This is a genomic window from Evansella tamaricis (assembly GCF_019042215.1).
GTDB classification, from domain to species: domain Bacteria; phylum Bacillota; class Bacilli; order Bacillales; family Salisediminibacteriaceae; genus Evansella; species Evansella tamaricis.
Map to the genome: position 1 here is coordinate 1 of NZ_JAHQCS010000079.1, position 92,701 is coordinate 92,701.

82 protein-coding genes and 2 pseudogenes are annotated in these 92,701 nt (G+C 38.7%); 19 read left to right on the top strand and 65 right to left on the bottom strand.

Annotation, left to right across the window (positions count from 1 at the left end; genetic code table 11):
• Positions 1–401 precede the first annotated feature (401 nt).
• The 4 genes from KS419_RS07690 to KS419_RS07705 all read right to left on the bottom strand — a co-directional run bounded on the left by KS419_RS07690 (position 402) and on the right by KS419_RS07705 (position 5,638).
• Complete coding sequence (locus KS419_RS07690) at positions 402–1,382, bottom strand: bile acid:sodium symporter family protein (RefSeq protein ID WP_217065590.1); 981 nt, start codon at positions 1,380–1,382, stop codon at positions 402–404.
• A gap of 66 nt (positions 1,383–1,448) precedes the next feature.
• A complete protein-coding gene (locus KS419_RS07695; protein ID WP_246593713.1) occupies positions 1,449–2,567 on the bottom strand; it encodes a glycoside hydrolase family 88/105 protein in 1,119 nt (372 codons plus the stop codon).
• A gap of 11 nt (positions 2,568–2,578) precedes the next feature.
• A complete protein-coding gene (locus KS419_RS07700; RefSeq protein ID WP_217065593.1) occupies positions 2,579–4,108 on the bottom strand; it encodes a tagaturonate reductase in 1,530 nt (509 codons plus the stop codon).
• A gap of 36 nt (positions 4,109–4,144) precedes the next feature.
• Positions 4,145–5,638, bottom strand: coding sequence for a UxaA family hydrolase (locus tag KS419_RS07705; protein ID WP_217065594.1), 1,494 nt, complete (start codon positions 5,636–5,638; stop codon positions 4,145–4,147).
• Positions 5,639–6,188: 550 nt separating this feature from the next.
• Here KS419_RS07705 and KS419_RS07710 point away from each other — a divergent pair.
• Positions 6,189–7,169, top strand: coding sequence for a LacI family DNA-binding transcriptional regulator (locus KS419_RS07710; RefSeq protein ID WP_217065595.1), 981 nt, complete (start codon positions 6,189–6,191; stop codon positions 7,167–7,169).
• 108 nt (positions 7,170–7,277) lie between these two features.
• On the opposite strand, the gene KS419_RS07715 is transcribed toward KS419_RS07710, so the two are convergent.
• The 6 genes from KS419_RS07715 to KS419_RS07740 form a co-directional block, all read right to left on the bottom strand.
• Positions 7,278–8,087 carry a sugar phosphate isomerase/epimerase family protein gene (locus tag KS419_RS07715; RefSeq protein ID WP_217065597.1) on the bottom strand — a complete coding sequence of 270 codons (810 nt, stop codon included), beginning with the start codon at positions 8,085–8,087 and terminating at the stop codon, positions 7,278–7,280.
• Between the two features lie 31 nt (positions 8,088–8,118).
• Positions 8,119–8,880 carry an NAD-dependent epimerase/dehydratase family protein gene (locus KS419_RS07720; protein ID WP_217065598.1) on the bottom strand — a complete coding sequence of 254 codons (762 nt, stop codon included), beginning with the start codon at positions 8,878–8,880 and terminating at the stop codon, positions 8,119–8,121.
• 490 nt (positions 8,881–9,370) lie between these two features.
• Positions 9,371–10,774, bottom strand: coding sequence for a glucuronate isomerase (gene uxaC, locus KS419_RS07725; protein WP_217065599.1), 1,404 nt, complete (start codon positions 10,772–10,774; stop codon positions 9,371–9,373).
• Positions 10,775–10,852: 78 nt separating this feature from the next.
• Entirely contained in the window at positions 10,853–12,151 is a 1,299-nt protein-coding gene (locus KS419_RS07730; protein ID WP_380086537.1) for a Gfo/Idh/MocA family oxidoreductase, read from the bottom strand.
• Positions 12,152–12,189: 38 nt separating this feature from the next.
• Positions 12,190–13,035: a carbohydrate ABC transporter permease gene (locus KS419_RS07735; protein WP_217065600.1), complete on the bottom strand. Its 846-nt coding sequence runs from the start codon at positions 13,033–13,035 to the stop codon at positions 12,190–12,192.
• A complete protein-coding gene (locus KS419_RS07740; protein ID WP_246593715.1) occupies positions 13,035–13,991 on the bottom strand; it encodes a carbohydrate ABC transporter permease in 957 nt (318 codons plus the stop codon). The genes KS419_RS07735 and KS419_RS07740 overlap by 1 nt, the downstream gene beginning before the upstream one ends.
• 215 nt (positions 13,992–14,206) lie before the next feature.
• Here KS419_RS07740 and KS419_RS07745 point away from each other — a divergent pair, with 215 nt between their 5' ends.
• A complete protein-coding gene (locus KS419_RS07745; protein WP_217065601.1) occupies positions 14,207–14,443 on the top strand; it encodes a hypothetical protein in 237 nt (78 codons plus the stop codon).
• A 41-nt stretch (positions 14,444–14,484) separates the two neighbouring features.
• Here the strand turns inward: KS419_RS07745 and KS419_RS07750 are convergent, their stop codons facing one another.
• The 17 genes and pseudogenes from KS419_RS07750 to KS419_RS07830 form a co-directional block, all read right to left on the bottom strand.
• Positions 14,485–15,864, bottom strand: coding sequence for an ABC transporter substrate-binding protein (locus KS419_RS07750; protein WP_217065602.1), 1,380 nt, complete (start codon positions 15,862–15,864; stop codon positions 14,485–14,487).
• Between the two features lie 608 nt (positions 15,865–16,472).
• Entirely contained in the window at positions 16,473–17,129 is a 657-nt protein-coding gene (locus KS419_RS07755; protein ID WP_217065603.1) for a YesL family protein, read from the bottom strand.
• A 545-nt stretch (positions 17,130–17,674) separates the two neighbouring features.
• Positions 17,675–18,506 (bottom strand): annotated as a pseudogene (gene kduI, locus KS419_RS07760) (5-dehydro-4-deoxy-D-glucuronate isomerase).
• A 410-nt stretch (positions 18,507–18,916) separates the two neighbouring features.
• Positions 18,917–19,669, bottom strand: a complete 753-nt coding sequence (gene kduD, locus KS419_RS07765; protein ID WP_343215038.1) for a 2-dehydro-3-deoxy-D-gluconate 5-dehydrogenase KduD — start codon at positions 19,667–19,669, stop codon at positions 18,917–18,919.
• 98 nt (positions 19,670–19,767) lie between these two features.
• Entirely contained in the window at positions 19,768–20,532 is a 765-nt protein-coding gene (locus KS419_RS07770) for a DeoR/GlpR family DNA-binding transcription regulator (RefSeq protein WP_217065604.1), read from the bottom strand.
• 532 nt (positions 20,533–21,064) lie between these two features.
• Positions 21,065–21,820 carry an IclR family transcriptional regulator gene (locus KS419_RS07775; RefSeq protein WP_217065606.1) on the bottom strand — a complete coding sequence of 252 codons (756 nt, stop codon included), beginning with the start codon at positions 21,818–21,820 and terminating at the stop codon, positions 21,065–21,067.
• Between the two features lie 254 nt (positions 21,821–22,074).
• Complete coding sequence (locus tag KS419_RS07780) at positions 22,075–22,527, bottom strand: NanQ anomerase/TabA/YiaL family protein (RefSeq protein ID WP_217065608.1); 453 nt, start codon at positions 22,525–22,527, stop codon at positions 22,075–22,077.
• A 39-nt stretch (positions 22,528–22,566) separates the two neighbouring features.
• Positions 22,567–23,343 (bottom strand): 2-dehydro-3-deoxy-D-gluconate 5-dehydrogenase KduD, encoded by a 777-nt coding sequence (gene kduD / locus KS419_RS07785; protein WP_217065609.1) that lies wholly within the window; start codon positions 23,341–23,343, stop codon positions 22,567–22,569.
• A gap of 2 nt (positions 23,344–23,345) precedes the next feature.
• Positions 23,346–24,014: a bifunctional 2-keto-4-hydroxyglutarate aldolase/2-keto-3-deoxy-6-phosphogluconate aldolase gene (locus KS419_RS07790; protein WP_217065612.1), complete on the bottom strand. Its 669-nt coding sequence runs from the start codon at positions 24,012–24,014 to the stop codon at positions 23,346–23,348.
• Positions 24,015–24,041: 27 nt separating this feature from the next.
• A complete protein-coding gene (gene kduI, locus KS419_RS07795) occupies positions 24,042–24,872 on the bottom strand; it encodes a 5-dehydro-4-deoxy-D-glucuronate isomerase (RefSeq protein WP_217065613.1) in 831 nt (276 codons plus the stop codon).
• A gap of 29 nt (positions 24,873–24,901) precedes the next feature.
• Positions 24,902–25,654, bottom strand: coding sequence for a 2-dehydro-3-deoxy-D-gluconate 5-dehydrogenase KduD (gene kduD, locus KS419_RS07800; RefSeq protein ID WP_217065614.1), 753 nt, complete (start codon positions 25,652–25,654; stop codon positions 24,902–24,904).
• Between the two features lie 28 nt (positions 25,655–25,682).
• On the bottom strand, positions 25,683–26,684 hold the full coding sequence (locus tag KS419_RS07805) for a zinc-dependent alcohol dehydrogenase (protein WP_217065615.1): 1,002 nt from the start codon (positions 26,682–26,684) through the stop codon (positions 25,683–25,685).
• Between the two features lie 26 nt (positions 26,685–26,710).
• Positions 26,711–27,661 carry a sugar kinase gene (locus KS419_RS07810; RefSeq protein ID WP_217065617.1) on the bottom strand — a complete coding sequence of 317 codons (951 nt, stop codon included), beginning with the start codon at positions 27,659–27,661 and terminating at the stop codon, positions 26,711–26,713.
• A gap of 129 nt (positions 27,662–27,790) precedes the next feature.
• A complete protein-coding gene (locus tag KS419_RS07815) occupies positions 27,791–29,095 on the bottom strand; it encodes a TRAP transporter large permease (RefSeq protein WP_217065619.1) in 1,305 nt (434 codons plus the stop codon).
• A gap of 39 nt (positions 29,096–29,134) precedes the next feature.
• Complete coding sequence (locus tag KS419_RS07820) at positions 29,135–29,617, bottom strand: TRAP transporter small permease (RefSeq protein WP_217065622.1); 483 nt, start codon at positions 29,615–29,617, stop codon at positions 29,135–29,137.
• Between the two features lie 27 nt (positions 29,618–29,644).
• On the bottom strand, positions 29,645–30,742 hold the full coding sequence (locus KS419_RS07825; RefSeq protein ID WP_246593716.1) for a TRAP transporter substrate-binding protein: 1,098 nt from the start codon (positions 30,740–30,742) through the stop codon (positions 29,645–29,647).
• A gap of 53 nt (positions 30,743–30,795) precedes the next feature.
• Positions 30,796–31,764 (bottom strand): C-terminal binding protein, encoded by a 969-nt coding sequence (locus KS419_RS07830; RefSeq protein ID WP_217065624.1) that lies wholly within the window; start codon positions 31,762–31,764, stop codon positions 30,796–30,798.
• A gap of 2,043 nt (positions 31,765–33,807) precedes the next feature.
• Here KS419_RS07830 and KS419_RS07835 point away from each other — a divergent pair.
• Positions 33,808–34,161 (top strand): hypothetical protein, encoded by a 354-nt coding sequence (locus KS419_RS07835; protein ID WP_217065626.1) that lies wholly within the window; start codon positions 33,808–33,810, stop codon positions 34,159–34,161.
• Positions 34,162–34,278: 117 nt separating this feature from the next.
• Here the strand turns inward: KS419_RS07835 and KS419_RS07840 are convergent, their stop codons facing one another.
• A complete protein-coding gene (locus KS419_RS07840) occupies positions 34,279–34,776 on the bottom strand; it encodes a GNAT family N-acetyltransferase (RefSeq protein WP_217065628.1) in 498 nt (165 codons plus the stop codon).
• Between the two features lie 474 nt (positions 34,777–35,250).
• Between KS419_RS07840 and KS419_RS07845 the strand changes: the two genes are divergently transcribed.
• Entirely contained in the window at positions 35,251–36,243 is a 993-nt protein-coding gene (locus KS419_RS07845) for an NAD(P)-dependent alcohol dehydrogenase (protein WP_217065629.1), read from the top strand.
• Here the strand turns inward: KS419_RS07845 and KS419_RS07850 are convergent.
• Positions 36,236–37,147, bottom strand: a complete 912-nt coding sequence (locus KS419_RS07850; protein WP_217065631.1) for a hypothetical protein — start codon at positions 37,145–37,147, stop codon at positions 36,236–36,238. The two genes, KS419_RS07845 and KS419_RS07850, sit on opposite strands and share 8 nt — an antisense overlap.
• A 199-nt stretch (positions 37,148–37,346) precedes the next feature.
• Entirely contained in the window at positions 37,347–38,606 is a 1,260-nt protein-coding gene (locus KS419_RS07855) for an ATP-binding protein (RefSeq protein ID WP_217065633.1), read from the bottom strand.
• A 312-nt stretch (positions 38,607–38,918) separates the two neighbouring features.
• Between KS419_RS07855 and KS419_RS07860 the strand changes: the two genes are divergently transcribed.
• Positions 38,919–39,440, top strand: a complete 522-nt coding sequence (locus KS419_RS07860) for a helix-turn-helix transcriptional regulator (RefSeq protein WP_246593717.1) — start codon at positions 38,919–38,921, stop codon at positions 39,438–39,440.
• A gap of 54 nt (positions 39,441–39,494) precedes the next feature.
• Here KS419_RS07860 and KS419_RS07865 read toward each other — a convergent pair whose 3' ends face one another.
• Positions 39,495–40,616 (bottom strand): YcjF family protein, encoded by a 1,122-nt coding sequence (locus tag KS419_RS07865; RefSeq protein ID WP_217065710.1) that lies wholly within the window; start codon positions 40,614–40,616, stop codon positions 39,495–39,497.
• 790 nt (positions 40,617–41,406) lie between these two features.
• Here KS419_RS07865 and KS419_RS07870 point away from each other — a divergent pair.
• From KS419_RS07870 to KS419_RS07880, 3 genes are read left to right on the top strand one after another with little or no spacing between them, the layout of a single operon-like run.
• Positions 41,407–41,790: a GntR family transcriptional regulator gene (locus KS419_RS07870; RefSeq protein WP_217065634.1), complete on the top strand. Its 384-nt coding sequence runs from the start codon at positions 41,407–41,409 to the stop codon at positions 41,788–41,790.
• Complete coding sequence (locus KS419_RS07875; protein ID WP_217065635.1) at positions 41,780–42,661, top strand: ATP-binding cassette domain-containing protein; 882 nt, start codon at positions 41,780–41,782, stop codon at positions 42,659–42,661. Before KS419_RS07870 ends, KS419_RS07875 begins: the two co-directional genes overlap by 11 nt.
• On the top strand, positions 42,654–43,379 hold the full coding sequence (locus KS419_RS07880; protein ID WP_217065637.1) for a hypothetical protein: 726 nt from the start codon (positions 42,654–42,656) through the stop codon (positions 43,377–43,379). Before KS419_RS07875 ends, KS419_RS07880 begins: the two co-directional genes overlap by 8 nt.
• A gap of 217 nt (positions 43,380–43,596) precedes the next feature.
• Here the strand turns inward: KS419_RS07880 and KS419_RS07885 are convergent, their stop codons facing one another.
• Positions 43,597–44,121: a hypothetical protein gene (locus KS419_RS07885; RefSeq protein ID WP_217065639.1), complete on the bottom strand. Its 525-nt coding sequence runs from the start codon at positions 44,119–44,121 to the stop codon at positions 43,597–43,599.
• Positions 44,122–44,448: 327 nt separating this feature from the next.
• On the opposite strand from KS419_RS07885, the gene KS419_RS07890 reads away from it, so the two are divergent.
• The gene (locus tag KS419_RS07890; RefSeq protein ID WP_246593718.1) at positions 44,449–45,309 is read left to right on the top strand and encodes a CAP domain-containing protein; all 861 of its coding nucleotides are present in this window, start codon (positions 44,449–44,451) and stop codon (positions 45,307–45,309) included.
• A gap of 272 nt (positions 45,310–45,581) precedes the next feature.
• Here KS419_RS07890 and KS419_RS25625 read toward each other — a convergent pair.
• The 20 genes and pseudogenes from KS419_RS25625 to KS419_RS07985 all read right to left on the bottom strand — a co-directional run.
• Positions 45,582–45,761 (bottom strand): annotated as a pseudogene (locus KS419_RS25625) (IS5/IS1182 family transposase); the annotation flags it as partial.
• A 202-nt stretch (positions 45,762–45,963) separates the two neighbouring features.
• Positions 45,964–48,060 carry a Sip1-related alpha-galactosidase gene (locus KS419_RS07895; RefSeq protein ID WP_217065641.1) on the bottom strand — a complete coding sequence of 699 codons (2,097 nt, stop codon included), beginning with the start codon at positions 48,058–48,060 and terminating at the stop codon, positions 45,964–45,966.
• A gap of 39 nt (positions 48,061–48,099) precedes the next feature.
• Entirely contained in the window at positions 48,100–48,276 is a 177-nt protein-coding gene (locus tag KS419_RS07900; protein WP_217065643.1) for a hypothetical protein, read from the bottom strand.
• 290 nt (positions 48,277–48,566) lie between these two features.
• The gene (locus KS419_RS07905) at positions 48,567–49,484 is read right to left on the bottom strand and encodes a class II fructose-bisphosphate aldolase (protein ID WP_217065644.1); all 918 of its coding nucleotides are present in this window, start codon (positions 49,482–49,484) and stop codon (positions 48,567–48,569) included.
• A gap of 650 nt (positions 49,485–50,134) precedes the next feature.
• A complete protein-coding gene (locus tag KS419_RS07910) occupies positions 50,135–51,619 on the bottom strand; it encodes an FGGY-family carbohydrate kinase (RefSeq protein ID WP_217065646.1) in 1,485 nt (494 codons plus the stop codon).
• A 34-nt stretch (positions 51,620–51,653) separates the two neighbouring features.
• Positions 51,654–52,634, bottom strand: a complete 981-nt coding sequence (locus KS419_RS07915; protein WP_217065648.1) for an ROK family protein — start codon at positions 52,632–52,634, stop codon at positions 51,654–51,656.
• The gene (locus KS419_RS07920) at positions 52,631–53,260 is read right to left on the bottom strand and encodes a D-sedoheptulose-7-phosphate isomerase (protein WP_217065650.1); all 630 of its coding nucleotides are present in this window, start codon (positions 53,258–53,260) and stop codon (positions 52,631–52,633) included. The genes KS419_RS07915 and KS419_RS07920 overlap by 4 nt, the downstream gene beginning before the upstream one ends.
• 35 nt (positions 53,261–53,295) lie before the next feature.
• Positions 53,296–54,576 (bottom strand): four-carbon acid sugar kinase family protein, encoded by a 1,281-nt coding sequence (locus tag KS419_RS07925; protein ID WP_217065652.1) that lies wholly within the window; start codon positions 54,574–54,576, stop codon positions 53,296–53,298.
• A complete protein-coding gene (locus KS419_RS07930) occupies positions 54,573–55,235 on the bottom strand; it encodes a class II aldolase/adducin family protein (RefSeq protein ID WP_217065654.1) in 663 nt (220 codons plus the stop codon). The genes KS419_RS07925 and KS419_RS07930 overlap by 4 nt, the downstream gene beginning before the upstream one ends.
• 87 nt (positions 55,236–55,322) lie before the next feature.
• Positions 55,323–55,988 carry an aspartate/glutamate racemase family protein gene (locus KS419_RS07935; protein ID WP_217065656.1) on the bottom strand — a complete coding sequence of 222 codons (666 nt, stop codon included), beginning with the start codon at positions 55,986–55,988 and terminating at the stop codon, positions 55,323–55,325.
• A 60-nt stretch (positions 55,989–56,048) separates the two neighbouring features.
• Positions 56,049–57,518 carry a sucrose phosphorylase gene (gene gtfA, locus KS419_RS07940; protein ID WP_217065658.1) on the bottom strand — a complete coding sequence of 490 codons (1,470 nt, stop codon included), beginning with the start codon at positions 57,516–57,518 and terminating at the stop codon, positions 56,049–56,051.
• Positions 57,519–57,563: 45 nt separating this feature from the next.
• Complete coding sequence (gene xylB / locus KS419_RS07945) at positions 57,564–59,069, bottom strand: xylulokinase (RefSeq protein ID WP_217065659.1); 1,506 nt, start codon at positions 59,067–59,069, stop codon at positions 57,564–57,566.
• Between the two features lie 18 nt (positions 59,070–59,087).
• Complete coding sequence (locus KS419_RS07950) at positions 59,088–61,523, bottom strand: alpha-mannosidase (protein ID WP_217065660.1); 2,436 nt, start codon at positions 61,521–61,523, stop codon at positions 59,088–59,090.
• 38 nt (positions 61,524–61,561) lie between these two features.
• Positions 61,562–62,386 carry a carbohydrate ABC transporter permease gene (locus KS419_RS07955; protein WP_217065661.1) on the bottom strand — a complete coding sequence of 275 codons (825 nt, stop codon included), beginning with the start codon at positions 62,384–62,386 and terminating at the stop codon, positions 61,562–61,564.
• A 15-nt stretch (positions 62,387–62,401) separates the two neighbouring features.
• Positions 62,402–63,259: a carbohydrate ABC transporter permease gene (locus KS419_RS07960; protein WP_217065712.1), complete on the bottom strand. Its 858-nt coding sequence runs from the start codon at positions 63,257–63,259 to the stop codon at positions 62,402–62,404.
• Between the two features lie 119 nt (positions 63,260–63,378).
• The gene (locus tag KS419_RS07965; RefSeq protein ID WP_217065662.1) at positions 63,379–64,737 is read right to left on the bottom strand and encodes an extracellular solute-binding protein; all 1,359 of its coding nucleotides are present in this window, start codon (positions 64,735–64,737) and stop codon (positions 63,379–63,381) included.
• Between the two features lie 80 nt (positions 64,738–64,817).
• Positions 64,818–65,831 (bottom strand): LacI family DNA-binding transcriptional regulator, encoded by a 1,014-nt coding sequence (locus tag KS419_RS07970; protein WP_217065663.1) that lies wholly within the window; start codon positions 65,829–65,831, stop codon positions 64,818–64,820.
• Between the two features lie 832 nt (positions 65,832–66,663).
• Entirely contained in the window at positions 66,664–67,881 is a 1,218-nt protein-coding gene (locus KS419_RS07975; RefSeq protein ID WP_217065664.1) for an ABC transporter permease, read from the bottom strand.
• Entirely contained in the window at positions 67,874–68,581 is a 708-nt protein-coding gene (locus tag KS419_RS07980) for an ABC transporter ATP-binding protein (RefSeq protein WP_217065666.1), read from the bottom strand. Before KS419_RS07980 ends, KS419_RS07975 begins: the two co-directional genes overlap by 8 nt.
• 330 nt (positions 68,582–68,911) lie before the next feature.
• Positions 68,912–69,403, bottom strand: coding sequence for a hypothetical protein (locus tag KS419_RS07985; protein WP_217065667.1), 492 nt, complete (start codon positions 69,401–69,403; stop codon positions 68,912–68,914).
• Between the two features lie 538 nt (positions 69,404–69,941).
• On the opposite strand from KS419_RS07985, the gene KS419_RS25175 reads away from it, so the two are divergent.
• Positions 69,942–70,073 carry a hypothetical protein gene (locus tag KS419_RS25175; RefSeq protein ID WP_281419776.1) on the top strand — a complete coding sequence of 44 codons (132 nt, stop codon included), beginning with the start codon at positions 69,942–69,944 and terminating at the stop codon, positions 70,071–70,073.
• A gap of 730 nt (positions 70,074–70,803) precedes the next feature.
• Here KS419_RS25175 and KS419_RS07990 read toward each other — a convergent pair.
• Positions 70,804–71,544 (bottom strand): Fic/DOC family protein, encoded by a 741-nt coding sequence (locus KS419_RS07990; protein ID WP_217065668.1) that lies wholly within the window; start codon positions 71,542–71,544, stop codon positions 70,804–70,806.
• A 789-nt stretch (positions 71,545–72,333) separates the two neighbouring features.
• On the opposite strand from KS419_RS07990, the gene KS419_RS07995 reads away from it, so the two are divergent.
• The 3 genes from KS419_RS07995 to KS419_RS08005 all read left to right on the top strand — a co-directional run bounded on the left by KS419_RS07995 (position 72,334) and on the right by KS419_RS08005 (position 74,495).
• The gene (locus tag KS419_RS07995) at positions 72,334–72,957 is read left to right on the top strand and encodes a hypothetical protein (RefSeq protein ID WP_217065669.1); all 624 of its coding nucleotides are present in this window, start codon (positions 72,334–72,336) and stop codon (positions 72,955–72,957) included.
• A 445-nt stretch (positions 72,958–73,402) separates the two neighbouring features.
• Positions 73,403–73,663: a helix-turn-helix domain-containing protein gene (locus KS419_RS08000; protein ID WP_217065670.1), complete on the top strand. Its 261-nt coding sequence runs from the start codon at positions 73,403–73,405 to the stop codon at positions 73,661–73,663.
• 400 nt (positions 73,664–74,063) lie between these two features.
• The gene (locus KS419_RS08005) at positions 74,064–74,495 is read left to right on the top strand and encodes a competence protein ComK (protein WP_343215039.1); all 432 of its coding nucleotides are present in this window, start codon (positions 74,064–74,066) and stop codon (positions 74,493–74,495) included.
• 1,456 nt (positions 74,496–75,951) lie between these two features.
• On the opposite strand, the gene KS419_RS08010 is transcribed toward KS419_RS08005, so the two are convergent.
• Positions 75,952–76,839, bottom strand: a complete 888-nt coding sequence (locus KS419_RS08010) for a helix-turn-helix domain-containing protein (protein WP_217065672.1) — start codon at positions 76,837–76,839, stop codon at positions 75,952–75,954.
• 495 nt (positions 76,840–77,334) lie between these two features.
• On the opposite strand from KS419_RS08010, the gene KS419_RS08015 reads away from it, so the two are divergent.
• Positions 77,335–78,300, top strand: coding sequence for an NAD(P)-dependent alcohol dehydrogenase (locus KS419_RS08015; protein ID WP_217065674.1), 966 nt, complete (start codon positions 77,335–77,337; stop codon positions 78,298–78,300).
• Positions 78,301–78,422: 122 nt separating this feature from the next.
• On the opposite strand, the gene KS419_RS08020 is transcribed toward KS419_RS08015, so the two are convergent.
• Positions 78,423–79,448, bottom strand: a complete 1,026-nt coding sequence (locus KS419_RS08020; RefSeq protein ID WP_217065676.1) for a DUF3231 family protein — start codon at positions 79,446–79,448, stop codon at positions 78,423–78,425.
• Between the two features lie 204 nt (positions 79,449–79,652).
• Here KS419_RS08020 and KS419_RS08025 point away from each other — a divergent pair, with 204 nt between their 5' ends.
• Positions 79,653–80,795, top strand: coding sequence for a BsuPI-related putative proteinase inhibitor (locus KS419_RS08025; RefSeq protein WP_217065678.1), 1,143 nt, complete (start codon positions 79,653–79,655; stop codon positions 80,793–80,795).
• 245 nt (positions 80,796–81,040) lie between these two features.
• A complete protein-coding gene (locus tag KS419_RS08030; protein WP_217065679.1) occupies positions 81,041–82,060 on the top strand; it encodes a DUF4870 domain-containing protein in 1,020 nt (339 codons plus the stop codon).
• A gap of 577 nt (positions 82,061–82,637) precedes the next feature.
• On the opposite strand, the gene KS419_RS08035 is transcribed toward KS419_RS08030, so the two are convergent.
• Positions 82,638–83,075: a hypothetical protein gene (locus tag KS419_RS08035; RefSeq protein ID WP_217065682.1), complete on the bottom strand. Its 438-nt coding sequence runs from the start codon at positions 83,073–83,075 to the stop codon at positions 82,638–82,640.
• 553 nt (positions 83,076–83,628) lie between these two features.
• On the opposite strand from KS419_RS08035, the gene KS419_RS08040 reads away from it, so the two are divergent.
• From KS419_RS08040 to KS419_RS08050, 3 genes are all read left to right on the top strand, one after another.
• Complete coding sequence (locus KS419_RS08040) at positions 83,629–83,895, top strand: helix-turn-helix domain-containing protein (protein ID WP_217065684.1); 267 nt, start codon at positions 83,629–83,631, stop codon at positions 83,893–83,895.
• A gap of 311 nt (positions 83,896–84,206) precedes the next feature.
• Positions 84,207–84,677 carry a competence protein ComK gene (locus tag KS419_RS08045; RefSeq protein ID WP_217065685.1) on the top strand — a complete coding sequence of 157 codons (471 nt, stop codon included), beginning with the start codon at positions 84,207–84,209 and terminating at the stop codon, positions 84,675–84,677.
• Positions 84,678–85,187: 510 nt separating this feature from the next.
• Positions 85,188–85,649, top strand: coding sequence for a DUF6036 family nucleotidyltransferase (locus tag KS419_RS08050; protein ID WP_343215040.1), 462 nt, complete (start codon positions 85,188–85,190; stop codon positions 85,647–85,649).
• A gap of 228 nt (positions 85,650–85,877) precedes the next feature.
• Here KS419_RS08050 and KS419_RS08055 read toward each other — a convergent pair whose 3' ends face one another.
• From KS419_RS08055 to KS419_RS08095, 9 genes are all read right to left on the bottom strand, one after another.
• Positions 85,878–86,270 (bottom strand): DUF2442 domain-containing protein, encoded by a 393-nt coding sequence (locus KS419_RS08055; protein WP_217065689.1) that lies wholly within the window; start codon positions 86,268–86,270, stop codon positions 85,878–85,880.
• A gap of 16 nt (positions 86,271–86,286) precedes the next feature.
• Positions 86,287–86,529, bottom strand: a complete 243-nt coding sequence (locus KS419_RS08060) for a DUF4160 domain-containing protein (protein WP_217065691.1) — start codon at positions 86,527–86,529, stop codon at positions 86,287–86,289.
• A gap of 689 nt (positions 86,530–87,218) precedes the next feature.
• Positions 87,219–87,779, bottom strand: coding sequence for a DUF7713 domain-containing protein (locus KS419_RS08065; RefSeq protein WP_217065692.1), 561 nt, complete (start codon positions 87,777–87,779; stop codon positions 87,219–87,221).
• A 356-nt stretch (positions 87,780–88,135) separates the two neighbouring features.
• Positions 88,136–88,447 (bottom strand): DUF2442 domain-containing protein, encoded by a 312-nt coding sequence (locus KS419_RS08070; RefSeq protein ID WP_217065693.1) that lies wholly within the window; start codon positions 88,445–88,447, stop codon positions 88,136–88,138.
• A gap of 146 nt (positions 88,448–88,593) precedes the next feature.
• Positions 88,594–88,767: a hypothetical protein gene (locus tag KS419_RS08075; RefSeq protein WP_217065694.1), complete on the bottom strand. Its 174-nt coding sequence runs from the start codon at positions 88,765–88,767 to the stop codon at positions 88,594–88,596.
• 13 nt (positions 88,768–88,780) lie between these two features.
• Positions 88,781–89,188, bottom strand: coding sequence for a GAF domain-containing protein (locus tag KS419_RS08080; RefSeq protein WP_217065695.1), 408 nt, complete (start codon positions 89,186–89,188; stop codon positions 88,781–88,783).
• Positions 89,185–89,715: a hypothetical protein gene (locus KS419_RS08085; protein ID WP_217065696.1), complete on the bottom strand. Its 531-nt coding sequence runs from the start codon at positions 89,713–89,715 to the stop codon at positions 89,185–89,187. The genes KS419_RS08080 and KS419_RS08085 overlap by 4 nt, the downstream gene beginning before the upstream one ends.
• Positions 89,716–89,767: 52 nt before the next feature.
• Positions 89,768–90,541 (bottom strand): transposase, encoded by a 774-nt coding sequence (locus KS419_RS08090; RefSeq protein WP_217065697.1) that lies wholly within the window; start codon positions 90,539–90,541, stop codon positions 89,768–89,770.
• A 20-nt stretch (positions 90,542–90,561) separates the two neighbouring features.
• Positions 90,562–92,106, bottom strand: a complete 1,545-nt coding sequence (locus KS419_RS08095; protein ID WP_217065699.1) for a YifB family Mg chelatase-like AAA ATPase — start codon at positions 92,104–92,106, stop codon at positions 90,562–90,564.
• Positions 92,107–92,701 lie beyond the last annotated feature (595 nt).

The window sequence follows — 92,701 nt, forward strand, 5'->3', positions numbered from 1 at the left end:
TACTCAGCTACTCTTTTGTCGCTTCCTCCTTCAGGATGCGACATTAGTTCGGTACTCAGCATCTCTTTTGTCGCTTCCTCCTTCAGGATGCGACATTAGTTCGGGGCTCGGCTCCTCTTTTGTCGCTTCCTCCTTTAAGGATGCGACATTAGGGAGGGGACCTGCTCCTCTTTTGTCGCATCCTCCTTTAGGATGCGACATTAGTATGGTACTCAGCTGCTCTTTTGTCGCTTCCTCCTTCAGGGATGCGACACTAGTTTGGTACACAGCAACACTTTTCACGCTCCTCCTTAACCCTTAACGACGCGACATTGGAACCGAATTGACCTCCTGTTTGTTTTCGAGTTAAACGACACTATTTCTGATCTCTGCCCCCCACCGCTAATTTTGCCCCACTCTTCTTAAATACCTGTGAGGCCATTCTGTCTCCGATCAATTCTCCGTCTCATTACGTGAAAATAATAGTTTGCTAAACGCCCAAAGATGGATGCCAGAAACTGCTGGAACAAAATAGCCGTAACAATTGGAAATGCTGCGGAAGGCGGGAAAAAGGCAACAGCTAATGCGGCACCTGCCCCATTATTTCTCATCCCGGTATTATACATGATGCTCAGAACAACACCTTTCTCCCATTTGAATATCCTTGCAGTGAAAAAGCCCATTATAAATCCAATGCAAGCAATGATAAAGACAAGGACTGCGATCAAGATAACCGTCCCGTCAAAGCTTCGAAAATAAGGGGCCACCACTGCTCCATTTACCAGAATGACAAAGATGAGCGCAAATTTAGAAAATGGGGAAAGGAAAGATGCTGTCTTATTTATCTTCTCCTTTAAAAATCTTGTCACCAAAACTCCCAAGATGGAAGGGGCAACGATCATCCAGAACAATCCGATCATTAGACCGTATGTATCCATCGACACTTGAGTACCGATGAAGAAGTGTAATAAATACGGTACTAACAATGGTGAAAGTAACGTATTGATAAGGACAATCGTTAGTGTCAGCGCTCTGTTCCCATTGTAAGTGGATACCCACATTAATGAGACGACACCTGTCGGTATAATGTAAGCCAGGACAAATCCCATGATAATATATGGATCATTGGCAAAAAAGACGTTAGCAATCCCATATGCGAGGGATGGCATAATCAACTGCAGCAAAACTAAACAGACAATAATAGGAAATGGCCGCATAACTGCTTTTCGTATGGAGCGAATATTTAAACCTAAACAGCTTACGAAGCTGATAAAGGCAAACACCCATTTCACTAAATAGGAGTAGGAGCTTAGCCACGAAAATATTGTTACCCCTAAAATAACTGCACTTGGAGCAATGAGCAGCATCCATTTTTGTAAAAATCTATTTATGGTTTCTAACACACAATTCCCTTCTCTCGAAATAAATGAAAGGTCAGATGGATCCAAATCCATTGACCTTAATAAAAACTATCTGACTATTGTACTCTCCTTCTGATGCATTTGAACGCTTGCTAAAACAAACGCACCTACTCCATGTAAATCGTTAGTGCATGTTTCCCGGGCCACATAATAATCATATACCCCAATCGAGGTCCCAATGCATATATCAGTCAGGCCAATACTTCCGTCTGGCTGTACCTCAATAAATCTGTCTACAACACCGTTATAGCCTTTTACCGCCACTTCAAAATATTTGTCATCCACGTATCCCTTGTTTACTGCTTTTGCAATAGTATAGATAAATAAGCAAGAGCCAGAGCTTTCAAGCCAGTTATCCTCTAGATACCCCTTGTCAACAATTTGATACCACAGTCCGGATTCCGGATCCTGAAACTTCACTAAGTTCTCAATCAACTCCTGAACAACACCAATCCACTCCATCTTTTTCGGATGGCCCTCTGGCAGCATTTCAATCATATTTACTAGTGCCATTCCATACCATCCTAATGACCGTCCCCAAATTTCGGGGGCAGTATTTGTACCCATAACAGACCACGGTGTTTTTCCACTCTCATCCCAGCCATGAAAATAGAGGCCTGTCTTCTCATCCTTTGTATTCTTTCGCATTAAGTTTTCTTGCTGGACCACCAAGTCCAAAAGTTCTGGCTCCTCAAACTGTTGACCATATGTGATTGTAAAAGGCCCTGCCATATACAATCCATCCAGCCACATTTGGTAGGGGTACTTATCTTTATGCCAAAATCCCCCTTCCTTCGTTTTGTTCAACGTATTTAAAAGGTTTCTCAACTTTGAAGCAGCTATCTTATAACGCTTTTCACCTGTTTTTTCATATAAAGGGAATAACAGCAGCCCTGGTTGAATTGCATCTAATTCACTTCTCCGGAAAAGAAAATTCCCCTCTTCGTCCACAAGCTTATCGACATACTCCTTAAAGTATTGGTAATAATCATCATTTTTCGTTTCCTTCCAAACATCGTACATTCCATAAAGGAAAACACCCTGATGATAATGCCAACGATCTGCCGGAGGCAATTTACTTGGTTCAAAACGGTTCATTAAGCTTCTACTTGCCTCTTCCGCCCAACGCAAAGGTTTTTTTCCTTTATAAACACTTCCTATCCCCATATTTTAACCTCCTACTTTTTATACGTATTCTGAACAAATTTTTCAACCGACTCTTTCATACCAATTGAAATAATGTCTGTTAAGTATTCCCCTACAAAAATGGCCAGCTGATCCAGTTCTGTTAAATCCTCTCCCCAAAAATCTTGATCGGCCAATATAGCTTGAACAAACTCTGCTATCGTGACTTGCCCTTTAGTAACGTTTTCCCATCCTGAAACAAAAGCGGCAGTCACTTTTTCATTTTCGCGCATTGTATATTCCTGACCATCTTTTCGGAGCCCTATTAAAGGATTTTCCTTCTCCCGGACGGGACGATAATAAGCAATTAGTGCTGCTAATGAAAATACAATTGCCTGAGGCAACCGTCTGTTTTTCTCCGTATACCGGTGAAGTGTTGGAAGTAATCTTGTCTGGAATTTATAGACTGCATTTAACCCGATATCTGTGAGATAATGCTTGTTATATGGGTTTAGGAATCGTTCTTTAACATCCTCCATAAAAGATATCTTAATTTTCTCCTCCGCTTCCACAGTTGGAGCAATTTCTTGAAATCCCAGTTCCACAAATTGACGTAAAGTACTCTCCTTCATAGCCTCCAGAACAGTGTCAACTCCATATAAGTATGAAACGGCGAACAGCATGGTATGGGGACCATTCAGAAGACGAACCTTTAATTCCCTGTGGGAGGTAATGTCTCCCCATTTCACATTTAAACCTGCACGATGAAGAGGGAGTTTCTTCTGGACCGCTTCACTCCCCTCAATGGCAAACATGTGATATGGTTCTCCTACTGTAATAAAATTATCCTTGTACCCTAGTAAGCTATGAAACTCTTCTAGGTTATCATTTGGAAAGCCAGTGACGATCCGGTCTACCAGTGTATTACAAAATTCGTTATGTTCACTCACCCACCTCTTGAACTCAGCAGGTAGATTCCAGTCATCTGCTTTTTTAAGAACAAACTCTCTTAGCTTCAAACCATTTTTTTCAATTAATTCACATGGAATGACTATTAACCCTGAGCCTGAATCTCCTTCGAATGCCTTAAACCGATGATATAAAAAATCTGTCAGTTTTCCAGGAAATGACAGAGGTGCTTCCCCTTCGACATAATCCTCTTCCACATACGTAATCCCTGCTTCTGTTGTGTTGGAAAAAATAAATTCAAGCTCCTGCGACTCCCCAACTTTAAGAACTTCCTGCCAATCAAGTTTTGCATTTAAGCCTCGGGAAATGGAAGAGATCACTTCACTCTTATCTATTACATTGCCATTTTGAACCCCCCTTAACACTACTGTGAAAAGTCCATTCTGTTGATTTAATAAGGGAATCGTTGGACCTTGTGACAAGGGCTGAACAACAACAACCTTTCCATTAAATAAACCTTGCTTATTCATTTGATGGATCATCCAGTCTATATACCCGCGTAAAAAGTTTCCCTGACCGAATTGTAGAATTTTTTCTGGAAGTTCTTCTTGAACTGGTAGCTCCGCAGTAGTTGATACTCCAGACTCTAATAGGTAATTAGTTAAAAGTCTCATCCTGCACCCCTTTCTCTTTTCTCAAAAACTATTAGGTTATAAAATAACTCCGTCCTTAAAAATTGATATTTCTTTAAACCCGAACTTTTCATTGTTTGTTCTTACTTCACCTGATGCCATTTGAATAATATACTCGAAAAATTCATCTGTCAGTTCCTCTTTACCTTTCCCGTCCACTAATACGCCGGCATTAAAATCAATCCAATTTTTCTTTTTCTGAAAAAGGGGAGAATTAGTTGAGATCTTAACCGTTGGGACCGGTCCACCAAAGGGAGTCCCCCTTCCTGTTGTAAAAAGAACAATATGTGCTCCTGAGGCTGCTAACGCTGTAACCGAGATGAGGTCGTTACCCGGTCCCTGCAACAGGTTCAAACCTGCTTTATTTATTCTCGAACCATAAGGCAAGACATCCGCAACTTGGGCAAATCCCCCTTTTTGTACATTCCCTAAGGACTTTTCCTCGAGTGTAGTAATACCACCCTTCTTATTTCCTGGAGAGGGATTTTCATAGACATTTTGTCCATGCCGGATAAAATACTCTTTAAAATCATTGACTAAATCCACAATTTTTCTAAAGGTTGCCTCATCTTTTGACCGTTCCATCAGTATTTGTTCTGCCCCAAACATCTCTGGTGTTTCTGTTAGAATGGTGGCTCCACCATAGGAAATCAGTCTGTCTGAGAATGATCCAAGTAATGGATTCGCAGTAATCCCGGAATATCCATCAGATCCGCCGCATTTTAATCCTACCTTTAACTTCGAAATAGAAACAGGTTGCCTCTCAAATGATTTCGCATAAGTTACCAGTTCCTCCATTAAGTTCATCGCTTCTTCTATTTCATCCTCCGCTTCTTGAATTTCAAGAAATTTCACACGTTTGTCATCATAGTCTCCAATAACCTTTTTGAATTCTTCAATATAATTATTTTCACAGCCTAGACCCATGACTAAGATAGCGGCAGCATTAGGATGATGAATTAAATTACTTAATATCTTTTGTGTATTATGAAGATCATCCCCTAGCTGGGAACACCCAAACAAGTGAGGATAATGATAAACTCCATCTAAGTTTTCATCTTTATACTGTTCCGTTGCATTCTTTGCTACGATTTCGCACGTCTTATTAATACAACCCACAGTATTGATTATCCAAATTTCATTCCGTATCCCTACATCACCATTTTCACGAACATATCCTTGAAATGTTCGATCAGTTTCCATCCTTTTAACTGAAGATGGCTTAGGCGTGTAGCTATATTCCATTGTTCCCTTTAAATTCGTTTTCACATTGTGCGTATGAACCCAGTCTCCAGGACGAATCGTCTCTGTTGCCTTCCCAATAGGATAACCATATTTGATAACGTTTTCATTTTTTTCAATCGTACGGATTGCAATCTTATGACCGGCAACTATCTCTTCGTGAATTGTAATAACCTTATGAGCGACTTTAATTGTGTCCCCTGCCTTAAAATTCTTTAAGGCAAACGCCACATTATCAAGCTGATTGACGATAATATGTGTGGATTCCATTTTTACCCCCCCTATAAATAACAACGTTGTTAATGTAATTATAAAAACGAACACAAAGATTGTCAATCTAAGAAACTTCGAAACAGTATTATTTTCCCCTAACCTTGCCAGTCATTTGATATGCCTCCTTTCTGAGTAGCAAGTAAAAGGGAAATGGACAACATTAATAACATAGAAAGATAAACTTCAATCCCGGCACATTGTTTAACAATGCTGTTATTAACATGCACAAGTATGCCTTACCAACCTCCCCTTTCAAGAGAGTTAACAAGGTTGTAAAAGGTAATTAAAGTGTAAGTGCTTCCCTGAAAGTAGTTCATACTTTCTGAGTATTAATTGTATATCGCCTATGAATTCACCAATTCCCTGATAATATGATGTAAATAATAATATCAGAAAAAATTCATAGGTTATTTTCCGTAGGATTGTAGGCCAGTGTTTTTTTTAGATAGAACTTAGTATTTGTTTATTGGACTAATATGGTATAATCTTAAGTAAAAATAACAACGTTGTTTGCGTTTGTACACTTTGACGTTTGGAGGTAAGGTCTATGGGCGTTACGATTAAAGACATTGCAAAACATGCTGGGGTCAGCTATTCTACCGTATCAAAAGCCCTTCTTAATAGCCCCCTTGTAAAAGAAGATACTAAAAAGAAAGTTGTTACTATCGCAAAGGAGCTTGGCTATCAGCCAAATGCTGCTGCCAGAAGTTTAGTCTCAAAAAAATCAAATACAATTGGTGTTGTTTGGCCTAATGTAGAAAGGCCAGTTCATGCATCGTTGATCACAAAAATTAACAAGCGTCTTGATGATCTTAACTATACAACACTAATGTCTATAAATAACATATGTGATGCGGTTAATACGTTTAACCGATTCCAAGTGGATGCAATTCTAGTTTTTGATGGGGAAGGTGCTACCAATTATTTTTCATCCAAAGTACCAGTGGTGGTCTACGGGTTAAAAAATGATGAAAATCCATATCCGATAGTGGATGTAAACCGAAAATTTGCAATTAAAAGTGCTGTACACTATTTCCATGAAATTGGTCACAAAAAAATCTCTTATATTGGAGACTTACCAGTAGATTCTTTCCAGTTAGAAAAGGTAACCGGATTCAAAGAGGCACTAGCAGAGTGTCAGTTAAAACACTTTGAACACTCCATCCTATCCGTGGAAGGACTTAATCAGCATGATGGCTATTTAGCTACAAAAAAATTATTGGAATCGGGAGATAAGCCAACCGCAATAATAAGTGGAAGTAATGACTTATCTAAAGGTGCACTCCGGGCAATTAGCGAAAGTAACCTTAAAATCCCCGAGGATATTTCCATTATTAGTTATGATAACCTGCCTCAAAAAGAAGGTGTCAGCGTACCCTTATCCATTGTCGGAGTACCACTAGATAAAATTACGGAAAAGCTAACAGATACTTTAATAGATGTAATAAACCAAAAAGAGGTTGAGCGATCTATCATTCTAAGTCCAGAAATTAAAATTACGGAATCCTGTGAACGAGTACAAAATTAGTTATCCACACCATAAGAAAAGCGCGGAGCTAGACAGAGATAAGAAAACTTATACTTTCTCTTAATAAAAGGACGTTTTCTTCATCATGAAAACGTCCTTTTCCATCCTTTACAATACACTCTCTAGGAAGCGTTTACACTCGGCCATTTCATGTGACTTTGCGGCCTCCATTATAATAATAGATTCCGGCTTATATTTTTCTAATAGCTTCAAGTATAATGAATAATTCATTTGCCCCTTTCCAGGTGGGACAGTCTTAATTGAATTCTCAGTTAAAATTCGGTCCTTTGCATGGCACGCCACAATACGGTTTCCGAGCAATCGAAACGCTTCTTCGATCACATCCTCCTGTTGATAAAAATTTTCAGCAGTCAATAAATTTCCCGGATCTAATACAACCCCCAGTTGGGATGAATTTATTTCATCTAACATTTTTTTTAATGAGGTTGCGGTATCAATTAAGTGACCGTTTGCTGGCTCAATTCCAACAAACACCCCCCACTTTTCCCCTTCTTCTACTATTTCTCTTATCGTGGCTATTAAGGTCTTCCAGTCTTCATCATTTACTTCCCAAGTGGGCTTTCCCACTTCTGCTGCAACAATTGGTGCACCTAATAAACTTGCATAACGAATTAATTCCTTAAATCGGGCGGTATTCTCCTGAAGAATAGCTTTGTCACGATGATATAGGTGAAGGTAACAAGCAAGAATAGAGATAGAAACACCATGCTTATTAAATTCTTCTTTAATATTTGAAGCCAATCCCGGGTTCAGAAGCCCCGGTTTACTAAAGTCATAATCATTCACAGCTTTCCATAAAGCTAATTGCACATGTTTAAAACCAGAAGAGCCCACTTCTTCAGCAAGTTGCTTGTATGGCATCTTCCCAAATAAATGAGCTAAAATTCCAACATTCATGTTATTTCCCCCCTTACTAGTAATTTTCCCTCTACACGTCCTTTCTCTCCTCTAATAAGTCCATTACATTTCTCTTAGATTGATAATTCAGCTCCTTCATTAGATTAGAGGTATCCCATGGCTTTCCAGGGTTAGCTGATACACCATAGTATGTCCCATAGGTAACATCAGCCTCGATTGCGGCAAGGAACAGGCCAATAACATCATCCGTTGTAAGTAACGTCTTCTTCAGCCTGGGCTTCTCCTGTATCGCCACATGCTCTTTTTTTGGAGGGACTGAACCAATGCGGATATTTAACACAGATAAGGAACGCTGGGAAAAAAGAAAGCCTGCTTGCTCTGAGGCTAATTTTAATAATCCATAAACACTTTTCATATAAGGATAATCGTTGACAGTAATCTCTCTTCCTAACAGGGAGTTTCCATCTTCCTCGTAATAATCGGTAACGTGATTACTACTACAATAAATAACCTTAGAAATTCCGATTTTTTCTGCAACGAGTAGAATATAATAAGTTGCCTTAAAAAACACATCAGTCATTACATCAAAGTTATCCTTATTTTCTATTGGTCCCTCTGTATTAACTTTGAGCAAATTAATAATTACATCTGCATCCTCGGGGATCTTTGTTATTAACTCGTGATAATTTGTTGCATCCAATTGAATACAATTAGCGCTCTCTAAATGCTTAGTGTCCTTATCCATAATTACAACTTGGTAATTATTCATTAATCCCTTAGAGAGTATTTTTCCAATTGTACCTGCACCACCTATGAGAATTACTTTTTTCATACTAAATGCCCTTTCCTTTTTCACGGGGTATATACTCGAATTTAGCTGACGTTACATTATTTTAATAGAAGTTGATATGACATTAATCAGCGAGTTAACTGTCTCTTCCTCTACTAGCGTTTGCCCTGCAAATTATCCATCAAGACAACTCAAATCATATTCGTGAGGTAAATGCTCGTTACTTCTGCGATTACTCGTCGCATGATAACCGTTGCTTCTGCGATTACTCGTCGCACAAGAGAATCCTGTGGGAATAGCGAGCCTGGCAAGACCTCGCAGAGACGGATGAACGAGGATGCTTGCGGTTCGACCGCGGAAAGTGAGTAGATGGATGGCATATCAACACTTATTGTATTGTCACCAATTCATCATTTAATCTTCCCACCAAATATGAAATAATGCGTTGGATCTCAATGTAAACAACGGTTAAAGGACAAGCCCTCATTTCCAAAGAAAACGAAGGCTTTGTTATCTAATTTCCTTAGGTATCTTACTCAATCTCAAAATAATTTGATGCATTTGTATAACAGATATCCTGAACTATTTTGCCGAGCAGGTGATAATCCCTAGGAGCTTCCCCAGCCTCAACCCATCCCCCAAGGAGGTCGCATAAAATACGTCTGAAATATTCATGGCGGGTAAAGGATAGAAAGCTTCTTGAATCTGTAAGCATGCCAATAAATGTACTAAGTATACCGATGCTTGCAAGATCAGTCATTTGTTTAACCATTCCAATTTTCTGATCGTTATACCACCATCCAGATCCAAGCTGCAATTTTCCTTTCGTTTCGCTAGATTGAAAGTTCCCAATTGCAGTGGCAATAGTGTAATTATGATTTGGATTTAAGCTATATAAAATTGTCTTTGGCAGTTCGTCCCTCTTATCAAGCTCATTCAGAAATCCATTTAGGTTTCGCGATAAATCAAAATCATGAATAGAATCATAGCCAGTATCTGGTCCCAATAAGTTAAACATACGGTGGTTATTATTTCTTAAAGCACCCACATGAAATTGCATCACCCAGCCTAGGGAAGAGTACATTCGCCCTAAAAACAATAGTGTATAGGTTTTATACATTTCCTCTTCTTGTTTACTAATGCTTTGACCACTTACTCCTTTTTCAAAAATTGCGGAGGCTTCTTCTAAAGTACAAGGTGTATAAGGTAATGTCTCTATCCCATGGTCAGAAATTCGACAACCTTCCCTATGAAAATAATGAATTCTTTTTTCCAGAGCTTTTAATAGGTTTTCATAAGATATAATATCTGTTTCCGATACGTCCGATAGCTTATTGATGTATTCCTGAAAATCTGGACGAATGATTTCCACTGCTTTGTCTGGTCGGAATGCTGGCAATACTTTTGTCTCCATGGAGGATTGTTCTTTAATTCTTTGATGAAACTCCAATGTGTCTATTGGGTCGTCTGTTGTACAAATGACCTTTACCCCTGATTGAGCAATAATACCTTGGGTCCTGAAGTCTTTTGTCTGTATCATGGCACTGCAATGATTCCAAATTTCTTCACTCGTCTCTTCATTCAATAATAAATCAGTCTCAAAATAACGCTTCAACTCTAAATGCGTCCAATGATAAAGAGGATTTCCTATGGTATATGGTACCGATCTAGCCCAAGCCTGAAATTTTTCATAATCACTTGCTTTTCCTGTAATCAACTCTTCTTCGACACCTAGACTCCTCATTGCCCGCCACTTATAGTGATCCCCGTGAAGCCAAATCTCTGTAATATTTGAGAATCTTCTATTCTCTGCAATTTCCTTTGGGCTTAAATGACAATGGTAATCATAAATTGGCATGTCTTTAGCATATTGGTGAAATAAGACTCTGGACGCTTCATTAGTCAGCATAAAATCATCATGAATGAATGGTTTCATATAAAACTAGCTCCTCCTAAACAAATACTTTGAAATAAAACCTTCCTTTATATATGGAAGGTTGTTGAATCATCTTGACTATACAGATTGCTTCGAGACTGACAGGACATCTTTTATACAAATCGGTTTCTTCTCTTGAACAGAGCGCCATACAGCCTCTCCTGTAGCAACTGCGTAAGCCCCATCCACAGCTCCAGACTGAATAGTGTACGTTCTTCTTGGATCAACACCAAGAAATAAATCCTCTAACATAATTGGGTCGGCCCCACCATGCCCCCCCTCTTTATGAACCACATGAATAGTTTCCTTTGATCCAAAGAGTGGAAAAAAATCAATTGTCTGCACCTCCGTTGGAAATGGTACCCTTTCTTTAATATGGTATTCCGTCGATTCAATTCTACCTTTTGTTCCGTTAATGGCTAATCGATATCCTTCATATGGTAATGAGAAATTTACTGAATAGCTTAATAGTGCCCCTTTATCGTACTTTATCGTAGCAGTGTACGTGTCCTCAATCGTAATCTCTGAATCATAAATACATTGATCAGAACGATAGTTAGTATATTCATTGTGCATTTCTCCCACATTTTTGTTATTAATGTGGTCATCTACAACATGAACAGTTTCACTTCTGCTGTTCCAGCGTCTATAATAATCGCAATCCAGCTTTACATCGCACGTTCCACAAAATCTTCCATCTTCTTTCTTCGGATTTAGTTCTCCTTCCGCACCATAATAATTTAAGGCGCCATAGGCAAATAATTCCACAGGCTTTTGATCAGTCCACCAGCTAACCAAATCAAAATGGTGTGAGCATTTATGAATGGACAATCCACCTGAAAATTCTCTCATCCGGTTCCAACGCTGAAAATAACTAGATCCATGGTACGTATCAATGTACCAGTTTAAATCAATAGATGTTATTCTCCCAACCTTCCCTTCCAAAACTAGTTCCTTTATTTTTGTATGGATCGGAGTATAGCGATAGTTAAATGTCACCGTTACTTTACCCTCGCTTTTCGCCTCCGCATCAATAATCCTTTGACAGTCTTCTCCTGTTGTAGCCATTGGTTTTTCTACAATCACATCCAAGCCCATCTCTAGAGCTTTAATAATATAAGTTACATGTGTATCATCCCTACTTGCAATAATAACAGTATCCGGATTCGTGTCTGTTACCATCTGAGCAAAATCATTTGGAAGATACTCAGGAACTTCTGAAAGGGAGGGATAAGTATCTTTACATATTTCGAAACGTTTAGTATCTGAATCTAACAAACCTACTATCTTCGATGTTGTGGAAAAAGTAGATAATATAGGCCCTACAAACATATTCAATGCCCGTTTACTCACACCACAAATAGCATATTTTTTCACGCCTTCCATCACCCATTTCATCTCTATTTAACTACTGATTACTTAATACCGGTAGTTGCAATACCCTTAACTAAATATTTCTGACAGAATAGGAACAAGATAAATTGAGGTATTAAGGACACTGTAGACATGGCAATCAATGGTCCCCAAGCTGTCAGGTTATCTGGGTCCGAAAAGGCACGTAATCCTAATGCCATGGTATATAAATTTGTATCCTGTAAATAAATTAATGGGGATAAGAAATCATCCCAAGTCCACATAAATTGAAATATCATTACTGTTACAAGGGCGGGCTTACATAAAGGTAAAATGATATACCAGAATACGCCATACCAGGAACATCCATCAATAATTGCAGCTTCATCAAGCTCCCTTGGTATTCCTCGAATAAACTGTACCATTAAGAAAATAAAAAATGGTGAGCCTCCAATAAATGCAGGTACAACTAGGGGTAAAAAAGTGTTCACCCAATTTAAATTATGGAAAAGAATATATTGCGGAATTAAAGTTACTTGCATCGGAAGCATTACCGTCGCCAATAAGCACGCAAATAAAGCACCTTGAAACTTAAATTTTAATCTAGCGAATGCAAAGGCTACAAGACTGGATGAAAACAAAGCCCCCACAACAGAAAGACTCGTTACGATCATGGAGTTTTTGAAAAACAAATCAAAACCGTATTTACCAAAGCCACTCCATCCTTGAACATAGTTTTCCCATTTAATTTCAGAAGGTATTAAGGATGCGGAGTTTAGAAAGATTTCGTGCTCCGGTTTAAGCGAGCTTACAGCCATCCATAATATTGGGTAAAGCATCAGGAGACCGAATCCAATGATAAATGTGTGATATATAATAGAAGCCCTTTTGGACTTTCGATTATCCATTAGCCTTTCCCTCCTTCCGACTCATAGTAAACCCATTTCTTTGAGGATTTAAAAATTAAGAATGTAGCTAGTGCAATCACTACAAGCAATACCCAGGCTAAAGCTGATGCATAGCCCATCCGATAGTTCGTAAATGCTTCACGGTAGAGATATAATGCATAAAATAACGTTTTATTTACTGGTCCACCTTGTGTAATTAAAAAAGCTTGAGTAAAGGTCATAAATGCATTAATCATTTGAAATACTAGGTTAAAGAAAATTACGGGAGTTAACAATGGTATGGTAATACTAAAAAACTTTTTGAACCTGCTTGCTCCATCTACAGATGCTGCCTCATATAATTCTGTTGGAATCTGACGTAAACCTGCCAGGAAAATAACCATTGGAGATCCAAATTGCCAAACAATAAGTAGTATTAGTACCCAAATTGCATAATCTGGATGGGAAAACCAGTTGTAACCCTCAATTCCAAAATTACCTAATACGTGGTTTAAGGCACCTTCTCTGCCAAAAATCTGTCTCCATATAACAGCAATAGCAACACTCCCCCCGATAATAGAAGGGATATAATAGAGAAGCGTATAGAACCCGGAACCCCTGTGCCCCATATTCATCAACATTGCTACAAATAGGGCAAACAATAATTTTAGAGGAACAGAAATAACTACAAAAAGAAGGGTCACTTTTAATGATGTGATAAATAAAGGATCATTTGTAAAAATACGAATGTAATTGTCTAGCCCTACCCATGTTGGTTCTTGCAGCATATTATAATTTGTAAAGGATAAATAAAACGAATATATCATTGGACCAATAACGAACCCTATAAAACCGATCAGCCAGGGTGATAGAAAGGATAAAGCAATTAAATTATGCTTTATCGTTCTTTTCTTCACACTTCCTGACAAAAAACCACTCGGCCTCAGTTTCATTGGTTTACCCAACTCTTCTCTCATACTGGACCTCCCTTGAGGAAGAGGTAGGGACATATCTAGAGTGTTTAGTTGAAAATCCGAACAATACACATCCATAGCGAAGGAAATATACGAAATACTGTCTCTTCCTCTAATAGCTAATGTTTTCGAAATGTATCCATCGTTACCACTCGAAGCAATTCTAGGAAGTAAACGTCCGTTCTTTGCGGGATCAAAGGCAAAGGTGAGCCTCCACAGTGACGAGCAATACTTCACGAGTATACTGCGAGTTGTCTCAACGGACAGAACGTCCTAATATCGGGCAAGCCACAGGACGTGGCGCTTTGCCCGATGGACGGATGATCTACATAGCGATGCTAGAAGAGGAAAAGATACGCGGAGCGAGGTGGCTCACCAGACGCCCGCGGATAGTAAAGTCTATTTCCGTAGCCAATGATTGTATCAACCAGCAATTTGTTCGGATTTCTCATTGATTAAAATACTTTTGTCCCAGCCTCTTTATGTTTTTCATCTCCTAATTTCTGTCAATTATATCCTGAACACCTTTTTTATAGTCTTCGAGTGCTTCTTCTGGAGATTTTAATCCATATAAAACCTCATAAATAACAACCTCAAAAAATCTATCCATCTCTTGACCAGTTGGTGGTGGCGGTGGTGGTGCAGATCCTGCATACTCTGAAATTAAATCGATGTATTCAAACTGCTGTTGGACCGTTCTTTCCGCACTATCATATAAATGGTCACGAATTTCTGAGGAAATTGGTACACCACGGTCACCTTGGAAAACCTCATGTGCCTCAATACTGTTTGTTAAATAGTCCATGAATTTAACTACTTCATCTGGGTGTTCAGTATTGGTATTCATTGAGAAGAATAAGGATGCTCGAATGTATTGTCCTGACTCCCCACTTGCACCAAATGGCAAGGTTGTTAATTCAAAGTCTCGATTTGCTGCATTTGAGACAGCGACAATTTGGTTACTATGAATTACTTGCATTGGTACATCACCTGATACCAACAAGTAGTCTTCAATAGCCCCAGTTGCCTCCAATACATCTGCAGGTGGCACAAGCCCATCTACCTCTAAATCTAACCAGAAGTTAATGTAGTCAAGGAATAATTTATCATCGTCCCATCCTCTCGTCGTACCCTCATCATTATATAGCCAGCCTCCATTTTGTCTTAACCAGACACCAAATCCCCTGTCATGTTGGACATCATTTCGGATAGCATATTTTAAATCTAACGCCTCTTGAACTTCACGACCCTTTGCCACATAATCTTCCCACGTATCTCCAGGTGCAGGATAATCTACTCCTGCTTCGTCAAACATATCCGGGTTATATGCTAGGGCAAACGCATTGCTTCCTGTATTTAAACCCACCAGCTGATCACCAATATAACCTGGTGCCAATCCAGTCTGATCAATATTGTCTGTATTAATTGCACCGGAATCAATGTACGGTTGTAAATCTGCAAGTACCTCACTCTGTGTATACTGAGGTAGCCAACGGTCTACCATTTGGAAGACATCAGGTGCATTACCACCTGCTGCCTGTGTTGCTAATTTTTCAGAGTAATCGTCAAATCCTAAAAACTCATAATCTATTTTCACATTCGGATTGTCAGCTTCATACATTTCAATAACCTCTAACGTCCGATCATGACGGTCTTGGTTCCCCCACCACATAAACCGTATCTCAACCTGTTCCTCTCCCGTATTCTCAGGCTCGTCATTTGATTCAGTCGAATTGTCCGATTCGTTTGAGGCATTATCTGTCGTATCATTAGATTCTGTAGATTCCGTTTCAGTATCGCTGGAACATGCTGCAAAAACAGTTAAAGTCATCGCACAAACCATCAAAATGAATAATGCTTTGATTTTTACAGACATAGAATTTCCCCCTTGATAATTTTATTAACTCTACGATTTCCCCTGTCACTATCACACTTTGACAACATAAAAAATAGTATTCTTTTTGTGTATGTATTTCTCCCCTTCCCGTTTGTTTTTTAACATTAGGTTAGAATCATTAAGCGACTTCTCGTGTATGACAACGTTGTAAATTTGTATAACAACGTTGTAAATTTATATTATCATGGGTGGTAAGCGTTTTCAATAATGAATTTTGAATTTTTAAATAATTTATTAAATTTTGTTCATTACTTCTGAAAATTCCGATTAAAACAGGGTTAGAAATATTATTTTTACTAGAGAACGTTTTGATAGGAATTGGGTTAACTCTGTTGTCTAACTATCATTACAGCCGAGAGGCCTCCTTCCTTAAAAATTAGGTGCATTTTTAAGTGGGAGGTGAATTGGCGGTTTTGACTTTCTTACTAGGATTTATATAATATTTTTGTAATCTAAGCTTATGAGAACTTACGTTCGGTTAGGTGAGATGTGAAATCGACTCCACTGGTGGTTAATCGTCATTTCTAAAGTCGATACCCCAGAAACCCCCACTTCAAATTTCGTTAGAAATTAAGTGGCGAGAGTATTCATGATTTTATACTTGCCGTGTTTTCGATACATGATTCTTCCTTGATTTTTTCTAGTTTTTGAAAAATACGATACGTTATTAACATGAGGATCATACTGAGTGGTGCCACACTAAAAAATAAGACCAAGGCAGAATTCCAAAGGACAATAAACGCGCTAGATACTACGAGGACTCCCATTAACAAAGACTGCAATGGGTTGGAGAGTGCAACAATAATAGTGAATTTCAAATATTGGAGAACTTTTAGATCATAATGAACGTATACAGGAAAAATGTACAATAATACAATAATGAAATTGATTAATACAAATACAAATAAGATAGTTAATATTTGAGAAACGATCCCTTCCAAGTGAAGGAAAAAATAAATATCGAATATTAAGATGCCACCTATTATTAATAGGATAAACCCAAGAAGATTAACCTTCAGAAACTCTTTTCGGAAAGTGTTCCAAAAAAATTTAGTAATTGAAATGTCTCCATCCCCTTCCATCCATTTTCTAACGATGGAAAATACCGATGCCGTTGCTGGTGCAATACCGAAAATTATTCCACCAACGATCGTAAAACCAAACCATAATAAATTCAGATAAGCAAGCTTCATAATCCAATCACAGGCAAGAAAAAAGGGACTTGCTACTTTACCAAAATTCATATGAAATCCTCCTCTGTTGGGGTCACTTCTGCATTAATAACGTTGTTAATTTATTATAAGACAGGAAACTATTGTTTCAATAGAAACTTTTATACTTCTAATACTATCAACCTCTGTTTAATTAGCTTTATATTTTAGAACATGTCTAAGTAAAACTTTAATGTTAATTTACACTTTAGAATACTAACTTGTCTCTTTCTCTACTCCTGCGATTACTCGTCGCTTTAGAGAATTGTTCCTTTTCCCGCAGGCATATGCTCCGCCGAAACAACAGCGAGTTGCTCGACGGATAGTCCCCAAAGCATTCCCTTGTAGGAAGAGACAGTAAGTACCTTCCGTTCAATCAACTTGTTCCTTTAACATAGCGTCAACAAAAAACAAGATTATTAGCTTTTCAAATAATTCCAGTAGAAGAAAAGTCAAAAAGACGTACGATAATTGAACCCATTATTTGAATCAGATTCCAACACCGTTCTGTGACTTCCTCTCCTTCCTGAAAAATATTATTTATTTCTTTTCTATAGGCCATTTTCCAATAGGATAGTTTATTTCAAGTCTTCCATCCTCACAAAATCCATATCTTTAAATGTATAGTTTTCTCCGGCCATCGCCCAAATAAATGTGTAGTTATTCGTTCCCACACCTGAATGAATCGACCACGGAGGTGATAAAACGGCATGTTCATTTTTAACTATCAGATGCCTTGTCTCGTTTGGTTTTCCCATAAAATGGAATACCCTCGATTCCTGTTCCATATCAAAGTAAAGATATACTTCCATCCGACGGTCATGTACATGGGCAGGCATCGTATTCCACATATTATTGGGTTCAAGCAACGTCATTCCCATCATTAACTGACAACTTTGAATCCCCTCGGAATGTATATATTTATAAATCGTGCGGTTATTTGATTCTGCATCCGAGCCTAGTTTTGTTGGCTCTGCATCTACTATTTGGAAGTACTTTTGTCGGGTACTCTTTATGTGCTAAAGCAGAAACAAAATAAAATCTTGCTGGTTTAGATGGGCTCTCACTTTGGAATGTCACTTCTTCTTTTCCTAAGCCAATATACATACAATCCCTCTTGTTTAGGCTATACTCCTCCCCATCCACAGTTACTGTGCCTTTTGATCCAATATTGACGATTCCAATTTCACGCCTCTCTAAGAAGTAATCTGTTCTTAAGGAGTTACCAGCATCTAATTTTAATACACTAGTTGTTGGAATCACTCCTCCCACTACCACACGGTCATAATGGGAATAAACCATGTTAAGTTCTCCAGAGACGAAAAGTGATTCTAGTAAAAACTCACTTCTCAATTGTTCTGTCGTATAGTGTTTAACTCCCTCTGGATTAGCTGCATATCTACTTTCCATTTCATATCACTCCTTTTTTATTAGTTACCCTGACAATACATGTAATGTGCTGTCATCCGCTACACCTAACTCCCTTTCACGCAAGGTACAAGTGCGACATCCGTCCCTACTTCACTCCGTTCGCACTCACGGTGTCTTCTTTGCCTGCGGAAGATTCACGAGCCTCCTCGGCTCTCCGAGGGGATCCAAGATGCTATACCTCGGGGTCTCGTCCGGCTCGTTCTTCCGCGGGAGTGTCGTGGGATTACGCTCATCCAGTATGATAAACACTTTATTTTCATTCGCCATGGTATGATTTTTCACATTTGATTATTGGGTTCTTTAAAGGACAATGTTGGATTTGAAACAAGTTGATTGAAACGTAGGTACTTACTGTCTCTTCCTTTACAAACATTAATAGAACTTTTCGATTAGGAACTCATCCATCCTCCATCAACACAGAGAACGTGACCTGTCACATACCTTGATGCTTCGGAAGCAAGGAACACCACTGGACCCTTTAGATCGTCTGGTGTCCCCCATTCCCCTATAGGAATACGGGATGTTATAAAGTCATTTCTAACCTCGTTCTCCCGTAACGGTGCGGTATTATCCGTAATCATATATCCCGGGGCAATGGCATTGACACTAATTCCCTTACTTGCCCACTCATTTGCCAAAGATTTCGTTAATCCTGCCACGGCATGTTTTGTTGCAGTGTAGGCAGGAACCCTTAACCCCCCTTGAAAAGATAGCATGGATGCGATGTTTATTATTTTCCCCTCACCATTTCCGAGCATATGCTTTCCTACTTCTCTACTTAACCGGAACACAGAATTTAAGTTGACCTGTACAACATCATCCCAATCTTGGTCGGAGAAATTTTCCGCTTCTTTTCTGCGGATTATTCCAGCGTTATTGACCAGAATGTGTATTTTCCCTGCTTCTTGAATAGACTCAGTTACTATTTTGGTAACGGCATTTGCTTTAGATAAATCACCTTTAATTTCATAAAACTTTTGACCTAATGCTTCAATTTTTTTCCGTGTTTCCGACATGTCACTAATACCAACACCAATGACATCTGCTCCAGCTTCCGCAAGACCTACAGACATCCCTTGCCCTAGTCCTCGACTGGCTCCAGTAACCAGCGCCGTTTTACCCATTAGAGAAAAAGATTGCACTCCTACATTACCTCCCTTTTCTTCTAAAATAGTTCATTTATGTTCACTTAGGTTCGATTATATCACTTATCGAAAATTCTAACAATTTATTTCGGATATTATCTATCCGCCAAAATTACAGAAATATCATTTTCTTCTAATTGTTCCTTTATTTTCTTCTGCAAACTTGAATTTGTAATTATATCGTCAATGTCGTCTAAAGGGGCAAATTGTATTAAGGCTACTTTTTCAAATTTACTAGAGTCCGCCAATAAAGTAACATGATCGGCACATTTGATGATTTGCCGCTTCCAATCTGCATGGATACTATCAAGTACAGTGAGCCCATGCTGAATAGATACACCAGTTGTTCCGAAAAATAATCGGTTAACTCGTATTCTCTTTAACAATTCACTAGCTTCTGAACCAAAAAGGGAGGAAGATGTTCCAATTCTACTTCCTCCTAATACAATTAACTGAACTTTCTCTTTGTCCAATAACACTGAAGCTATCCTTATATCATTCGTAATTACCGTAACTGGTATTTCCCCAAACAGGCTCGCCAACGCCAGAGTAGTACTTCCACCGTCCATTAAGATAGTTTCCCCAGGTTTGATATGCTTAACAGCCTCGTTTGCAATTAGTCGCTTTTCATCACTTTTTAAAGATTGACGTTCTTCAATCGGAAAAATTCTTGTATCTTTCTCTGCAAGCATGGCTCCACCATGAATTCTCGTGAGTAAGCCCCTTTGTTCTAAGGTCTCTAAATCCAAACGAATGGTTTTTTCAGTTACTCCCAAAATTTTACTCAGATCAGAAACCTTAACAATATTTTTTTTCTCTATTTGGTGCAGTATCTCTTCATACCGTTCAACAGATAGCATTCGAAAATCCCCCAAAAATCATATTCTTATATAATTATCGAACAAAAACAAACATTTGTAAACACACAAAAATGCCAGTCCTCGAACACTGGCTAATTTAATAACAATCGATTTGCAACTGAATGAGGTAGAACTCCAAACCTGCTTACCACATTTTTATTACTAACGAAACGAATCTTTTAAAGGCTGACGTGATGTGGCAGATCTATGAGGACAGTGATATAGGGTTTACGAAGAGACAGTTGAGGTCTAACTTTTTGTGAAGGCGGTTCGTATGGAGAATATTAAAACATAATCCCGAAAAACCATGCTACATTAACAAGAAAAGCGCAAGCGCCTTTGGTCACGAGCCTAGGGCAGTGGAGGAATGACAACCTGAAGTCCGCTCTTTGACTTCAGTTGTCACTTCCGAAGTGCCCCGCAGCGATATAAGAAGCAACTGAAAAAGTTTAAAACCACTTCTGGAATTTGACTTTTGGAGCACCGCATACTGTCATTATTAACGATAGTTTGTAACTCCTGTTGTGGTCTTTTAATACCCTAATTGACGAGAAATAGCAAGAGATGTTCTATGCACTTTCTCTTTTAATTCTTTCTCTATTCGTTCTATTGTGATCCGATTACTTGGCCCTGAAATGCTAAAACTTGCAACTACTTTTCCTCTCGAGTTATAAATAGGACCAGCAATACAACGAACACCCTCTTCAACCTCTACATTATCTAGTGCATAACCTTGTTTCTTTACTGTATCAATTTCTTTTACTAATCCTTCTACTGTTGTAATGGTATTTGCAGTTTTAGCTTCAAATTTAATTCTAGAGACTACGTCCCGGAATCGCTTTAACTCCATATCTGCAAGGATTATTTTCCCAACACCGGAACAATAAAGTGGTCTGCGCCTCCCAATTTGTGAGTACATCCTGATGGTTTGATTACTTTCAATTTTGTCCACGTATAAAACTTCTTCCTGGTCTTCAACACATAAATGTATAGTTTCACTCACATCATTTGACAGCTCTTCTAGGAAAGGTTTTGAGATATGAATAATATCTAAGTTATCTAATAAATTTCGTGATAAATAAACTAATTGGAAGCCAAGCTTATACTTTTCACTTTCCTCATCTTTAACAACGTAGTTCATGTTATGTAGAGTAGACAACAGACGATGAGTTGTGCTTTTAGTTAAATTTACTTTTTCGGCTAGCTTTGTTAATTGTATCCCATTAGGATACTTCGATAAGACGTTCAAGATTGTCAAAGTCCGTTCGACAGACTGTACATTTTGCATCCTATTTGATCTCCTTTAGAATGAATGTATTTTAAATACAAGAGATTGACGTTTTCAGTAACTCTATGTTACTAGAATATATTTAATCTGTAGATAAAAGCAAGTTGAGAATTATTTCGAATAAAGAAATTCCAGTTAAGACAATCCTGTCATACAACTGAATGAGAATGTTTTGCCATATTGTAATAAAACTATTCTACATTTGTAAATTTAATACCCCCACCCTAAAAGGGTAGGGGATTTTTGGAATTATACTATTTTATCTTCACTTTAGGCACAATTTTTCTAACCATTTCTTTTTCTTTTGATAGGAGCCCAGTCATGTGAGTGTCCTCAGGGTAACATACCATTACATCCCCTGGTTTCAACGTAACCATTGATGTTATTTCCCCGTCAAACAGAACAACATCTTCTGAATCATTATACTCCTCAATAACAGTCTGATTTGAAGTGTGATCTATCGCAATTCTTTCTGTTCCCTGTAGAATATAATGGAAATCTAAATACTTTCGGTGAGCTTCCCAAAAGCCATCTTTAGTTTCTTTCGTTTCGAATTCATTAACTTCAAAAAAGAACTCCTCTGAATCTTTGTGCACCCCTGTAGAATAGTCATCAAAGTTTGTTTCCCCTAAAAACTGAAGCCCCTTTTGTAGATGTTCAACAGAATAGTATTTATTTTGCAAATCTACTAGTTTACCAGTAATCATAGTTTATGGTCACCTTTCTGTTAGGACATATCAAGAATCTTAACGGGCTAACCAACCACCATCAATAGCAAGAATATGTCCATTCATATAATCCGATGCTTGACTAGAAAGGAATACAACCACACCCATTAAGTCAGATGGTTGTGCCCAACGCCCTGCCGGGATACGTGATAGGATTTCTGCATTGCGCTTTTCATCTGCACGAATTGGTGCTGTATTATCAGTTGCAACATACCCAGGTGCTATTGCATTGATTTGGATGTTGTTTTCACCCAACTCATTAGCAAATGCCTTAGTAATCCCCGCAACAGCATGTTTACTAGCTGTATATGGCGGAACAAACTTTCCACCCTGAAATGAAAGCATAGATGCGATATTTATAATTTTTCCACTCTTCTGCTCAACCATTACCTTTGCTACCTCTTGGCTAAGGAAATAGACAGAATTTAGGTTGATTTCCATGACTGCGTCCCAATCCTCTTGCTTATACTCAAGTAATGGAGAACGACGGATTGTCCCAGCATTGTTTACTAAAATATCAATCTTCCCATAAGTATTTACACATTCAGAAACTACCTCTTTAATGCTCTCTCTTTTAGTTAGATCTGCTTGGAAGAAAGCAACCTTACGTCCAGTCTTATGAATAAGTTCTCTTGTTTCATCCCAATTTCTATCGTATGTGACAATAAATAAGTCTGCACCTGCTTCCGCTAGGGCAACAGCATAGCCCTGACCTAAACCAGTATTTCCTCCTGTAACAATCGCAACTTTATCTGTTAATGCAAAGAAGTCTAAAGAAAATTTTTGTAAGCTCAATGTTATATCTCCAATCCATTATTTATTTTTCTTGCAATCCTTACTTTTTCCACATATTGACGTGCAATAGTTGTTACTTTCCCATAGTCACCATCAGCCTTTGCGGCATTAACTAAATTGCCACCTATTCCTACAGCAATAGAGCCATTTTCTATCCATTCATTAATATTATCTATACTAACTCCACCTGTTGGCATAATGTTAACCTGTGGTAATGGTGCTTTCACAGCCTTAATAAAATCAGGACTCACAGAACTTCCAGGGAAAAGCTTAACTACATCTACTCCATAAGTAAGTGCCTCTTGCATTTCCCCGATTGTAAGACAACCTGGCATATACGGAATTCCATATAAGTTACATAACTTAGCTGCTTGTTTATTGAAAGCAGGACTAACAACAAAGCCAGAACCTGCTAAAATAGCTAATCTAGCTGTAGTTTCATCTAGCACTGTACCTGCCCCAACAACAACAGTAGGATCTTGTTTATATGCAGAGACTAAATACTTAATAACTGAATCCGCTTCAGGGGTCGTATACGTAATTTCAACACAAGTTATTCCACCTTTAATACATGCCTCTGATATATTAATTGCTTCTTCAGAAGTATCTGCCCGTATCACCGCTACAATGCCTGCATCAGAAATACGCTGCAATGTATTCAGCTTTTTCATTCTACTTTCTTCCCCTCCTCTACAAAACTATCTAAGTTCTTCCATTTTCACATGATCCATATCGGTAAATTGCTTATTTTCTCCCGCCATAGCCCATACGAATGTATAGTTGCTCGTTGCAGATCCACAATGAATTGACCAAGGAGGGGAGATTACTGCCTGTTCATTTTTCATCACAAGATGCCTAGTTTCGTTAGGCTGCCCCATCATATGAAACATTCTCGCATTTTCATCTAAGTCAATATATAAATAGACTTCCATTCTACGATCATGGGTGTGGGTAGGCATTGAGTTCCAAACACTTCCAGGTTTTAATTGGGTCATCCCCATAACAATTTGGCAACTTTGAATCCCATTATCATGAATCATTCGAGTCAGGACACGTTCATTTGCACTTTCTGGTGACCCTAACTGATCACCTTCAAAGTCGTTTAAGGAAACTTTTTGAACTGGATATTCCTTATGAGCAGGTGCAGAAAACAAATAATACTTTGCAGGTTCACTTGCAGAATCACTTGAAAACACAAGATTCTTCTGGCCTTTCCCTACATATAAGCAATCCTTTTTTTTCATTTTATATTCTTGACCATCCACGGTTACTTTACCGGAATTACCTACATTAATTATCCCAACTTCCCTACGTTCAAGGAAATAGTCTGCTTTCAGCTCATCATTCTCTTCTAAAACAATTGCATCCGTAGTCGGTGTGACACCGCCCACAATCGTTCTATCTTCCATTGAATAGACAAGCTTTGTTTCACCATTTATGAATAATTTTTCAATTAAAAAATGCTGACGTAATTGTTCCGTATTAAAAGTCTTTACATGGTCTGGATGTGTTGAATATCTTTTTTCCATCAATAAAACCTCCAATGGTTAATATGTGCTTATCTTCCAAGCCATCCGCCATCAACTGCAATCGTAAATCCATTCACATAATCAGATGCAGCTGAAGCTAGAAAAATAACGGCTCCTTTCATGTCTTCCGGGCTCCCCCATCGACTTGCAGGGATACGTTCTAAGATTTGTCTGTTTCTTACCTCATCTTCTAACAATGCAGTATTCATTTCTGTTGCCATATATCCTGGAGCAATGCAGTTTATGTTAATTCCATGTTTAGCCCATTCATTAGACAGAGATTTCGAAAATTGCATAACTGCACCTTTACTCGCAGCATAGGCTGGAACAGTCATTCCACCTTGGAACGAGAGAAGAGAAGCGATATTAATTATTTTTCCATGTCCTTGCTGTAACATGAGCTTTCCAATCTTTTGACACATAAAAAAGACTGCATTAGCATTAACGTCCATAACAAAGTCCCAATCTTCTTTTGGAAATTCCACAGATGGATGCCGTTTTTGAACTCCAGCATTATTTACTAAAATATCAATGTGGCCCATCTCCGAAGTGATTTTTGCAATAAGATCATCATATTTATCGAAATTCTGCAGATCAAAACTAATTCCGATTGCTTTGCCGCCTTCTTGTCGAATTTCCTCAACAACTTCATCAGAAACAGATCTTCCGATTATCACTACATCGGCCCCAGCAGAAGCTAGACCAACAGCCATATCTTTTCCTAAGCCTCTAGTACCACCTGTTACGACGGCTACTTTACCACTCAGATCAAATAATTTCATATATTAATTCACTCTCCCTTCTAGAAGCCTAAAATTTGTACATTACTTTTATGGCATCAGTTGGAGTTGTTAATAAATCAAATCCTTTTTGTGCCTCTTCAACAGGTAACACATGTGTAATAAGCCTTTCAAACTCAGGTGCTGAATTTAGAAGTTCCCCAGCAATTTCAAAGTCTCGATTTGTATACACTCTTGTGAAACTCATCGATAATTCTTTAAACATTCCCTCGAGTAGATTAACTTCAGCTGGTTTTTTATAAGCAGCCAACACTACAACTCTCCCTCTAACTTTTACTACCTTTGTTGCTTGTTGGATAACTGAAGGATGCCCAGCACAGTCAAACACAAAGTCACTCCCTGTACCATTTGTCATTTCCCTCACTGTCTCGTGTACATCCTGAATCATTGGATTAATACAATGAAATCCAAGCTCTTTCGCTTTTTTCAGTCGCAGCTCGTTGGGCTCAACTACCATAATATTGGTAGCACCGTAGCTTTTTAATGTCATGGCGACACATAACCCAATCGTGCCAGCACCATATACGACCACGTGATCACCTGGAATGTATTCCCCTTGTCTAGCTGCATGGACAGCAACTGCAACAGGCTCCATTAGAGCACCAAGCTTTAGAGAGGTGTCGGCTGGTAAAGGTGCGATTCGTTCAATAGGAGCAATGACATACTCAGCCATACCTCCATTACAATCAATTCCTACTAGATGAAGTGTTTCACAAACATGGCTCTGACCTGTTAAACATGGTTTGCATTTTCCACAAGTAAGTAAAGGATTTACCGTAACTGGTGTTCCCTCAGAAAATGTTGGGTGACCTTTAACAATCGTACCTGAAAATTCATGTCCCATAATTAATGGTGCTTTTGCTCTAGGATGAGCACCTGCATAGATATTCAAATCAGTACCACAAATACCAACATGAGATGTTTTAATCAGCACCCAACCTTCTTTTACTTCTGGAATGTCTTTTTCTTGTATAGATATAAGGTTCGGACCTTCATAAATAATTGATTTCATAGAAGACACCTCTTGCTAAAAGTTTTTTAGTGTTGTGATAAATTTATAAATTTATCTAACCTATCTCGAGTTGGTAATCCTTCGTTATCACTCGTTGAAAGGAGTTGAATAGCACCGATGGCGTTCCCTCGAACAACAGATTCCTCGAGGGACAAACCTTCGGCCAGACCGCTAATAACACCTACTGCAAATCCATCTCCAGCCCCAACTGTATCTACAATTTTATCTACCTTAAAGCCTTTAATGTATTTTCCTTCCATTTCCTTCCTTTTGATGAATGCCCCTTGTTCTCCAAGCTTTATGACAACAACTTTTACATTTCCCTTTAAATAAAAATCTGCAATATCTTCTGGTTTATCCAACCCGGTAAGAATGTGGCCTTCTGATATCCCTGGAAGAACTACATCACACTTTGCAGCTAAGTCATTTATATTTTTAATCATATCCTCTTTACTTCCCCATAAATTTGGACGGAGGTTCGGGTCAAAGGTAATACATGCTCCATTTCTTCTTCCTTCTTCAGCAAAATAGTACGAAACGGCCTTCGTTTTAGGAGACAATGCTAAGAAGATACCACTGAGATGAACATAATTAAAAGTGGAGAAGTCTACCTTCTGAATAGTATTTAAACTAAGATGGGTGGCGGCACTTCCTTTACGGAAGCTTGCTACATCCGGATCCCCTTCAGTAGTTTTTTCTTTTATTTGCAGTCCTGTTAAATATTCATTACTTTGATAAACAAAATCACTATGAATCTTTTCTTTTTCAATAAAATTCCTAATGGATTTTCCAATTGGATCATTTCCAACTTTAGTCGCATAATATACGTCATGATCTAACCTAGCTAGGCCTACACTTACATTTAGTTCGGCACCTGCGATTGATCTGGTGTATTTCTTCACATCTTCAAGAAGACCTACTTCGTCAGCAACAAATAATCCCATTGCCTCTCCAATTGTTATTATCTTTTTGCTCACTTAACATCTTCCTCACAAATAAAAATTTTCTCTTTAAGTTCTGATTGGTATAGCTGGCTGTTGAAATTAAAGACCCTGCTAAAAGAATTATTTTGGGGTTTACCAAAACACACTTTCAACAGGGACCTATTATTTCACTAATCCTAATAACTTTGGAATAGCTAGTGAAATCTCTGGATAAAAAGTTACAACTAAAAGTATTATTACTGTAATCCCATAGAAAGGAAGTAATGGTTTTACAACACTTTCAATTTTTAAGTTTGCAACCTTACTTCCTACGAACAGCACTGGTCCCACCGGTGGTGTAATCGTACCTATACATAAGTTGAAAACGATGATAATACCAAAATGAACAGGATCGATTCCAAGATTCATAGCTATAGGCAAGAATATTGGTGTAAATATTAATACAGCAGGAGTCGGATCCATAAATGTGCCGATGACTAGTAAAACTAAATTCATGATAAGTAGAATCATAATTGGATTTTCGGATAGACTTAATAAGGTTGCTGCAATCATGCCAGGGATATTTGTGAATGCCATTACCCATGACATAATCGAAGATACACCAATCATAAAAATAACAATGGCCGTTGTTCTTGTGGAGTCCAGTAATATTTTTGGCAAATCCTTTATTTTAATCGTGCGATAAATAAATGAAAGAAGTAATGCGTATACTACAGCAATAGCTGATCCTTCCGTAGCTGTGAATATTCCTCGAATGATACCTCCAATTACGATTACCACTAGTAAAAGACTTGGTATTGCATCTAAGAATACGCGTAATCCTTGCAAAAACGTAATTTTTTGATCACTCTTATACCCATGTTTTTTCGCAATGAAGTAAGCAACTACCATACAGCCAAGGCCCCATAATAGACCTGGTACATACCCGGCCATAAATAATGCTGCTATTGAAGTTCCTCCACTAACTAGTGCATATACAATCAATGTATTACTTGGAGGAATAAGCATTCCCGCAGGAGCGGATGCAATGTTCACAGCTGCACTAAATTCCCGTTTATATCCTTCTCTTTCCTGTAGTGGTGCCATTGTTCCTCCAACAGCCGCGGAAGATGCAACAGCAGAACCACTAATAGAACCAAAAAGCATATTAGCAACAACATTTGTATGTGCGAGCGATCCTGGCAATCTCCCAGTAAGAACTTTAGCGCAATTTACAAGCCGAATCGCAATCCCACCATTGTTCATAATAACTCCCGCCAATATAAAGAATGGTATAGCCAACAATGAGAATGTATTAATCCCTGTAAAAATTCTTTGAGTTGATGTTAGCAAGGATTTGTCTAAGTCTAAGATTGATGCCATTGCAACAACAGACCCAACACCGATGGCTACACTAATCGGCGTGCCGATTACCAATAAAAAACCAACGATAAGAAACAAAATTAATGCAACTTGAACCGCATCCATTTTTTACAACTCCTTCTTTCGCATAAAACCAAGCTGTGATTACGCTTCTACAGACTTCATTTTCTTAATAATTTCGACTATGTTATAGAGGCAGTAAAATAAGATTAACACTCCACTAATAGGTAAAGCAGAATATAAATAGCCAATTGGTACTTGAAGAGCGGCTGATTGTTGGGTCATGGTTAAATTAGTAGCAATGATTCCTCCCCATACGAGAACAAATCCGGCAAATCCAAAAATGACAACTTCGATAAAGATCTCAACCATAGTTTTAATTTTCAAGGGTAGCTTATCCTTTAAAAATTCTATTGCCATATGTCCCCGTTCTCCAAATACATAAGCAGATCCAAATAACACAAGCCATACAAATACAATTTTAGCAAGTTCCTCTGAGATAACACTTGGGTTATTTAGCACAAATCTAGTAAATACTTGCCACGTTACTAGGATTACAAGAAATCCTAGTAACGCTACACAAAATATTCCTAATACTTTATCCAAAGATTGTTTTATGAAATTCATACTAACTCACTCCAAAATTGTTTACTCTTAGTTAGCTGCTGCTTCTCGAACTTTCCTATATAATTCTTCAGCAGTTTCGCCTACTACTTTTTCTTTAATAAGAGGTGCCACTGCTTCTTGGAAAATACTAATATCGACATCATTGAACACTCCACCAGCTTCTTCAGCACGAATCTTCGCTGCTTCTACACCTTCATCCCAAAGTTTTACTTCTAAATCAATAGCTGCTACTAATTCTTCTTTAAAAATCTGTTGATGTTCTTCTGACATCCCGTTAAATAATTCTGCAGAGATGATCAAGTAATCAGGAATCATTAGATGTTGAGTATAAGAATAATAGCCTGCCACTTCTACATGGTTAAGATCTGCATAGATTAACTCATTGTTCTCTCCACCCTCAAGGACACCTGATTGGATTGCTGTATATACTTCACCTTGCCCCATCGGTGTACCAACACCACCCATGAGTTGCATCATTTGAATATTTGTATCGCTTTCCATAATACGAATCTTTAAACCTGCTAAATCTTCAGGAGTGTTTATTGGTTGCTTGTTATTATATACGTTACGGATTCCACCGTGGAAAGCACCCATCACTAACATACCTTGACCTTCCGTAGACTTAAATAAGTCACCTGTAATGTCTTCATCATTCAAAACCTTCATTTGGTGGTCTTTGCTGTCATAAACATATGGCAGGTTGAACACTGTGAAATCAGGGTTGAAGTTTTCCATTAAGCTACCGGCTACAATGGACATTGCAATCGTATCAGATTGTACTAGTTCGATCGTTTCACGTTGTGCACCTAACAATTCATTTGGGTACATTTCAATTTTGTATGCACCATTTGTTCTCTCTGCAAACTTTTCACCAAGTGCTTCCATGGCTTTATACTGCGGATGGCTTTCAGGTTGGTTAAATGCAACTTTTAACACCTTCTCTTCCACATCTGTGTTAGCGTTGTCATTTGTTGAATCATCGTTTGTTTCACTACCATTTGCTTCGCTACCAGCTGCGGAATCAGAATCAGAATCAGAATCAGAATCATTTGAACAAGCTATTAAAGCCACGGATAATAATAAAGCGGTTACAATTAATAAAATTAACTTCATGTTTACTTTCATGAGTAAACCTCCTAATGTTGTTTTTTATTTATGAAGATTAGATTCTATAATAATTAATAAAGTTTATTGATTGGATAGTGCACTTGTTCATTATTTAAGAATCTAAGGACTTCTTCAGACACTTTCCTTTTTAACTCTTTGGCAGACTCTTCAGAATACCAAGCCATATGAGGTGTGCAGACAAAATTCTTATGTTTAAAGAGAGGATGTTCCTTTGTCAATGGTTCATTCTCCGCTACATCTACTGCCGCACCAGCAATCCAACCTTCTGTTAATGCATGATCCAATGCTAGCTCATTTACTATCCCACCTCTCGATACATTAATTAGATAAGCTGTATCCTTCATTAATCGAAGTTCCTTTTCACCAATCAAATCATGAGCTGTTTCTAAAGGACAATGGATAGACACAACGTCTGATCTCTTTAAAAGGTCTTCTAAACTTACCATTTTTAAAAAATCCGGTACTTTTCTTGTAGTTCGATCTGTTACTTTAGGATCGTAGGCCAGAACTTCACACCCTAGAGCATGTACCTTTTCACAAAAAGCCGAACCGATTCTCCCGACCCCTATCACTCCTACGGTTTGTTCACTATGTCGGAAAACAGGCATACTTTTAGTAAAATCCCAAATCCCATTTCTCACATTGTCATTCATTTGGCCAATCTTTCTCGTGAGATTCAACATATGCGCTAGAGCATGATCTGAAACCTCCTGTGTTCCATAATCAGGAACATTACTTATTTGGACTCCGTATTTAGTTGCAGCTTCAATATCAATGGTATTTACACCAACTCCGTAACGAACTACTTGCTTTAAGTCAGGTAAATGAGAGAACACCTTGTCTGTTAATTCTGCATATTGAATTATCAATGAGGTTGCACCCTTACAGTTTTCAATAATATCTTTTTCATTTATGAATTGAGTCAATTCCAAATCTACGAAAGGTTTTTTTAGAATACTAGACTCAATATCAATGTTCTCATGATCACAGTCAGTAATAATAACTTTTGGTATTGACATGGGCCTTCCTCCACTTTAATACATATTGGTTTTAACGTCCCATAATGTGGAACGGTGTTCTATAAAATTAATTATAGCGCTTTCATTCTTAAAGTCAATGCAAATTTTTTTCAGTCACAAAATAGACCTATTTAAACTTAAAGTTTATAAGATGAATCAATTCATAATTTAATTGATTCAAAAAGACAACATATTCAGAAAATAGTGTACATCGTTTAATATATTTTTCCCTTAATGTTGATTTCTGTACTTAAGGATACTCGCTTTTCGCGGCAACGATTCAGCTTCCTGATATGAACGAAACTGTCAAGGTCCCTAATCTAGTATAGTGTTTATTTTTGGATAACTTTAAGTAGGTAATCGACAAATAATCCCCACCTGTGTTTAAGTGGGGATTGCAAAACTATTTAGTAAAAATGTCTCTAAATTGGATAGCATTTATGTTCCTCCTACGGGACTCCTTCTCCCATTGCCCTCGTAGGAACCAGTTTGCTATAATACAACCTGATTCGTCTCTCCCTTTGTCGCCTTCTGAACGAGAATTTGACATTAGATCCTCTTTAGCCTCTCCTAATGTCGCTTCCTCCTTTAGGATGCGACATTAGCTTGGTGCACGGCTGCTCTTTTGTCGCTTCCTCCTTGGAGGATGTGACATTAGATCGGGGCTCGGCATCTCTTTTGTCCCTTCCTCCTTGGAGGATGCGACATTAGATTGCCACACAGCATCTCTTTTGTCGCTTCCTCCTTGGAGGATGCGACATTAGTTCGGTTCACGGCATCTCTTTTGTCGCTTCCTCCTTGAGGATGCGACATTAGTTCGTTCCACAGCATCTCTTTTGTCGCTTCCCCCTTGGAGGATGCGACACTAGTTCGGTTCACGGCATCTCTTTTGTCGCTTCCTCCTTGGAGGATGCGACATTAGTTCGGTACACAGCATCTCTTTTGTCGCTTCCTCCTAAAGGATGCGACATTAGTTCGGTTCACGGCATCTCTTTTGTCGCTTCCTCCTTGAGGATGCGACATTAGTTTGGTACACAGCCTGTCTTTTGTCGCTTCCTCCTTTAGGATGCGACATTAGTTTGGTGCACGGCCTCTCTTTTGTCGCTTCCTCCTTGGAGGATGCGACATTAGGGCGGGACACGGCTCCTCTTTTGTCGCTTCCTCCTTCAGGATGCGACATTAGGGCGGGACACAGCATCTCTTTTGTCGCTTCCTCCCTGAGGATGCTACATTAGATTGCCACACCGCTTCTCTTTTGTCGCTTCCTCCTTGGAGGATGCGACAATAATTCGGTTCACAGCAACTCTTTTGTCGCATCATTCGGATCGGAACCAAGTGGTGACAATACAACCACCTGATTCTCCAAGATACTTACCTACCGCGTTTTTCCACGGGCATTAGATTTCGCTTTACCTCTTTGTTGTTCATTTGGTAATTTCCTATCTGGATTTGTAGGCTCGTAATTAGGTTTTCTACCTTGATGTTCAGACATGTTAACTCCTCCATCCAATTTGGGATTAATCTTTTTCGGTCAAACGAATTGATCCATTTATCTCACTGAAAAACTTTTGCATTCTTTAAAGTAACCAAAAGGTGTTAATTTATGCACATAATCCCACACAAGAGAGGGATATCAACAACGTCCAAAGCCTCTAATTCCAATAATTTTTACTTCTATACTAGATAAGCAAGAAAGGGTTTTATTTGGATATTTGGCCAATTCCCCTTCCCAATTTAAAAAGCAGGTAAATAAACGCACAAAAAACAAACCTTACACTGCTTAGTATTTCTGGTAATCACTACTATCCCCAACACTCCTAGGACTTTCCTTCTGAATTCCTCTAATTTGCCCCATTCATGTATCAACTACTGTATTCTTTTCTATAGTACTATCATCCTATTACTGTTTTAACTTAAAAAGTTGTTTCGCACTAACTCACAAACCAAAGGTCTGTGGTAGACCATCACTAATCCGAAAGACTATTTATTGTGAGCACATTTCTCTATCTAAATTCATCATCACTTAACGGAGGTTGAAAATGTATGAATGTCCTTTCTGAAATCTGGCCCCTGCTAATTCCTTTCTTTATATTTGGCGGATTGATTCTTTTCTTCTTCACTTGTGTAGCCGTCATAATCATTATTTTTATAAGCTATCACAAACCTGGCAAAAAAATTATTAGCGCCACCAAAAACCTGCAGCACGACCTAACAAACGAAAGTGTATCAGAATTTATTTCACTAATAACAAATGCCAAGCGTATTCCAAATCACCCCGTGTACTGGAATACATGTCGAGCAGCATACAGTCTCATCTCCTCAAGCGAAAATATTGATCGTCACTTGAAGGAAAATTTGAAGAAGGCCCTCCTAAGCAAGGGAGTGACCGGATTATAGACAATCGGAACCAGTTTGCTCAAAAAAAAGAACTTAAGATGTATTGTCCACTTACAATCGTTTTGTAGACAATACATCTGAGAACTTCTCCAATTCGAACCCCGTTGTGGAATTCAATCAGTCCATCGCCGATCTTAATTTGACCATGTTATACCAACGAACTCCACCATGTTGTGATTCTGAGATGCCATAGTTAACAAATCCAAATTTCTCATAAAAGGAGATTAACTCCTGTTTACACGTTAATGTGATTCCTTCTCTTTCATTGTCTATGACAAGCTCTTCTATTTTTCCAATCAAGATTCTGGAAATCCCTTGATTTCTAGCCCGCTTGGACACTGCTAATCCTAAAATACTCTGATATCCTCCTCTAATCTGGTTCTCTTTGATGTTCTCATACAAATCATCCGTTATGTAAGGTTGGTCGATGACAGGTCCATTGATATAACCAAGGAGCTCCCCTTCCTTTTCTGCCATAATAAAAGTATCAGGTATCAACCGAATCCTTTCCTCAAACGCATCTTTCGTGGCAGCTTCTTCTCTTGAAAACCCTTCATTCTCTATCATTAACAAGCGATCTAAATCGGTAGATTGAACATTCCTTAAAGCAATCATCTTTACAACCTCCATTGATATTACTACGTTCACAAAATCTGAGTCTATTGTATACAACCAACCATCTTATGACCAAAATCAGCCCTCCTTCAAAACTCTTTTTCTTCTTTTATACGCCTCCGGTATGAACAATTTTATCGTACGTCACTCTCCATTAAAATCTTTCGAAACAAGAGGCTTAAACTTCATCCGTCCATTATTTAAATAATCCTTTTAAAAATTCTGATAGGACATTCTCCCTGTGTAAAAGGATGATAACTCATACACTTTTTTTTGGAAACTAGTGATTGAATCCGTTTGAGTTTACGCTCATATTTAAAAGTGAAAGGTACACAGTTACCCGCCACGAACTCCTTACACGAACAGTGAAAATCGCGGAATATGTATTAAAAAAAATTTTTTTTTACAAATATGCCCTTAATTTTAGCGTATAATGAGGTAACTATTACGGAACGGTTAAAGGAGAGGATTGAGATGAAAGCGATCGTGTGTGAAAAATACGGGCCACCTGATGTCTTGAAACTTGAAGAAGTGAACAAACCTATTCCAAAGGACAGTGAAGTGTTAATTAGGGTTTTTGCTACATCTGTAAAATACGGAGATTTGATTGGGAGAAACTTCAAGGACGTCACCCCAGGTAAATTCAATATGCCATTCCTCTTCTGGTTTTTTGCAAAATTATATTTTGGATTCCGTACACCAAACATAACAATACTCGGAAGTGAGTTTTCTGGACGAATTGAATCTGTTGGAAAAAACGTCACATCATTTAAGCCAGGAGATGACGTTTTTGGATTTGTCGGTCAAAGCATGGGTGCTTACGGGGAGTATCTTTGTATCTCAGAGAAAGGGATTTTATCAACGAAACCGGAGAATATGACTTATGAGGAAGCCGCTGTCGTCCCTTATGGGGCTATCACGGCCTTAAATTTGCTTCGAAAAGTAAAGGTGAGTAAAGGGCAGAAAGTATTAATCATTGGAGCATCTGGGGGAATTGGGTCAGCTGCGATACAGATTGCCAACTATTTTGAGGCAGAAGTTACTGGCATTTGCAGTACCCCGGGAGTGGAATTTGTCAAGTCACTGGGGGCAGATAAGGTCATTGATTACACGAAAGAGGATTTTACTAAGAACGGTAAAACGTATGACCTTATTTTTGACATATTGGGAAAAAGCTCGTTTTCCGTTTGCAAATCCTCTCTAACGGAAAATGGAAATTATCTTTTAGCCAGCTTTAAAACAAAACAACTTTCTCAAATGGTATGGACTTCATTTTTTAGCAAAAAGAAAGTCATCTGTGCATTGGCACAGGAAAAAACAGAAGATTTGATCTTCGTCAAAGAGCTTATTGAGTTGGAGAAAATAAAGACAATCATCGATAAATCCTATCCGTTAGAGCAGACTGCCGCTGCCCATCAGTATGTTGAATCAGGCCAAAAAAAGGGAGAAATTGTTATAACTATTTAGAGACAGAAAGACAGGTCTTTTTTCCATCCCAGTCTGTACTCTGGGTCAGCACAGGACCTGTCCCCAAGTCCCTATTTATTGAACGGAAAACATATCCTCCAACTGCAATACTTATTATTTTAATGAAAAGGGAAAACAGGTGAAATAATGGGTTGCTAATTACCATCTTTTCCTTTCTGTTTAGCCATAGTTCAAATAAGTACAGGAAGACGACACTCATTGATTTCAAATACAACTTTTTAAAAACAACAGTGAATGTAAATATAACAGACATGATGTTCGTGTATATAAAGAGTGTGGTCATATGACTTCGATAAGGATTAAGAAACCAATTTTGTTTAAAAAGATAGGTCTTAAATAGCACCAATTGAAGATAATAGCCTAGGGTAGCCGTTGAAACAAAGATGGAAAGATACACCGTTATATATTGTATCCAACTATTATTTTTATCAATTAGTTGTTCACTCCATCTTTTTGCAACGAAATAAAAAATATTTAAACCAATTAATGTATAATATTCGGACCACCATCCATGCTTATAAACATTTAGCTTTAAAAAAAGTTTTTCAATGAAAAAGAAAAGGGTTGAGGAAAGTAATCCCCAAATAAAATTTAAACGGAAGATGGAAAGGAAAACACCTGATGTTGGTACAATAAGAAGTTGGGACATGTTTGCACCGAGTAAATTGTCTAAATAGGTTTTTTTTAAATATTTGGGCTTATAACGATATCCTTTTGCGAGAACAAGAACAAAAAAATCAAAAATATAATTAATTCCTGCATACGTCAAAAATAATGGATAAACAAAACGTTTTGTTTTAATATCAGAATTTCGGTACGTCGCCCCTAATAAAGCAATACTAAATAAACATATCAACATATAAGAAATTCTGTTCTTATTCAAAATGTGACCTCCAAAAACCCCTTTTCTATATCGTAGTTTTATCAATTTTTTAAAAGATATCATAGGGTATGGAAATTTATTAATTCAGACATGTAAATTGACACCGTAAAGTTCAGTCAGATAAAAAAATATGAAGTACTTTCCTAAGATACTTATTAAAGATACGACAGTTCCTACTGCACCTCGGTCCCCATTGGGGTTAGTCTATTGCAGGTTTATTTACTTTTTCTGGGATTGAAATGGTAAATGTTGTTCCAATGTTCAGTTTGCTATTTACCTTTATCTCTCCCTTCATTACTTTCACAATACGGAAAGCAACCATTGTTCCTAATCCAGTACCCTTTTCTTTATTTGTGAAAAAAGGCACTCCTAGACGGGCAATTTGTTCAGGTGTCATTCCTACACCAGTATCTGTAAGCTGAATAATTATTTTATTTCCTTCTTTGTTTACTTTAAACTGTAGCTCTCCCCCATTTTCCATTGCCTCTATTGCATTTTTCGATAAATTAATCATACATTGATGAAATTGCTCTTTGTTTCCAAAAATATAGCTTTCGTTAATGAGAACCTCTTTTGTAATAGATACACTTTGCATTAACGCAAAAGGCTGCATCACATCCACAACATAGTTTACTTCATCGTTAACATTTAATAATTCCATTTCAACATTTACAGGAGGTTTTGCAAAAGTAAGATAATCTGTAATAATCGATTCAGCACGATCCAATTCCCTTAAAGACAAATCTAAATAGGTCTTCTTTTTCTCATTATCAATATTCTGGTTTTTAAGTAACTGGAGAAAGCCTCGCGTAACAGTTAATGGATTGCGAATTTCATGAGAAATACTAGCCGACATTTCACTAATACTTTTTAATTTTTCATTATGATAAAGTTGCTTTTTCATTCTATCAATGGAAATTAAATATTCAAGAAAATAAACAGAAAATCCCATTGTTAATACCTGTGTGATAACAAAGGAAAATAATAAGAGAATTGGAGCATGAAAGATAAAACCAAAAATGGTATGACACGTAATTAAACTAAAAATGGCAACAAATCCAACCAAAGCCATCGTACCACTACATTTTGTTTTGAGAGAATAGGTTTGATATCTTCGTATTAAAAAAATTAGTAGAATGAGCAATACGATAGTACTGTCGAACATGAATATATAAAATCCTGCGCCACCTATAAAAAAACGGTAAATGAAGATGATAAAATATAGGGAAATAGCAACTTTTTTTCCCCCGTAAAGGCCGCCTAACACAAATGGTACATACCTTAAATCAAACAAATGGCCTTCAAAGTTTCCAATTGGGAAACTCATACATAGTATGATTGAGATACTTAAAACAGTAGTAAGTATAATGTTTTTGTACTTTTGATTTAGATTTATTAAAAATATTTGAAAAAAGATTGGTAGTAGAACAAATAGTATATTGGTAAGGAGATTTTCCATAATTAGCACCTAATTTCCTGTAATTATCCAACCATTTTTTCAAACGGTTCTTTAATAATAGTTTTCAAGAAAACCAACTATACACGAGATTATGTGTTATGCTAATATAAAGCATCACTGTTATCTATTTATAATTTTTTAGGGCTTTCTATATTGGTATTTTTTAACACCATTCAAATTATATATTCTGCAAATTATTTTATATTAGAATTTTTTCAATATATAGAATGTGACCAATTTAGTCACATTCTTTTTATCTACTAGCTTACATATCAGTGAAAATATAATTTATTCTAAAGGGGAAGTCATATATTGAAAAAAAGACAATGGTTAACTTATTTGCGAGAAACAAAAAATCTGTCTCAATCACAAGTCGCTTCATTAGTATTTATTGACCGCTCATACTATACATATATTGAAAGCGGCAAACGCACACCAAGTCTAACTATTGCAAAAAGAATTTCAGAAGTCTTAGGTTTTCATTACTCACAATTTGAGATTGATCGTCGTCCATTCGAATTTGTCCTCGAAAGCTCACCTATCTCACTTGCCATTAGTGATATACATTCACGCTACACATGGGTTCATAATCCTCCAGAAGGCCTTGACCCCATATCTTCCTTAGGAAAAACTGACAGTGAACTTTTTCGTATTGAGGGGGTCAGAGAATTAATAGACATAAAAGAAGGGGTATTACTAGAAGAATTTGCAATCAATAAAGTTATTAATATTGCATTTGAAGGAATTAGTATTAGTTTCAATGTTTTAGCAAAACCACTATACATAAAGAATATGGAAATGGTTGGTATTTCAACAATCCTAACGAAAGCATAACTATAATCAGGAGGGACGAAAGGACAGGTACTGTCCCTCCGTCCCCGCCTCATTTCACGAAACTGGCACTGGTTTTGTTGTTTTCAAATTCTCTTCATACATGTTTTTCATCATATTGGCAATATCTTGATTTGAAATGCTCTTCCCCTCGTACTCTGCTATTGCAACTTTCCTCATAACCTCGATATATGCCATCGCTAATGAGGTGGTTAGTATAGATGCCACCGTTCCAGTAATCATCCCGCCAGCAACCGTTCCTAAACCAGGGATAAATTTCAAGAGATTCCCAACGATATATCTCCCTAGAAATGTTGCCCCACCACTACCACCTATGGACCCAACTATCCCACTAATTAAGGACTTATCTAATGAGATGCCAAATATTGTCGTAATATGTGCTAACATTCCGATTTGAATAGGGACTATTACTGCTGCTTGAGCAAAGGGAACAGGGGTAAAACCAGCACCAAATGAACCTGCGATGTATCCAGTAGACCAATTTCGTGCTTCCTTTACTTTTTTATCGATGTCTACCTTTTGCGCATTAATAAAAGACTTTCTTACCCCTTCAGGCAAAACCTCATACGTTTTACCCACTAACCCTACTAATCCATGTGCCGGTATTACGATATCGGACGTAACTTCATAAGGTTCCGCCAAGACGGCTTGTATTCCCCTAACATTAAGATTCATATCTTCAATTTGTTTTTGGAAAACAAGCGCGCTTTTCCCATAACTTTGAGTTAATACAAGTATAACGGGAACATTGGATGCAAAAGAATTGATTAAATCAATTTCCAAGTCTTCAATTCTATTGGAATTTGCATTGATACAATACCATATCGCATGAATATAGTCTTTTTCATTACGCTTTAAATATAATTCGTTAATTTTATTGTTTATTTCATCCTTAATTTCTTCTTGAACCTCAGGTTTTAGCTCCAATCCCTTTGTATCATACAAACATATTGGAACATCCTCTTTTGATATTTTCCTTAGATGCTGGGTAACAGGTCTACCAATTCCCGTCTCCGCTAAGTTTTCTCTAAAAATATTATTGATAAGGGTACTTTTTCCAATGCCTGTCTTTCCTATAATCATGATGTTTACAGGAATCATCTTTTTTAAGTCTTCCCTTGTTTTGTTAAATATTTCCTCAACAATATTCGTATCCATACCACTCAAAATGCACACCCTCTTTCACATGATCTATCCTTATGTTTCTCAAGTCTACTATTCATACTAATTTAAGATAATCTTCGACACAAGATGCTATTTCCCCTCTTTTTCTTCACTTTTCGCACAGGATACAGGGACAGGTCAACTGCCTCTCTATGTTGCTTTTTGTCGAATTCCCTTTTTATTGGGTACTTTTATCCGATTTTCTTATGTTTTTCTCCGATTTTGATATACATTTCTCCGAATCCAACTAAGAATTACCCGATTTTGACATTCCCCTCTTCTCTGGGACAAGGTACCTGTTCCCTATATGTTGCTTTTTGTCGAATTCCCTTTTTATTGCGTACTTTTATCCGATTTTCTTATGTTTTTCTCCGATTCTCACAAACATTTCTCCGAATTCAACTAAGAATTACCCGATTTTGACGTTCCCCTCTTCTCTGGGACAAAGGACAAGGTACCTGCCCCCTCTGATTCGAGAAATGAGCACTGATTTTTGAACGTTTCATGCGAAAATATATTAAGTACTCTCAAATATAGGGAAGAGGGGTTGTAGGGCTATAACCAATGTTACATCAATTATTCCCCCTCCGCTTTCAAATCAAGACCTACGTCCTTTTATAAAACACTACTTCAAATTAAACCTCCTACTAATGCTTTCCATCCCGTTCCCTTTCCTGCACTTTTGTTGTTGGGATTGACATTTCATCCTTATGTTATATACTTATATACATAACTATATAACCATATAACGAATATTAAAATCCAAGAACGGTGGTGAATGCTATTGAGCCTAACATTTCATGATAAAAAACCAATTTTTCAGCAAATAAAAGAAATAATAGAAGATCAAATCGTTAAGGATCAGTTACGGGAACATGATCAAATCCCCTCTACAACACAGATGGTCCAGTTTTATAAAGTCAATCACATTACGATTTCAAAGGGAATTAACTTACTCGTCGAAGAAGGGATTGTCTATAAGAAAAGAGGTGTAGGAATGTTCGTATCGGAAGGGGCAAAGGAACAACTTTTAGAACTGAGAAAAAATGATTTCGCTGACGAATATGTGCTTCCGATGATTCAGGAAGCTGAAAAGTTAGGGCTAACAGAGTCAGACATCCAAGAGATAATCATCAAATTGAAAGGACGTGGTACAAGTGAATCTTAATGTGGTGGCAAAAAATATTTCACTGTCATATAAGGGCGTTGAAGCGTTAAAGGACGTTTCATTTACGTTGGAACAAGGAAAAACCTATGGACTAATCGGTAGAAATGGGGCTGGAAAAACAACACTGCTATCCTTACTCGCATCCTATCGTGAACCCACATCAGGAAGTCTATTCATTGGTGGTGAGGACCCTTTTGAGAATAGAAACATCATGCCACATGTGGGTTTTGTCTATGAAACAAATTACAGCGATGAATATGACCCTCCTAGTAGCTATTTTGAGTTTGCGGAAAGGTATCGACCGAATTTTGATAGGGGATATGCAGAAGAACTGGCTAGTCGTTTTAAGATCCCATTAAATAAACCCCTTAAGGAGCTATCTAGTGGAAAACAGTCTGCTTTCAATGCAACACTTGGCTTAGCTAGTCGTTCTTCCATTACAATTCTTGATGAAGTATACCTAGCGATGGATGCCCCAACCCGCGACCTATTTTATAAAGAAGTTATTGAGGAACAAGCGCAACACCCTAGAATTATGATCCTGTCTACACACCTTGTCTCGGAAATGGAATATCTTTTTGACCATGTGCTTATTTTAGATAACGGGAAACTTCTAGTGAATGAACCCTTTGACGAATTAGTAAGTAGAGGGGCTGCTGTAACTGGATCATCCAAAGTAGTTGACGAATTTGTGAATGGGATGACAAAACTAAACAGTCAACAACTGGGTGATACAAAGTCTGTCATGATATATGAAAAACTAAGTGAAAAGCAATGGGCGGAGGCAGAAAGACAAGGATTACAGATTGGTCCCATTTCTCTGCAGGAATTATTTATTCACTTAACAAAGGAGGAATTAAAAGATGACTAATGGAACCTCAAACATCGGCAAAATTGCAAAAGATCTATTTTTCATCCAAATAAAATGGGCACTCTGGTTCATCCCCATTGTCTTTGCTGTTTATCTTATAGTACCTCATTTCGTAAAAGATGTAGCAGAGCTGAACCTACATTTTTTATCGTTCATTTATCAACCAACAAAGATATTTATGTTAGTAATTGGGATCATTACGTCTCTTTATTATCTACCCTACTTTGTTAGTAACGGTATCACCCGTAAAGATTATTTTTATGGCGCAGCTATTGGTTCAGCTACAGTTGCATTTGGTATTATGTTTTTGTCCGCAATTTTGGCAGGAATCTTGGAGCTTATAGGGGCATTTAGTAACTATCAACCAAGTACCTCCACTATGGAGTTTTTACAATCAACTTCTTCCATATGGATTATTCCAATATTGGTTTACAGTTTCATTAGTATAGGATACTATATCTCAGGCTGGATGATCGCACTTGGCTTCTATCGTTTTGGTGGCTGGGGAGGAATGGGGTTCATTCTCGTCGCAATACTATATATTAACCTCACCGACCTTATATGGGAGGGGCATGCTTCCCATCCTTTTGGGTGGTTAAATATTCCGTTTCCTGACTTGCCATTACCAGTTTCTCTAATTGGTGCTTTGATTTTTATTTTGTTAGGTTTTATGGTTATTCGTAAAGTGTCTAAACGAATAACAATAGCAATGGAATAAATGACAAAACGCCAATTCACTTTCATTCCTTTTTGAAAAGTGGATTGGCGTTTCTTTATGTTATAACAAACAAAATCAGACTCAAATTGATGAGTTAGGAATGATGTAGACCGTAGTAATCCCAACGGATAAGACGTGCACGAGTTCCACTTTAGCATCGCCATTCCATAATGGTAATTGTGCTATATCATGAATAGAGTAAAGATTTTTTCTCGAACTACTTCTTAAACCACACTACCTTATCTCCAGCTTTTTGGGCCTTAAATATGGCACCTAGACTTTCTACGATTTCTGTGGCCTTCCCCATACAGAGCATTCCAATATAATTCTCTCCATACTCTGTTTGATAGAATTTTTCTAACTCAACATCCTCAAAATCTGGATGTGTTAGTTGATAATAGATACATATTCTCAGAAATTCATCTTCTGCAGCAACTTCTTCATCACTAGATACATCTGAATGGTAAAGAAATAACTCTTCTGTATCCTTACTCTTCAAGACGCCAAGACCTAAATTTGTAGCCAGTTCAAAGTTTATTTTATGATTCTCCAAATAGTAGCAGTATTTTACAGCATCTTCATCGAACATTGTTTTCATTATAGATTTAAATTGTTGTCTGTTTTCCTGAGTTACTGGTTTAATAGGAACATTATCAGCAACAAATCCAAAGCCTGTTACAACCTCAAAATTATCATGAATTCCTTCTATATTATATTGTGTTAAACCACTCATCTTTTTCATGGAATCCTCTCCTTGTTTTGGTGATATCATTTTACCTATCTACTTCCCTTTTTCGACAAAAAAATCATTTTTCCTGTATAATATCCATATAATCACGAAGGAGGAACTACATGTCCGGGGTTCTGATATCCGAACTGCTTTCTCAACATTCTACGCCCTGGGGGTGGGCACACTGGTCCAAAACGTGAGCCTTAATACGTTTCGAACTCTATGAAAAATTAAATGAATGGTATTTTACGATATGAGGAAAGAAGTGCATGCCCGTGCGAAGTAAAGCTTTAAGGCATTGGGGGTCACCTTTTTCCAAAAATGAAGAGGGTGATTTTTTTGAAAAGCAGATGGTATTTTATTCTACCTGTCGTAGTTGTTATACTCTTCTTTTATTTAACATCTGAGCAAAAATTAGAAGGAGCAGATGCATCAAAAGAAATGCTAGTTTCTTATCATGTTCAACAAGAGATAACTGTAAAAAGCTATGATATAGATGTTGAAAATATAGGAAGATTTGTAAAACAAAGAGAAGAAGAAAGAAAACGATTAGAGGAAGAAAAACTAGAGCAAGAAAGAAGAGAACAAGAAAAATTAGACCAGGAAAGACTTGAGCAGGAACGATTGGAGCAAGAACGATTAGAGCAAGAGCGACAGGAAGAAGAAAAAAGGCGTTCAGCAGAACAAAAAAGACAGCAAGAACAACAGAAACAAGAGCAAAAGCAACAAAGTAATAACTCAAATACTCAATCTGGTAAACAGCCTAATAATCAAGGAAGTAGTGAATCAAGTAATCAGCAAAGTACAGCTACTTATCAAGGTATAAATAGCTTTGAAAGAGATGTTGTGAAATATACCAATATCGAAAGAGTTAAGCATGGATTACCAGAATTAAAGATGGATAACAAATTAAGTGAAGTAGCATGGTATAAATCACGAGACATGCAAGTTCATGGTTACTTTGACCATACAAGTCCAACATATGGTTCTCCATTTGACATGATGAGACATTATGGAGTAAGTTTTACAGCCGCTGGTGAGAATATAGCTGCAGGTTATAGCAGTGCAATGCATGTTGTAGATGCTTGGATGAATAGTGAAGGTCATAGAAAAAATATATTAGACCCTAATTATACTCATATCGGTGTAGGGTACCTATCAAATGATCATTACTCTACACAAATGTTTATTAAGAAATAATTTGAGGTGCCTGTCCGAGCGACCAATTCCTGGGACCCCAGTACATGGGTGGTGCAGAAAACATTCGCACTTTAACACTTTGACGCCCCGGGGGGCAGGCACTTTTTTCGGTAGGTTTATAAGAAGAGATAGCATTTGAACATGAATACATTTGTAACAAATTGCTCAATATAAAAATTACGTGAAGCATGAACTTGACAGGAGAACATCAAACCAAGTGAAGGTATTGTCCACAGGGGCAAACGGGAACCGCCCAGAACCAGTGAAAAAATTTTTCCTTCCAAAGCTCTCTCTTTATATTTCCCTTTGAAATCTTCAGTCTTTTGATACTGAGCAATTTCATAAAACTCAGCTGTATTTTTACCGAGCTTAAGTATTTTTCTCGCGGCTTTTCCGGCACACTCATCGTGTAAAAGACACGTCTTTCACTGCTTGAGTACAAAGTAATATTTTTACCTTCAAATCGTCTTTCTCTTGTGCTCATGACTTCTTCTCTATTAACAGGTTGATATTAAACTATTGTCATATATTCCCTATCAGTTTCTAACCTTATATTATAATCTTTTCCGTTCTTAATAAACAATAATTACAAATAAAGCAAAAGCTCCTACCTTAAAACGTGATCCGGTAGGAGCTTTATTTACTTCTAGATTCCTATTTTATTATCCGGATGATTGGTTTCTTCGCGTCTCCATGGACGGAAACGGTGTAGTACCCATTCTTACGGCTAAAATCTACAATAGATCCATCTACTTCTACTCGGGATGGTGGTGTCTTGGAGTAAAACGAAAATGTTCCACCTTCCTCTACTTCCACTAGAATGTCTGAATTGGTTTGAACCACATTCTTAATCGTTTTTGGTGCGAGATATTTATTTGTCAAACCAAGGGGAACGAAGTCATCCACCTCTACCATCATATATAATGAGACTTCATCAGGGGTTAAGATAACCTTCCGTTTTTCCTCCCGTTTCACCAGTTGAAATTCTCCCTTGAGAACGTTATAGAGAAGAAACTCCTCCCCCGTCATGCCAGGAATATCCGTTGGCGAAACAGTCCCTTCCACGTTTTCACCATCTAAATGAATGTGAAAGAGCCCGATGACCCCGTATTTCCCTATCCTGTTCCATATTTTTAATGGGACGGTTTCATGGTTTGGATCTCGAAACAGGCAATCTTTGGTTGGCTGGCCCGGCTGATCAGCCCTTAAGATTCTTCCATCCCCAAGTACTAACGGGAATAACTTTTCCGGATCAGTTTTCTGAACCTGATCACTGAAATAGATTGGCCCACCGCTTACGGATCGGAGGACAGCATTTTGTATATCTTCCTCATGGTCCGTCCAATACATATCCCAGTCGCCCCAATAAAAATGACCGTGATAAAACGAGTTATAAGCGTTTTGTAAAGCATGTTCCTTGAAGCTTATCTCATCCCCTGGCACAAAGTCATCACTGTTTCTGGAGACGGCTGAAATCGGACGGGAAAAAATATTTTCCGTTGCCATTCCCATACAGTTAATGACGCATTGATTAAAGTGAATGCCTACTGAAGCTTCTAAATTCTCATGCGAACCTCTCGCCGCGCCCTCAATCGAATGCTGATAGGCAAAGAAGTTACTGGTAGCGCTTTGCGAATCGACTTTGACGAAGTCAACCTTCTCGCTCTTCAAATACTTATGAAAGTCACTCCAAAAACCAAATCCACTTGGTGTTGGTGATGGCACATACTTGTCATGATTGGTCTTTACGATGCTCTCTTTATTATCCCGGTAGATCTTTGATTCCGGATCAATTCCACCCCAATAACCAGCGATGGTATGCCACACACCAACATGGTTCACACCGTAATTCGTCTTTAGTTCATTTATGACGCCGGATAATCCATTCGGGAATTTTTTCGCGTCAGGCTCATAAGACACTAGTTGTTCCTTCTCATTCACTTGTGACCAGCCATCATCGATCATGACCCATTTTACCGGAACATCCTTTTCCTTTAATTCCTGCATTTTTTCCAAGATACCTTCTTCATTCACTTCTTTATAAAACGCATCCCAACTACACCAGCCTAATTCATCGAGAACTTTCGGATACTCTTTGTCTTTTCTTAGTCGAACCTTACTCCCTAGCTGTGCGACAGCACCTTCCATCGTTTTTTCACTTACTTCAAAGGGATTATTTCCCTTCCCAAACGCAAAGGAAAGTGAATGACACGAATTAAATCCACCTTGAGACGAGAATAATTGTACTTCAAAGCCATTTGGATTCCCTTGAAGGGTGGAGCGATAACCGCCATCGAGGAGTGGAACAAGATAGTAATAATCGTCCTCCTCTTTCCATAGCAGAGATTGTGTTCTTTCCGGCAATTCCCGCATATCGCCAAAGTAAGGCCTCGTCCACCAATCCTTATGCTGATAATTAGCCATTAGTTGATTCATCGAAACATTCGAGAATTTCAACGTAATGGCCTGGTTAGGACCAAAGGACGTGTATCGGCTTTGGACACGCTCGTTAGTAATGTTCCCTCTAACACTCGCAAAGCCAACCTCTCTTTTGCCATCATGCATTACCTCAACGGATACAGTCACCGTCTCTTCTTTGTTAGAAAAATAGGAAACCACACTCTTTTGAAGCTGTTCGCTTTTCACAAATGGCAGATGATGTACTTCTCCATGGTCTAAGACAACCTCTACATCAACGTTCGTTAAAAATGGATATTCTTTTATCATCGTCTTTTTCTTCATTATATCCATAGCGCCTCCAACCCCGTTTCATTTAAACTTTAAAACCACTTACCATTCTGAAAAGGCGCTGGCAGTAACAATTGGGTGATAGGAATTCGGTCCTAATGCCCCCTTCGGCATTACCCATGGTCCATCATAGAATAATCGTCCTTCTTCCAGCTCTTTAATGACATCTAATATCAATCCATTTAACCTAGTTATGGCTGAGTCTATCCTTACTAGCACTCCACCATAGCTGATATCGCTGACTTTTCAGCCAAATGGCTCGTGTCCTGAAATTCCGAAACGATAATTTATAAAGCAGTGCTTTTATATAAAAATAGGAACGTCCCCAAACCTAAGTTAACTTTATGATAGTCTATTTTCGTGTGATTTGAGACTGATATTTTGGTATACCCTTAATGAATCTACCAGTACATGACTGTTAGAATTTAACATTATTTATTAATTTATTATCTTGAAGTTATTTTATTCGATACCTCAAAATAAATGATTTGTACTAGAAAAATGTGGGATTAATATTCAAATCCACTCTTTTTATCTTTACTCAACAGAAAATTACTAATTTTATCCGTAACTGTTTCTTCCACAGACGCTCTCGCTTTTTCCTTCAAGTCAGCTGATAAAAGTTTATATTCCTCATTCATCATTCTTGTTTCTCTATTGATGGCTGCAAGTAAACTTAATTCCAAATCTGTTGCTATATTTACTTTGCTAATACCTCCACCTTCAATTTTCATTGCGTTTTGTACCATCTCCGAAGGTACTCCTGACCCTCCATGTAAAACAAGGTGAACAGGAGTTAACGTACGAATAGCTTTTAAACGTTCTATATCAACTTTTGGTTGTCTCACCTTGTATACACCATGGGCAGTCCCAACAGAAACTGCCAAAGCGTCAACATTGGTCTCTTGTACAAATTGGTACGCTTCCTCTGGGTCTGTGTACAACTCTTCATCTTTATCGGTTTCAATGAAGTCTGTCGTTCCAATCATTCCTAACTCCGCCTCTACTGAAACACCTTTACTGTGAGCAAAGGAGACAACCTCTCTAGTAATTGCGACATTTTTGTCAAAAGGATGTTCGGAAGCATCAATCATAACCGAAGTAAACCCAGCTTCAATGGCCTCCTCAATAACCTTAAAGTCTTTCGTATGGTCCAAATGGAGAACCGCTGGAACAGTAATATTCTCTGATTCTATCACTCTATAAAACTCTTCCCCTACCTCTTTCGGCTCTATTTCATATCGCTCAAGCTCTTTTTGAGAGATTTGGACAATGACGGGGGAAGATAATCTTTCTGCCGCTCGCAGTATTGGTAAAACCATACCTGTATACCTTGATGAAAAAGATCCAATTGCATATTTCCCTTTCTCCGCTTGTTCCAGTGCCTTCTTTAATGTTATAACATTTTTACGACTTTTCGTTTTCATATCTTCTGTCTCCTTCCATATGTTAAAAACTACTGTAACCTATCTAACAGCCCTCAAAACCAGTTAAAGACTGTGTATTTTTTTTGTGGTTTTTATGTGGCATTAAGTCAATTACCCAACAATCATGTTCACAGGTCAATGGATTCCACAAAAAATTGTGTCTTTCGATGGATAATGTAAGGGGCAGGACCTCATCTAAACAAAAATCAGTCGTCACACCACGCCACAACTAATGAAAAACTTTATTGAAGAACATGAAATTCAACCGTTTAAGATTTAAGAGGTGCTAGTGTACGCTGGTTTCAGAGTTTCTAGTGTATACCATCTATTTAAAGTCACGTTCGGAAAAACAATGATTCAATATACAATAGAAATTCGTTTAAACACTGCCGTGGAACGAATGAAGTATAGTGACATGACCGCAGATTGCGGTGGCCGCAGGAAGCAATACGTATTTAATTGAGTTTTTCAAGGGGAATTACGAAGTATCCCCAACTGCCTACTTAAAAAGCTTGGAAAAGGATTGATAAAAGAAGTTTACCGGTCTACGAAGAGTATCCTCTAATATTTATATCCCAATACTCACAACAAAAAGTTGGTTCCCTATATACTAGACATCGTACAGTGACCAACCTTTCTCTACGAAACACTCAACCATCTACTCCCGCTAGTATCCCCCGAAGCTTGACAAACTTATCTTCAAATAGGCTACGATAACGGGGATTTAAGTCAAGGTTTGGAGAGACAATTTCAGTATTTTTTGAATACGTCGTCGTAGCCGCTTCTTCTAATGAGGAGTAAACTCCTTCTCCGGTTGCTGCAATCAGCACAGCTCCGATGGAAACTGCCTCGTCAATCCTTGGGACTTCGATGGGAATACCTGAAATATCCGATTTCAATTGCAGCCAATGCCTGTTTTTCACTCCGCCCCCGACAGAAATTAGCTTGGTAATCTTAGAATCACTAACGTTCTCCGCTGTCCTTCGAATTAACTCCATTTGATATGCATTCCCTTCGAACACAGCTTTTAATAACTCTTTTTTCCCATGCTTCTTCGTTAATCCAATAAAGGAGGCTGTAGCGCCTGGGTTGGGGTAGGGAGCCCCACTTCCATTGAGATATGGGAAAAAGAGAATGCCGGTCGGCCCTTCATAGGTTTGCTCCAGTAACGCCATCACTTCTCCATAGGTGAGCCGGTAATCTGAAATCATGTCCCGTAACCACTCCACAGATCCACCTGACGACGAATGCCCACCCATCCAATAATACGTATCCTTTAATAAATGAGGGCCAAACGTAAGCCCTGAATTTCGGTCATCTCGGGTTAGGTCTCTCTTTGGAAAGACACCTACCATCGTCTCCGCCGTACCAATTGAGTTATAGATTCGCTCTGGTGTTAATTCCCCAATCGACAGGGACGCCACGAGATGATCATGCCCTGCAATGTAAACCTTCGTTTCAGAATGGATTCCCAAGCGAGAATGTTCGGATAAAACTTCCCCCACCGGTTTCGTACAGTGCTGGACGTCTGGAAAAAGTGATGGTTGAAGTCCCATGTGCAAGATTAAGTCCTCATTCCACCCCTGCTTTTTGATATCATAAGCATATGTTCTTACCGCCAATGATTCCTCCTCAACGATACTGTTTGTAAGACAGTAGGCAATGTAAGAGGAAACGGACATCCACTTTACCTTCTGTTCAAAGAGGGATGGTTCCTTCTCCTTTAGCCATAAGAGTTTCGAAAGTCCAAATTTATAGGAAACATGTAATCCAGTTCTGAAGAACTGTTCTTCCATATCTATCTCATTTTCTATCAACTTTGCCTGTTTCAACGAAGCTGTTTCAAACCAAGGGAGGATTTCCGTGATGGGTCTCCCACTTTCTTCATTAAGCATTAATCCGCTTTCCGCCATACTGGCAATGCTGATGGCTGAAACCCCCGAAGGCGACTTTTCGGCGAGATCTCTAATCAACTGGGCTACATTTTCCCAAAGTTTACTTGCACTAAAAAAAGAAATCTGATAGTCATCCACTTCTTGATGCATTGGCACGACAAACGATTCCACTTGAGTGCCATCAATATGATAGAGACCCGCTTTTAAATTAGTCGTTCCAATATCAAGAGCAATAATCATTGTATTTCTCTCTCTCCCAGTAATAATTGGATTTTTATACGGTTATATCCAACACATATTTTGCCACGGATAAGGAGGCTAAATCCCCAACGGCCTCTCCTAATCCTGACGGAACGATGGAACAGACGTTACGGGATAAAGATAGAGCCTCTTTTTCCAGCTCTTGAAGCATCGCTGGCTGAAGCAACTTCTCCTGTCTTAAATAGATACTGCCAATAATGATTCGTTCAGGGTTCAAAATATCTATTAAAACCGCTAACCCTTTCCCCAACTTTCTTCCTACGGTTTCATAGATGATAATGGCCAACTCATCCCCGGACAAAGCCGCTTCTGCCACTCCCTTTGCAGTAATCGTATCAAGTTCTTCCATCGAAGAACAGATACTAGTCGTTTTTCCTTGGCGAAGGTGTTGCTCAACCTCCTTTTTAGCAAATCTCGCAATTCCTCCCCCGCTACAGAATCCCTCAAAAGATCCCGCTTTTCCATATCCAATCGGGCCGTCTTCCTCCAGTCGGATGTGCCCGACCTCCCCAGCCATATCATTCGACCCTGAGTATAATCTGCCGTTTAATAGGAGACCTGCTCCCATCCCCGTTCCAAACGTCAGAAAAATGACATTCTCGAGACCTGCCCCTGCGCCCCACTTCCATTCGGCAAGGGCACAGGCGTTGGCATCGTTTTGAAGCGCAACAGGAACGTCAAAAACGTCCTTCAGGGGAGAAACAATATCTATGTTATCCCAGTTTGGGAGATTCGGAGGAGATAGAATAACCCCTTTTCTACTGTCTAACGGTCCGCCGCAGCTTATCCCAATCGCCTGAAGCACAGCATTCTCCTGAGATTCTACTAACCCAGAAAGCTGTTGGGACATTTTTCGAATCGCTTCTTCCGGTGTACCCGGAGTTGGGAATGCCTCTCGGGCGATGACCTTCACCTGATGATTTTCTGTTTCCTCGCCTAGTACAACCGCACACTTCGTGCCACCTACATCAAGACCTGCTAGTAATTTTTTCATCCGAAAAAATCCTCCTCCAACATTAAGCACAACGTATGATAGATTGGCAGATGACGCTCTTGGATTTGGTACGTTTCCTCATATGGAACCGCGATGATAATATCCGCTATCCCCTTTAGTTTTCCTCCACTTTTTCCAGTCAGACAAATGGTTTTTAACCCTAGAGCTTTTGCAACAATCGTCGCCTGAACGATGTTTTTGGAATTCCCAGAAGTGCTGATTCCGAGGAAGACATCCCCCGGATTCCCATACCCGTATACTTGCTGGGCGAAAACAAGGTCCGGAGCCACGTCATTCGAATAGGCAGTCATTAACGCAGACTGGCTCACAAGGGAGATGGCAGGTAAAGAGCCTTGCAGATGATTTCCAATGTAGCCGTCGAGATCTCCCGCTTCCTCCAGCTGATTCTTCCTTTCCGGAGACAATTCCCGTTTGGAGACAAACCCCTTCATTAATTCCCCTACAATGTGGTCACTGTCCGCCGCGCTTCCACCATTTCCTGCTAGGAGGAGCTTTCCGTTGTTTTCATAGGAAAGCTTTAGTGTGACAAAGGATTCCCAAATGGAATCCTTGCATTCTTCTAAATCTGAATAGTTCTTTATTAGTTGCTCAATGTAGTGATACATGAAGCGATCTCCTTTCCCTTTTCCATAACGATGTCCTACTGCCTTAAATGTTCTAACGCTTTGGCGAAGAAGTCTGGTCCTCCAAAGCTGCCAGATTTCAAGACAAATACATAATGGGGTTCTGATAAATTAATACAAGACGGTAGCCCCGGTTCAATTTCCTTATACACTCGCATACCTTCAATGGATAGCTCTTTACAGATAGAAGCAGATGTTTCCCCTCCCGCAACCAAGAATCGATTGATATCTGTCTGGTCACAAACTTTGGATACAACGGTTGCTAAGGATGAAGAAACTAGACGAGATACTTTTTCGGTAGTCAACCCAAGCTCTCTCCCTGTTTGCTTCGTTTCCGCCACTGCATTGGAATCATTAGATGCATAGAGGAGAACATCGTTCCCCTGGACCAGTAACTCTCTTGTCTTAGCGACGAGCTCCTCTAAATACGTTGCATTTTCGCTCGTGAATAACTGCATCGTCTCCATTTCAACGAGTGGACAGTCCTGTTTTTTCATATATTCGATCTGACCAAGTGTCTGTGGCGTTAAGCTCCCTGCCGCACAAAGGACCCCTGTGGAAGACTTTGGCTCTGGCTTCACTTGATCTTCTCGTTGAGCTTTTTGTTTCCTTTCAGAAACTAAAACCAGTTCTTCCGCCACTCCTGAAGCACCAGCAATGATTTTTTCCCCGTGAATCGCTTTGGCAATTTCCTGTAAAGAAGCCTGGTCCTCCACGTCTAGAATTAGATAATGACAGTTCTCCCGCTTCCGCTCCATCTCGCTTTTGATGGCTACATGCCCTTTTCGAATCGTTTCAATATCGAGGTGATCGACCTTTCTTTCCGTCTGCGATTGAAGGATTTCCACAATATTCGAATATAGCGTGGGGTGAACAGGATCATTCCGAAAATTAGAGTCTTCTAGCTTGGTGCCGTAGACAAAGTGCTCCTGATGAATGGTCGTTCTCCCGTTTTTCGGAAACCCGAGAACCACCACCGCAAAAGATTCCTCTAGGGCATCGAGCATTGCATCAAACTCTGCGCCAATATTCCCGCGAAAAACAGAACATGTTTTATTAAAAAATTGCGTACATCCTGCCTCCTCTAGCTGCTTTGTACTCTGGAAAACCTTGTCATACGCTTCCTTTTTCCCGTCCAATCTAGAGTTCGTATCGAGAATGACGACATCTGGCGAGGAAAGCTGGCTCCTCTCCTGAAAGCTGGTATATGGATAGACATCCGTTTGCAAGCCTGCTTTTCCATACATAATTCCAATATCATTTGCACCTGTTATATCATCTGCGACAATACCGATCATCGTTCCCACTTCCTTCTTGGCTTATATCCGGCATAGTGGAGAAAATCATAGACTTGTCCCGGTGGCAGTTCATTGATTCTTACCTGTTGGCTTTGCATGGTTACCGCCATTTTGCAGGCAAACTCCAGTGTATGTAACGCCATTCGGGCCTCTTGTAAGGAGGTATCAAAAACGATAACACCATGATTCTCCAGCAACATGACATTCGTTTCCTTCGCTTTTTCCCACACCAGTTCCCCTAATTCCTTGGACCCGGGATGTGCGTAAGGGATGCGGGCAACCCGTTCCAGGTAATACATCCCTTCCACAAAACTATTGGCTGGTATCGTAAGACTGGTGTTGGCGACGATTGTGCTGTAGAAAGGAGTAGCATGCAGAACAGCTTGGATCTCCGGCCGCTGCTCGTAAATCGCCTGGTGCATCGGAACTTCTTTAGAAGGCCTTTTGGATTGACTTCGATCAATCTCCCTGCCGGTCTCCCATTCTATAAAATCATCTTCCATCAAGTTTCCAAGATAGGTTCCGCTCTTGGTGACTAAAAATTCCCGGTCAGATGTTCTGGCACTTACATTCCCTGAATTGCCCCAGGCAAGCTCGTTTTCAAACATGTAATTGGTCGTTTCTATCAGTTCATTTCTTAATGCGTTCTTTTCATGCATATCCTTTCACATCCCAGTAAAAATATAGCACTCTAGTTTTCAAACAGAGAGAAGATTCTTTTTTAGTAAGTGATTTTGTTCCTATTTTTACTTACTTGCAAGTTCCTCAAATTTTTCTTTCACAGCAGCAATTCCCAGTTTCGGACTAGTGAGGAATCGGCTTTGCTCCTCTGTCGGGAACGTCGCGACCACACGGGCCATCGAAGCTTGTGCCAAGACAACGAATTCTGTTTTGCTCGCCAGTTGTTTTAGCACCGCTGCCACATCTTGGTCATGCCCTTCTTTATCCCCTTGCACTAACTTCTCATAAGCAGAAGAAGCTACTTGTTGTGTAAACTCTACCGTTTTTCCAATTTCCTCTGCTTTTTTCCGAAGTAAATTAATTGTAGGTCCCATCGTTGTTTCCAGTGTTGCTGCCACACCGATTTTCGTTGCATTGGAAATGGCGTGTTCTCCCATGGCTTCATCGATTCTCATGACAGGGACATCCACTTTCGGTTGGACAACGTCCACAACTTCCCCGACCGAGGAACAGGCGCTTAGGATCACATCTGCTCCCCTTGATTCCAACACTTTGGCGTATTGCTCCCAGCGGGGAGTGATGTCCTCTAGGGTTCCGCCGTTAATTAACTGAGGCAAGATAGTATCATCTAGTATATTAATTGTTTCACACTCTGGAATCATCCCTGAAACTAATTTTTTTAACGCATCGATTGTGACCGGAGTCGTATGGATTATTCCCAACTTCTTCATCATATCCCCTCCGTTTTTCCAATAGCTTTATTATCGTCAATTTTAGTAGATATGGCTGAGTTATACCCTATAGGAGAGCGTAGCCCCATTTTGGTCGGTATAGTCAATCACCGTATTATAAGTCTGTAAATCAATATGAAGTGTACATCGTTTGTCTTCCTTTTGCCATGCTAGGTGAACTTCCCCGTTCGGCGCAGCCAACACTTGAAACTCTCCATCAAAAGCAGGGTATTCATTGCGGAAACGCATGAGCATCAAAAGACGCTGAACCACATCTTTTTCTAGGGATTCTTCAATTTCTTCTATTGTATAGTTGTGTCTATTGATTTCACGGATCTCACCCGTTCTTTCCACCGCTTCATAATCGTTTTCGCCGGCAAGCAGCCCTACGTAGTAAACTTGAGGCACTCCCGGAGCAAAAAACTGAATTGCTCTTGCCGCTAAATACGCATCGTCATGCTGCCCCAATACAGAGTAAAAGGTTCCCCCAATCTGGTGTACATCAAAGCCATCCTCTGCCTTATGTTCATCCGACATTATGAGGCTCATGTTCGATCCTCTAGATTTACATACCTCCACGACTTTTCGTGCTTCCTTCGTATCGATTAAACCTTCGAGATCAGGCAAAACAGGAATGCCGTCATGACAGTCGAGCATCGTAAATTGATTAATTGGTCGATCACGAAGATACTCGTTTAAGTTTTCGCTGGACTTGTTAATCAGTGTATCTAAAATGGTGTACGGTAAGATAAAATCATAAATCCAGTAGCCCCGTTCTGTGAGCTTATATTGTGTCTCATAGTGGGCATGGACTTCCGGTAGAAGTTCCATGTCATAGGAATCTGCCATCTTTTTCATCAGCTCTAGAAACTCGTAGATTTCAGGTTCCACAAAAAAGCAGCTCGTCCCTAGCTTCTTAATCACATATCCCACCGCATCCAATCTGACGGTCTTAATATTGTTGTTACTGAAGTTCTCAAAGAAATCTGTGAGGAGCTGTATCACCTTCTCGGATTTCACATCTAAGTCGATTTGCTCCGAAGGGTCATCACTGCCGAACGTTGTCCAAACCTTTTCTTCTTCCCCTTTTTTTCCGATCTTAAAGGTGGAATAAGGTTTCGGTCTCCTAAGGAAAATCTTATCAACATCTTCCTTAACCGGTTCTCCGCCTTCCCATACTTTGTCTAGTGTAATGAACAAGTCCCGATACTCCGACTCTTTCCCCTTTTCAAGATAATCCTGGAAATAGGCTGACTGGCGGGAAATATGATTGACCATTAAATCTACTAATATATCGTAGTCTTCCCCAAGTACTTTTATATCCTCCCATGTACCAAACGCGGGCTCAATTTCTAGATATGTCTTTGGGGCAAACCCTCTGTCCCCGGAAGAAGGGAACGGTGGAAGGATATGAATCCCTCCTTTGAATATGTCTGAAAAATAATTGTTAAGGACAGAATGTAGGGACTTTAAGTCCCCACCTAGTGAATCCGGGTAAGTAATAAGATGTATTTTGTTCTTTACCGGCATCTATGGTACCTCCTAATCTAAAGTTGTATGGTGTGATTGTGTACATCAAATCATGTGTAAATCCTGGTATATCCCTTTTAGGGATGCGTAGGAATTCGCATAGACAGCAAAGAGCTTTTCATAGATTACGTGATTCCGAGAATTCGGGTGATAAACCTCTTCCTCTTCCTGTAATCCCCAATCATAGGCAAGATCTTCCAAGCTGGAACAATCCCCTACTCCAATAGCTGCTAACATCGCTGCTCCATAGGCACCTCCACCTCGGCTGGCCTTCCGGACGACAGGAATGTTAAAAATATCCGCAGCGGTTTGCAGCCATAAAGGATGCTCCGCCGCCCCCCCAGTTAAGATAAGGCGTTCCGGTACCTTCCCCGTAGCATTCTTCACAATCGTATAGCCTTGATATAAGGAAAAGAGAACCCCTTCAACAACTGCTCGTGCCATTTCCGCTGTCGTATGTGTATTGGTAAGCCCGATGAAGGCTGCTTTCGCCTTCTCATCCATGTGTGGAGTACGCTCTCCGTATAAATATGGAAGAAACAGCAATCTGTTCGCTCCCGGGTTGGACGTACTCGCCAAATCTAGCAAGTCCGTGAAGCTGTAGTTCTTACGAAATATGGACTCGGTTAACCATTTAAAAGACATTCCAGCAGAAAGCGTCGCCCCCATCATCACCCATTTTCCAGGAGCGCCATGGGCTAACATGTGTACAGTTCCGTTTTTCTCCATCATTAACTCATCGAGGCTGACAAACAATTGACCGCTCGTCCCTACCGTACAAAGCCAATTTTTTTCATGGACAATGCCATTCCCAATCGCCTGTGCCTGTGCATCGCCACACCCACAAATAACTGTAATTCCCAGCTTCAGCCCAAAGTGGTTAGCTGCTTCTTCGGTAACCTTCCCGGAAATTTCTATTGATTCCTTCATTTCCGGGAGTTTAGCAAGGTCTAAGCTAGTCAGAGTTAAAATTTGTTGTGACCAATTTTTCTCTTCAAGATCCATCATCAGTGTTGCGGACGCATCCGAATAATCCGTATCAAAAGTACTCGTCAGCTTCATTTTGATGTAATCCTTTGGCAGCAAAAACTTATATGTTTTCTCGTATAAATCTGGATAATGCTTTTGAAACCACATGATTTTTCCAAGGGTAAAGCTGATATTAGGACGATTCCCCGTCAGCTTTACCCATTCCTCATTCGTCATCATGGCTTTTAATGTGGATAACTCTTCTGTGTTCCGCTGGTCCGACCAGATAATGGCATTGTATAAGGCATTTCCGTCTGAATCTACCGGTACAATCCCGTGCATTTGACCTGTTACAGAAAGTCCTTTGACGTTCTCAAGAAAATGTGGGGCCTCTGCAACAATCTCTTCAATCGCACCTTTAAGCGCCGCCTCCCAATGAACGGGATGTTGCTCATGCCATCCCTCCTGAGGGTGCAAGACATCATAGCTCTGCACCTTTTGTGTTTCGATTCGGCCATTTTTCTGGCAGACCAACACTTTGACAGAAGACGTGCCTAAATCAATTCCCAAATACCGTTCCATTCTCATCACCGCTTTACTCTATTTCAATGGCTCTTCTATAAGATTGGTCTCGTAGATTTCTTCATCCGCATTTTGTGGAACTCGGATTGTTCTTATCTCTGATCTTCCAAAATGAAGATTTACGCTTCGATTCCACATTGGCAACTTCACCGTGACATCGGTTTCCTGATTCGTTGATTCGTAGAGACGGACAATGAGATCGTCATTATCCTCCGCTTTTTTCAACGCAGCCAAAATAATGTTTGATTGATCGATGGAAATAAAGGAATCTTGTTGTGGCAACTTCCCTTGATGGTATGTTTCGACAACCATTTGCGGCTTCTGGTTCAATTCCAACGCATGTTGCACCGTTCTTGCTCCTTCCCAGCTTCCTTTATGTGGAAGAAGTTCATAAGTGAAGGTTTGAATTCCCTGATCAATGATCGGATAATCATCTTCTAAATCTGGTTCAAATGGAATGTGGTGCGCATAAATCGGACTGCGAAGCACGGTTAGACTAATCGTATTTCCAGTAACATCCGCACTGTACTTTCCATCATTCAACACGCTTAAGCCGTATATTTCCTTCGTCTCTTTATCAATTGTCCCTGTAAGATCCACCCAGTTTTGCATCGGCTCCTCTTCTCCATTTGCCTCCCTGGCAATATGGCCGTATGGAATTTCATACGTTGCCTTTCTCTGGTTAAACTTCACCGGGAACTTGATTTTCAAGGCTTTATACTTCTCCTGCCAATTCACTTTGACTTTCACTTCCACTTTGTTTAATTCCTTGTACATGCTTATATCCTGTACCAAGTTAGAAGCCCCATATTTACTGATGATTCGTATCGTCCCTTTGACAGGTCCTTCCTCCACTTTTTTAATCGTTACCGGAGCGAACTCCCCGATGAGATCATCAAAGCGGAGCTTTCCATGGCCCCATGCATCCGATGGATCGTTTATGACAGCCGGAATCGCGGCATCACCTTTAAAAACCTCAATGTTATTGATTTTATCAAAGAGACTGCGGATCCCACCAGTATCCGGATTAATTTCAAGCTTTAATTTATCGTTTTCCAAGCTGTAATTCGTTGTTTTTACAATGTCAAATTTTTCTTTAGAAGGAAACGCACGCAGCTTAAACGTACTGTACCCAAGCGGCGGAACCTCTCCCACAAAAACAACGCGTTTTCTGTTTGGAACCTTGGCATTCGATTGGATGATCTGGTGAGGGATTTCGTTCCCGTTCACATCCTCGATTATGAATTCTGCCGGAAGCAAGTAGTTCACAAACAACCCGTATTCGATTTCCACCCTTGCTTTAACGGACCAGGAATGCGGATTGAAAACAACGATTGGCTTCATATCCTTTTCTTCTTCAATATTAATTTTCCAACTCATGGATTGCAGAGCATAATTTAAGTTTCTAGACGAAATGCTGATAGCTTCTCCATATAAATCTCTTGCATCATGATAAGCAGCTTCAATACTTGTTCCAGCTAGGATATCATGGAATTGATTGAACAGAATTCCCTTCCACGCTTGATTAAAGTCCGTCGGGTAGAATTGCCCTGTCCGACTGTTCGCAATCGCCGAAAATTTTTCTGCTTGAATGATAAGGTTTTCCGAGTAGCGATTTAGCTTCTTCACTTCTGAATGAACCGAATAACATCCGCTGGCATGATGCTGCAAATCTTCATGCACTACCGGAAGCTGATCTTCTATTTTTGATACGTCTTCGAAAAATTCATTCGGTGAGCTGAATAGGAGAGAGGTATCAAGTAATTTCTCATTCAATTCTTTAATCGTTTCAATATTCACTTTCGTTGGTCCGCCCCCATGATTTCCTACTCCATAGAAGCACATCAAATGATCGAAGGAATTTTTCAGCTCTGTTTTACAATGCATAATATGGTTTTCCAAATGATCAAATGTACAATACTCAAATGGAATTCGGAAAGCTTTTACACGGGAACCGTCAGCAGATTCCCAAAGGAAGAGACGACCCGGCAAGCCTTTTTCTTCCGGATTCGGTCGCATAAAAATGTACGAATCCATTCCGGACTTCTGTAAGATTTGCGGTAGCATTCCATGATGGCCAAAGCTATCTACATTGTATCCCACTTTCGCTTTGACACCGAATTTTTCCTTAAAGTAGCTTTGTCCGATTAACCCTTGTCTCGCGAACGATTCGCCTCCGGGAATATTGCAATCTGGTTGTATCCACCAACCGCCACAGATAATCCAGCGTCCCTCTTGAATTTTCTCTTTTATCTCCTCGAACATTTCTGGATCATTCTTCTCAATCCACTCGTAAAAAGCAGCAGAGCTTGATGTATAAATAAAGTTATCATATTCGTTCAACCGATCTAGTGCCGAACGAAAGGTAGCCTTTGTTTCTTGAAACCCTTCCTGCCATTGCCAAAGCCATACCGGGTCCAGGTGGGCATTTCCAATCATATACATTTTCTTCATAAAGTACCTCCTAGGTTACTGTTAAAACGCATGTTGCCTTAGCCTTTTGCAGCTCCACCCATCGTAAACCCTTTAGACATGTGGTTTTGGGCAAAGTAGTAGAGAATAAAGGTTGGCATCATATATAGGATGGAATACGCCGCCAATTGACCATATGCCGCATATCCATATTGTCCAAAGAACTGGTAGATTGTTACCGATGCTGGTAGCTTCCCCGGTGATTGTAATAAAATATATGGTACGAAGAAGTTGCCCCAGCTACCAATAAAGACAAAGATACTTACGGTAAAAATTCCAGGAATCATGAGTGGTGCAACGACCTTCCGAAGACCTACTAGTAGGGAAGCTCCATCAATCCAAGCAGCCTCCTCCAGATCCGTCGGCACGCCATCAATGAAGTTTTTCGTAATCCAAATTCCAAACGGAAGTTGTGATGCAGTTAAGAAAAGCAATGTTCCGAAAAGAGAATCCTGTAGGTTTAAAAATAAAAATAGCTGATATACCGGCACCATGATTGCGGTAATAGGTAAGGATGTCATAAATAGAATTGTAAGCATAAATTTCTGCTTATTTTTCAACGGGAACCTTGATAGGGGATAAGCTGCCAATAAAGACAGAATAACTACTAGAATGGTCTGACCGCCGGACAATAACAATCCAATCATGAATGCCCTCTGGTTAGTAGAACTTGTGATTACCGACACATAATTATCTAATGTGAACTTTTCCGGAATCTTTATGACTTGTGTCGCATTTCCGTCAAAGGAAGCGAACACCACCCAAAGTAACGGAACGATAAATAGAATGGCGATGATACTCAATATAGCATAGGGAATTATTTGTTCAGTTTTATTATTTCTCATCGTTATGCTCCCCCATTAATCTTCTGTCTTTAAGAGTTTTATATAAAGTAAACTAATTACAATTCCAATTACAAGAATGACAAGAGAGATTGCAGTCCCATAACCTAATTGATAATTAACAAACGCCTGCTCATACATGAATATTGGTAAGGTTGACGTTGCTTTCGCAGGCCCCCCGCCGGTCATCGTATAGATGAGGGTGAATACCCCTAATGTCCCTAAAGTGATAATGACGAGATTTGTAAAAATCGTATTCTTTATCATTGGAATCGTAATTCTCATCATCCGTTGGAATCGATTGGCACCATCGATTTTTGCTGCTTCATTCACGGAATCTGGTATGTTATCAAGTGCGGATTGGAACATGAGCATCGACAAGGCCGATCCTTTCCATATGTTCGCTACAACAACCGATACCATTGGAAATGTAAATAACCAAGATACTGGTTCAAAGCCAAACCAACCGATAAACTGGTTTAATGTTCCTCCATCATGTAAGAAGGAAACAAAAGTAAATGCTACGATAATTTCCGGTGTCACCCATCCAGCCATAACGGTACCACCAACGAACTTTCGGAAGGATTTATTTTTATTCTGCATTAAAACAGCCAATAAGAACCCTAATATTTGTTGCCCGATAATCCCTGATAGGATTAAGAAAACCATCGTCGTAATGAAAGATGATTTAAAGCTTGGGTCCTGGAACATGTTCACAAAGTTTCTAAAACCCACAAACTCGATATTCTGTGCAGCTGCACCTGTTAAAGACATGTTGGTGAAGGCAAACAAGAAAGTCATTAGAATAGGTCCAATGAAGAAGATTAACAGAATGACAAGTGAAGGCAGTAAAAAGAAAAAAGTTTTGCGCAACATGCTGTTGTTATTGTTCTTAATTCGCTTATTAGTCAAAGCATTCTCCGTTGACACAATGCTGTCCCCCCAGCTAAAGACGAAGGCCAAAACCTGTTCGGAATTGGCCTCGTTATCATTTTTTATTTATTGATTACATTCTCTTCGCCAACAATACGTTTAAGGCCATTTTCAAACTCTTGTACTGCTTGATCTGGTGAAGATTGTCCTGATGCTACACTCTCAACAACTTCTTGAATAAATGTGGAAACGGTTGGATAGTCATCTACAGCTGGACGGAAGTTTGTATAACTTAACATTTCTGCTGCCTCACGATAGTTACTGATTGGCTGATCCAGATACTCCTCTTTTACTGCCACATCAGTACGGACTGTCATATCCCCTGTTCTTCTCACATAATCAAATTGTTGTTGTTCATTGACTGCCATTTTAATAAATTCTGCAGCTAGATCCTTCTCGGAAGCATGAGCAGGAATGGATAACGCCCAACCACCTGACATTGAAGTGAATCCTGGTTCTTGTCCAAATTGAGTTGGAATTAATGTGAATCCCCATGTATCAAGTGCTTCTGGCCATGGAGTCGCTCTTCCTTCACGCCAGCTTGCTGCTACCCAGTTTCCGTCAATTACCATAGAAACCTTGTTATTCATCATTAAATCTTCGGATAGTAACGTTGCCACCTGGCTGTTAGATGCAACACTTAAAGATGGTCCTAAATCATTTTGGAAAACAGAGTCGATAAACTCAAACGTATCTGTTAAAGCTGTTTCATCAACAACCCACTTGTTCTCATCAAAGTCATATAATGATGAACCTGTTCCGCTGTATAGTACTTGGAACGTTCTCATAGAAGTTGCTTCCCCAGTCGCCTTTGTAACATAAGTGAATAATGGGATGACATCACCTGTATTTTCTTTAATTACCTCAGCAGCATTTAATAATTCTTCCCAAGATTGTGGTTCAAATGGAACTGGTAACCCTGCCTCTTCAAAAAGAACTTTGTTATACCATAAGCCTTGTACATCCGTACTGAATGGTACCCCATAAATTTTTCCGTCAGCCGCTGCTGTTACACCTTGCTTCGTAGTTTCTTCAAACTTATCCCACTCGTCCCAATCATTTAAAATATCATCCATCGGGGATAGGTATCCAGCATTCACATCGGAGTTAATAATAAAAGTATCTTCTACTGCCACATCAGGAGAAGTGTCTGCTGACTGCATCATCATTGCCTGTTTCGTAGTAACATCATCGTGAAGAGGAATTAATTCTACTGTTACACCTTCATTTTCTGCTTCAAATTCATCCCTCAAGTCAAAAAACCATTCTTCCCACCAAGTTGGATAACTCACTTTTAATACTCGCTCCTCCCCTGTACTCGGAGCAGAATCCCCCTCTGAATTATCCGATTCATCACCACATGCAATCAAACCGGTGATTACTAACATTAATAGACTTATCATTAGAAACTTTTTCAACATTTTACATCCTCCTCAGATTTATATATATATGTTTTAAGAATGCGCTTACATATACTTCAAAAAATTTTATTTCTTCTCCACTAGAGTGATTTTGTACTTTCACGTACCACTAATCGGTACGGCACTAAGTTTTCCAACGCAGTTAATGAATTTCCATGAATCTGGTCGATCAATAACCTCGCTGCAGTCGCTCCCATATCTACTGGATTTTGCTTTACTGTTGTTAGTTTAGGTCTAAACACTGTTGCAAGGTCCACATCATCAAAACCCATAACAGATATGTCTTCCGGAACCCTATAACCATGTTCCCGCAAATAATTAATAGCACCTAAAGCTTGCTGATCTGAACATGCGAAGATTGCGGTTGGCTTTTCACTTTGGGACATTATTTGAGATGCCGCATAATACCCATCGTCTATGGTATGATATCTTCTTGTTTGCCAGGATGTATATAACGGCAACCCAGCTTCTTTTAAAGCTTCCAAGTAACCCTGTAATCGGTTATCTCCTGTTGCACAATCTTTTTCTGGACCAGCCATAATGGCAATCCTTTTATGCTTTTGTTTAATAAGGTATCTTGTAGCTTCATAAGCAGCTTTTATATTGTCAATAGTTACATAGGGATATTTTTTAAGAGTTTCTACTTTTTGACCTAGAAACACTGTTGGAACTACTGTTTCCCCAAAAAAATTCTTATGTTGGTCAGTAAATTCAGTGACAGAGAATATTATCCCATCCAGTTGTCTGTCTTCGAAAATATTTAAGTATTCTAATTCTTTTTCAATCTCATTGTAGGAAGTACTTAACAAAATGTTATATCCATACGTTTGTAATACTTCCTCAATACCTTCAATTAATTTCGAAAAGAAGTTATTTGATATTCTTGGTATCAAAACTCCAATTAAGCTAGTTTTCTTATTTACGAGTCCCCTGGCAACCATATTGGGTTTGAATCCAGTCTCCTCGACGACAGAAAGTACACGTCTTTTTAGGTCTTCACTTACATATTTACTATTATTCAACACCCTAGACACAGTAGAGACAGAAACATTTGCCCTTTTAGCAATATCTTTTATAGAAGATTTTATTTGCATACACCCCCTTAGCTACCAAACTCAGGAAAACGTTTTCCTAGAACTCAAAAAAGTATTAAATTTAATAGATTTCTACAATTATTTACCCTTATATTTGAAACATAAGTATAGAAATATGGTTAAAACATATAACCTTTAGTTCAATAGAATAGTAGACTATTGAAACTTTCAAGAAAACGTTTTCCTGTGAATTGAATTATACTCCCTTCGTTTTCTTTAGTCAACTTAAAATTGAGATTTTATCAAAGATAAAAATAAATCAGTCCATGGTGTTAATTTGTTCCATGCCATAGAACTTACTGAGCACAATGCAAATACAAGTATTTTTTACAATTTAAAAATACAAAATAATTTGATTTTCCATCTATAAAGGTTTATCTATATGAAATAACAGAAGGTACACCCTGTTTTTTAGTAGAAAAATTTAGAGAAGTATCGTTACTAAGCAATTTTGTTGGTGCAATGCACCCAATGTAAATAGTTTGTCCTTCCCAGCCTCATAAAAAGTATAGAATTCTAGAGCCTACCCCAGTACTGTGAAGCTTCATCATACTGGGGGTCAGTCCCTTTGGAAGGATGTGAAGAGTTGGATTCACCGTTGTAAACAGATAAAAGCCCTCCAGAAGGATACCTCTTCCCCCTCTGGATAGCTTCTTTACCTAAAAAACATTTATTTATAGTTCATGTTTCATCAATTTTTTTCCTTTTCCGATCGATTTTGGAGCCTGCACGCTAGTATCTAGAGCTACACTACACTGGAATCGGTTCCTTAGATGGCAAGAAAATTGGGACAAGGTATGTGAACCCCTTGTCCCTACTCGTTGACCAAAAGTTAATATAACCATGTACGCCAAATAAAGAATAGGTAGCTGAAAAGGACACTTCCAATTGCTGCCACAATTCCTATCGTAAGTGATACAGCTACCCAACCTGTGACTAATCCCAGCATGAAAAAGCTCGGCAAACCCAATAGAAATATAGCTTTCCTTATTCCCTGCACAAGATTTTTTTGATCCTTGTATGGGAACAACTTAAAGAATGGTTGGGTTCTCATGTCTCGCCAGCCCCATTTGATAAACTGCACGACTGCAAACAAACAGACCGCCAACAGTACCCACTTTAACATTACGGGGGTTAGAAGAATGGCAATAATACCAACTCCTGTTATTTGTAGAACACCAAGTAACATTGTCTTATTTCGTATCGTTTGTTTTATAAAAATCTCAGCCAATAGATTCATAGGGGTTCGTTTTCGGAACAATTTTGTTGATTTGGAAAATAGAATTAACGGACGTTTCCTTTGTTTCTTTGCTATTTTGTATCCACTTGCTGCAATGAAAATACTTACTAGTTTCAAGCGCTCCTGGTTTTCCCGTAAGCAATCTTCGAAAAAGGTTGCAGTAAGGTGGAATCTCTTCTTCATTAACGAATAACATGCGAGGGCAAACCCTAGAAAAAGAATAGCTTGAACCACACCGTTTCCAAAGAAAAATAGCTGAAACAATGGGAAGGTGACCATGACAAAAAGGATATTTATAAGATATAATTTCCAGCGGCGATACCGTAATGCCAATAGTTGCCTGCCTAACTGGCTAAATAGCTGAAAGACAAATGCATAACAAAGGGCAAAAACAATTTCTGTATTACTTGCACCTCCGTATATAAGCCAGATGGGCAAAAGTAGCAAGGCACAACAGACCAGTAGTGTTGCATTTCTCAGTAAACTATAAGTAATTCCATGCTTAATTAATGAAAAATACCAGTTGGATTGCTGCCTTAAAAACAATAGATCCCCTTCCCTTAGAAACAAACGAACAGTGCCATAACGACTTAAGAAGAACAGTGGCAGCCAGTAGAATAGGGCTGGGAATTGTATCACCCATTCAGCAGATCCTTCCCATAGTAAATAGTATTGATAGCCGAGTATTGCTAACACTGGGACTAGAATATACAAGGCAACTACCCAATCCACCGCGGTTTTCCAAACACTGTATTGATAGACCCACTCTTTTTTTAACCGGAGAAAAAAAAGGTCTCGTACACTACCCATGGTCATTCACCGTCAATTCATAAAAGCAATCCATCAATGATCCATCAGAGACACTTTGCCCTCGAATCTCTTCCATCGTGCCTCTAGCAATAATATTCCCGTAGTTAATCAAGAGAAATCGGTCACACATCTTCTCCGCCGTATCTAGTACATGAGTAGACATGAGGATTCCCGCCCCACTACGCTGCTCCTCTTTTAATAAGTTTATAAAATCCTTAATTGCTTTAGGGTCCAAACCAATAAAAGGTTCATCCACAATATATAATTTAGGCTTAATTAATAGGGCGATAATAATCATTAGTTTTTGCTGCATTCCTTTGGAAAAAGAACCGGGATATTGGTGCTTTTCCGCTGTTAACCGGAAAATGGTTAACAATTTCTCAGCTTCCTGATAATAACCGTCTCCCTCTATCTCATTGACTGCTTTCGCCAATTCAATATGCTCCCACAAGGTCAGTTCATCGTAATACGTCGGGTGCTCAGGGATATAGGCGTATTTACTACCTTGCCCCATGGTTACATCGCCGTCCACATCTTCCATTAGTCCAAGGATGGACTTTATGATCGTACTCTTTCCTGCCCCATTAGGACCAATTAAACCAACAAGTCCCCCCGAAAGTATGGAGAAATGAATGTCCTTTATGGCGTCCTTCTTATCGTAGTAGCCTGCATTTTTCAAGTTAACCTTTAAAACTTCCATTCTATCACCTGCAGTTTATGTCGTTGTTTTTACTACGGTTTGAAATAGAAATGGTTTCTACTATTCACCACTTATCATCATAATGGGGGCTTGATGTTGGTTCAAAGAAAACCGACGTATGGTCAGTTATGGATTAGGATATTCCTGCAGTTCCTGCGGTTAAAATGCATTGGGGATTAGGCAAGTGGTTTCTTTCGGGGAGGGAGGGACAGTTATACCTGTCCAGTGGGAAAGGAAAACTCTCTGGTTGAGGCACCTTTTCCCAAGTCCCTAAACCAGACCAATCCTAGTTTGCCAATCGTTATGCGTATGAAAGGTTCCGGCTATTCTCTAACTTAAGAATGCATCTAATCCTTCTAAATACTCATTCGTGAACTTCTCCAGTTCTTCTCTTGAAAGTCTATCTTGACCTACTGACATGACAAGATCTAGACTAAAAGAGTTTACAAAATCTTCCCTTAATATAGGAATACCATATCCATCTGTTTCAGAATTTAATATAGTTAAAGTAATAGAAAGGATGGTGTATTTAATTCCATCTTCTCTCGGCATTATACCTCTCATCTCAACCATTTCATCTAATAAAGCATTCATACTTTCTACGTGTTCTGACAATAAATCCTCCCTTATATACTCAAACACTTCTTGGTTGTTATTTTTATCCAATGAATATCTATGAATAACTTCTTCCCTTGCATTATAGTGTAAAAAAGCTTGTTCAAATTCTTTATAAAATTCCTCTTGTAAATCCTCATAAGTTACCTTTTCGTTAAAACAACCTGTCAATAAAAATATAACTGACACCATAAATATTAATCTCATACATACATGACACCTTTCTAATATAAATTTATAATCTAATGAATCCTGGTTATATGAATTGCCCTCATCGAACAATTGCACCTTTATTAAAATAACGTTACTGCACTAAAGATGCGAGCGAGCCGCCCTCGCTACCATTAGTAATCTTTCAGTTTCAAGTTTAATAGTACTCACATTAACCCCCATTTACCAACCTGCCTATAATAAAAAATATAGTATAAAATTATCTTACTATATTATGACCTTTCCTTATATATAAATTTTTTCAATTCAATATCAGTAGTAAAGAGTAGTTGGCTACTTCCTGTAAAGGAAATGGAAAAATTCGTCGTTACACTGATGAACAAGGTGGTAAATGAACAGGAAATAAATCCAAAACAACGAGACAGGACCGTGATGAAATGGTAAAGAATGGGACAAAGTACAAAGTACCTGTCCCTTCGGTACGATATTTTATTGAGGAAAAATAGCGTAATTTTAAATTTAAGGTATTATAGAGAATAATAATAAGAATAAAAATCATTGGAGGCGATAAAAAGTGAAAAAACCATATAATTTACCATTCCTCCCCATTTCTTTTGAGGCAGAGACAGAGCTTTTGTTTTATAAAAAAGTTGTTGAGGCCACTGCAGAATTAGAAAAGTTAAAACAAAAACTTCATTATTCTTAACCTAGCACCTCCAACTATTAGGAAAAGTTTAAATCAACTATTGGAGTTAAATATGATATTTGGAGATGACAGAAGAACAAATCGCAGGTTTTATCAATATGACCTAATTAGAATAATGTCCGAATAACCAAGACTCAGGCAAACGGGAACCGTCCAGAACCAGTTTGCCCGTTCTTGAGGATGCGACATTTGTTTCGCCATCGGATGCTCTTTTGTCGCTTCCTCCTTGAGGTTGCGACAATAGGTTGGCGATCGGCTTCCCTTTTGTCGCTTCCTCCTTGAGGATGCGACAATAGTTCGGCGTTCGACTGCTCTTTTGTCGCTTCCTCCTTGAGGATGCGACATTAGGTTGATGATCGGATGCTCTTTTGTCGCTTCCTCCTTGAGGGATGCGACACTAGCTCGGCGGTCGGCACCTCTTTTGTCGCTTCCTCCTTAAGGATGCGACATTTGGTTGGCGATCCGCATCTCTTTTGTCGCTTCCTCCTTCAGGTTGCGACAATAGGTCGGCGATCGCCTGCTCTTTTGTCGCTTCCTCCTTAAGGGATGCGACATTTGGTTGGCGCTCAGCTACTCTTTTGTCGCTTCCTCCTTCAGGATGCGACAATAGGTTGGCGATCGGCATCCCTTTTGTCGTTTCCTCCTTGAGGTTGCGACAATAGGTTGGGACTCGGCTTCCCTTTTGTCGCTTCCTCCTTGAGGGATGCGACACTTGTTTAACCGCTGTAACCTACTCAATAAATCGAATGGATTCTAAAAATAAGCTACGCAACGCTTCTATGTTAACAACTGACTGAATCGCAGCTTGCATATATTTATCGCGATCAGTAGTTTCGTATGCCCATTCTATGCCACGCTCCCATGCGAAAGCATACATATAGATACGTATCGTCCTGCCATTTCCTTCCCTGAAGGGATGGAGCATGTTAAGTTCTGATTTAAAATAAGCTAAACGCTCAGCCGCTACTTCTAACGAATTCCAGGACTGCTCTGCATTTAGCTCATTAAATAAATTTTTCGCATAACTTTCCAAATATTGAACTTGGCAAAAACGGGTATTTCCCTTCATCAATTGCACATCACGAAATTTCCCCGCAAACGGATAGATGTCTTGGAACAAATAGAAATGCAAATCTTGAAATTCTTTCAAAGTAAAATAGTTTAGTGAAAATTCCCCTTGTTCTAGTGCGTTTGCTCGGAGCGCGAAGGCAAACGCCTCGGCAGTTTCTAATTCTTTTTGGGAATTAACCCCTAACAAATTATGCCTTAATAGGTCATCTTCCTTGTCTTTTTTATATTTTATTCTCCCAATCTGCAGTATGTCCTTTATCAAAGCAGGGGTAATATTGACTTTCGCATTAACAAGCTCAAGTACTTGTTGCTGCATATCGGAAGAAAGAGTGAAATTTTCCAAGTGAAGGTTGTGCAATACTCTTTTAAATTCCTTCGATTCTATCTTTACTTCTTTCACAGAAAACAACCCCCTTACTTCATAAATCTTATCAATCCATTACAGGGAAAGAGAAACAGGTTCACTGTCCCAGTCCTGTCCCTCTGTCCCTGGCGTGTTGTTTTTGTCGAATTCCCTTTTTATTGCGTACTTTTATCCGATTTTCTTATGTTTTTCTCCAATTTTGACAACCATTTCTCCGAATCCAACTAAGAATTACCCGATTGTCCCGCCGCGCCGCTCGCCTCTGGGACAGTACCCGTCCCTCTGTCCTGCAAGTAAGTTTGAATTGGATAAAGGATCAATCACGGAAAATATCCCTCGCTCCCCTAACTAATTCCTTTAAAACGTTCCTCTACTATTTTCGATAATCTTCCGTTACCCTTTTTTTACTTGGCCTTGTTTATTTATAGGCTTAAATAACCAGCGTAAAATTAAGAAATAAAAACTTAAGTTGAATAGTAGCCCAAGTATTTTGACGTTATATTTATCACCATATAGGTGAAACCACTGAGCTGGAAAACCATAATAGATATAGTCACCATCAACTATGACCCACAATTGAAATATAAATGAGAACACGATAGTTAACAAAAAACTCAACAACAATAAAAATAACTTACTTCTTAAAACTTTCAAAGTAACCCTTCATTTTTAGATAATTCAATATTTTCCCAATTTTCGGTTTACAATACTTTGCCAAAATGTTATCATAAAAACCAAATGTTAGGAGGCTAAAAATGAAAAAAATTTTATTTATGGCAACACTCGGATTTTTTGATTTTCACTTTAGGTTATTCTTCTCAGTCCATGGCAGAAGAATCAAAGGATCTTATGACTGTTAAAGATCTAGAATATGCTGTTATTAACACTTTAGAAAAACATAACAAGGAGCATATCGGAATTGTAGATCGCAAAGAGTTACCCGATGATATTGAATTTTTAGAGTTTGAAACATTAGAAGAATTCAAGAGGTTTTTGTTAACATCTGAGTTGCCTCAAGAAACCGCAAAGGTAGTAAACGAAAAAAGGGAAGATTTTCACCAAAAAAAACCGTCCAAAACTTCACCTGATTTCAACATAAACAATTCTTATAATCATGCAGCTAGTCATCAATGGGTTCCAGATAGAGGTTGTACCTATTGTTGGCAGCCAGGATTAATGCATATCGATTATAGTTTTACAGCCCCGCAAAGAACTAACCCTCTTTATTTTACTGATATAACGCAAATCACCTCCTGGGAAGATGATATATTCTCTACATGGGTTAATACTATTGATCCAATTTACAATATAAGTACTTATGGTGGTTTTACAGATGTTACTATAACAGGTTATCATTTAATCGGTGTATCTGTAGGTGGCTTTGAAGTTGGCTATACAGAATCTAACCAATATAGCCAGCAGATACTTCCAGAAGGACAAACTTATTAGTAAGTATTGGTTAATTTCTTAAAACACTAAGCTTTTCATACATCATTTTACGAACCCATTTAATTTAGCTACTGGCTTTAATGCTGGAACAGTCGTTACTCAAATCACAGTATAAATCGCATTAAAGAAGGGTGAAGAATCTATTTCTTCGCCACTTTTAGAAGTTTGGTATGCAAAAAGACACAACTATTAAAAACACAACACCCTATATGGCCTACTAAAAGAATAATATTCAAGGGGACAAGACTATAGGAAGGTTTTCCTAACACGTAGATAATAGATTACCAACCGAGGCCCATAAACCAGAATAATTGCTTCTTTATAGCATGAACGACGACATTTAAAAAATCCATTAGATTTTTAACATTTATTACCAAAACAATAACTATAGTTTACCCCGATGCCCTCTAATCTAAATCATAATTAGTTAAAAGGGGTACATGCATTGGAAAAAATACATCCATTATATTATCACACGTTAGGAAAAGTAATCACTGCACGTCGGAAAAAAATCGGCTTAACTCAAGCGCAAATGGCCGAAGCAGCTGATATTTCTACTGTATATTATAGGGAAGTCGAACAAGGAGTAAGAAACCCTAACTATTCGTTACTAATTCTCCTTGGAAAAATCTTTAAAACAAAGTATTCATCCATTCAGCGTGAGATTGAAGAAGAGATTAAAAACCTCTATGGAGACAAGTACTAGGGAAGAAGATTCTTCCCTATCCTAACCCTCATATAACCTCTTAGTCCTACTTTCTCCCACCATCGTTACTACACTAGTTAAATGAAACTTTACATACATTTCAGCATGACAACAAAACACTCACTTTAATAACTCACCCACCTTAACACGTATAAAATATCTACACTCACGAAAATCAGCGCGAGTGTATGTGATGTATCGAGCAAAAGTAGAAAGCTATTCTTTAATGAATAGTCTTAATAAACATGTAATTCAGCTCCCCCAGAAAGAGGTGATAAAATTGCCCCATAGAAAACGTTCCATCAACACCTAAACCATCTACCAAAAAAATCAACCAACCCATTTGAGGAGAGTGATCTAATTTATGAAAATCGCAGAAAGCACTTTATAAAGTTACTCCATTAATCAACACACAATGGCAATCGTGCCGGTAGCACACACAGACTATGACACAACAGTATTTGAAGGTGACCAACAACTTTTCGTGAAACAAACAGCAATGGAACAACTTAAACAGGACTGCCTAAAGGACTGCTCCAGCTACGAAGGAAGAAGGATGGCAGTCACCTTCCGTACAGGAATCGAGCGTAAAGCACCAATCCCAATTAATTTTCTTTTAAAAATTTATGCCTTCCCTACCCACTCACCTAAGAACCCCAACTGCAGTTGGCTCTTTCCAGCACACATACACTCCATTACAGCCAATCCAAAAGACGCCCAGCAATCCATTATTACCTTTAAAAACGGTCGCAGCATTGTCTTAAACACTCCGGCCATTATATTAAACAAACAAATGCACCGCACCACCTATTGCATCTATGTGTTTTCCTAATACTGGAATCAGTATGATGCCATAGTTATAAGCTAAGCCCTACCAAAGAACGCAAAAAGGGTGTCTTTTCGTGGTAATCACGTAAAGACACCCTTTAACATCCTTCTCTTTCTTTTAAAAAACTAGTCAGCCGAAACAATCTAGAAAGATGGGTACTGACAACTTCCACAAGGAAAGATGCACGCACCGTCGGATTGGCGGATCCAGGTGTTGACTACCTACCGAAAGCCTAACAACCCATCCCTTTCCAAGAAGAGGGACAAAGTACCTGTCCGAGGGCACTGAAAAAGTGATGCTCTTTCACTTTTTCGTGCCCTCGAAGCAATGAGCGTAGCCGTCGCAATCTTTTGAAAGCCTGATAGTAGTGGGTTTCTCCTATCAGGCGAGCGACGTGCGAAGCCATTGCCAATCAAATTAATGGCACTGAAAAAGTTGGTTTGTACTTTTTCAGTGGCTTCTACCTGTCCCCCTGTCTCTCCCTCCCCTCGCTTCCCCTATCAATCCTTGAAAATCTTAAACACCTTAATGTATAATTATTATAGAAACTACGTAAACTAAAAAAGACCGAGTGCTACCAACACCCGGACACAGCAACTACATGCCGCATGAAGAGCGGCTGACCGTAAGTAAAATGATTACGAAAAAAGTAACCCTTCACCTTTGGTCTAGGCAGTGGGGGTTACTTTTTTCTTCTTTCTTTGACGATTAAAATTATCAATGTAATCATACTTAACATAACTAAGTTGGATTGCATTGCGAAAGCAAGTGCTTCGGATATCGTCATTTTTCCACCTCCCTTCTAACCCGGGAGATGGTCAACCATCCATCTGCATTATATAGTTGCTACTGCAATTATACCAAACTAGCGTTCCCAACCACAATGAATTACCCTACTAAATTATATACCTCTCTAACCTACTTTTGCTTCAAAATTAACTATCCCTACATCCTTTTGTAGAATTCCCATCAGTAAACTTAATAGAGAATAATTAGGTGCTTTTGTAATTTAGCACCCCCAGAAACGAAACAAACAACAATGAAACAACTAAAGCAAGCCTGCCTAAAAGACTGCACCAGCTACGAAAGAAGACGAGATATCGTCACCTACCAGATAGGAACCACACGAAAAACGTCTTTTCCCAATGTTCGTTCCTTCTTCTGCATTAAAAAACTCTTGATTAACATCTTTTTCATCAACCGTTCGATTGGGGCTACGTCATCTACAATTTTTTTTATCACCTTTTTCAGGATAATTTAGAAGCGATACTAATAGGATGCGACCGTTCCTTTGGTAAAACAAAGCAAAACAGCCCCACCAAGCAAGATAACCGGGGGTGACAGGCACCCCAAAACCATTTTCTGTTTAACCTTATAAGACAGAGGGACAGGTGAATTGTCCAGTCAGGAGTAAACTCCCCAGGGACGAGTACCTGTCCCCATGTTCCTCGGGTGCACATCATACCTGTCCATCCGTCCCTCCTCCTGGATCATTAGATAGCTTTTTGACTGGTACTACGATGTGATAGAACGAATCAAGGTGATGAATGTTCTCAAAAACTTGAATAAGTTCAATATCGGAATCCTCGGTTTCTTGTTTTGAAATTTTTAAAAATCTTGCAAAGTCAGTAATGAAGACATCTCCTATATCAAGTAGATCACCAAAATATTTAAATTTAGCACAAAACATTTGTTGGACATCCACTGTGAAAAAATTAGATTGATCGCTCTCTATATGATGTGATATCCCGACGAGAGCCTTGAATTTAGTTGAGTTGGGTTGGCAATTTGAATAGATGATATAACAGGGACTACTTATTGTCTCATCGATGCTATCTACCAGCATTTTAGTTTTCGACCGAATCTTTTCTTTGAAATTACTTGTTGATAAATCAACTTCAAATGCAATGCCACTTAATCGTATGGAATCGAAGTTTGTTAAAGTAAAATCTGTCACAATATCTCCGTTGATGTTTTTAATTGGCCTTTTAATTACTGGAGGAATATCGGCTAGGGTCAGCGCCTCCCCAGTCTTTCTTAGTATATTTGGGGATATACCATATTGTTTTTTAAATGCACGGGAGAAGGACGAAGGAGTTCCAAAGTTTAATTCGTATGCAATATCTGTTAATGATAGGTTTTTGTTTTGAATTAATGTTACAGATGTATTTAATCTTCTAGACAATATGTATTGGTTCAGGGAACAGCCCATGATGGCAGAAAAAAGTCTATGAAAATAGTACTTTGACATATTAAAAGTAGTTGAAACAGAATCCAATGATAAGGGCTCGTTCAAGTTGTTTTCAATATGCAGTAATGCTTCTTCGATTACTTCAAAATGCTCCATACAGATACCCTACCCTCCTCATTGAAAAGCGCAAGGCGCCCGCTTATCGGCAAAAGGAAAATGCTCTGACAGATTAGAAAAACTTGGCTTATCGCCGTTAATGGCGAAAGCCTTAGTTTTCTTATACTTTAGTGAAAAAAGTGTTTTTTACTTTTTATTTTGGCAGAAATTTGCACGAGCCGATGGCGCCTGGAGCTAGACAGCTTTCATGGGTTAAGAAATTTTCATAAATTCTTACCTTCCAAAAAAATACATACCCTCAATTTACTATATCATGTTTGATTCTTAAATAGAACAAGTAGGCTAGCAACGCTCACTCACCATTACCCCCCTTCTTTTTGATCAACAAAAGGTTTGCTTAGAGAAGGCAGGCTTGATTTTAGTTTAAACCATATTACAGCAAGATTTGGAAAGTGAAAATAAATATGAAGTGTTAAATTGTTATTCGTAATACTCGTATCGTATTTATAGAAATAACAAATTAGAGGTGGAGAAATGAAAGCAATGGTGTACAAAAAGTACGGTTCCCCCGAAGTTCTTCAACTGAAAGAGATAGAAAAGCCTATTCCTAAGGAAAATGAAATACTGGTAAAAGTAATAGCGACAACAGTAACAGTAGCAGATATTCGTGCACGAAGTTTAACCGTTCCTCTCCCTGTTTGGTTGCTTGCCCGAATAGCATTGGGTTTTAGACAACCAAAAAAAGATATATTGGGGATGGAGTTGGCTGGAGAAGTAGAGTCAGTAGGAAAAAATGTCAAGCGATTCAAGGAAGGTGACCATATTTTTGCTGCATGCCTAGTGGGTTTTGGTGCTTATGCCGAGTATAAGTGCCTACCTGAAGACGGACCAGTATCTATTAAACCCAACAATTTATCTTTTGGGGAAGCCGCAGCTATTCCAATAGGGGCACGAACAGCATTATTTTATCTTAGAAAAGCTACTATTCAGAGTGGCCAAAAGGTTCTTGTCTATGGCGCTTCAGGAAGTGTAGGGAGTTATGCAGTACAAATTGCCAAGTATTTTGGAGCAATAGTTACAGGAGTATGCAGTACCACGAATGTGGAATTGGTAAAATCTCTAGGAGCCGATAAGGTCATTGATTACACTACCGAAGATTTTTCTAGTAAAGGTGAGTATGATGTTATCTTTGAAGCAGTAGACAAGAGTTCGTTTTCAGCTTGTATGAAATCGCTAAAGAAGGACGGAACCTATATCAACGTCTCTGCACCGTTACCAGGTGTTAGAATGCTATGGACTAAAGTGACAAGCAGCAGGAAATTAATTTTAGGTCAAAATTCACCTGAAAATTCCGAAGCCCTAAACTTCCTCAAAGAACTTGTTGAGGCAGGGAAGTTAAAAGTGGTCATTGATAGGTACTATGAGTTTGATGAGATAGTGGATGCACATAGATATGTCGAGAAAGGACACAAGAAGGGAAATGTCGTCATAAATGTGTAGTTAGTGACGGGGCAGAGGGACAGGTCCTGTCCCTCTCCAAACACTGAGACACGGGATGTGCTGACCCCTCCTCCTTCGGTAAACCGGAACCGTCCGGAACCAGTTTGCCTGGGTCAAAGAACCTATGTCCCATTGCCAGATTTATTCCTAGCCAAATTCTCGCGGTCTTTTGTCCCTGGTGGTTGTTCAAGCCATTGGTGTTTAATCATGATGTCTGCTCCACTTTTTGCATATTGAGCAATTTCCAATGACAATCGTTCATAATTGATGGCTAGATCACTACGTTGGCTAGCAGCTGCAGCAGTCGCGTAATTCCCTGTACCAGCAGAACTTAATAGTGCCATATGAAACATCATTAATTTATCTGAAAATGTTTTTGTGGTTGAATTGCTCACACTCACATCTGGTAATCGGGGGGTTGGAATATCATTTTCAAGCAAAATATCAGTAAAAATCCTTATGTGCTTGTTCGAGATTTTCTCTCCCCTTAACATAAAATCTTGAACTTCTTTGGATGGAGATGTCTGAGCAAAACTAAGGCATAATTTAACTCCCATTGCATTTGTTAATACATTCATATACAAATGTGATATTTCCACTGCATTTAGTGGCCTTTTATTAGTAAATGGATTTAATCCACTTAAATATTTTTTACTGTCTACATAATCAGTTTCTTTAGGAACTTCAATATAAGGGTGTCTTGCATGAACTCCTTTAGAAATAGCTATTTTATTCGTTCGATTATAAAGAGTAGAAGTATCAATTAACGCTTGCGTATAAAATTTAGAGATGTCTTCCCTTGCACTCATAGAAACAAATCCACTGTTAGCCAACATCCCCACTTTTGCCATGTGATTCACATATGTTAAACAGAATACATCAGAAAAAAGCCAAGGAGCGTCCATGTTCACATCATTTTCCGTAAAGCCGTTGGGGATAGCAAACTGTTCTTGTTCAAAAAGGCTGTTACAAAAGTCCAAATGGCTTGAGGATAGATCATATGCATATTGAACAGCAGGTTTTATGTCTGTGTCTTCTATATGATTTAGCATAAACCCTAAGATACATTTTGCCATACTATCATTCATGTAAGAAGTCCATAAACAGCCAATTTCCGAAGATGTCAAATAGATTTTATTTTCATTCATCAAGTTCACCTCCAAACAAGTATGTCTAGATATAAAATTTATTGTTTGCATATAACCGTATTTTATGATGGGAATCTGGGACATGGGGTCAGCACAGTACCTGTCCCTTTGTCCCTTTCCTTTGTCCCTTTGAAACCTTCTTGAAAATTGACCGTCATATGTTGTGTGAAACAAAACATTACTTGAGTAGAAGGGGCAATTAAAATGAACAAATTAAAAAGAGGATTCAAATTCTTCATAGCAGGAGCTGTTTTAACATTGATAGCAACAGGCTGTGGTGCTGCAGCGGATGGGGCAGCAGGAACTGTAAGTGGAGATCAGGGGCAACCTAGGGAAGAAGTAGCCGTGGAAACTGTAGCAGCGGATGTATCGATAAATTTATTAGAAGATGGAACGGTCCAGGCGGTTTATAGGCTGGAAAATAAAGGTACTGATGTTGTGGAATATAACTTCTCCAATGGCATGAAGGTGGATTATGTGGTGATGGATGAAACGGAGGAAATTGTATACCAATATTCTAAGGATGCCTTTGCTACTGCGGCACTGGAAGATTTAGTGTTAAACCCAGGGGAAGTATTTGAAGAGGTATTATTGATTGATGTGCTTGAGGTCGGGAGAGATTACACAGTAGAATTCTTCTTAAACCTTCAGGAAAAACCAGGAAAAGCATCTATTGGAATCGGTTTAGAACAATCGGCATCAAATGAAAGAACAGGAATTTTTGTTGGACTTATTGATGGCAATTCGGTTGAAATCGAGTGGAATAGCGAGAAAGAAGCCTATCAATTATCAGATGAAGCTAAGGAGCAAGTAAAAGGAATGGAAGATGGCAGTTTAGTAAGCTTTATTTTTACAAAGGGCAATGGGGCAGAGCGAAATACAATTGAGAGATTTGAGGTCATCGATTCTTCAGACCATGAAGGTAGTATTATATTAGAAAAATCAGTGTTGGAGTTAGGGGATCCATTGGTAAAAAAAGCCGAGGAATTGCGTGAAAACCGTAACGCGTCTGTCTTAGAGGGTGTTTCTGCCTTTGATGTTTTCCGCTTGTATATGTATGTGCAAGCTGGGGAAGATTTCGGTACCCTTTATCAGTTCTATCCAACTGGATCCATGGATGTTTCAGAAGAGCAATATGTCAAAGAGGGTAGACACGATGTGAATACGGAAAATACTCGTGCATTCATGAAAAAGCTTAACGAAGTAAGAGAATTTGAGGTCGAAGTGAAAGAGAATGGAGAAGCACAAGTAAACTTCCGATTCGCAGACGACGAAGAAACTATCTACTCATTCGGACTAGTAAAAGAAGCGAATACATGGTTCGTCCGCCCACTGCCATTGCAGTAAAAAGTTCACGGACAGTTCACGGACCTGGTCCCCGAAAGTTTTGTGAAAAGACACAGAATAAACCGGGACCAGGTCCCGCAACTTTTTGTGAACTCAGGTGAGAATTCATAAAATTGTGCGGGACCAGGTCCGTGAACACTTTGTGGCAGTACTAGGTTCTGGTTTAGTTATAGGTGAGGCAAATCGTTTATGAAAGTTTTCGTCATATGTTATTATGGTTGAATACAATAGTTGGAGGATTACTAATGCTACAGGTTATGACAGAAAACGTTCATTGGGTATTTGTCTTATTCGTTGTTGGAGTGGCAGTGTTTCACGGGAGTGTTTATTACATTAAGGTAACAAAAGCCCCAAATATAAAAGGATTTGAAAAGACATATAAAAAGACATTTGCCTATGATCCAAAATGGAAAACAAAACTGTTACTAATAATTGCTCTCATTATTCTTTTATTACTTATCTTTAACAACATTAACAACTTTACATTATTGATAAACAATTTCATTAGTTTTGCTTTACTATTTTTGCTAGCGCTAGGAATTCAAATGCTATTTAGTGGCATCGGTCTATTGCTTGCGGTGTTTCCTTTTTATAAAGAAGGAGATACAGCAGTGGAAACAAACCTTAAAGTGAACCTTTTTCTAATAATAAGTGGAATACCTTTTATTGTGCTATTCCTGTTTACGAGAGATGGAGTAATATTACTAACCAGTTTAGTACTTTTATTTGTTGGTTTATTTGGCTATTTTAATATTAAGAGGATCGTGAAAAAAAGAAAAAGGATGCTAGAAAATGGAGAGATTTACGAGGATAATCAACCACAGGATTTAGTTGATTCCAGAGTAGATCCTAACAATAGAACAAGCCAAACTTTGACTAATCGTCTAGGTGGAGCAGTGAGTCATGTATTACCACTGCTTCCACTCCCATTTGGAAATATTATATTAACTCTTATATATTGGGCGATAGTCAGAACTCAATCTGATTATATGGACCATCATGGCCGTCAATCCTTAAACTTTCAAATTAGTTTTACACTTTATCCAATTATAATAACTGTAATATGGTATGTTTTCAGTTTAGTTAACAATTGGTTATCCGACGGAACAGGACCAGATCTTCTTGGTCTTATGGTAGGGATTGTAGGAGTTTCCTTTTTTATTGTCTTTTTCGTTCTCTATGGAGCATTAGCTATCATTGCCATCATCTCAGCCCTACTAGGTAAAAAATTCACATACCCAATGACAATCAAGTTCTTCAAATAATTGTCACCGACTGGGACGGAGACGGAGGGACAGGATCCCCCTTCATACTGTGCCTGGGCAGATTGACAAACCTTGAAATAACACAAATCAGTAATGTATAATATTAATAGATAAGCCATATACTAAAAAAGACCGAGTGCGTCAACACCCGGTCACAGCAACTACATGCCGCATGAAGAGCGGCGACCATAAGTACGAATGGAGAAAGTAACCATCCCTAACCTTGGTTCGGCGTGAGGACGGTTACTTTTTTCTTGTTTCTGTGACGATCAAAACAATGAATGTAACCAGACTTATTAAAACTAAGTTTGATTGCATTGAAAAAGTAATTGCCTCGTATATCGTCATTATCCCACCTCCCTTCTCACCCGGGAGATGGTCAACCACCCATCCGCTTTATGAAGTTGCTATAAAGATTATACCAAACGAACGTTCCCACCTACAATTAAATTCCCAATCTAATAAAACAAGGAACAATTCTCTCACTTTAACAAATTAAAGTCCTGGGGGACAGGTATCAGAACCCTAATCCTATGAAGAAAGTAAGACCAGCTGAACCTCCAGTTCTCTTACATTATCATTTCATGTGATTGCCACTAAAAACTCTATTCAAAACATCTTGAAAACACTTGTCAGTCTTCGCAAAGTTTTGCTGGGATTGGTAGAGACTCTTAAATGCTCTGATTGCAGTTTCATCCGTCAACTTTACTCCCTTATACACTAGTTTGTATCTATCATTTTCATTAGTTAAGTAACTATTTTCAACAAACTCAAGATTAAGTTTCACCAGCCGCGCTAATTCTTCTTGATATAGGAAAAAAGATTTGAGATGAGAGTTTTTCTCTTCTTTTTCCTTACCGTACACGACCATTTCGATAAGGATGTTTAATTTACTCCGGTACTTGATTGCTTCCTCCATAATAGGTAACCACTCATATACTTCGGTATCTTCAGATAGATGGTGTAAGAAGAAAGAGGACCTCGCATCATTGTATTGGATAAAACCATACCACATTAGATCCTCTTGACAATTATCAAGTGCTACCCTAAAAGCTGATCTTGATTCATTTAAAAACATGATAATATTATCTTTAGGGTATTTTTCTATACATTTTCATCATTCAATTTTACCACTAGTTTCGTTCTAATTGTTAGGGAGTTCATAACATAAGTAATAACTCTATCCCTAGGCCTCCTTCGGACTGGTGCTCATAATAAATCCCTCTTATTTTTATTCTCTTTTTGATTCTTCCACTCTTTGTTTGTCACTTATATCGTACAAATCCATAGTCTAAACTTTAAAGGACATAGGAACAGGCTCACTTTCCCAATCACCATCAAAACACAGGGAAAGGTGAATTGTCTCAGTCCAGTAATAAAATCCCCTTTGACGAGGTACCTGTCCATCTCTCCCCCCAGACCGATTTCCAACCGTCCCCCCTCGTCCCCACCACCAAAAGTTCACAAAATGTTCACATTAATTTACATTTATTTACAATATGTCGTGAATAGCAGATCGAGTCCCTGATAAGCAAATTCCATAATGTACTTAAAAAGGAGAATGGAATTTGAATAAAAAGGTTTATAACCTAATTACTGGGAAGGTAATAACAGGAAGAAGATTACATCGTGGTTTAAAACAACATGAATTAGCTGATAAAGCTAACATTAATAGAAGTCACTTAAGCGATGTGGAAAAGGGGATGGTAAACCCAACACTTGACACAGTACATAAATTAGCAAAAGGGCTTGATACCTCCGCAACATCCATTGTTCGAGAAATAGAAGAAGATTATAATAGCAACTTTAAAGAAATTATGGATAAGAAAGAGTGAGTGATCTTCCCTTCCCTCACTCTCATTAATATAATTACATACTCAACTATTTGCTCAACTATTCACAAACTCAAATAAAACTCTCCCCCCTTTTCGTTTGCGGAAAGGGGAAATTTACGCCATACACATCCAATTTAAACCATATTTGTATTTATAAACTAATAATACTATTTATTATCCAAATCCAAATCCATATTCAATTCCAATTCTAATCGCACTTTTTGGAAAATTACCTTCCTATCTACTAACAATCCTAGCAATTTTCCAAGTAAATAATATACTAATGACAAACGAAATGGAGTGCTTTGTTTATGAAAAAGAAGATCGAGCAAGAGAATTACCTTATTAGCAAAAGCACAGAGGTATTGCAGCCAGTATTTCACATGTATTATAGTACGGTTGTTTGGGAAGGAGACACCATTATTTATGTAAAAGCACCATGTTATAAGATACTGGACGACTCCTGCTTGCCACGAGGAGCCAGTTATGACGGCCGTCGGACCGCCGTTATTCGAAAAATAGGTACTAAAATAAAAGTACCCATCCTCGTATGCAGACAAGAAGAAATCTATGCTATCCCAACCATGTCACCTAAGAACTACAACTGTATTTGGATCTTCTATCATCACGTCGATGACATAGCCATAGATAAAAACAGACCTGGCAAATGTATCGTTATATTTAAAAGCGGTAATCAGTTACCTTTAGATGTATCCTATTACGTCATGTCAAAACAGCTTGGCCGCACCGCCCGCTGCATCACCGTATTCTCTAGCATGTAAACAAATCACACTAACAGCGATCAACGATCATCACTATAATAAATAATAGCCGTGTAGCGCTCATGCAACACACGGCTTTTTTTGTTTGAACCTTTTGGAAAAAGTGAGTTGAAAATGCCTCACAAAGTAGGTGGGGTAAAGGGTAAAAATAGGTGACTTTTCGACTCTCCCACCATTTCAAACACGTTTTATATCCCTTTCAACAACACTACCTCACCCTTTATGATACCCTCTCCAACCATCTCCGCAAATTTTTTAATTCATATATTATATACCTTGCTTGTACAAATTATCAGGATCCAAATCAAGGTCACCAGGCCAAATTATTGTTCCTAATTGCTTCCCGGACATATTCTTGGATACCTGTACCTTATTGAGCCTCTATAGAAGGAACGAGCAAGTTCCATGTAGAATATATATTTAGAAAAGAAGCGAATTTTCAAGAAACGGGAAGACATACTTCGCACTTTAGTAGATCTGGATTATTAATTAAGTATACGAAAGCAACGTATTGCGTTAACAATCTTTGGTGGTTCTGCACTACTGTTAAAAACGGATCTCCACGTTACCGGGGACATTGATGCTGTGATTCGTATGGAAAAAGAAGACGTAGAACTTCGAAAATTATTGAGAAAATATAACATCAACGATGATTTAAAAAGTGTAATGGAACTTCCTCCAATGGAAGATGTCTACGAAGACATGGAAACTTTGAATGTACCCTTCAATAATATCAAAGTAGAATTACCATCTCCTGAACTTCTTATCATCTCAAAGCTCTTTGCCACAAGGCAAACTACAAAAGATATGGAGGATGTATTAAATTCAGGCATATTGGACCATGCTGATATAAACAAATTAAAAATGTTGTATAAAGAATATCGAGGCTATACTGTATTACCAGAACGTCGCTATAACAGTTTGGACGACCTATTAGAGGATTGGGAGAACCGAAAAAAGAAAGGAAGGTGATAAAGATGAATAAGGAAAATGTTTTTTTACAGTTAGTTAAAGAAGAACAGTTGTTTTTGGTGCCCCTCTGTCCCCCCAAAAACCTTCGGTTTCCGTATATTAATTTATCGCTCTAATTGACTATAGGAGCAAGAGAACTGCCCCTCGCTTCCGCATATGGTAAATTTTATATTATTTACAAATTAATTTACAGTTACTTAACGCTAATGGGTCAGACCCCCATGCCCCTTATTCTTCTCTTATTATATATGAGTATATTTTATTTTTTTTAATTCTACTTTTAGTTCTATTTTTCCTTCGAGGACTCCAAACATTTGAATCCTGCTGTGTTGGATATACTTTTACATTACTGTACTTACTTCGCCTAATTTGTCCAGTTCTTTTTAACTCTTTTCCTTCGTTATATAAAACTTCGGGATCGATATCTGCTTCATTTGGCCATACTATCGTTCCTGCCTCTCGATCTACCATAACTTCACGAAAAAATTCTTTTCTAGTAAGGGGTTGAAACATTGGTCCTTTTATAAATGGTTCTATATTTACTATCTTCCTTACACGATTATCAAATGTAACTAATAATTTGTAATGTTTAATTACCTTTACATCAATAACTTCACGCAATTCATCTCACCTCTTTTTATATCTTTTCTAATGGTAATTGCCGTAATGCTCTGTCCCAATTATCCTGGAGTTTTTGATGGTTGTTGAGTGCCCAATTAGTAACTACTTTCTTCACTTTAGGAGACAAGCTTCCTTCAATAATTTCACCATCTAATGAAACCATCGCATTCTCTCCGCCTCTTATATGAAAATGTGGAGGGGGGTGATCATTATAGTGCATATATATACTTAAACCATTACATTCCCCTATTCTTGGCATGGTATACCCCTCTACATTTAATTCATAAATCTATAAGTAAAAATTCTACGTTCTATTTGTAGCCAATTATAGCATGAACACTTAATCAAAAAGTGGGCCATTTTTCTTTACTGGAGATACAACAATAACAACTTTCATATATACCATCGGAAACCTATAAATATGTAGTGTGGCAGAGACCCTTCCCTTTAACTTTCACAGATGCATCTGGTGATCCAACATTATAAATGTATCACTCCCTTTACTTCACTTGCGCTTCCACTTGGACACGATATCCTTCCAGTCCCTTGAGGCCAATACTGGTAATTTTCGCTGACATGGTTCCGTCCTCCATATTTATTTTTTATTAGTTGAAATTGACGATGAGATAGTAGTAATGTGGGGTGTTTTTTAAAAATTTAGTTTGCGTTGTGTGAAAAAAAACGGTGTGATATGAGTTAAAAAAGTGGATTTTCGTACGTATCAGGGGGTTACTTTGAAGTCTTCAAAAATGTACTTTTATTATAAAGGAACGAATGAAATTTGTCGATTTTTTACTGTTTTAACAAAAGAAGAAGGGGGACGGACCTTGCGCTACCCATGAGGGAGCGACAGGCCCGTCCCCTCTGCTTCTGGTTACGATGACTTCTATCCAATAAAGGATCACACAAACCGTTCCCGTTTGCCTCCAGACGTTTGTATTCTATCTATCACACCTCATCCACCATATCAATCATCTTCACCTTTATCTGAAACCCTTCATACGAATTTACCATTCGCCCAAACTGATACCAAGTATAAGGCTTGCCATCAATCACAATGATCGGAACATCCTCATTTCCTTCATCATATTCGATCCTACCAACCACTACGGCATGTTCAATATATTCCACTGGTTTTCCTGTTGGGGAAACACTATTTTTGATATAAGTTTTCGCTAACCCACGCTTTACCTTATCAACCAATTGCTGAAAAAGCTCCGCTTGATTACAATCCAGTTCCCCTTGAACAGAAAACTTATAGCCATACTCAATACTCTCCTCAGCCTCCATCGATATTCCCATTGGATGCAGATGTTGATTGATACGAAACTCTCTTCTAACTCCACGAGAATCCGGTACAATAAAAAACTCTGGGTGTGCTTCTAGTTTTAGTTCTAGCACATCTTCCATCTCTTTATTGTAACAGCGAACACAATATCGATGACTCTCTTCCTCATTCGAGATAACAACCTTTACTTCGTTCCTGCGACAGCGCTCACATAGATTCATCGTATCTTTCACCTTCACCTTAGTAGTTTTTTACTTATGCAAATCCAGTTACATATCTATAATTCCAGTTAATTGTTAACCTTATTATAATAGCTATTGGAAATATAAAATACTACATTTCACCACTTAGACAGACTTGAAAAGTACGATTTTGTGAAAAATAAGGTTATGATAAAACGAAATAGAAAAAGTGGGGAAGGTATACTAATCAATCATCCTGCCCGTTCCCCCACCCTTTTTAAATTTAGTAATATATACTTAGAAATACCTTCTTATAGGTTCCAAAAACCTTCGGTTTCCATATACTAATTTATTGCTCTAATTGACTAAAGGAGCAAGAGAACCGTCCCCTCGCTTCAAGCCCTCTCCAACCAGCCATCTTGGTCTTGCTCTTGGTTTAGAATCTCCGCTAATTTTTTTATTTCATCTATTTCTATACCTTGATTATATAAATTATCAGGATCTAAATCGAGGTCTCGAGGCCAAGTTATTGTTCCTAATTCATCATCAACTGTTACCCTATTAAAAAACTCCATATCTTTTAACTGCGCAAGAGATCCTTTCATTACAGGCTTTATATCCACTAATTTCCGCTCACCATTATCAAACTCCAATAATAACCAACCGTTTAATTTAGGCACCGGTACAGCTCTGTTAATTAGTCTCATTTTCACACATCCTTTAATACAGTGGTGGAATCTTGCTAGGAACAACGCCTTCTCTGCAAGCTCCACCAAGAAGCACGGAAGACGGCCTTGCGCTACCCATTAGGGACCGAAAGGCCTGTCCCCTCTGCTTTGAACTCCTTGTACAACTATGATTCTTTTTTTCTCCGAACTCTTCCTGACATATCTGTATAAACCTCTGCAAGTCCCAACCTTTTTGCCTTTCTTAACAAATCATCCGTTCTTTTGTGGGATGCAGACAATGTTGATTTTTGCCTTTTTTCTAAATCAAATCCATATTTTCGATCTGTAATCAAACTCATCAAATACACCCCTCTACTTATTAATTATCTTATCATAAAAATGCGCTAACGCACACATATCGGCATAAAACACAACAGTTCTTTCATCATCTTTTTGGAATTCATCAATGTCTTCACTTTGAATACACAGAACACCAACAACACTATTACCTACTTTTATCGGCACGCCTAAAATTGAACCATATTCATGTCGAGGAGCGTATACCCCTTGAAAGTACTCACTATTATTAACATTTGATACAAGCTTTGTTTCCCCTGATTCCCAAATATAACCGGCAAACCCTTGGCCTTGTTTGAACCTTCTTTCCCTTGAAGAAGAGAATTCAATACGATTATATGCAAACATTTCTAATTCATCATCATTATTAATAAAGTATATGGTAGAAGACTTATCGGAGCGATCCTCTAATAAAATAGTCACACACTCATCCAAAACATTGTTACAAAACTCCCACTTCCAATTTTCATTTGTATTAAAGAACGAACTAATCTGCTTGCATTTTTATGGTGCCGTATAAAAATATCACTTATATACGCCACTTCACCTAATTCAATATCTTTTACTTCTAGCTCGTTTATTAACTCATCTATATATTCTTCTTGTTTAGAGATTTTTCCTTTTAGATCTCGGTTTTTATTAATAAGCTTACTATCTGCTAAATTTCTCTCTTCTACAAAGTCACTGTGATACATAAAATTAGGTATATTTGTTGTACCAATCGATACCGCATTAGGATTAGTGCGTATAATTTTTGCTAGTGAATGTGTAGACACTAGAATAGTAATAATAAGTCCAAGAACAAGTCCAACTCTCAATGCTGTTACATCATGTGAAGGCTTAATCCACTTATGAATCGTAACATACATTTCACTAATCCCTAAAAATATCATTAATACTAGAATGAAACTGATAAAAATACTCCAAAACCTACGTTGTGCTTTCGACATAATATCACACCCTATTCATTCAAAGTTCAGTCTTTTACTTAGTTCATCATTACTAAGCTTTAAAGATAAAAGTCGGTGATACTCCCAAAATTCTCGCTGCCTGCCGCTGTGATACACCCTCTATATCCTTCACCTTCCTCAACACCTCATCCCTTTTTACCTTAGGCAAACTTTTCACCTGCGCTATCTCTAACTCTCCTAATACCTCTCTAATTCTATCTCTCGCTTCTTCGTCGGAGATCCTTATACTCGCTGTATCATCTAGGCATTGATCCTGATTCTGCCTTTCATTAAATTCCATAAACCTCTCCCTTGCCACCCTAGAATCTTTTGGGAAAAGGTTCAAAACAAAAGAGTCGTCCAGCAACTCTACTGGATAGCAGTACATTCCATAATAACCTCTACAGCTGCTCCACTTCCAATCAGGTGGACGTTTCACCACCCCAGCCTTCACTGGATTTTGATGAAGGTATCGGATAACCGTTAATAAGTACTTTTCCGTCTCCACTTTTTCACTTTTGAATCTATCTTGAAAAACGTGACCAGATGTATAGTACTTCCAGTTATAATAAAATGCGAAGCTAACTCCAATACGTTTTATAGTAGTACCGATCTCCTCATCCCCTTCCCGCACAAGAAGATGAACATGATTACTCATTAGGCACCATCCATATACCAGGATCCCCGTTCTTTGTTTATATCGGAGCATGATTTCAAGAAATTTCCTGTTATCTTCCTCGTCGTGAAATATTTCCTGTCTATTCGTCCCTCTCAACATAATATGGTAGATACCACTTTTACTTTTCTCCCTTGCTCTCCTAGGCACCTCTCTCTCCCTCCCATGCTTTAAAACTCTGAAACTATTTGTTGCGGATCGGGAGGTATCATATTCCCACGATCTATCTGGCGCAGTGATAGTGCTTCAGCTAAAGCTTCATTGGTGATAGCTTTCTCACCCCTCATATCCGCAATCGTCCGTGCCAATCGAATAATCTTTATTTGAACCCGATTGCTGTAACCTTGTGCAATGGAAAGACTTTGGAGTTTATCCTGCTGTTCCCTTGTTAAAGGATACTTATCGATAAGTTGTTCAAAAGGGACACTTGCGTTACAGATTTCCTTTCCATATCGTTGATATTGTCTTTCTCTGGCATCCTGTACCCGTCTTCTAACTGATTCAGAAGATTCAATTCCTTGAAAACTGTGGTCATGTAGGTTTACAGGCCTTAAGGACAACAGGATATCGATACGATCCAATATTGGACCCGATACACGATTTCTGTATGTATTGATCTGCTTTACCGAGCAGGTACAATAGTTCCGATTAGATCCTAGATAACCACAGGGACAAGAATTCATGGCAGCAATAAAAATAAACTTAGCTGGATAGGTAACAGTGGAATGAACTCGGCTGATGGTAACCTTTTCGTTTTCTAGAGGTTGGCGTAACATATCAAGAGTCTTCTTAGAGAATTCTCCTAGTTCATCTAGGAACAGCACCCCTCGGTGGGCTAACGAGACTTCCCCGGGCTTTGGATTCGTTCCTCCTCCGATGATGGAAACAGCTGATGCAGAATGGTGTGGATGGCGGTATGGGGGCATCGTAAGGGAATCATATGGAGCACAAGCCAGTTGATACAAGCTGATCTTTTCCAGCTGGGCTTCTTTGGATAGTGGCGGCAAGATAGATGGAAAAGTTTCTGCCAGAAGACTCTTCCCACAGCCTGGTGGACCATCCATTAATACAAAATGTTCTCCACTTGCCGCAATCTCTAACGCTCTTTTGGCAAACTCATGACCAATAATTTGATTAAAATCTCTTTCGACCACCCTTTGCTCTTCAAAGGTAGATATTGGTTGGATAAATGGTAAGGGTTGGCGCCCTCCAAGAAGGTCTAGGACATCCTGGAGGTTTTGAACATAAATGAGTTCGAGGTCGTTAATATCAATTCGGGGTATAGTAGAATCAAACGGAAGGAATAACTTCCTTAGACCAAGATGTTTCGCAGCTAAGATAGCAGCGATCATTCCCTCAACCGGTAGAATTGTTCCGTCCAAAGACAACGCACCGATAAATCCGGCATCACTAGGGATCTTCTCCTGTTTAAGAAAACCTCCACTCTTTAACACGCCAATGGCAATCGCCAAATCAAAAAGTGGTCCATTCTTCTTCACTTCTGCAGGGGATAGGTTGATGACAACTTTCAGATCTACTATCGGAAAACCCATGCTATAGAGAGCTGCTGAGACCCGTTCCCTCGATTCCTTTACTGAAGCATCCGGAAGCCCAACGATAATAAAAGATTCGATTCCTTCTTTCACCTGAGCTTCCACTTGGACACGATATCCTTCCAGTCCCTTGAGGCCAATACTGGTAATTTTCGCTGACATGGTTCCGTCCTCCATATTTATTTTTTATTAGTTGAAATTGACGATGAGATAGTAGTAATGTGGGGTGTTTTTAAAAATTTAGTTTGCGTTGTGTGAAAAAAACGGTGTGATATGAGTTAAAAAAGTGGATTTTCGTACGTATCAGGGGTTACTTTGAAGTCTTCAAAAATGTACTTTTATTATAAAGGATCGAATGAAATTTGTCGATTTTTTACGGTTTTAACAAAAGAAGAAGGGGGACGGACCTTGCGCTACCCCTGAGGGAGCGATAGGCCCGTCCCCTCTGCTTCTGGCTTAGCAAAAATAGGTTAATAGTATCAAACCCAGAGAGTGGGGAGCTGTGTCCAAATAGAGGAAATCCATTTATTATCATACACTTTTATATCTAGTAATATATGCTTATTCAATACATTATAAGTTCTATAAACCTTCGGTTCCATACGTTACCTTTAACACTCTAATTGATTAAAGGAGCACAAGAACCGTCCCCGCGCTCCTCCCGTAGAGTGGTTAGACCGGCCATTTAGATCAAATGATCTTATCCGAATGCACGAAAATGCCTTCCGCTTTTATGGAGGAATGTCCATTGAAATAG

Coding starts and splice junctions, on each gene's coding strand:
- KS419_RS07910 (WP_217065646.1), bottom strand. CDS start 51,619: ATGATTATTGCTCTTGATATTGGAACGACTAATTTAAAAGCGGGTCTC.
- KS419_RS07920 (WP_217065650.1), bottom strand. CDS start 53,260: ATGTATCACTACATTGAGCAACTAATAAAGAACTATTCAGATTTAGAA.
- KS419_RS07935 (WP_217065656.1), bottom strand. CDS start 55,988: ATGAAGAAGTTGGGAATAATCCATACGACTCCGGTCACAATCGATGCG.
- KS419_RS07955 (WP_217065661.1), bottom strand. CDS start 62,386: ATGAGAAATAATAAAACTGAACAAATAATTCCCTATGCTATATTGAGT.
- KS419_RS07790 (WP_217065612.1), bottom strand. CDS start 24,014: ATGAAAAAGCTGAATACATTGCAGCGTATTTCTGATGCAGGCATTGTA.
- KS419_RS07980 (WP_217065666.1), bottom strand. CDS start 68,581: ATGGAAGTTTTAAAGGTTAACTTGAAAAATGCAGGCTACTACGATAAG.
- KS419_RS07775 (WP_217065606.1), bottom strand. CDS start 21,820: ATGCAAAATGTACAGTCTGTCGAACGGACTTTGACAATCTTGAACGTC.
- KS419_RS07915 (WP_217065648.1), bottom strand. CDS start 52,634: ATGAAAAAATTACTAGCAGGTCTTGATGTAGGTGGCACGAAGTGTGCG.
- KS419_RS08095 (WP_217065699.1), bottom strand. CDS start 92,106: ATGTCAGCGAAAATTACCAGTATTGGCCTCAAGGGACTGGAAGGATAT.
- KS419_RS07905 (WP_217065644.1), bottom strand. CDS start 49,484: ATGAAAACGAAAAGTCGTAAAAATGTTATAACATTAAAGAAGGCACTG.
- KS419_RS08020 (WP_217065676.1), bottom strand. CDS start 79,448: ATGAATGAAAATAAAATCTATTTGACATCTTCGGAAATTGGCTGTTTA.
- KS419_RS08075 (WP_217065694.1), bottom strand. CDS start 88,767: ATGAGTTTGATTACAGATCGAAAATATGGATTTGATTTAGAAAAAAGG.
- KS419_RS07960 (WP_217065712.1), bottom strand. CDS start 63,259: ATGTTGCGCAAAACTTTTTTCTTTTTACTGCCTTCACTTGTCATTCTG.
- KS419_RS07825 (WP_246593716.1), bottom strand. CDS start 30,742: ATGAAAGTAAACATGAAGTTAATTTTATTAATTGTAACCGCTTTATTA.
- KS419_RS07840 (WP_217065628.1), bottom strand. CDS start 34,776: ATGATTGCTTTAAGGAATGTTCAATCTACCGATTTAGATCGCTTGTTA.
- KS419_RS07700 (WP_217065593.1), bottom strand. CDS start 4,108: ATGAGACTTTTAACTAATTACCTATTAGAGTCTGGAGTATCAACTACT.
- KS419_RS07820 (WP_217065622.1), bottom strand. CDS start 29,617: ATGAATTTCATAAAACAATCTTTGGATAAAGTATTAGGAATATTTTGT.
- KS419_RS07755 (WP_217065603.1), bottom strand. CDS start 17,129: ATGAATTTTGGTAAAGTAGCAAGTCCCTTTTTTCTTGCCTGTGATTGG.
- KS419_RS07855 (WP_217065633.1), bottom strand. CDS start 38,606: ATGGAAAATCTCCTTACCAATATACTATTTGTTCTACTACCAATCTTT.
- KS419_RS08070 (WP_217065693.1), bottom strand. CDS start 88,447: ATGAGACTAATTAACAGAGCTGTACCGGTGCCTAAATTAAACGGTTGG.
- KS419_RS07735 (WP_217065600.1), bottom strand. CDS start 13,035: ATGGATAATCGAAAGTCCAAAAGGGCTTCTATTATATATCACACATTT.
- uxaC (WP_217065599.1), bottom strand. CDS start 10,774: ATGAAACCATTCATTCATGATGATTTTATGCTGACTAATGAAGCGTCC.
- kduI (WP_217065613.1), bottom strand. CDS start 24,872: ATGGAAAAAAGATATTCAACACATCCAGACCATGTAAAGACTTTTAAT.
- KS419_RS08025 (WP_217065678.1), top strand. CDS start 79,653: ATGAACAAATTAAAAAGAGGATTCAAATTCTTCATAGCAGGAGCTGTT.
- KS419_RS07975 (WP_217065664.1), bottom strand. CDS start 67,881: ATGGGTAGTGTACGAGACCTTTTTTTTCTCCGGTTAAAAAAAGAGTGG.
- KS419_RS07750 (WP_217065602.1), bottom strand. CDS start 15,864: ATGTCTGTAAAAATCAAAGCATTATTCATTTTGATGGTTTGTGCGATG.
- KS419_RS07985 (WP_217065667.1), bottom strand. CDS start 69,403: ATGAGATTAATATTTATGGTGTCAGTTATATTTTTATTGACAGGTTGT.
- KS419_RS07865 (WP_217065710.1), bottom strand. CDS start 40,616: ATGGATACGAATATTGTTGAGGAAATATTTAACAAAACAAGGGAAGAC.
- KS419_RS07880 (WP_217065637.1), top strand. CDS start 42,654: ATGACTAATGGAACCTCAAACATCGGCAAAATTGCAAAAGATCTATTT.
- KS419_RS07740 (WP_246593715.1), bottom strand. CDS start 13,991: ATGAGAGAAGAGTTGGGTAAACCAATGAAACTGAGGCCGAGTGGTTTT.
- KS419_RS08060 (WP_217065691.1), bottom strand. CDS start 86,529: ATGCCAAGAATAGGGGAATGTAATGGTTTAAGTATATATATGCACTAT.
- KS419_RS07710 (WP_217065595.1), top strand. CDS start 6,189: ATGGGCGTTACGATTAAAGACATTGCAAAACATGCTGGGGTCAGCTAT.
- KS419_RS07925 (WP_217065652.1), bottom strand. CDS start 54,576: ATGATCGGTATTGTCGCAGATGATATAACAGGTGCAAATGATATTGGA.
- KS419_RS07720 (WP_217065598.1), bottom strand. CDS start 8,880: ATGAAAAAAGTAATTCTCATAGGTGGTGCAGGTACAATTGGAAAAATA.
- KS419_RS07715 (WP_217065597.1), bottom strand. CDS start 8,087: ATGAATGTTGGAATTTTAGCTCATTTATTTGGGAAGATGCCATACAAG.
- KS419_RS08045 (WP_217065685.1), top strand. CDS start 84,207: ATGAAAAAGAAGATCGAGCAAGAGAATTACCTTATTAGCAAAAGCACA.
- KS419_RS08035 (WP_217065682.1), bottom strand. CDS start 83,075: ATGTGGTATGGTTTTATCCAATACAATGATGCGAGGTCCTCTTTCTTC.
- KS419_RS07830 (WP_217065624.1), bottom strand. CDS start 31,764: ATGTCAATACCAAAAGTTATTATTACTGACTGTGATCATGAGAACATT.
- KS419_RS08085 (WP_217065696.1), bottom strand. CDS start 89,715: ATGTCGAAAGCACAACGTAGGTTTTGGAGTATTTTTATCAGTTTCATT.
- KS419_RS07705 (WP_217065594.1), bottom strand. CDS start 5,638: ATGGAATCCACACATATTATCGTCAATCAGCTTGATAATGTGGCGTTT.
- KS419_RS07770 (WP_217065604.1), bottom strand. CDS start 20,532: ATGCTATCTGTTGAACGGTATGAAGAGATACTGCACCAAATAGAGAAA.
- KS419_RS07895 (WP_217065641.1), bottom strand. CDS start 48,060: ATGGATATAATGAAGAAAAAGACGATGATAAAAGAATATCCATTTTTA.
- KS419_RS07835 (WP_217065626.1), top strand. CDS start 33,808: ATGAATGTCCTTTCTGAAATCTGGCCCCTGCTAATTCCTTTCTTTATA.
- KS419_RS07950 (WP_217065660.1), bottom strand. CDS start 61,523: ATGAAGAAAATGTATATGATTGGAAATGCCCACCTGGACCCGGTATGG.
- KS419_RS07885 (WP_217065639.1), bottom strand. CDS start 44,121: ATGAAAAAGATGAGTGGTTTAACACAATATAATATAGAAGGAATTCAT.
- KS419_RS07930 (WP_217065654.1), bottom strand. CDS start 55,235: ATGCATGAAAAGAACGCATTAAGAAATGAACTGATAGAAACGACCAAT.
- KS419_RS07805 (WP_217065615.1), bottom strand. CDS start 26,684: ATGAAATCAATTATTTATGAAGGTCCGAACCTTATATCTATACAAGAA.
- KS419_RS07695 (WP_246593713.1), bottom strand. CDS start 2,567: ATGGGGATAGGAAGTGTTTATAAAGGAAAAAAACCTTTGCGTTGGGCG.
- KS419_RS07815 (WP_217065619.1), bottom strand. CDS start 29,095: ATGGATGCGGTTCAAGTTGCATTAATTTTGTTTCTTATCGTTGGTTTT.
- KS419_RS07780 (WP_217065608.1), bottom strand. CDS start 22,527: ATGATTACTGGTAAACTAGTAGATTTGCAAAATAAATACTATTCTGTT.
- xylB (WP_217065659.1), bottom strand. CDS start 59,069: ATGGAACGGTATTTGGGAATTGATTTAGGCACGTCTTCTGTCAAAGTG.
- KS419_RS08010 (WP_217065672.1), bottom strand. CDS start 76,839: ATGGAGCATTTTGAAGTAATCGAAGAAGCATTACTGCATATTGAAAAC.
- KS419_RS07965 (WP_217065662.1), bottom strand. CDS start 64,737: ATGTTGAAAAAGTTTCTAATGATAAGTCTATTAATGTTAGTAATCACC.
- KS419_RS07995 (WP_217065669.1), top strand. CDS start 72,334: ATGGCAGAAGAATCAAAGGATCTTATGACTGTTAAAGATCTAGAATAT.
- KS419_RS07845 (WP_217065629.1), top strand. CDS start 35,251: ATGAAAGCGATCGTGTGTGAAAAATACGGGCCACCTGATGTCTTGAAA.
- KS419_RS08065 (WP_217065692.1), bottom strand. CDS start 87,779: ATGAATCTATGTGAGCGCTGTCGCAGGAACGAAGTAAAGGTTGTTATC.
- KS419_RS08015 (WP_217065674.1), top strand. CDS start 77,335: ATGAAAGCAATGGTGTACAAAAAGTACGGTTCCCCCGAAGTTCTTCAA.
- KS419_RS08030 (WP_217065679.1), top strand. CDS start 81,041: ATGCTACAGGTTATGACAGAAAACGTTCATTGGGTATTTGTCTTATTC.
- KS419_RS07970 (WP_217065663.1), bottom strand. CDS start 65,831: ATGCAAATAAAATCTTCTATAAAAGATATTGCTAAAAGGGCAAATGTT.
- gtfA (WP_217065658.1), bottom strand. CDS start 57,518: ATGCCGGTAAAGAACAAAATACATCTTATTACTTACCCGGATTCACTA.
- kduD (WP_217065614.1), bottom strand. CDS start 25,654: ATGAAATTATTTGATCTGAGTGGTAAAGTAGCCGTCGTAACAGGTGGT.